The following is a 115,343-nucleotide window of genomic DNA, read 5'->3' on the forward strand; positions in this document are numbered from 1 at the left end:
CAGCCGGCCTGAATGATCCCGCCCATGGAGGCGCGGCGTGATGCGTCCGGTGTTGACGCCGTTGGGCGCCAGCAGTGTCCTGGCCCCGGGAACGCGGCGCTCCACCCACCGCACCACGGGATCCGAGACGCAGGCCACCACGCTGGCCGTGGCGGCGTTGGTGAGGAGCATTCCTTCCGCCAGGGCGGCGTCGTGGAGTTCGCGGTACTGCTGCTGTTCCTCGATGAGCGGCGCGTTGACCTCCAGCACGGCCGGGATCCGCAGGGCTCCGGCGGCCATGGCCAGGGCCGGGCTGAACAGCGAATAGCGTTCGTAGACCACGTCGCAGCCGTCCCGGATCACGGCCTGGGCCAGGGCAGCGGCCGCCTCCCGAATGGCGTGCTCCCGCCCCGCCCCGGAGGCAGTTTGAGGCCGGATTTCGACGACGGGCAGGCCGGCCAGATCGGCCGGCCGGTCGGTCCCGGCCCGGGTGCAGTAAACGGTGACGGTGGCACCGGCCCGGCGCCAGGCCCGGACGATCTCCTGGACATGGACCGAGGAACCCTTGGTGCCGAAGACGGGGACGCCGGGGTCGGCACAGATGTAGGCGACGCGCATCAGGCCACCGCTTCCGGTGCGGGCGAAAGCGGCCGTTGCGCAACTGTCTGGAGCGAGAGGCGACGCAGGGCAGCGGCCTGCCGCCCGGCGTCGTACTCGCGTTCGATGAGGGCCCGGGCCTTGCGGGCCAGCAGCGTCCTGTCCGTCGCCGGTGAGGTGATCCGCCGGATCGCCTGGACCAGCAGCGCGGGGTCGCCGGGTTCGACGAGGACGCCGGTGCTGCCGTCGCGGATGACCTCCGGAATGCCCGTGACAGCCGTGGAAACGCACGGTGTGCCGGTGGCCATGGCCTCGAGCAGGACGGTGGGGATGCCGTCGGCGTTGCCGTCCGAACCCACGATGCAGGGTGCGACGAAGACGTCGGCCCAGTCCAGCAGTTCGTGGATCTGGTCCTGGGTCTGCGGGCCGAGCATCCGGACATGGCGCGTCAGCCGCAGGTCCTCGATGGCGGACTGCAACTCGCAGGCCATCAGGCCGGTGCCCGCAATCCTGACCTCCGCCCGGGCACCCGATCCGACGAGCGACGCCAGCGCCGGGAGCAGGTGCTGGAACCCCTTCTTCTCCACGAGCCGTCCGACGGCGGCCACCCGCACCGTGGTGCCGACGGGCCTGGGGTCGCGGTAGGGGAACCGGGCGAGTTCCAGGCCGTTCCGCACCAGGCGGAGCCTCTCGGCCTGCTGCGGAAAGTGGTGGCGCAGGTACTGGAGGTTGTAGTCGCTGATGGTGACCACGTGATGGGCGTCCGCGAGCTTTGCCCGCAGGCCGTCCCGGCTGACGGTGTCGCGGAAGATGTCCGCTGCGTGCGCCGTGAACGAATAGGGGATCCCGGTGATCAGGGAGGCGAGCCGGGTGACGGCGGTTGCCGCGGAGGCAAAGTGCGCATGCAGGTGGCGGACGCTGCGCCGCTGCAGTTCGGCGGCCAGGTTGATGGCCTGGACGGCGTCGTCCGGGTCGGCCGCCGCGAGTTCGCCGAAGGCCTGTGCCACGTCGTCGGTCAGGCCGGCCGATGCTGCTGTCCGGAAGCTTTCCCACACCCCGCTGGTGGACTGCGGCCGGCCAACATAGGTGACGGGGGCTTTGACGCGCGCCAGTTCGGGGTGGAACCTGGCGTCGGTGGTGGGGCGGAGCGCGAAGATTTCGATCCGTTCGCCGGCGGCCTCCCGGGCGAGGATCTCCGAGACAATGAACGTCTCGGAGAAGCGGGGATACATCTTCAAGACGTAGGCGGTCACCGGCTCAGACGGCTGCACGTGTCGCACCTCCCCGGAGACTCTGGGCCAGGCTGTTGACCTGGGCACTGATGATCGGCTCGCTTGTGATCTGCTGGCTGAGGGGCCGGAGCAGTTCCTGTGCCGGCAGCTCACGTGCCTGCAGCAGGTCTGCGGCCAGCACCGGAACCCTGGACAGCCCGTCGAGTTGTGCTTCCCGGCGGTCCACCCGGGTGCCTGCCCGGCCGGCGATCCAGCCGGCCAGAACGTCCGGGGTCAGTGTGGCCAGTTCCTGCTGTTCGAGGTACCCGGCGGCGGCGAGGGACGCGGCCCGGATTCGCTGCTCGCCGCGGGAATGGTCGCGGGGAACGATCAGCGCCGGAACCGCTGTGCTGAGGATTTCGCAGACGGAGTTGTAGCCGCCCATGGAAACCAGCGCGTCAGCGTTGCTGATGTGCGCCAGCATGTCCTCCAGTGCCTTCACAATCACGACGCCGGGACCCGCCTGCCGCCGCAGGTCGCGCCTTTGCGCCTTGGGCATCTGGGGTCCGGCCACAATGAGGTGCCCGAGGCCGGCGGGGAGCGGGGTGGCAGCGGCCAGCCTGGCCAGCGCGTAGCCGTCGGCGCCGCCGCCGACCGTGGTCATGACGTACCTGCCGGGCATCTTCAGCTTTCCGGAACCTTTCGGCCGGCCGGCTGCCAGATACCCGGTGTAACTGACCATCCGCCGCAGTGAGAAGGGGATTTCGCCGGTGGACACGGGATCATGAACCGAGCGGTCGCCGTAAATCCAGACTGCGTCAAAGAGCTCCTGGACCCGCCGGGGACCGCCGATGCCGTCCCACTCGGCGATCGCCGCCGCGGGGGAGTCAAGCACTTCACGCAGCCCCAGCACCACCCGGGCATTCCCGCGTGCACGGAGCCGGCGCAGGGCTCCCTCGAGTTCCAGGTGGATGCCGGTCGCGTGCCGGTCCACGATCACCAGATCGGGGCTGAAGCCCTGCAACAGCGAATCCAGCAGCTTTCCGCGCAGCGACACGAGGTCCTGCAGGGGGACCGACAGGTCCCGGGGCTCGTAGCCCGCCGCGCCCTTCATGACGCCTGGCAGTATCACCCAGTCCCACCCTTTGGGGATCTGGAACCCGGGCGCGAGGGCAGTTCCGGCCACCAGGACACCGGTGACCTGCCTGCCGGTCAGGCCGGGCAATTGGCTGCTCAGGGCGCTGGCCAGGGCGAGGTTTCGCCGCACATGGCCTAGACCGAGTGAGTCATGCGAATACAGGACAATTCTTAAGTGCTTCATTTACGGGCCCCACAGCCTGCCGATAATCCATCCGAAAATTGTCACCGGGCGGCCAGATTAGGACCTGGTGCCCGGAAAAACCAGCCACGAAAACTAGGAACCTTGCGCCTGCAATGCATCCTGCCTGTTGCTTCAGGTGAAGTATTGAAGCGCGCCATTCGGAAAAACCTGCGCCCTGGTTGGCCCTTAAGGGTGGGGCCGCGGCCCCCCAACCCACTCACGGGTCCCCCCGCAAAACACGAGGTCAGCGCGGGGTTTGGCGGATCTGGCTGCCCCATCCGACGCGGAGAGCGTCCGGCCACGCGCATATTAATCTGCCCGTACGGAATTCCAGTCGCGAGAGGAATTTTGCGCGTCGCCCGTGGCACATTAGGGCGGCATTTCTGCAGAGGAGATGCTCCTGAAGAACACTGCGGGGACTGCTCGTTGCTGCATGGCTCAACGCTAGGGATAACCCGTCGAGGATAGGTGCAGGAGTAATCCAAGAATTGTCAAAGATTGCCCGCGTGCTGGCCCGCAAACTCTCAGGGCCGTCCTCGCTGATGGAGTTTTTGTGCAGATAATGGGACTTCCGAGGCCCTTAGCGCCCAATATGTGTACAAAAACTCGGAACCGCGGGGGGCCTGTCCAGCCTCCAGAACAGCACACGGCCCCCGGAAGCAAGTGCTTTCGGGGGCCGTGCCGGCTATCTTTGCCGGGCTAGGGCGTCAGCGGTGCGTTGAGGCCGTCGGTTGAGGTGCGGGCTGAGGGACCCGTTTCCCGGATCGGACCGAGTTTTTGTACAGATAATCGGACTTCGAGGGCCTTTAGCGGCGAATATCTGTACAAAAACTCGGGACTGCTAGGGGCGTTCCTTGAAGGATTCGACCTTCTGCGGGTCGCGTTCGGCCACGGGGTCCAGCAGCTCGTCGATCTTGGTCATGAGGGCTTCGTCGAGCGTGACCCCGGCTGCCTTGGCGTTGTCTTCGAGCTGTTCGGGCCGGGACGCCCCGACGATGGCGGCGGAGACATTGCTGTTCTGCAACACCCAGGCCACGGCGAGCCCGGCCATGGACAGGCCGGCCTCATCCGCAAGGGGTTTCAGCTGCTGGACACGTTCGAGGATGTCCTCGGTGAGGTAGCGGTTTTCCTTCAGCGACCCGTCCTCGGCCGCGAACCGGGACTGCGCCGGGGCGGCCTGACCCGGAAGGTACTTGCCGGTGAGGATGCCCTGGGCGAGCGGGGACCAGCAGATCTGGCCGATGCCGAGCTCCACGCTGGCGGGGACCACTTCCTCCTCGATGACGCGCCAGAGCATCGAGTACTGCGGCTGGTTGGAGATCAGCTGGATACCGAGCTCCTTGGACAGGGCGGCTCCGGCCCGGATTTCATCGACGGTCCATTCCGAGACGCCGATGTAGTGGGCCTTGCCGGCCCGGACGACGTCGGCGAAGGCCTGCATCGTCTCCTCGAGCGGTGTCTCGTAGTCGTAGCGGTGGGCCTGGTAGAGGTCCACGTACTCGGTGCCCAGCCTCGCCAGGGACCCGTTGATGGATTCCATGATGTGTTTGCGGGACAGCCCTCGGTCGTTCTTGCCCTCCCCGGTGGGGAAGTAGACCTTGGTGAAGATCTCAAGGCTTTCGCGGCGGGTGCCGCGCAGTGCCTCGCCGAGCGCGCTTTCAGCGCGGGTGCCCGCGTAGGCGTCGGCCGTGTCGAAGGTGGTGATGCCCAGGTCCAGCGCCTTCCGCACGCAGGCGGTTGCGGCGTCCTGGTCGATCTGTTCGCCGTGGGTGACCCAGTTACCGTAGGCCAGCGCGCTGATGTACATTCCGGATGATCCGAGCTTGCGGTATTCCATTAGGTCTCTTCCTTGCCCTCAGTGGAGATGGTTGAAGTGAACGACGGCGGTGCGGTGGTTCGCCGCAGTACCAGCCGGGTGTCGATGGTTCGGTTCGCCGGGGCCGCCCCGGGTGCGGCGCTGAGGGTTTCGAGCAGCAGTTGGGCGGCTGCTTCCCCCTGCCCCCGGATGTTCTGGTCGATGGTGGTCAGGTCCATGACTTCCGAAAGGTCGTGGTTGTCGAAGCCAACGAAGGAGATGTCCCGTGGAACGGTCATTCCGGCAGCGCGCACCGCCCCGAGGGCACCGAAGGCCATCTCGTCCGATCCAACAAAAACCGCGGTCGGCATCCCGGACGCGGAAAGGAGCCGGGTCATGGCCTCCGCCCCGCCGGCCACGGAATTGGCTCCGAACTGTTCGAGCCCCTCGTCCAGGGGAATCCCCGCGGCCAGCAGCGATTGGCGGTACCCGGCCAGTCTCGAAACTGGAGGTGTGCTGCCAACGGTGACCTCTTCGGCGTCGTCGATTCCGATCAGTCCGATCCGGCGGTGACCCAGATTGATCAGGTGCCGGACGGCGCTACGGGCGGCCGCCCGGTCGTCAACGCGCACGCTGCCGAAGACGTCGGAGCCCTGCCCGAGCAGGACTACCGGAAGACCGAGGGCGCGCAGGCTGTGGGTCTCTTCCTCCGACAACCGCAGCGAAAGCACCAGGACGGCATCGGCGCGCCCCCGGAGTGTCTGTCCCCCGAAGAAGCGCCGGCGCCCGTCGGCATCTCCGAGCTCGTACAGCAGCACGTCCCGCCCGGCGGCCCGGAGCGCCCCGCCGGCACCGGAAATGACCTGGCCAAAAAACCACTTGGTGGCATCCGGGACGATCACGGCGATGGTGCCTGTCACGCCGGTCGCCAGCCGTGCCGCATTCGGCGACGCCAGGTACCCGGTCTCGGCCGCTATGTCCTTGATCCGCTGGCGGGTTGCCGGCGAGACGCCGGGAAGGTCACGCAGCGCCCGGGATACCGTGGACACGGCCACTCCCGCCCGCTCCGCAACCTCTTCAATCTTCGCCGTCACAGCAAGCTACAGTACGGGACCCACGTCACACTGCACAAGCGCTTGCACAACAAAATCGCTGGTGAAAAAGGGATCGCTTTCTCACCTCCCGCAAGCGCTTGTGTTGATGCGCTGCCGCTGATGCACGCCACCCCGGATACCCAAGGCGGCGGTTACTTGATGCCTAGGAAAACCCGACGGCGGCACCCCCGGAAGGGGCCGGCCAACCATGGATGGGGGGCCGCTTCCGTGCCTTTTCTCCATGGTGCGGCGGCGAGGCTGATTCCTGGGCCCCGCGTGACTCGCGTCGGCGAGGGGGAGGGTGCCGTGGAGGGCGCCGTGGAGGGCCAAGGCGAGCGGAGGGCAGTGTGATGAGGAAGGGGCTTCTGCTGCTGCTGTGCGTTCCGGTGCTCGCACTGTCTGGTGGACAGGTCTGGAATGAAGCCTGCGCCAAACCTCCGGCGACTGTCTTGCCTGGCATCGTGGTCGACATGGGAGCGGGCGTCCCTCCGGCGCCGCTTGCGCGGAGGCCGCTTCCGCCGCTCCCTCCGTCGGGGTACATCGCCGTTAACCGGTAGGGGGCTGCTCCATCATGAGCGCCCGAGCCGAGGGGCGCGGCGCCACATAGAACAAGCGGTGGAGAAATTAGCGAACATTTTGTTTGCCTATTTCTGATCCCGGGCTGTAATCTCCCAATTTAGGTTTACCTAACTAAGTACCTCCACTCTCCCCTCGCATGGCGGCCGTGTATCGCAGCACGGTCGCACCCGCCGGTCCGCCGGCGTCCCTGAAAGGCAGCAGCATGTCCCCAGCAGCACCTGCCCCGGCTCCGCCCGGCGCACCGCAGTCCATTCACGAACCGCCCATTCACGAACCGCAGTCCATTCACGAACCGCCCATTCACGAACCGCAGACCAACCATGCCCCGGCCAGCCGGAAAAGCCGGCGGATCCGCTTGGTTATGCTCGGAGCCTTGTGCACGGCAGGCTGGACGGCTTCGCTGCTGGTGGGTCACTTCGTTGACTGCGGTCCGGAACTGCACCGGATCGGGCTCGCCGTGCACATCCTTGCCCTGGTGCTTTCCTTCGGCACCATTCTGGTTGTCGACTGGCTGGGTTTGCTGTGGCTGCTGGGCAAGGTGCAGATGCACGAGTCCGGGAAGCTGGAGGCCGCCGCGAAGCCGCTGATCTGGGGCGGGCTGGCCTTGCTGCTGGTGTCGGGCGCCCTGATCGACCCCGATCTGACCAACCCGGTCACGGTCATCAAGCTCGCCTGTGTCCTGGTGCTCATGCTCAACGGCCTGAGCATCGCGCCGGCCATGCACCAGCTGCTGGCCCTGCCCACAGACACCCGCTTCGGCGAACTCGGCCGCAGGCTGCGGTTCAGGCTGATGGTCGCACTCAGCATTTCGCAGGCCTGCTGGTGGACGGCCGTCCTCATCGGCCTGATCAACAGCACGCTCCGCCGCTGGGCGGGGGTCTGAAACTCCGGCCTGCCGAAGCAGGGGCCGGCTGCCGTTAAGGCACCGGGTCCGGGGAGGGCTCCGCCGTTCCCGGTGCCATGCCGGTTGTCGCGCGGCAGTCGAGTGTCCGGCAAGCAAAATACTCGCACGCCAACCTTGGAAAAACCTTTGGCGTGCCGAAGCTCGGCGGTACGTCCGCGTACATTCGGGAAGCCGAAGCCTTTCCGCCAGGCCCGGAAAGCATGGGGAACATTCCGGGCCGGGCGATCGGACCAGCCATCTTGCCCTGACAGCTGACCTGTTCTGAGTAAGGCAACCTTGTCTCTCGGGCCTTGGGAAAAGGTGGGATCACCTTGGGGGCCCCAACGGTCACCTTCCCCGTCATCCGGCGCCTCAAGCATCCCCCGCGTGCCTGCAACCTGGGGGCGTAATCTGAAAGCAGGCCGGCGGCGGACGAGTCCGATGGTCCCCATGACTGAAGGCTCACCCAGCCCGCCGTCGGTCCCCGCCCGCGATAATGGCTGGCCCGGCGGGACCGCGAGCGTGGCGGGGACAATGCGTAGCGGAGCTACCCGCCCCACACGGAGAACGAGCCTGAGTGACCGGTGATCACGCTTTGGTAGATCACGAAGAGGCCAGCGAGCACGCCTAGAGCCAGCGCTACGACACGGGCGGGACGGGAACGCTGGAGTGCGGCCAGCGCTGGAATGCGGTCGGCCAGCGGCGTGAAGGTTGCGGCGAGCATCAACAGAACGAGGAAGAAGAAGACGATGGCGGTCACCTTCAGGATGTCGCCCTGCCGGGCGTGGGCCTGGATGGCGTCCGTGGCGCCCCGGGTTGACTGCAGCTGCTCGCCGGCCTGGGCGGTGATGAATGCCAGCGGGGCAAGGATCAGTGCCAGTACGCCCAGTGGCCAGGCGAGATATCGGCGGGTCCGGCCGGCCAGGCCGTAGATGACGGCGCCGAGCCCGGCCAGAGGCCCGAAGACGACGACGCCGTGGACCAAAAGAATGTGGGCCGGAAGGCCGCCGATCAGCAACACGGGAATCTCCTTGCAGGTCAGAGAGGCGCGGGCACCTCGAATCTAACATCCGGAGAGCTGGTGGCCTATGGGGTGCTGCCGCCCCGTTGCCGGCCCCCTTAGCCGACCGTGTTGCCGGTCCCGTTGCCAGCCCCCGCGCCGGACTGACGGCGGGCGGCAACAGACCGGAGGCCCAGCCCCGCCAGTGCGATGGCCAGGGCCAGCAGGACTGTGGGAAGAGCTCCTCCGGCCGGGCCAAGGGTTGCCGCCAGGATTTGCCGGCTCATCAGCAGCATCTCCTGCAGGTCGCCCGCCATCGCCCGCGTCCCGAGGACGTAGCTGACGGAGATGAACAGGGCCGGCACCACCCATAACAGGGCCAGGTCGGCGAGCCACACGACGGCGCGCCGCGCAGGACGAAGGCCGCACCAAGCCAAGGCACAGCCGACGATGATCGACGGGACCCAGCGCGCCACCGTCGGCACCGCAGTGGGGATGTTGGTCTGCCCGACGAAGCCGGCAACCCACTCCCCAGCCCAAGACGTGAACGGCACCGCCACGAGTCCGGCGCCCAGCGCAGCCAGGGCCCGTGATCTCGACGCGAGGAGGGCGAACGCCACGAGGCCCGCCGCGATGCACGCGATGACGCCGGCCAGCAGGCCGGCGAAGTAGATCCTCGCCAGCGCCCCGTCCGTCAGGCCGCCGTCGAGCACCGTGAACGACTGGACGGCGGCCGAGAACTGTACCGCAAGAACGCCGGACGCCGCGCACCACACCACCAGGCGCCGTCGGGCCGGCTGCCAGATGCGGACGGCGCGTCCGGCCATTGCGCCGCCCGCGGTGAGGAGGGCCACGAGGGTGGTGAGTTGGTACTGGCTCAGCGGCAGCAGCGAGATCGGCATCTGCTCCGGCAGGACCTCGGTGGCCCACGAGTTCTGCAGCGGCAGCTGCGCCCCGGTGATCAGCCACGGCGCCAGGCCGAGCAGTCCGGCCAGGATCCCGAGCAGCCACGCCAGGGCGGCATCCGCGGCGAGTATTCGCTTTGTTTGCTGAAGGGGACGCGTCTGGTCGGGCAGGCTCACGGTGGCTCCTTGCGTGCAGCGGCGGTCGGGGTGGCGCGCAAATGAGCGGGCAGGTAAATAATACACCGAATGGATTAACCGCCCGATGCGGAAAATTTTCACAGATGCTGAAACTTTCAGGAATTTCCCGGAGGGTTCGGACGTTCCTTGGATAACGCCGCAGGCGTACCGCGCCGGGGGCGTAAGGGAGAGGACGAGGCGATGAAAAACATCGGCCGATTTGGACCCCGAAACTCCGCTGCGGACGCAACGGCCCCACACCCTTGGAGCCGGTATGTGGCAATGGGAGATTCGTTTACCGAGGGTGTTGGCGACCCCGAGGAACGCTGCGCCGGAGGGCTCCGGGGCTGGGCGGACCGGGTGGCAGAGGAGCTCAGCGCGGGGCGGACGGATTTTGCCTACGCCAACCTGGCCATCCGTGGCCTGCTCCTGGGCCAGATTCTTGACCAGCAGACGGAACCAGCACTGCAGCTGAAGCCGGACCTGATAACGCTGTCGGCCGGCGGCAACGACATGGTGTTCCACCGGACCGATCCGGACAAGCTGGCCGCCAAGCTGGAGGCCGGCGTCGAACGGCTCAGTGCCACCGGTGCCACCATCATGCTGTTCGCCGGGCCGGACTGGCGGCGTACGCCGATCCTGGGGCGGAGCCGCTCCCGGATAGCCATCTTCAACGAGAACATCCGCATTGTCGCCGCTGCACACCACTGCCTGCTGGTGGACCTGTGGACGCTGCCTGGACTCAGGGATCCGCAGATGTGGGATCCTGACCGCCTGCACTTCTCCCCGTTGGGCCACCACACCATTGCCATGCAGGTGCTGGACACCCTGCAGGTTGCGCACTCGCTGCAGCCCCTGGAACCGAAGGCCCTGCCGCGCAGCAACTGGCGCGACGCCCGTGCCGGGGACATCGCCTGGGCGCGGAACTATTTCCTGCCGTGGGCGTGGCAGCGCATCGCGCCGCAGCGCATTCCGCTGCCGCTCGTCCACGATCATCCGGCCCCGGAGCCCCTGTTGCCGAAGCGGCCGGTGTTCGCCCCGGTCTACGCCGTGCGGACCGTGGCGGTGAAGGCCGTAGCTGAATTCCTGGCGTAGGCGCCTGTACGCCCGGCGTCTGTGGGGGGAAAGTACGACGGCGGGTGGTGCGGCGTGTGCCCGGGTCTGGTGCGGTCCATGGTGCCCGGGCAGTATGGATGGATGGCGCAGCACCTGGACCTGCCTCCGCACTTTTACGGCAAGCTGATCGAGACGACCGCTCGCGTTGTCACGTGGAATGTGTGGGGTCTCTATGGTCCGTGGCAGGAACGTGAGGCTGCCATCGTCAGCACTTTGGCGAACGCCCGGCCTGATCTCCTGGTGCTCGCTGAAGCATGGGCGAAAGGGGAGGACAGCCAATGCGCCAGGTTGGCCGGCCCGCTCGGGTTGCCGCACCACGCCTTCAGCGGCGTAACGGCGCAGGAAGATGAATCAGCACTCTCCGGGGTCGCTGTAATGTCACGGTGGCCCCTCAGTTCCGCGGCCAGCATGACCTTCGGCAGCCTGCGTGTGCAGTATGCCCTGATCGACGGCCCGCGCGGCCCGGTACAGGTGTATGGAGTGGTGATGGATGCCTGGTGGTTGGATGAAAGCCGGGCACGTCAGGACTCCGTCCGCGGTCTGCTTGCCCATCTGCACGCGGGCCAGGATGATCGAACCCCGCTGATTGTCTGTGGCGATTTCAATGCGGATCCCGACAGCGACGAACTGCGCATGATGACAGGCCGGGCCGCCGCGCCGGTCAGCGGACTGTCCTTTTACGACGCCTGGGAAGTCGCTGGCCCAGGCGGCCGAGGCAGCACGTGGTCCAACGCCAACCCGTGGGCCATGCAGCTGTTATGGCCGGAACGCCGGATCGACTACATTTTCACAGCGGCCCCACGGCGTGGCGGTGCTGGCCACCCTGTCGCTGCGGCTCTGCTGGGCACCGGCCCGGTGCGCGGCACCTACGCGTCGGATCACTACGCGGTCCAGGCCGCCATCCGTTACTGACACCACCCGTGCCGGGTCCGCGGTGCTGGTGAGCATCCGACGGCGGTGGTCACCCGCCGTCGGAGGGTTAGCCGACGGCGGGCGCGAAGGCGATGTTGGAGAACTCGCGTCCCGTGGTGGCTCTGATCCAGTCGATCACGTCCTGCCGGTCGGTGCGGTAGGAGAAGTTCGTTCCCTTGCAGTACCGGTTGTGGTTGAACGAGGTGATGCCGGTGATGGTGTTGGATTCTGCGGTGCCGTAGAACAGCGGTCCGCCGGAATCGGCGGTGCAGGTGCCGCCGAGTCCGTTGCCGTTGCCGTTGGTCTGGACGTTGTAGCCGTCGGCGCTCGCGCTGGTGAGATTGGTCAGTTTGGACTGGGCCATAAGCCGTTCCCGGAATGAGGTCTCGCCCGCTGCCGGGTTGGCCGCGGAAATGCCGTAGCCGCTGGAGGTGAAGGTGGTGTCCTGCTGGCCGCGCTTGGTGGCCAGTGCATCCAGGGTCCGCGGCGCGGCGAGGCGGGCGTACTCGTCGAGCACGATCGGCTGGTCCAGGATCACCAGGCCGGCGTCCTTGGTTTCGGGGACCGCGTCCATGCTGGTGTAGCCGTAGTTGTACATCTTGTGCGAGGTGGCGCACTGGGTTCCCAGCGTTCCGTCCGCGCAGGCGCCCGGGTAGCCGGTGTCCGGGTCTGTCCCGGTTTCCGGGCTCCAGTCCGTGCCGGCGTCCTGCTGGAAGTAGACCCGCGCCGAGGAAACGCCGGCGGTGCAGTGCCCGGCGGTCAGGAACACCGTCGGCGTCAGCAGGGAACCGGAGCACCTGTGGTGGAACCTGCCGTCGGGACCGTAGAAAACGATGAGCCCGACGAACGGGTGCTCGGTGTCCTTGACGTAGTCGCCGGTGATTGCACCGGCCGGAACGGCCGTCGTCACGGCCAGCATTGCAGCAACGGCCAGCGCACCGCTTCCGGCGCGCAATTTCTTCAAAAAGCGCATACAAGCCCCAGCTTCTAGTTGCACGGGCAGCCGGCAACGCACGTCGGAGTACGCGGCAGGCGCCAGAAAATAAGTCACCGCCCGAACGGGACGGTGACTCAAGATACCACCCGAAAGTGACTGTTTTTTCTTGAGAGAACCCCTTTTATCACGGTTGCGCTATCCACGCCCTCGGGGCCGGAACGGCTGCGCCGGCATTGCCGCGGCCGTAACTTGAGCAAACCTTGAGGGAGTGCAGCAGACCGTGTTTTTTTCTTGATCGAGTATTGATCGGCTAGCCCCAGCGATCTTGAGGTTCCCGCAGGAGAGTGGTCAGTACCGGCACAGAAGACCGGTCACACTCAGTCCGCGGGCCGGACTCCATTAAGAAACGGAAGTTCGCCATCATGGGTCTCAACCTGAACTCCACCACCGGCAAGGTCGTCGCCTCCCTGGCACTGGTCGGTAGCGCAGCCGCCGTCGCTGGACTCGGCACGTACGGTGCATTCACCTCCACCACCTCGGCGTCCACTGACGTCTCATCCGGCACCGTGGCCATCGCCGTGGGCACCTCCGGTGCGGCCAACCGCCTCAGCGTAGCCGCCACCGGGCTGGTTCCCGGCGACACCGTCCAGCGCGCCGTCACCCTGACCAACGCTGCCGGCAATCAGGCACTGGCCGGTATCAAGCTGACCACCACGGCACCAGTCACCTCCAAACTGGACACCGACCCGGCCTTGGGCCTGCAGCTGACCATCGACACCTGCTCCGTTCCATGGACCGAAGCAGGAACCGCACCGGCCTACACCTACACATGCTCCGGCACCACGAACAGCGTTGTGGCCTCTCGCGCCGTCATCGGCACTGACCTGTCGCTGACCAACCTCACCAGTGTCGCGGCCAACAAAACAGACAACCTCCGGGTCACCCTGACCCTGCCCACGGGCGCCGACAACACCTTCCAGGCCAAGAGCAGCACCATCGACTTGTCCTTCACCGGCACGCAGCGCTCCGGCACCGACAAGTAACCCCAAACGTCCCCTCCGCCGTCTGACCCCCAACAGCGGCGGAGGGGGCCCATTCCGGAAGGCAGGCAGACATGACAGGAGCAACGGGAGCCCCGGCATTCGGCACGGCTAACTCCGCCGCCCCGGCTACAGGCGCGCTGCACACGACGCACCGTATCCTGGTCCGTCTGGTGACAACCGCGCTTATGGCTGTCGCCGTCACCGCCTTCCTTTTCCTGGCCGTCGGCCCCCGATTCCTGGGCTACCAGACGTCCACCATGCTCACTGGTTCCATGGCGCCGCTGATCAACCCGGGCGACGTCGTGGTCTCCGTCCCAATGCCTGTCAGTTCTCTGAAGACCGGCGACATCATCACTTACAAGATCCCGGTCGAAGACCAGCGCGTCGAGACGCACCGGATCGTCGAACTCAAACGGAACGCCGACGGCGGCACGACAGTACGGACCAAAGGCGACGCCAACACCGGGGTGGATCCCTGGCAGGCGACCATTCAAGGTGACACCGTGGACGTGCACACCGCCACGGTGCCCTACCTTGGGACAATAATCCGGTCCCTGCGAGAACCGGTGGTCCTCATGGTTCTGACCTACGTAGCGCCCGGGGTCCTGGTGCTCATGCTGCTGACCAAGATCTGGCGGAAGGGACCTGACGCTGTCAAGGGGTCCCTGGATGCGGCGGACGGTGCGTCGGCGCAGGCCGCCGGCTGAACCGCAAAGCTCGAACAGGCACTGATCATGGCTGACATGGCGGCGGCCCTAACCGCGGCGCGCGACGTCAATCTCCACCTGCAGGACCTCCATGAAGCCCTCGCCGCCCGTCCGCCGATAACCTAGTGTCCGAACCACAGCCCACGACGAAAGCCGCAGCCCGTGTCCAGTAGCCGTCAGCCCGCCGACACGAAGAACGTGTCCCGGGCCTGGCGTGCCGTCTCCGTTACCGGAATGGCGATGCTGCTGGTGAGCGCACCGGCAATCGCCCAGGCAGCGTTCAGCGGCAAGGCCTCCGGTCAGGTCATAGCATCTACCCTGGTCCTCGCCGCACCAAACAACGCAAGCGTGACGGCCACGTGCGGCACCGGCCGCGCACTGAGTGTCACCGTCAACAGTTACGGAACAGTCCCGCGGGCCACCTCCTACGAGTTCATCCTGCTTGACCCAAGCGGCGCCGCAGTTCAAACCACCAACGGATCGTACTCAGCGCACCCGGCAGCCAAAGGCACCTGGACGTACCAGGTCCGCGGCAACTACACGGCCGCCCCCGGCAACGTCTGGACCGGCACCCCGTACCAGGGCACTGTCACCTGCTGACTGCGCTCGGGGGAATGGTCCTAGTGCTGGTAGATCTCCCGGCGGTGACCTACAGCAATAACCAGAACGATGAGTTGGGCATCCCGGATCTCGTAGATGATCCGGTAATCGCCGGTCCGGACTCGCCAGTCGTTGCGACTGCCGGCGAGCTTCTTAGCTCCCGGGGGACGCGGCGTTTCGGCCAGAAGTTCGATGGCCGCCTGGATGCGGCGCCGGGCCTCTGGCGGAAGTTTGCGGAGTTGGCGCACGGCAGCCGGAGCCACCTGGATGGCATGGCTCACGCCAGGCCGAGCTCAGCCTTGACTTCCTCCCACGGCACGGGGCTTTCACCAGTGTCTGCCATCTCCGCCCGCGCGGCCTGGGCCGCTCGGAGGTCCTCCAGGTCCTCGGCGGACTCAATCAGCCGGGCGAGATCATCAGCGTCGATCAAGGCTGCCACGCGGCGCCCACGGCGTAGCAAATACACAGGCTCGTGACTGACGCGGGCCGTGTCGACCGCCTCTGACAGGCGGCTCCGAGCATGGGTCACGGTCATCTCAGTCATACAGGAATTTTAGCCACGTTTTCCGCCGAAATGTACATTAAAGCGAAAACCGCGAAAACGGCAGAGTGTGGCTGTTTACTCAGGACGAAGGTGGGCAGCCGCTGGTTTGGGGCGGCAGTGGTCCTCCTAGGTGAGTGACTCCAGGAGCGCGGTGCAGGCGTCTTCGCAACGGCGGCAGGCCTCGGCGCAGATCCGGCAGTGCTCATGCATGTGCGCGTGCTTCTCGCATTCAGCAGCGCACGCGGCACAGGCGGTCCGGCAGGCCTCGAGCATGGAGCGGGCGATCGCGGAGCTGTCACCGGTCTGACGGGTCAGGACGGCACCTGTCACGGCGCAGATGTCCGCGCAGTCCAGGTCGGTCCGGATGCACCTGGCGAGATCAGCGACCTTCTCTTCGGCCAGGCAGGAGTCGGCGCAGGCGGTACAGGTCTGGGCACATTCGAAGCAGGCGGCAATGCACGCGGCCAGCATCTCCTTGTCCTCCGTGCCGGTGCCCCCGGGGTGGGCATTGAGCATCGCGGTGATGTGGTGCGTCATGGTCTGCTCCTGTCGGTGTGTGCCTGCCACTTATGACGCCACCCTAGCCCCGGACGGTTCCGCTGTCTGCCCTCTTCCGGTTCGGGCGGGAGCGGCCTCCGGCGTCAGTGGTGGATGGTTTCCTGATCGCGGTGGGCGGCCGGCTCGATCTGGAACGTGGAGTGTTCGATGCTGACTTCGAAGTGTTCGGCCACGCACCGTTGCAGGTCGGCCAGGATGGTGGCGGCGTGCCCGTCCTTCATGCAGGTGTCCTGGACCGTGACGTGGGCTGAGAGGACGGGTGTGCCGGAGGCGACGAGGGACGCGTGCAGGTCATGGACGTCAATGACGTGGGGCAGGGCAAGGATGTGTTCTCGGACCTCGCCGAGGTCCAGGCCCGCGGGTGCGTTTTCCATCAGGACGTTGACTGTGTCACGCAGGAGCTTCAGGGTGCGCGGGATGATCAGCGCGCCGATGAGCAGGGAGACGACGGCGTCGGCCCGGGTCCAGCCGGTAAGGGTAATGATGATGGCCGCAGCGATCACGGCGACCGATCCCAGCGCATCATTCAGGACCTCGAGGAACGCGGCCTTCATGTTGAAGTTGTGGTGCCGGCCGGACGCGAGGACAAGGAGTCCGACGGCGTTGCCCGCCAGGCCGATGACGCCGAACCACAGCATGGTGGCTCCGCCGACCTCCGGCGGTTCAAAGAGGCGGCGGATGCCTTCGATGATGACGAATCCGCCCACGCCGAGCAGCAGCGCCGCCTGCCCGGCGGCGGCGACGATTTCGGCGCGTTTGTAGCCCCAGGTGCGCTCCAGGGTGGCCGGTTTCAGGGCCAGTGAGGCCGCGATCAGTGCGATGAGAAGCCCGGCGGCGTCGGTGAACATGTGGCCGGCGTCGGCCAGCAGCGCCAGGCTGCCGGTCAGGAACGTGCCCACGATCTCTGCCACCATGACTGCGGCGGTGATCGCAAAGACAATGATCAGTTTTCCGCGCTGGCTGGCGGCGTCGGTGCCGTGGCTGTGGTCGTGTCCGCTCATGGTTTCCGCTCCGGACGGTTGGCCGTCACCGGCAATCCGAGCGGCTGAGGTGCCGGAACAGCGCAGTCCTCGCAGCACCCGCCGGCTGGTTCGGAATCGTGTACGGCCCGGTCTGCATGCCCGGCTTCTGCAACGGTGTGCGGGATGGCGCAGCAGACGTCTCCGCGCCAGGCGTTGACGCCTTCCCGGACTGCGACGGCGGCAATCACCAGGGCGGCGCCGGCGTCGGCCCACCACCAGCCCAGTGTGCTGTTCAGGACGAGGCCGAGCAGCAGGACCGCGGACAGGTAGGTGCACAGCAGGGTCTGTTTGGAATCCGCCACCGCGGTCTTGGAGCCGAGTTCTCGGCCGGCGCGGCGCTGCAGCCAGGACAGGACGGGCATGATTGCCAGGCTCAGGGCGGCGATCACGATCCCCGGGACCGAATGCTGGGCCTCGCCCGCGCCGGCCAGTGACCGGACGGCGTCGACCGTCACAAACCCGGCCAGGGCGAAGAACGACACAGCGATGATCCGCAGGGTCAGCTGCTCGCGCTGCTCCGGGTCCCTGGCGGAGAACTGCCAGGACAGTGCCAGGGCCGAGGCGACCTCGATGACGGAGTCCAGGCCGAACCCGATCAGGGCGGATGAGTCCGCGACACCCCCGGCCCACAGGGCGGCGGCACCCTCAACGAGGTTGTAGGTGATCGTCGCCGCAGCGAAGAGCCTGATGCGCCGGGTCAGCACGGCCCGTCGTGCCGGGGCCGGGGAGAGCTCTACCGTGCTCACACCAGGCACGTCCCATCAGGGGCGCAGCAGGCGGGATCGACGGCCAGCACCACTCCAATCAGGTCGCGGATGGCATGGCCCAGCCGGGCGTCGGCGAGCTCGTACCGGGTCCGCCTGCCGTCAGGAACGGCCACCACCAGGCCGCAGCCGCGCAGGCATGTCAGGTGGTTGGACATGCTCTGCCGGGACACCGCGAGGGAATCGGCAAGCTCGGACGGGTAGCCGGGGCCGCCCGCCAGCGCGAGCAGGATCCGGGCACGGGTCGGGTCCGAGACCGCATATCCGAACCGGGCCAGCACGGGCGCATGCGTGAGGGTTTCCATGGCCCCAAAGTACATCGCTGAATGTACTCAGGCAATTGTGTATTGGCAGCCGCACGTCACCTCTTGACGAAGACATAGATGAGTGTAAATATTCACATGTGTCTATGTCTATGGAATTGACTCCCGTCCAGACGGTTGCCTGCTGTTCGCCGCTGACACGGGAACCGCTTTCCGCATCCGAAGCGGATGGCATCGCCCCGCTGCTGAAGGCGCTCGCTGATCCGGTGCGGCTGCGCCTGATGTCGCTTGTCGGTTCCCATGAGGGCGGGGAGGCTTGCGTCTGCGACCTGAATGACGCGTTCGAGCTGTCGCAACCCACGATTAGCCATCACCTGAAGCTGCTGCATGAGGTGGGGCTGCTGGACCGCGAGAAGCGGGGTGTGTGGGTCTACTACCGCGCGCGAACCGAAGCGCTGGAAAACCTGGCTGCCCTGATCGGGGGACAGGCGAAGTGACTGTCCTGATGCGGCGGGCCGGTGCGGAGTTCGCGGGCACGGCATTCCTGGTCACGGCCGTCGTCGGCTCCGGCGTGATGGCTTCCAGGCTTTCCCCGAACGACGTCGGCCTGCAGCTGCTGCAGAACAGCCTTGCCACTGGTGCCGCTCTGGTGGCGCTGATCGTGGCTCTGCAGCCGGTCTCGGCGTCCTTCAATCCGGTGGTGACCCTGGTGGAGCGTGCCCTGGGCATGATCGGCACGGGGGCTGCGCTGGCCCTGATTTCCGCCCAGTTCCTAGGCGGCCTGGCCGGGACGGTGCTGGCGAACCTGATGTTCGGCGTCGGCCCCGTCACGCTCTCCAGCCATGAACGCTCGGGCACGGGTCTCTGGCTGGGCGAAGTCGTCGCCACGGCAGGGCTTCTGCTCGTTGTGTTCGGCACGGTCCGATCCGGCAGGGCGGACCGGGTGGCGTTCGCCGTCGGCGGCTATATCACCGCGGCGTATTGGTTCACGAGCTCCACGAGCTTCGCCAACCCCGCCGTGACGGTCGCCCGGACCATCACGGACACGTTCGCCGGGATCGCGCCGGTCTCCGCACCCGGCTTCATCCTGGCCCAGCTCGTCGGCGGCGCCGCAGGCTTCCTCCTGGTCCGCTTCCTCTACGCGACACTTGTCCCAGCCACTGACATGTCCGCCGCGGAAGCGGCCGACCGAAAGGTGCCCTCATGACCGCGAAGCCCTCCGTCCTGTTCGTCTGTGTCCACAACGCCGGCCGCTCCCAGATGGCGGCCGCGTTCCTGACCACCCTGTCCGGGGGTGAAATCGAGGTCCGCTCCGCCGGGTCCCAGCCGGCGGACAAGGTCAACCCGTCCGCCGTCGAGGCCATGGCCGAGGTCGGGATCGATATGTCGGCAGAGATCCCGAAGGTCCTCACCACCGAGGCCGTGAAGGATTCCGACGTGGTGATCACCATGGGCTGCGGCGACGAATGTCCCTACTTCCCCGGCAAGCGCTACGAGGACTGGGTCCTGGAAGATCCGGCCGGCAAGGGCGTGGACTCCGTCCGGCCCATCCGCGACGAGATCAAAACCCGTGTCGAGGCCCTGATCGCCTCCCTGACTCCGGCCTCTGCATAAGCCACCCCGTCAGGCGAGGAGGTGAGCTGTATGAACACTGGATGCTGCGGCGACTCAGGTTGCTGCGACGACGACCTGGACTGCTGTTAATCCCGACTGGGCACTGCCGGCCCCACACCGGCCGGCAGGGGTCCATCAAACACAACCGCACGACCAACGGATGAAAGAGGACGCCATGGACTCAGCGAAGAACCTTCCCGTCGCCGTGATTGGTGCCGGGCCCGTGGGCCTGGCCGCCGCAGCCCACCTGCTCGAACGCGGGCTGGAGCCGCTGATCCTCGAAGCCGGGACCTCGGCGGGCGCTGCCATCGGGCAGTGGCGCCACATCCGGCTGTTCTCACCCTGGCGGTTCAACATCGACGCCGCCGCCGTCCGCCTCCTCGAAGCCTCGGGCTGGGAATCACCACGCCCCACCGCCCTGCCCTATGGCGGTGAACTCATCGACAACTACATCGCACCGCTGGCCGCGCTCCCGGCCGTCAGTTCGAGGCTGCAGACCGGCGCCCGCGTCATCGCCGTCACCCGGGCGGGCCTGGACAAGACCCACGTCCGCAACCGAGACACCACCCCCTTCGTGGTCCGCGTCGAACACGCGGACGGCGAAACCCGCGACCACACCGTCGCAGCGGTCATCGACGCCTCCGGAACGTGGTCCGTCCGGAACCCGTTGGGCACCTCCGGCCTGCCAGCCATCGGCGAAGACCCCGCAGCGGCCCGAATCTCCTCACCGCTGCCCGACGTCACCGGCAAGGACCGTGCAACCTTCGCCGGCCGCCGTGTCCTCGTGGTCGGTGCCGGGCACTCGGCGGCCAACACCCTGATAAACCTCGCAGACCTCGCCAAGGAAGAACCGGACACCCGGATCTTCTGGGCCATCCGCGGTGACTCCGCAGCCAGGGTTTACGGCGGCGGGGAAGCCGACGGGCTGCCCGCCCGCGGCCAGCTCGGCGCGCGCCTGCGCCGCCTCGTCGAGGCCGGCGTCATCGAACTGCACACCGGGTTCGGCATCGCCGCCCTGAAAACCCTCGACTCCGGCGTGACCGTCGAAGCTGTCGATGGACGCACGTTGGACGCCGATGTCGTGGTGCCCTGCACCGGGTTCCGCCCGGACCTGGACATTCTCCGCGAACTCCGGCTCAATCTGGACCCCGCCGTCGAGGCGCCGGTGGAACTCGGCCCGCTGATCGACCCCGAATTCCACTCCTGCGGCACCGTCCCGCCGCACGGCGCGAAGCTCCTGGCCCACCCGGAAAAAGACTTCTACATTGTCGGCATGAAGTCCTACGGCCGGGCACCGACCTTCCTGCTGGCCACCGGCTACGAGCAGGTCCGCTCCGTTGCCGCGGCCCTCGCCGGGGACCGCGAAGCCGCGGACACCGTGCACCTGGAACTCCCCGAAACCGGCGTCTGCTCCACCGGCGCCGGGACCAGCTGCGACGTCCCCGCCACGGTATCCTCAGCAGACGCCTCTGCCTCCCTCACAAAGGAAACAACGCCCTCATGACTCAGGAAACCACGCCCGAGAACCCGTCCGTGCTGTTCGTCTGCAGCAAGAACGGCGGAAAGTCACAGCTCGCCGCCGGGCTGATGAACCAGCTCGCCGCGGGGGGCCGTCACGGTCTACTCTGCGGGGACCAAACCGGGCAAGTCCCTGAACCCGCAGGCCGTCGATTCCCTGACCGAACTCGGCATCGACATCACCGGTGAACACCCCAAGCCGGTAACCGATGAGGTCCTGGACACGGTGGATGCCGTTATCGTCCTGGGCACCGAGGCGAAGCTTGAACCCCGCGAAGGGACGCGCTTCGAGGTCTGGGAAACGGACGAGCCGTCCGAGCGCGGCATCGAAGGCATGGAACGCATGCGCCTGGTCCGGGACGACATCAAGGCCCGGGTCCAGAAGCTCTACACGGAGCTCACCGGGGACTGAAAGAGCCGACCCCCGCTCTATCCCCGGACCCCTGCAGGCCATAAGCTCCGAGCATGTCATCAGTGATCGTTTGCAGCGGCCCCCACGACGGCCATGTTTCGCCCATGCTCGGAGTCGCGCGCCGCCTGATTGACCGCGGACACCGGGTGCGGTTTCTGACCGGTCCGGCCTACCAGGACGCGGTAAAGGCCGTCGGGGCAGAGTTCCTGCCACTGGGTCCGGGCGCCGAATACTCCTCCGAGCCCAGCGCGGCCACGGGCGTGCAGGCGATCCGCGAGGGCATCCGTGGACTGGTGATCGAACCGGCCCGCGGCCAGTACCTGCCGCTCGAGGCGGCAATCGCCGCGGAGCACACGGACGCGGTCCTGGCGGAGGTCACCTTCGTGGGTGCCGCCACCCTGTCCAGGCTTCCGCGCCAGCAGCGCCCCGCCGTGATCGCCTGCGGAATCCTGCCGCTGACCCTGTCCAGCCAGGACTGCGCCCCCTTTGGCTCGGGCCTTGCGCCCGGCAAGGGAAAGGCAGCCCGCCTGCGGAACCGGGCGCTGAACTGGATGGTGGCCAATGTTGTGCTGAAGGACAGCCAACAGCAGGTGGACGCCCTCACCCGCGAACTTGTGGGCGTGGGGCTGGACGGGCTGTTCATCCTGGACTGGGCCCGCCGCACCGAACTCATCGCCCAGTTCACGGTGGAGGAGTTCGAGTACCCGCGCTCGGATGCGCCGGACAACCTGCGCTTCTTCGGGCCCATGTCCCGGCACGCCGCGTCATCATCAGTGACCCCCAAGCCGGAGTGGTGGGGTGAGCTGGACGGTTCCCTTCCGGTGGTCTACGTGACGCAGGGGACCGTCTCCAACGAGGACTTCACCGCATTGGTGGGTCCCACGCTCGAGGGCCTTGCGGAGGAGGACGTCACCGTCGTCGTCAGCACCGGCCGCCGCCCGCTGTCAGCGCTTCCGCCGCTCCCGGCCAATGCCCGGGCCGCCGAGTTCCTGCCGGACGCGGAGCTCCTGCCGAAGGTCGCCGTCTACATCACCAACGGCGGCTACGGCGGCCTCCATTACGCGATGGAAAACGGCGTGCCCATCGTGGTTGCCGGGGACACCGAGGACAAACCGGAAGGGGCCGCCCGGGTGGCCTGGGCCGGCGTCGGAATCAATCTCAAAACGGGCCGGCCCAAGCCGGATGCCATCTGCCACGCCGTGCGAAAGGTGCTGAGCGACGGCCGGTACCGCGCCGGGAGCCGGCGGATCGGGGCGGCGATTGCCGCTTCCCCGGGTGTGGACGGGCTGATCGACGAGATGGAAGCGATGCTGCGTTCGTCCCAGCACTGAGAAGAACGACGGCGGGCCCTGGCTTAACTCCGCCCGTCCGTTCGCCGGGCTTTGGTTGGCAGGTGTCTCAGGCAGGAACGGCTGCGCTGACCGCGATGACTCCACCTTGCGGGTCACCAATGACGGCGTTGCGGAATCCCGGTGTGCTCATCGGTGCCATCAGGACGGTGCCTCCCAGGGCCACGGCGTGCTCGGCGGTGGCGTCCGCGTCGGGGACGGCAAAGTTGACGCTCCAGTGCGGCGGGACCGCGGTCCCGTCGGTCGCCGCCACGGCCGCCACGACTTCGCCTGAGCGTCGCCACAGGGAGAAGGCGGCACCCGGCACCGGTCCGAGTTCCCAGTCGAAGAGGCCGCCGTAGAACGCCTGCGCCCGTTCTACATCCGTCGTGTGCAGCGAGCTCATCGCCCAGGAGTTGGGCTCATTGGCGACCCGGTCGCCGTCGTGCTCGCCTGCCTGCCACAGGCAGAACGGGACGCCGGTGGCGTCCGCGAGCACAGCGAGGCGTCCGTCCGGGCCGGCCCCAAAGGGCCCTGCCAGCAGTGTGCCTCCCGCCTGCTGGGCACGGGCGAGTGTCTGCGCAACGTCGTCCACCCGGACGTAGGTGTTCCAGACCGGCGGTGACTGCGGCGGTGCCTGGCCGATCCCGGCCACCAGCCGCCCGCCGTAGCGCGCGGCGAAGTACTCGCCCCCGAGGCCGGCCGGCATCGGGGTTGGGTCATCGAAACTCCAGCCAAAAAGCGGGCCGTAAAACTCCGTGGCGGCGCGCGGATCCGGCTGCAACGTGTCCACCCGGCACGGAACGCCGACTGAGGTTGTGTCTCGCGATGTCATGGGGATGCACTCTTTTCGATGATCGTTTGGCACTTACGATAGCGCCCATGGGCGGATCCGCTGCCGCCCGGTAAGCTGGCGCCAGATCCGGTGAGGCAAGGAATGGTGGGAAGCATGGCGCAGGGCAGCAAGGACGACCCGTGGAGGCTGCTGACGGCCCCGGGCACCTCGGAGTACTCGATGTACCGGGACGAGGACGCTGATCCTCCCGCGCTGGTGTGCCAGGTGGGAACCACCACCCTGAGGTACCACCTGCAGGCGGTTGAGGACCTGCACCGGTGGTTGCTCGAGAAGGCTGACTGGGTGCCGTTGGGTGCCGCGGACGAGAACAAACCGGCAGCCGAGGGCACCGTCGAGGCCTGGGGGAGGAACGAATCCAACCCCGTCGGTGGCTGGTACGGGCTCCGCAGGGGCTACCGGGGCCGCTTCGGGATGTACCTTCCGCCGCTGCTGGAGGCACTGGGCCTGGCCGAACTGACCCACGAGAAGCGCAACAACAGCGTCAGGGCCGTCAGCGATGCGGCCGCCGGAACCACCGCCACCCCCTGACAGTGGCAGACTTCGACCATGAATATCGAACAGTGGTGGCCCAGCCTCAAGCCCGCCACGAAGGCATGGCTGATTGAGAACAATGGCGATGCCGTCCCGGACGAACTGGTCGCTGAGATCACGGAAGCCGGCGGCCCGGCCGCCTCGGATGCCTGGTGGGCCGGGGACGGCGAGTCCCCGGGACGCTATTTTCCGGACGAGGTGGTCGACTGGATCGAGGCGGTCGGCAACGGCGAACCCCCCCGAACCGCCCCGGCCCCGCTGATGACCGGATTGGCCGGTGGGCCAAAGAACCTGCAGCATCCGCGGTTCGCCCGCGCCTACGCGCGCGCGGTCGGGCGGATGAACCGCCGCGGCGCCACCGAACACCGCCGCCGCATGCTGGCCGGCCTGCACGGGACGGTTATCGAGATCGGCGCGGGGGACGGGTCCGCCTTCGCGCTCTACCCGCCGGCGGTCACCCACGTCCTGGCCCTCGAGCCCGACGATTACCTCAGAAGCCTCGCCCTGAACCGCGCCGCCACGTCCGCCGTGCCCGTGACGGTGATAGCCGCAGCAGCCGAGCGCATCCCGGCCGACGACGGCAGTGCGGATGCCGTCGTCGCCAGCCTCGTGCTGTGCAGCGTCGCGGACCAGGCTGCCGCGCTCGCGGAAATCCGGCGCGTCCTGCGCCCCGGCGGGACCCTGGCCTACTACGAGCACGTCCGCTCTGAGCGCCCCGTCCTGGCCGCGGTCGAAGACCTGCTCACGCCGGCATGGCAGCGCCTGGCCGGAGGATGCCACCCCAACCGCGATACCCTCGGCGCCATTACTGCGGCCGGCTTCAGCATCCAGGACAACCGGCGGTTCGGTTTCGCCGTCCAGTCGATGACCCCGCAGGTGGCCCACATCCTGGGCCACGCCACCAGCCCGGGGCCGCCCGCTCATTAGCCGGCTGATTGAGCCTGTCGAAATCCCCAAAAGCAGTACGACGGCGGCACCCAGCCTTTGTGGTTCAGGCCAGGTTTTCCTTCAGCAGCGCGCGGTGTTCGACGGCGGCCGCCTGGTGGAGCTTCCGGCCCGCCGCCGTGAGCTCGAGGTACAGCGAACGGCGGTCTTCGGCGCAGGACTGGCGCGTCAGCAGCCCGGCCTTCTCCAGCCGGTCCACCACCTTGGAGACGGCGCTCTGGCTCATGGGGGTCCGTTCGCCGAGTTCCTTCATCCGGCATGATGCCTTGCTGTTCTCCGCCACGAGGTCCAGGATCTCGAACTCGTTCAGGCCGATGTCGAACTTGGCTTCCAGTGCCCGGTCAAGGGCGCACGAAGTGCGGAAGTATGCGTCCTGGATGCTGCGCCATTGCTCAACCAGCAGGCGGTCCGTCGTTGAAGCCATGCACTGATTTTAGCCGAAAGGCGAACTCAAGTCCACGTCATAATATTCCGCGTCATATTCCTTGTCATTCAATGACGCGTCATATAGATTTTTGGGCATGACATCACCTACCACCCTCGAACGAACTGCCGGACCCATTGTCACGGCCGTCCGCTGGACCCGGGCCCAGTGGCTCCTGCTGATGGTTGTCTGCACCGTCCTGGCCCTCGACGGTCTGGACGTGTCCATGGTGGGGGTCGCCCTGCCGTCCATCGGGCACGAACTGAACCTCGGCACGGACGCCCTGCAGTGGATTGTCTCCGCCTACGTCCTGGGCTACGGCAGCCTGCTGCTCCTGGGTGGCCGGCTCGCCGACCTCCTGGGCCGCCGCCGGATCTTCCTCATCGCCCTCTCGGTCTTCGCGGCCGCCTCCCTGCTGGGCGGACTCGTGGATGACCCCGCCATCCTCATCGCCACGCGGTTCGTGAAGGGCCTGGCTGCCGCCTTCACCGCGCCCACGGGCTTCTCCATCATCACCACCAACTTCGCCGAGGGCCGCGAGCGGAACAAGGCCCTCTCCATCTTCACCACGTTCGGTGCCAGCGGCTTCTCGCTGGGGCTCGTCGTCGGCGGCCTCATGACCAGCCTGAGCTGGCGCTGGACGTTCCTGGTTTCCGTGCCGATCGCCGTCCTGGTGGTCATCCTGGGCAACCGCTTCATCCCGCGCGACACGCCCGATGCCACGGACAGCGGCCACGACATCTGGGGCGCCGTCACCCTGGCGCTGGGCATGCTGGGTCTCGTGTACACGCTGGTGTCCGCACCGGACCAGGGGTGGGGATCTGTGGCAACAATCGCCGGATTCATCATCTCTGCCGCGGTGCTGGCGGCCTTCGCCGTCATCGAGAACAAGGTCAAACACCCGCTCATCCGCTTCGGCATCCTGCGCGAGGGCTGGGTGGCGCGGGCCAACCTCAGCGCGGTGGGGCTGTTCGGCTCCTACCTCAGCTTCCAGTTCATCGTGACGCTTTTCCTGCAGTCCGCCCTGGGGTGGAGTCCGCTGGCGATGGCCCTGGCCCTGCTGCCCACCGGTCTGATCGTCGCCACCAGCGCGCCGTTCGCCGACCGCCTCATCAACGTGTTCGGTGCCACCCGGCTGATCCTGGCCGGACTGGCCGCCATGGGCCTCGGCTATGTTCTGTTCCTCCGGGTGGGCACCACGCCCAACTACGCCCTGGACATCCTGCCCTCGATCATCCTGCTGGGCATCGGCTTTGCCCTGGCCTTCCCGTCCATCAACGTCCAGGCCACTGCGGGCATCAGGGACTCCGAGCAGGGCCTGGCCGCCGGTCTCATCCAGACCAGCACCCAGGTGGGTGCCGCTTTGGTCCTGGCAGTCACCACCGCCATGGTCAGCGGCGGGCATTCCGAGGGCGGCGCCGCCCCCAGCGCCGCGGCCATGCTTGAGCAGTACCGGCCGGGCCTGATGCTGAGTGCCGCCGTCGCCATCGCCGCGCTGCTGGTAGCGGCCGTGCCGGCCCGACGGCGGACGGTCGCCTTGGCTGCCTAACTCAGTTTGCAGCGAAGCGGTGCCCCTCGATGAGAGGGGGCACCGCTTCGCTGCAGCTGATCTGCTGTGAACCTATCCGATGAGGGTGGTGATGAGCCGGATGGATGAGGCCACAATGGCCGCCATGCCAATGATTCCAAACAGGTTCTGCCACCATTTGTTGCGCAGATCGCCCATCACCGCCGTCTTGTTGCTCATGATGAACAGCAGGACCCCGAGCAAAGGGGCGATGAGCACGGTCAGGGATTGAGCGATGACGATCAGGCCGACCGGTGACGCCTGGAATGAGAGAGTGACGACGAGTCCGAAGGCGAGGATGACGCCAGTGATGATGCGGGCTGCGGGTGAGCCTGCGTTCGCGCCTCGGCCCATGGCATCGGAGAACATGGTGCCGCCTGCCGTGGCGTTGGCGATCATGGAAGAGAAGGCGGCGCCGGAGAGGCCCAGTGCGAAGAGCATGGATCCGACGGGCCCGGCCAGGGGTTCGAAGATGGATGCCAAGGCTCCGATGGACGCGGCGTCCCCGCCGGTCTTGCCAAGGACCGCGGCGGCAACAAGGATGACGAGGGCGGTCATGATACCGGGCGCGACAATGCCGGGGATGGTGTCTACAAGTGTGATGTCCCGGTAGTCAGCACGGGTGCGCTTGTTCTCCTTAATGCCGTAGGACGTGTAGAACGCGGCGTTGATGGAGAAGTTTGTTCCTACCAAGGCGACGATGAGAATTTCGCTGCCCGCCGGGAGGGTGGGTACGGACCCTTCGAGGGCGCGATACCAGTCCGGTTGGGCGACCACAGCGCTGGCGACGAATGCGACGGCCATGAGCGCGACGATGACCAGGAGTGCCTTCTCGATAATGCCGTAGACGTTGCGGAAGGCGAGGACGAAGGCGACGGCGGCTGTGCAGGCAACGGTCCAGAGGACCGGTGATCCGCCGAAGACCAGGGAGAGACCAAGCCCGGAGCCGACGGCGTTGCCTACGGAGAACATCAGTGTGATGCCAAAGACGCCGGCTCCGGCCAGCACGCCCACTGGCCTGCCCAGGTGTTCCTTGATTGAGGTGATCAGGGAAGACGGTGTGGCTATGCCGAGCCGGACGCTCATGTCGGTGAAGAAAATCATGAGGATGGTGGAGACCGCAATGACCCACACCAGCGTGTAGTCGTAGCGGCTGCCGGCCTGCACGGCGGTGGTGAGGTTGCCCGGGCCGAACTGCCAGGCTCCCACCACGAAGGCGGGGCCCATGAGGGCAAGGTAGCCAAGAAACGTCCGGCGTTTTCCCTTCGTTGCCGGCGAGGGGTCTATTTGCGGGGCGGCCATCTGGGATTCCCTCTGTGCGGGATGTGTAATGGTCCTATTGTGCTCGCTCATGGCGAGTCCTCCTTCTACAGCGGCACTGCTGGGGGTCATGGTTGACCGGGTGGAGATCGAAAGCCTGGGTACGGGTGGCGGGCGTCAGGCCCGCCACCCGTAAGAATCCATAGGGATCAGACGGTAGCGGTAACACTTCCAAGGTTGGCGAACTGCAGGGCTGCGGCGATTTCCGCGCCGGCGCCTTCGGCGAGGGGCAGCAGCGGCGGGCGGACCGTGGAGTGCTCCAGGATGCCGCGGGCAACGAGGCCTTCCTTGAGGGCGACGGTGCCCTCCATGTGCGATCCGCGGTGGTACACGTTCTTGGTGACGGGCAGGAGCCGGTCGTGGATGGCGCGGGCTGCCGCGTAGTCCTTGGCCTTGCCGGCCGCGATCAGTTCCACCAGCGGTTCCGGGGCGAGTCCGCCGTAGCCCACCAGGGCCCCATCAACGTCGAACATGGTGTGCAGCAGGTACTCGTCGTGGCAGGTCAGGATCTGCAGGTCCGGGTAGGTTTCGCGGAGTACCGGAATTTCGGTGTCCCAGCGCTTCATGTTGCGGACGCCGTTCTTGGTGGCGAACACGCCTTCCTGGCCGGCGATTTCCAGCTGGGTCTCCAGGTCATAGGTCGCCTTCGTGGCATCCGGGTACTGGAACAGGATCAGCGGCAGGCCGGACGTCTCGTAGATCTCCTTGTACCGGGTCTGCGGGGCACCTTTCTGGTACCCGAACCGGAGCCAGCCATGGGACGGGTACACCAGGCCTGCCGAAGCGCCGGCTTCAACAGCTCGCTTGGCCTCGAGTGCGGCCACAGTGTTTCCCTCACCGGTGATGCCTGCAATGATCGGGATCTCGCCGTTGACGGCGTTCTTGAACTCGCGAATCACGAGCGCCTGCTCATCCTGGGTCAGAAAGGTGCCTTCACCGGCGTGGCCGAGCACAACCAGGCCTTTGACTCCCTCAACGCTGGCCAGCCAGCCGCCCAGGCGGTGGATTGCGTCGACGTCGACGCTGCCGTCGCGGTTGAAGGGGGTGACAGGGGCGGGGACCAGCCCGCGGAGATCGATGGTCATTTCACTACCTCATGTCTTCTTTGATGGTCGGCAGTCCCGCTTTTCTGAGAACGTTTGCGGGAACGTTTTCATTCTGCAACGTGGTCCAGCTCACTGTCAAGGGAACGTTTTCATCCGCGAGGAAATAGAGTGTCTTTCAGGACAACCCTGCAGAGGAGCATTGCCATGGAACCCAGCGCCGCCGCGACCGTCACATTGAGGGACGTTGCTGCGGCAAGCGGAGTGAGCATTTCCACCGCCAGCCGCGCCCTCGACGAACGCGGCACAGTCTCCAGGTCCGCCACGGCCGCGCACGTCCGCAAGGTCGCGGAGGAGCTCGGCTACCGCCGGAACTCGTTCGCATCGAGCCTGCGCCGGGGCGAGACGCGGACCTTGGGTGTCCTGGTGCCGCGCCTGAGCGACACTGTGATGGCCCTGATGTTCGAAGAACTCGAACGGGCAGCCGCGGACCGGGGCTACTTCGCCATGGTTGCCACCAGCGGTGACGAGCCCGACGACGAGCGCCGCGCTGCTGAAACGCTGCTGGACCGCAACGTGGACGGCCTCATCCTGGCCACCGCCCGCCTCGATGACGAGCTGCCCCGGCTCCTGCGTGAACGCAGGGTGGCCCACGTTCTGGTGCTCCGTACCGACGGCGTCAGCCCTTCGGCTCTCGGTGACGACGAAGTGGGCGGCTACCTGGCCGTCCGCCACCTCATCGACCTCGGGCACCGGGACATCGCGGTCGTTACCGGGCCGTCGTTCACGTCAACTGCGAACGCACGTTTGAATGGTGCCCGAAGGGCCATGCATGAAGCCGGCATTGAACTCCCGGACAACTGGAGCATCGCAGGTGGCTACGGCATAGAGAACGGCTTCGCCGCCGGCGATGCCCTGCTTGGTGGGGGCGCCGGGGAACGCCCCACCGCGATTTTCGCGGCGAATGACAACCTTGCGATGGGCATCATGGCCGCTGCGCACCGCCACAGGCTGAGCATCGGCGGGGACTTGTCGCTGGTCGGGTACAACGACATCCCTCTGTCATCCCGTCTTCCTACCCCGCTGACTTCTGTCCGGACTCCCCTTGCCCAAATAGCCAGGACCGCCATCGATCTCATTATTGATCCCGACAAAGAGCCGCGGGTGAGCAGGTCTATGCCTACGCTCATCCCCCGTGAATCAAGCGGCCACCCCAGGGGTCGGACGTAGCTCTTTGGGCCCCGGTCAGCCGGAAGGCATCTAACCGGTTAGTTCCGCCCGGCGGTGGCGCAATTCCTTTAGGGCCCGGTTCAGCGGGGACCCGTGGAACGGCAGCGCTTCGAGATCCACCGAGGTTGCGGCTTTCAGGGCGACGGCGTTGGCCGAGGCGGCGGCCCTCTGCGGCAGGCCGATCTCGGCCGCGAACTCGGCCCAGTGCCGTGCCCTCAGGTTCTTCGATGTTCCCGCGACCGGCAGTGCCATGGTGACGTCGCCATAGATGAGCGTGCAGGGCACGTCGTAGACCGGTGCGACGACGTAACCGCCCTGCCGGCCGCCCAGGACGGAAACGTTCTTGGCATGCAGGTCCCCGTTGCCGGTCAGCCAGGCGAACAGGAACTGCAGGTACAGGTTCCGGGCGGCCACCGCCGGGGCCTTGGATACCCGGGCCAGGGCTGCGACGACTTCTTCGGCCGCCATGTTGTACTTTGATGCCGGCGGCAGTCCCAACACCTGTGCCCCGTCCTCGGAGGGCAGGTGCATCCACCGCCCGCCGTCAGTGACCCGGTCGAAGCGTGTGACGAGTAGGCCGGACAACCCGTTCTTGTCCTGGACGACGGTGGCGGTCGCGACGGGGATCTTCAGCACCCTGGCTGCAGCCAGATGGACCGCTTCGTTTTGGATGAGGCTGGCGTGGGTGGGCGGGTTCATTTTCAGAATGTATCGGCCACTTCCCAAAGCCAGGGGTGCGGACAGCATGGAAGCGCTGACTTTGGGCTGAACGCCGGGCAGTCCGTGCAGGTCGAGCGCTTCGGCGAGGACTGCGAAGTCCAGTGCCGCCGGATCCGTCGTATCCGCCAGGGGTTCCGGCTCGGCCGGCGCTTCGCCTGCCGGGACGATCTGCACGTCGCCCGGCACGTCGGCGCCGACGGCCATGATCAGCGTCAGCTCATCGTCGAGGCTGGTCTTCGCGGCGTTCTTCAGTACGGTCAGCCGGTGACCTTCGGGCAGCAGGCCTGCGAAGAACGCAGGCAGGCCGCCACCGTGGGTGACAATAGGCGCCGCTGCCGGCGGCAGTGTGGTGGCGATGCCGGGCAGCCCTGCCCTCAGGTAATCCGGGAAATATGTAAATTCCGTACCGCCGTTCTCGGTCCTGGCCAGCCTGCCGGCCAGTTCCCCCTGCTTGTAGACGTCGGCAGCCGGGAGGAAGCGCAGTCGCTGCAGGTCACCCGCCATCAGGCGGCCGCCACGTGCAGACCGAGTACGTTCGCGACAGATACGACAGCTGCCAGCGTGGGGTTGCCCGAGCCCGTCTCGATGGCCCGGACGGTGCGCTCTGAGACACCGGCCAGATCGGCCAGGTCGCTCTGCTTTAGGCCTGCTTCCTTACGGGCCACACGAACTGACCTCCCGATGCCCTGCACGTCTCCTTCCGCCACTACCAAGCCCGCTTCCATCGGCATCATGTTGCCGTTTCCGGCCTTTCTGAATCACAGTCTTGCCCATTTCGGCCCTTTCGGCAACATGTTGCCGCTTTCGACTCTGGGCTGGTTACTGGCGCACGTTTGGGGCCCGTATCGGCAGAATGCTGCCGGAAACGCCGAAACCGCCCCCGTCCAATGCGGCCGGGGCTTGACTGTGCGTTCGCGCTCTCGTGCGTGCCCCGGCCCGGCGGCTCAGCTCAGCACCAGCCAGACGCCCAACGCCCCGAGGGCAACGCAGGCTCCGGCGGTCCAGAAGACGGCCGCGATGTCCGGCGCCATCTGCCCGGCCCGGATTCCCTCCACGCCGCGCTGGTAGCGCCGCCGCTGCGTAAAGTAGATGCCGCTCCCTGCGGCGACGGTGAGGCCAAACATCGTGAGGACAAACGGTCCCTGGTCCGGGAGCCAGCGCAGGCACACCGCGCTCGCGGCAATCAGCGTCAGGACCGTCCGGCCCCAGGCGAGCGCGGTGCGCTCGGGCTGCAGCCCCGGGTCGCCGTCGAGCGGGCCGTCACCGGGCAGGGGAGCGGTGGCCGGGTCTTTGTCCACGGTTCAGGCCAGAACGACGACGGCGATCACCACCGCCGCCGCGACGGCGCAGCCGGCGGCGAGCAGCGGACCGATCAGGGGCAGCGGCAGGGGACGGTTGGAGCGGAGGCTGGCTTCCACACGGAGCCAGCGCACTGCGGAGCCGGCGCTGAGCAGCATGCCCAGCAGAAGAAGCAGGACTGCCAGCCCGCGGCGGATGGGCTCCGGGAAGACATCGGTGGTGAAGGCTTCCACCGCAATGCCGCCTGCGAGGAGCGCCAGGGAAGTGCGGATCCACGCCAGGAATGTGCGTTCGTTGGCCAGGGTGAACCGCGGGTCCGGCTCGGTGCCGCCGGGCAGGAGCTTTTCGGCGAACCTGCTTCTGCGGGAGTCGGGGCCTGGCGGGGGAGGCGGGGTGGACGGCACGGTCACAGTCTAGCCAGTGCAGTTGTTTACAGGTCCGTGAAATTTCTGTCACAGGCGTGTCAAGGCGGCTTCCCCGCGCTTATGATGCATCCAGAGGCAGGAAGTCCAGCCAGCGGCCAGCTGCCCGGAACCAGAGGAGTGCCCATTGGACAACACCCGGTTCCCCGACGATGACGGCCAGCCCGGTGACAGCCCGCCCGGCACTGAGGTCCCGCTGGTGCGGGAGCAGGCCTACGAGATCATCGAGGCGGTCCTGGCCGGCACCGATCCGGAAGGGGCCGAGGTCCGGGAGCGGCTTAGGGAACATGTGGCAGCGCATCCAGGGAATCCCGAGGCGGCACTCCATGAGCACCTGGTCTTCACGCGCTCCCTGACCCGGCAAGCCAACAAAAGGCCACATCCCAACAAACAGGATGTTCATCGGCATCCTGCCGGGGAACAGATCAGTGTCCCCGGCAACGGACAGGCGGCCATCGAGGCGATCCTGCATGGCGGCATGCTGGTCACGGCGTTCCAGCCGATCCACGATCTCGGCCGCAGCGGCGTCATCGGGGCGGAAGCCCTGACGCGGTTCCTCTGGGAGGAGGACGGCAGCGGTGCAGGTTCCTGGTTCAAGAACGCCGCCGCCGTCGGGCTGGGCGCGGACCTTGAGTTCTCAGCGCTGCAGGCGGCTGTGGCCGCCGCGCAGGATCTGCCACCCCATCTGGTGGTCGCCTTGAACATCTCCCCGGCCGTATGCCTCGATCCCCGGCTGCCTGCATTCCTGGAACACGCACCCCTGGAACCGTCCCGGATCATGCTGGAACTCACCGAGCCGCTTCAGTCCGGCGAGTTGGACCCCCTGCTGGATGTCCTGGGGCCGCTGCGCAGTTCCGGCATGGGGCTGGCGCTCGATGAAGCCGGAACGGACGCCGCCTCCATGCGCCACATCCGTTCCCTTCGGCCGGATCTCATCAAAATCGGCCGCGGCCTGGTTGCGGGGATCGACGCCGATCCCAGCCGCCAGTACCTGGTGGCCGACCTTGTCGAATACGCACGGCAGACCGGGGCGGCGCTGGCCGCCGTCGGAATCGAAACCGCCGCCGAACTTGCGGTCCTCAGCCGGCTGGCCGTGGCCGCCGGCCAGGGCCACTTCCTGGGAATGCCCACGATTGACGTCAAGGAGTGGGCCACCTGGGCCGGTCCCGCCACGGCAGTCCCAAACCCGCACGGGCGGCACACGGCGAGACGGCCGCCACAGCCGGACGGCGGGCAGCGTTAGCCCTGCTGCCGCCAGCGTTAGCCCTGCTGCCGCCAGCGTTAGCCCTGCTGCGCCGCCCATTCTTCGACCCGGCGGTTGCTTTCCTCTTCGGAGAGGTCTTCCACGCGGGTCATGATGGACCAGCGGACGCCGAAGGGGTCCCGGATGCTGGCGTACCGGTCGCCTGAGACGAAGGTAGTTAGGGGCTCGCGGATTGTGGCTCCGGCCTGTTCCGCGCGCTGCACGAGGGTGTCTGCGTTTGGGCAGTAGAGGCCCAGGGAGTAGCAGTCGTTTTCACCCTCCGGCGCCGGAACCAGGTGGTATTCGGGGTTGGGTTCGCCGAGCTGGAGGTGGCCGTTCCCGAAGTCGAGTTCTGCGTGGACCACTACTGCGCGCATCTCCGTGGCGCCGACTACGCGGGCGCCGAACACGTCCTGGTAGAAGGCGATGGCTTCCCTGGCGCTGGTCACGGCGAGGAACGGCGTGAGGCTCGTCAGGCCGTTCGGAATCCCGTGGGTGGTGTGCTCTCCGTGGGCGGCGGTCGCTGATTCGGTGCTTGTAGTATCTGTCATGTCCATGACGCTACGTGCCCCGCCAGCGGCGGCGCTTGGAGATTCGCGACATTCTGAGGGGACCGATGGAAAGTTCGTTCAAGGGGATCCTTTACCCGGCCCGGCTTCCCAGTTTTCACCGCCTCCCGCCGCCAGCCTCCGTGGCGGGCCTGGTCCAGTGGTTCTGGATTCCCGAGTGGGACATCGAGCCCGGCCGCACATCCCGCCAGCACCTGATCGCGTACCCCGGCTCCAACCTCGTGGTGCAGCCCGATGGCGTGGTCTTCTCCGGACCGACTACCCGGACCGCCCATCGGGACCTGGCCGGACGGGGCTGGGCGGTCGGCGCTCTGCTGCGGCCGGCGGCCGTGCCGCTGTTCACCGACGATCCCTCCGGCCTGCGGGACACGGAGATGGGGGTGGACGCGGAAGGTCCGCACCGTTCCGTCTCGGAGGTCATGAACACGCACGACGGCGATACTCGCCGTGAGCGGGCAGTGGATGCCTTTGCGGGGTGGCTGGCCTGCGTTGCCGGGTCCGCTGTGTCCGAGGAGGCGTTGCTGGCCAACCGGTTGATGGACCTCACTGGTTCGGATGCCTCGGTAGTCCGTGTCGAGGACGCGGCGTCCGCGCTGGCGGTGTCGCAGCGGACCTTGCAGCGCGTGGCCAGGAAGTACATCGGCCTCAGCCCTGCCGCGCTGATCCGCCGTCGAAGGCTTCAGGACGCTGCCGAGCGGACGCGGCTGGATCCTTCAGCTGATTTGTCTGCGATAGCTGCCGAGCTTGGGTATGCCGACCACGCACACCTGACGAACGACTTTCAGAAGTACCTGGGTTTCACTCCGAGCACGTACCGGCGGGCGGTTGCCGGCGGATCCGTTGATTGAGCCTGTCAGTCCGGATGGGTTTCAGCCCCGGTCATCCGGCAGAATGGGCGCCGTGAGTTCCCCGGATGCCGCCGTAAACCGCAAGCCCCAAACACTGCTGAGCCGTGCCCTGCACGTGGCGCTGGCCCTTGCCATGGTCCTGGTGGGGCCGGTGATGATCGGTGCCGGTTCCCGGATGGTTGATGCGGATGACGAGATCGCGCGGACGGGTGTGCATACCACCGGAACCGTCGTTGACTTCAACGACGCCAGGAGGGCTTCGCAGAGGGACATCAGGGTGAGGTACACCTCCGCGGACGGAACGGTCCGCTTCACCTCGGTCACCGTGGACCACGACCAGCGCCCGACGGAGGGCGAGGAAGTCACGGTGGCGTACCGCGAGCAGGAGCCCGGCCGGGCAGTCGTGCTGGGCTACGAGAGCGGCGGCATCATGGTCCGGGGCATTGGCACTATCCTGGCCATGATTTTCATCCCCATCGTTCTCATCCTCGTGTTTTCGAAGCGGGGCAAGAGACGCAGAAACAGGCTTGGCTAGCCGCGGCTTAACCTCAGGATGCCGGCGTCGTCCTGGCTTGCTGGATGATGGTCGCTGTGGAGAGTATGTGCTGTTCCATCTCCCTTTTTGCAGCCTCGGAGTCGCCGGCTTCGAGCGCCTTGATGATGCGGCCATGGTCTTCGTTACGTTCGGTAATCGCTGTGCCGAACGGCTGGGGAGCGCCCGTGGTGTTGATGAGGAAGTCGCTAAGGTCCCACATGCGGCGGCTCATATTGTTCATGACGCGTGAATGAGCCATGCGGTGGATGATCTCGTGGAAGTTCCGGTTCTGGATTCGGTACTGGCGCGCCCGGACATCGGCGTCGGGCTCGCTGTTGAGCCGGTCCATCCTGCGGGCAGCCAGGTACAGCTCGTCCAAATGCTCGTCGGTGCGACGTTGTGCGGCGGCGGCCGCGATGACCGATTCGAAGCCGGCGAACATCCGGAAGAAGTCCTCGACCTCTTCCAGGGAGTATTTAGTTACGACGCAGCCGATCTGCGGGAAAATTTCGACCAGTCCGTCGGCGGAGAGCAGGCGGAGCGCCTCCATGACTGGCTGTTTACTCACGCCGAATTCAGCGCGGATAGCCTCTACGGACAGCTTTGTCCCGGCCGGATATTCGCCTTCAAGCAGTCGGTTTTGGATGGCTTCGTAGATGCGTCCGAGAAGCCGTCCGCCGGTGCCGGTGGAACGCTGATTCAGGGATGACGATGTAGGTGCCATAAGTCCAGTATCACGCATCGTCATCCTTTCACGGGCGACTGGCACGCTAGCATGTGCATTTCTTTGGCTGAGGTCAAGAACGTCCCGACCGTGAGAATCGACGACTCCCACGGCCGGGTACGGGTTAGACGGCTTGTGGTGCGGCTAAGCCGACGATGTCGGCCGCCGTCGATATCTCTGCCAGCAGGCCTAGGGACTCTATGCTGGCCTGATGTGCTTCGGCAGTAGCCGCGGAGCAGGCGTCTTCGGCGATGATGACCCGGTAGCCGGCGTCTGTAGCGACACGGGCCGTGCTTTCCACGGAGGCGTTGGTGGCGACGCCTGCGAACACGAGGGTGTCGATTCCCCGGCTCTCCAGAAGGGAAGTGAGTTCGGGAATGAACCCGCCAATGCGCTGGTGCGTGATAACAGCATCCTTGGCAGCCGGGGTTAGTTCCGGGACGATGTCGGCCAGGGCGCTGCCATCTTTCAGGCAGCCGGCCTGTTCGACGACCTTCAGCAGCGGAGAATTGGCGTTCAGGTCACTGAAATCAGGCTTGAACGCAACGCGGGTGTAGATCACGGTCATTCCCGCTTCCCTGGCTGAATTGAGCAGGGCGCCGATCTTGCTTATGACGTTCCGGCTCACGACCTGATCGTGGAAGAACGGGGCAAAGGCCCCGGCGCCGGAGACGATATCTCCCTGGCAATGGATGGCGATGACGGCCGTGCGTTCTGGGTTGAGTTCCATTATCTTGTGTTCCATTTCTGCTGGAGGGGCGTGTGGCCGCGGATGGTGTCATACGCGGCCACAGGCGGCTTTTAGGATCCGGGGACGACTACGACGTTGGTGAATCCTCCGCGGCGCTTGTCTACAGCATCCAAGGCTTCGTTGACCTCGGATAGGGGGTAAACCTCGTGTTCAAAGACCGAAAGGTCCAAGGTTCCGGCGTGTGCCATTTCGGCCATGTCCTGGCCCTCAGCAACGCTAAACCACAGGGAGCCGATGACGCTGATCTGGAAGCACATCAGCTTAAACATTTCCAGAGGCAGTGGTTCGGACATGCCGCCAATGTCGACCATCCGACCACCGCGGCGCAGGGCTTCGATGCCGGCGATGGTGATCTCGTGGGGAGCGCCCGGTCCGACGGCGTCGATGAAGATGTCGGCACCGAGGCCGTCGGTGTTTTCGCGGACCCATTCGCCCACCGGCTGGTCGCCGTGGGAGAGGACGTGGACGCGCTTGGGATCAAGGAGGCGGACTCGTTCAAGGAGCTCACGGTCCCGGGCCATTGCGAAGACCTTGGTCGCGCCCATGGCCAGCGCATTCAGTACCGCGCCGACCCCGAGGGTTCCGGTACCGCCGTTGACCAGGACGGAAGTTCCAGCTCCGGCGCCGGCCTTGCGGAGTGCGGAGTAGGACGTTCCCATGTAGCCGAAGCGGCAAGCAGCTTCAAAGGAGATGGATTCAGGCAGGAGGACCAGTCCGTCCGCGGGGGCCTTCATGTATTCGCAGAAGCCGCCATGCGGGTAGTCCTCGAAGATCTCCTGCGACCCGGCCCCGAACCCGAAGTAGCCCTGGAATGTATAGGCGGGGTCATTGATCCTTTCCCCGCGCCGTGAAGCATGCGAGTCACCTGAGTCGCGGCCGGGATTGACGTAGACCCGGTCTCCTGGCTTGACGTTGCGGACCTGCGAGCCAACCTTGCTGACGACGCCTGCCGCATCCAATCCGTAGATGGCAGGCAGTGCCGGCAGAGGAAGATACGGGAACCACTCGGGGTAGGACGTGATGACGTTCCGCAGGTTGGGCACGACGTTGCACGCCTTCACCTCCACAATCACATCCCGCGGCCCCGGTTCGGGAACGTCCACCTGGTCGATCTGGAAAGGCTTGCCTACTTCATGAAGACGTGCGGCCTGCATCAAGCTCATCGTTGTGCTCCTTGCATTGGGAATCGGAACTTGCCATCGAAGTGCCCCCGGACCTCGTTTGGCGAGGCTGTCGGTGATCTTAGCCACTGGCACGTGAGGAACCTTACATGCAAGTCTGCAAGCATGCAAGACATCTTCCATACCGAAGTAGGGTCCTTTACAAACCAGCTGGCATGCTAGTATGCTACTGACCAGTGATCGGCCTCACGTTTCATCGAGGAAGCGCGAAGGCGACGCAATCGGCCCGGCCGGAGAATGTCCTCCACCGGTGCACGGACGGATGATGCCGTCCCGGAACCTGGACTCTAGAAGGTGTGATGGAAACTCATTTGGAATTCGACACGGATGTGCTCATTGTCGGCACCGGCCCGACCGGAGCCACAGCGGCTCTGGCGCTGGCCACGCACGGTGTGCGGGTCCACATGCTTTCGCGGTGGAACTGGCTCGCGAACACTCCCCGCGCACACATCACAAACCAGCGCGCCGTGGAAGTGCTGCGGGACCTGGGTGTGGAGGAAGAAGCCGCAAAGTACGCCGTTCCTTGGGGTGAAATGGGCGACACTTTGTTCACCACCAGCCTTGCAGGCCAGGAAATCGCGCGCCTCCGCACCTGGGGGACAGGGGACGAGCGCTACGGGGATTACCTGAAGGCCAGCCCGTGCACCATGCTCGATGTTCCGCAGCCTCTGATGGAACCGATCTTGCTGAAGAATGCAGGGGAGCGCGGCGCGCAGGTCACGTTCAACACCGAATACCTCTCCCACGTCCAGGACAGCGTCGGGGTGACGGTCACGTTCCGGAACCATGTGACCGGTTCTGACTACACGCTGCGGGCCCGCTACCTGATCGGCGCCGACGGAGCCCGGTCCCAGATCGCCGAAGACATCGGTCTACCGTTCGAGGGTCAGCTGGCGCGTGCCGGGACCGCCTATGTCCTGTTCAAGGCGGACCTGGGCAAGTATGTCGCCCACCGCCCCAGCATCCTGCACTGGATCATGAACCCTGTCGCCGGCTTCGGCGAAATCGGGATGGGCCTCCTCCGGGCCGTGCGCCCCTGGGACGAATGGATCGCCGGCTGGGGATTCAACATGGCCGACGGCGAACCCGACCTCACCGAAGACGCCGTCCTGGAAAAAATCCGCACCCTCGTGGGTGACCCGGACCTCGAAATCGAGGTCAAGACCAGATCCACCTGGTACGTGAACCAGCAGCACGCTAACCACTTCTCCGTCGGACGGGTCTTTTGCGGAGGAGACGCCGTGCATCGCCATCCGCCGAGCAGCGGCCTGGGCTCCAACACCTGCATGCAGGATGCCTTCAACCTGGCCTGGAAACTTGCCTACGTCATCAAGGGCTACGCCGGTGAAAGCCTGCTGGACTCCTATTCCCTGGAACGCGCGCCGGTGGGCCGCCAGATCGTCGCCCGTGCCAACCAGTCCCGGAAGGACTATGGGCCGCTGAATGAGACCTTCCGTGTTCCGGGCCAGGAACACAGCATCGAGGCTGGGCTGGCACGCCTGCACGCACCGACGCCGGAGGGCGTGGAACTGCGCCAGAAACTCCAGGACGCCCTCGAGTTGAAGAACTACGAATTCAACGCCCACGGAGTAGAGCTCAACCAGCGCTACGAATCCGCCGCCGTCATCCCCGACCCTGAAGCTCGGGAGGAGCAGTGGGCAAAAGACCCCCAGCTCTACTTCCAGCCCAGCACCCGGCCGGGAGCCAAAATTCCGCACGCGTGGCTCGTAGACCGCAACGGCAACCGCACATCCACCCTCGACGTCACTGGGCGCGGCAAATTCAGCCTCGTCACCGGCCTCGCCGGCCAAGCATGGGAAACGGCAGCAGAAGAGCTGAACCAGCCCTTCCTGCGCACCGTCGTCGTCGGCGGAAAGGGTACCGAAGATCCCTACGGCGCATGGCACAAGGTCCGCGAAATCCACGAAGCCGGCGCCCTGCTCGTCCGCCCCGACGGCTACATCGCGTGGCGCCAAAGTGCCCCGGTATGGGACGTCGAAAAAGCCCGAGCCGAACTGCGCACCGCACTGGACGCCATCCTCGGCCACACCCCAACGATCATCCACGAACACGCAGGAGAAACCCGTGAATTCACGCCCGTACACTAGCGTCTGGTCCGACCTCAACCAGGTCGAATTCAGCCAGGGCTTCATCCAGGTCGGCCCCTACCGCACCCGCTACCTGCACGCCGGCGACAGCTCCAAGCCTGTCCTGCTGATGCTGCACGGCATCACCGGCCACGCCGAAGCCTACGTCCGAAACCTCAAAGCCCACGCCGAACACTTCAACGTCTACGCCATCGACTTCATCGGCCACGGCTACAGCAGCAAACCCGAACACCCGCTGGAAATCAGGCACTACATCGACCAGGTCAACCACTTCCTCGACGCCATCGGTGTCGAAAAGGCCTACTTCACCGGCGAATCCCTCGGCGGCTGGGTCACCGCCCGGTTCGCGATTGACCACCCGGAGCGGGTCGAACGGATCGTCCTGAACACCATGGGCGGCACCATGGCCAACCCAGTCGTGATGAAACGGCTCTACACGCTGTCCATGGAAGCTGCCAAAGACCCGTCCTGGGAGCGCGTCAAAACACGGCTCGAATGGCTCATGGCCGACCCTGCCATGGTCACCGACGACCTCATCCGCACCCGCCAGGCCATCTTCCAGCAGCCCGACTGGCTGCGTGCCTGCGAAGCCAACATGGCACTGCAAGACCCGGAAACCCGACGCAGGAACATGCTCACCGACGATGACCTGCGCACCATCCAGGCACCCGCCCTCGTCGTCTGGACCACCAAGGACCCCTCCGGGCCGGTGGATGAAGGCCGCCGCATCGCCGGGCTCATCCCCAACGGCCGCCTCTCCGTCATCGAAAACGCCGGCCACTGGCCCCAGTACGAACAAACCGAGATCTTCAACAGGATCCACCTGGACTTCCTGCTCGGCCGGGAGCAGGAAACCGGAGCCGACCTCATCCCCGAACACGCGAACCGCTAGGACACCGCCATGACTGTCGCACTCCTTGCCATGTCCCACAGCCCCCTGCTCGAGCACGGTGACCCCGGCCCCGAGATTAAGGCAGAGGTCAACGCTGCCTTCGATGCGGCCCGCAGCTTCGTCCACGACTACGACCCGGACCTGGTCATCAACCTCGGCCCCGACCACTACAACGGCTTCTTCTACGAGCTCATGCCACCGTTCTGCATCGGTTACGACGCCGTCAGCATCGGTGACTACGGAAGCCAGGCCGGACCACTGAATGTCCCGAAAGACATCGCCGAAGGCCTCGCCCAGTTCGTCATCGACCGCGGCATCGACATCGCCATCTCCCTGAAAATGGAGGTCGACCACGGCGCCGTCCAGCCCATGGAACTCATGTACGGGGACATCACCGCCAAACCGTTCCTGCCGGTCTTCATCAACTCCGTCGCACCACCCTTCACCCCGCTCCAGCGCGTCCGCCTCCTCGGCGAAGCCATCGGTGAATACCTGAAGACACTGGACCAGAAGGTCCTGCTCATCGCCTCCGGGGGACTCTCGCACGACCCGCCCGTTCCGCGCATCGCCACCGCGACCGAGGCGCAGCGCCAGATGCTCATCGGCGCCAACCGGCACCCCACCGCCGAGGCACGCGCCGCCCGGCAACAGCGGGTCTACGACACCGCCGACGCCTTCGCTCGCGGCGAAGCCGACATCCAGGACCTCGCTCCGGAATGGGACCGGCAACTGATGAAGATTCTGGCTTCCGGTGACCTGTCGCCCATCGATGACTGGACGCCGCAGGAAATGACCCAAATCGCCGGGAACTCCTCGCACGAAGTCCGCACCTGGATCGCCGCCTACGCCGCATTGGGCGTCAACGGACCGTACACCGTCGGGTACAGCTACTACCGTCCGATCCGTGAATACATCGCCGGCTTCGGCGTCACCACCGCCACCCTCGACAACTGAGACCCTTGGGAGAGCTAGACGCCTAGCATGCTAGCTCCTTGGGCGGTATCCACCTTCTCGACGCGGCCGCGCGCCGCACGACAGAGAGCAACCTCATGACACAGCAATCCACTACCCCCAACGCCGGCGGAGCGGTGACCGCCGGTGGCTCACCGGCCACGCACCGAAACGTAGCCAACACCCTCCTCGGTGCCTTAAAGACCGTGCGCCCCTGCGCACCAGTGCGTGACCTCCTGGACGGGGACCTCGAGTCCGCCTACCTTGTCCAGGAACTGATTATCCAGAGCCGGACCAGCCTGAAGAACCGGCGCGTGGGACGCAAGGTCGGCCTGACCGCCCCGGCCGTACAGCGCCAGCTCGGCGTCGACCAGCCCGACTTCGGCGTCCTGCTCTCCGACATGCAGCGGGGTGAGGACGAACAAATCCCGTACACGGCACTGATCGCCCCGCGCATCGAAGCGGAAATCGCCTTCATCATGGGCCGCGACGTCGAGGACACCGACCGGGAATCCGTCCTTTCCGCAGTTGACTACGTCGCACCGGCCCTGGAAATCGTGGACAGCCGCATCGCCGGCTGGGACATCGGCATCGTGGACACCGTCGCCGATAACGCCTCCAGCGCCTATTTCGTCCTCGGTGAGGGCAAGGCCACGCTCGACGGCTACGTCCCGGCCGGCGCCGAAATGGTCATGACCATCAACGGCCATGAAGTGTCGAAGGGAACCGGCGCTGACTGCCTCGGGGATCCCGTCAACGCCCTGGTCTGGGTCGCCGAAACAGCTGCCGCCCTGGGCTGGCCCCTCCGCGCCGGGGAGATCGTCCTCTCCGGCGCCCTCGGCCCCATGGCCCTCCTCAGCGCAGGGGACATTGTCGAAGCCCGCATCGGCGGGCTGGGCACCGTCACCGCCTCAGTAACTAAGGACCTCTCGTGAGCGCAAAAGCGGCCATCATCGGCTCAGGAAACATCGGCACTGACCTCATGTTCAAGATCATGCGCCTAAGCGACAAGCTGGACATGGGCGTCATGGTCGGCATCGACCCCGCCTCCGACGGCCTCGCCCGCGCCGCCCGCCTCGGCATCGCCACCACCGCCGAAGGAGTCGAAGGCCTAATCGGCATGCCTGAGTTCCAGGACATCGAGGTCATCTTCGACGCCACCTCCGCCGATGCCCACCGTCACAACGCGGCAGCCCTGGCACCCTACGGGAAGAAACTGGTTGACCTCACTCCGGCTGCCATCGGCCCCTACGTCGTGCCTGCAGTGAACCTCGTGCAGCACCTGGACGCAGGCAACGTCAACATGGTCACCTGTGGCGGGCAGGCCACCATCCCGGTCATCGCCGCCATCAACAGCGAAGCGCCGGTCCACTACGGCGAAATCGTCGCCTCCATCTCCTCCAAGTCCGCCGGTCCCGGCACCCGCGCCAACATCGACGAATTCACTGAAACCACCTCCGATGCCATCGTGGAAGTTGGCGGAGCAGCCAGCGGCAAGGCCATCATCGTGCTGAACCCGGCAGAACCGCCGATGATCATGCGGGACACCGTTCTGTGCCTGGTTGACCGGCTGACCGACGCCGAGCAGGACCGCATCGCCGCCGCCGTCAGGGACAGGGTCGCTGAAGTCGCAGGCTACGTCCCCGGCTACCGGCTCAAGCAGGCCGTCCAGTTCCAGCACGAAGGCGCCGAAGTCAGCGGGCTGATTCCGGAAGGCCGGGGCACAGGGGAGTACACCCGGGTGAGCGTCTTCCTCGAAGTCGAAGGCGCCGCACACTATCTTCCGGAATACGCCGGAAACCTGGACATTATGACCTCCGCCGCGCTCCGCGTCGCCGAACGGCTGGTCACCACCAAGCAGGAAGTAGCCTCATGAGCCAGACACCCACCCGCGTCTTCATCCAGGACGTCACCCTGCGCGACGGCATGCATGCAGTCCGCCACCGCCTCAGCCCGGAGAACGTCGGCAAGATCGCCGCGGCACTGGACGCCGCGGGCGTCGACGCCATCGAAGTGGCCCACGGCGACGGTCTCGCCGGCAGCAGCCTCACCTACGGTCCAGGCAGCCACACCGACTGGGAATGGATCGAAGCCGCTGCCTCAGTGATCAAGAATGCCCGGCTCACCACACTCCTGCTGCCCGGCATCGGCACGCTCAAGGAACTCCGCCACGCCTACGGCCTCGGGGTCCGCTCAGTCCGGGTCGCCACCCACTGCACGGAAGCGGACGTCTCCGCCCAGCACATCGCCTACGCCCGCGAACTGGGTATGGACGTCTCCGGATTCCTCATGATGTCCCACATGTCTGAACCCGAAAAGCTCGCGCAGCAGGCCAAACTCATGGAGTCCTATGGCGCACACTGCATCTACGTCACCGACTCCGGCGGCGGCCTGACGATGGATGGGGTGCGGCAGCGGGTCCGCGCCTACCGGGACGTGTTGAACCCGAAAACCGAAATCGGCATCCACGCCCACCAGAACCTGTCCCTGGCCGTCGCCAACTCCGTCGTCGCCGTCGAAGAGGGCGCGTACCGGGTGGACGCCTCCCTGGCCGGCCACGGTGCAGGAGCGGGCAACACCCCGGTCGAACCCTTCGTCGCGGTCGCCACCCTGCAGGGCTGGGAACACAATGCCGACCTCTTCGCCCTCCAGGACGCCGCCGAAAACCTCGTCCGTCCCCTGCACGACCGGCCCGTCCAGGTTGATCGGGAAACACTGACCCTCGGCTACGCCGGCGTGTACTCCAGCTTCCTTCGCCACGCCGAACGCGCTTCAGCCCTGTACGGGCTGGACACGCGCGACATCCTCGTTGAGGTCGGCCGCCGCCAGCTCGTCGGCGGGCAGGAAGACATGATTACCGACGTCGCCCTGGACCTCCAGAACACCGCCAAGAACCATCCGCAGCCTCTCCCCGTCCGCTAACACCGCCTCATCCAAGGAACCCCCAATGTCAACGAAGACATCCCCCGCCGCCGAAGGCCGCACCAGTCCGATGAGGGTTGCAATGGCAAGCTTCATCGGCACCACCGTCGAATACTACGACTTCTTCATCTACGGAACAGCAGCAGCGCTGGTATTCCCCAAACTGTTCTTTCCCGAAGCCAGCCCGCTCATGGGTACCCTGCTTTCCTTCGCCACTTTCGGCGTCGGGTTCCTCGCCCGGCCGCTTGGCGGCATCGTCTTCGGGCACTTCGGCGACCGGGTCGGGCGGAAGAAGATGCTCATCATCTCCCTCGTCGGCATGGGTGCCGCCACCTTCTTCATGGGCCTGCTGCCCGGCTACGCACAGATCGGCATCGCTGCGCCCGTCCTGCTGACCGTCCTGCGCATCTTCCAGGGCTTCATGGTCGGCGGGGAATGGGGCGGAGCTACCCTCATGGCCGTTGAACACGCCCCCAAAGGCAAGAAGGGGTTCTTCGGAGCGTTCCCGCAAATGGGCGCCCCGGCCGGGACCAGCCTGGCAACTGTCGCCTTCCTCGGCGCGACCCAGCTCCCCGGAGACCAGTTCGCCACGTGGGGCTGGCGTCTGCCGTTCCTCGTCAGCGCCGTCCTGGTCATCGTCGGCCTCGTCATCCGTCTCACCATTGCCGAAAGCCCGGCGTTCGCGGCAGCCCGTGAAAAGCAGGAACTGGTCAGGCTCCCCATCAAGGAAGCTTTCCGCCGCCACCCCAAGGAAATCTTCCTCGTCGCCGGGACCTACCTCAGTCAAGGCGTGTTCGCCTACATCACCATGTCCTATCTGGTGAACTACTCCACGACTGTGGCCAGGATCGACCGCACCAGCGTCCTGCTCGGAGTCTTCGTCGCCGGGCTTGTCGCCGTCGTTCTTTACCCGGTCTTCGGCTCACTTTCGGATAAATACGGCCGCAAGACCATGTACCTGACGGGCGCCTTGGCCATGGGCGCGCTCATTGGCCCGGCGTTCATGCTTATCAACACCGGCGTGGCGGCGAACTTCGTCCTGGCCGTTGTGCTGATCTTCGGCATCGCCATGGCACCGGCCGCGGGCGTCACCGGATCCCTGTTCTCCATGGTCTTCTCCCGGGAAGTGCGTTACACCGGAGCATCTGTCGGCTACACCATCTCCCAGATTTGCGGCTCCGCGTTTGCCCCCACGATCGCCACCGCACTGTTCGCCGCAACCAAGAGCAGCGATTCGATCGTCATCTACCTCCTCGTGGTCTCGGCCATCTCCGTCATCTCCGTGGCGCTGCTGCCCGGCGGCTGGGGACGCAAGGAAGCAGCCCGCCAGAACGGCGAACTGCAGCAGACCCACCGCACCGCGGAATCTAGCACTGCGGAAGCCAGCACAGCCGAAGCCTGATTGGGTAGTGCGGGCGGGCGGGCGGCTGGCAGACGGCCAATCGTCCGCCCGGCGGACCCGAGCGCAGTGGACGGGCACAAGCTGATGGGCTCATGACGAATTCTGGACGGCGACGACAAGCAGATTTACGATTAAGGGGCGTTGTGGAGCCTTTGGGCTCCGGGGGGCAGCCCGATTGGGGGAGGCCTCGAACGCCACCTGGCGGCCCTGCGGTCGTTTCCTCGGGGCCTTCAGGTGTACTACGGCGCCGCCGCTGCGGTCCGTCTCGGGGTAGGGGGCCCATCCTGTTCGCAATTTTCGCCGCCGGAATCAGTTACGATTTCCCCAACCGGGCCATTCCGGCCATTTTCCATGGGGGATTCATGCGTTCAAAACTTCTTGGTGCCGTGCTCGGTCTCGGTCTTCTCACAGGCCCATAGCAGCCGCACGCCTAATGCTCCGGGGCGGAGACGCTTAAGGGTCTAGGCGCGGCCGTCGCCACTGGCAACCTTCGGTTCATACCTCAGGAGGACATTGGACGATGAATCGAATCTCACGGAATCCAGAAGGGTGAAAGCTGCGGACAGGGTGAAAATCGGTATGCCTTCACCCAGTGCGTTAGGGCTGATCATCAAGTGGACTTCATCCACCAACCGCATATCGAGGAGGCCGTTCCAAAGGACCCTGCTCGCGAAAATCAGGATGTCGCCGTTGCCTTCTTGCCGGCAGGCGCCAATCCAGCCGGGCAGTTCGTTGCCAGGAATAACGGTGGTGGTGTCCCGCCAGGCGTTGTCGGCCGCTACCACAAAGGTGTCTGAGACCACTGTTTTGGGCAGGGAGTTGAAGGCCCGGCTGATCCGGCGGTTGTCCTCGCTGACCGCGCGGTTCCCCGGATCGTCAGGGGCGGTAGCTATTCCTGGCCAGTACGAGCTGAAGCCTTCGAAGGACTTCCGGCCCAGGAGCAGCATGTCCGCCGCCTCAATGCGCGTGCGGTTGTATTCGTCGAATGCCCCATCCATGTTCAGCACCAGGGGATTTCCATCGCTGGCAGCGTAGAAGCCGTCCACGGACGCGATATTGAAGACGACGACCCTTCGCATGGTGAGATCCTTCCAGATCGGTCGCCTGCAGGCCAGAGGACTTCGGGGAGGTGGCGGCGGGTCTTCGTGCACCGATTGCCCGGACGTTGCCCGGACGGAAGGCCCCTGCGACCATGGCATGGTGAACAGGCCTATCGGTTATTGGGTCCGGCGTTTGGACGAGGCGCTGGAGGCACATCTTGATGCCACGCTCGCCCGTGTCCGCCTGACCAGAAGGCAGTGGCAGGTGCTCAACACGCTGGGTTCTGGCCCTGTCACCCCCGCCGAGCTGAAGCACGCCCTGCGCCCTTTCACCGCAGCCGACGGCGAGGCGGCCCAGGAACGGGACATGGCCGGGCTGGTGCGAAGGGATCTGGTGTTCCTGCTGGACGGCCGGCTCAGCCTGACCGACGCAGGTGTGGCATTGCATGCGGCGGCATCGGGGCTGGTGGAAACCGCGCGCCGTGAGCTGACGGCAGGCATCGGCGTGGATGAGTATGCCATGGCTGTAAGCGTCCTCGAACGCATGAGCAGGAATGCAGAACGGCTCGCCGCGCGATAGGTGATGCCATCCCCCTGGTCAAAGTGAGACCGAGGGGAATTCAGCTTGGGGCGGGCGGTGCGCTGGCGCTTTCCCTGAGCCTGTTCCTGGCGCCGCGTTCAACCAGCGTCGGGATGTAGGTGCGGATCCGGCCGCCGTCAAGGAGTGCATATTCCTCGGCCACAGCGGCGGCGATCAGGTTCCGGGGCGTTTCGGGGTAGCGCGCCGCGAGGCGGTCGGTGACCTTGGCGATTGTTTCGTGCTTTTCCGTGTCGTCCATGCTTCAGTCTGAGCGACCGGTGGCTGCGGCGTCCATCAGCCTGCTTACGGCTTCGCGAACGTCCTGGCCGGTAGCATCACAGACATGATGCATCAGAGCGCAATCTTCGTTGACGCAGGCTTCCTTCTCGCCGTCGGCGGAACCCAAGTTGCCGGGACATCCTTGCGATCGGCGTTCAGCGTCAACTACGAAAAACTCATACGTGGGATTCTGGGCCGGGCCAAGGACCACTGCGGGCTCGAATCGCTGCGCGTCTATTGGTACGACGCCTCCAAGGACGCATTGTTCACGGACCAGCACAAGAAAATCGGGTTGCTTCCCGACGTTAAGGTCCGGCTTGGCCGCATCTCGTTCAACGGGGAACAGAAGGGCGTCGACCTCAAGCTTGGTCTGGACCTCGTCGGAGTTGCCCGGAACAGGGCGGCATCGGTGGCATTCCTGGTCTCGGGTGATGACGACCTTGCAGAGGCCGTCGAAGCGGCCCAGGATCTCGGCATGAAGGTTGTCCTGGTGGGCCTGGACGATCCGAGCCACCGGCTCGGAGTCGCCTCGGTCGCTGAACACCTGGCTTTGCGCGTGGACAGCATCATCACCCTGCCGGCCGAACTCATCGAATCCTGCTTCGCCAAATCGGTTTCGGCGGCACCCCGGCCCACCCCCGTTGCGCCAACTCCGGGGCCACTGCCGGCCCGGCCCGCACCTGGATCCGGGCCGCGGCCAGGGCCCCCGTCGGTGCGGCCGCAAATGCTGCCCGCCGCCCCGAAGCTGCACCGATCAGAAGCGCATCTCGTGTACAGCTCAGGCGCCGGAGCTTCAGCTTCCGCTGTCTATGAGGGCTCGGCTTTCGACGTTGCGCAGGAGGTTGGGGAGAGTGTGGCCGTCAGCTGGTACGGTTCCACCACCCAAGGGGAGCTGACTGAGCTTTTGGCGGACCGCCCGGTGCTGCCGGTGGAGATTGACCGGGTCCTGCTCAAGGACTGCGCCCAGCGAATCGGTGAGTACAAGACGGACCTCCAGGGTGTGCGGCGAGCCCTCCGCGACGCCTTTTGGCTGAAACTCGACCAGCTCGTGTAATTCTGCTGATTCCCTCTCGATCGAACCGGAATGCCTCCTTGGATACCGCCATTGACATCCCGGGTGGCCGGGTCAATGGTTGGCTTGTCCAGCACCATCCGGATCATCCAAGGAGCAGAAATGAACGCCGCACCGTACGGAATCGTGCACTTCTTCGCAGGGGGCACCAAGGAGCAGTACGACGCCTCAATCGCCGCTGTTCACCCCGGCGAGGGGCGCCTGCCCGACGGCCAGATCTTCCATGCTGCCGGCGCTTCCGCCGGTGGCTGGACCATCATGGCCGTCCATGAGTCGAAGGAGAGTTGGGAGAAATTCCGCGACGGCATCCTCATGCCCCGGATGCAGGAGGGCATCGAGGGCGGGTTCGCGGCGCCTCCCGAGGAGACCGTCGTCGATCTGTACAAGGTCATGCCCTAGAGGTTCGGGAGAACACTGCGATGGCTGCCATCGTCAACTACTTCGAGATCGGTTCGCCGGACCCGGATGCCGCACGGAACTTCTACGGCTCACTGTTCGACTGGACCTTTGGCGAACCTTCGCCGGCCGGATACCGGACGGTCGACGGCGACAAGGGCGGTCTGTGGGACACCACCGCCCTGGGCGGAAAGGCCTGGGCCATCTTCTATGTGCAGGTGGACGATGTGAAGGCGGCGATCGCCCAGGCCGAGTCCCTCGGTGCGAGCGTCGCAGTCCCGTTCGTCGACAACGGAGCCATTGAGTTCGCGCACCTTCTCGACCCGCAGGGCAACCGCTTCGGCGTGTGGCGGCCGAAAGAGCCAACCTAAGCCGTGGGAAGCGCCTGCCAATCCCTATTCCGGCAGTTCCACCTGGAACCCGCAGTCGCACCTGAGGACCCGGGTGGCGAGGTAGACATCCAGGGTGTCCCCGTCTGTGCCTTCGGTGGACAGCGGCGCGGAGAGCCGGCGGAGTTCCGACCCGGCTTTCCGCATCGGCTGTCCACAGTGGATGTAGTGCCCGCCGAAGATCAGCACGTCCCCTGTCTGCTCGGCACGGGCCAGGACCATGGACAGGTCCGCGGCCTGGGCAGGATGCTCACTGAAGAGCCCGCACCGGCTGCAGGTGTAGGAGACAAGGACGATCTCCGGAGGCGAGTGTTGAAGCCCGGCGACGGACCTGATGGTGAGATGGCGGTCGGTGCCGCAGTGGCCGCACATCACCGGGAGCACGCGGTGCCGGCCGGCGCCGTCCTGGCGGAAGCCGTGGAAACCCAGCGACATGATCAGAGGGCGTACGGGTAGCTGGAGAGGATGTAGTCTGCTGCGGCGCGTCCCTTCATCCTCAGCCTGCCGTTGCGGACATTTACCCCGCGCAGGCGCATTCCTGCCCTGAAGACGGCGGGGCGTTTGGGTTTCACGCCCTGGAGCAGGCACCAGCTCGTGTATAGCCCGTACAGGCAGTCCGGCCCCAGCGGGCTGTCGGTGTCTGCAGCGGGGGTGGTTGCGTCATGAAGGAACTGCTGGAAATGGGAGGTGGCCACGTCAGGCTCTTTCCTCGGGTGCACGATGTCCGCCGTGAGGCTACAGCGGGTACCCCCGGCGGTGCACGATGCCGGAGGAGGTTCCTGCGGGAACTTCAGCCATGCAGGACCCTGCTTTGAAAAATACACCTGTTCCCGGAACCTGTACAGGTTTTTGGTCCCGGGCGGCCCACCGTGAACCTGTATTTACTTGAGCACAAGCGCCTCGGACAGCACGGGCCCAAGTGACTTTGAATAGGCTGCCGTGAGGTGGGCCCCGTCTGCATGCATAGGTGACGTTCCGGCGAAAGCGGGGCAGTTCCCAGCGATGCAGAACCATCCAACGGTGTCCACGAAGTGAACGTTCGCCTGCCCGGCAGGGTCAAGGGCCGCCCGGCCGGCGGCCGTCATGTCCAGTGAGAGTTGCTGCACCTTTGACGCGCAGTCCGCAGGCGTGCTGATCTTCGTGGCGCACTCAGCGAACTTGCGGCCGCGTGGAGGCGGGTCCAGCACGAAAACCTGTTTAGCCGAGGCGGAGAGTTCTGTATACAGCTTTTTAGACGCCTCTTTCCATTCGTCGGCCGCTGCAGTGCCCGTTGCTCCACTGGAAAGGCGCACCAACGTTCCCGTTGAGCTGGAACTGATCACCATGTCAGGCTTCATGGCGGCTATCTGCTGAAGGGCCCACGTCCGGAAAGGGGCGCACTTGGGGTGTGCCGATTTGGAAGATTTAAACACGTCAACCTCCGCAGACGGGCACTGCTGCATGGTGTAAACGTGGATCTTGTATCCCCGCGGCTCAAGTGCGGCGCGTATGCCTGGAACGTAGCTGATAGCCACGGAGTCGCCGAGAACGACTGCTGTCTTCGTGGCCGCTTCGTCTCCGTAGATGCAACGGGCGGCATTTTCTGTGGGGTCCTCCAGAGCGCCCCGCTCGTCGCCCAGACATCCGTCCTCCACCCATTCAGGTGCTTTCGCGTCGTCGCCAAGCGTATCGATCGCCGGCGTAAGCTCTGGCCACTGGGATGCCGAGAGGGCAAGGGTGAGTTCTTGGCTCAGCCGTGCTGAGGGAGTGTTTGCAACAGCAGGGGAGGAAGCACCCGGCGTCACGACTGGGTGCCCAACAGCCCTTTCGGTGACCGGGGCGGCCTTCGCCAGGGTGAAGCTCACCACGATGGCGGCAGCCAGGGCAAGGGCAGTGAGCCCTCCGAAGGCCAGCCGGGTCGCGGCCTCGTGCGGCGCCCTGGCTGCCTTGGCTGCCTTGGGCTCAAGCCACTGCGAGTGCCTGACTGGCTCTTCAAAGAAGCGGTAGGACCATGCTGACAGCGCGAAGGTGAGGGCTAAAGCAACGGCGTAGTCTGCTGCACCACTCGATGGCCGAAGTGCTTCAAGAAGAATGATGACAGGCATGTGCCACAAGTACAGAGAGTATGAAATGTCGCCCAGGTAGCGGGAGGCGCGGTTAGTCAGTGGAGCCAGCAGTCGTTGCTCCCCTCCGGTCCCTGCGGAGATGACGGCCATGGTTGCAAGGACTGGCACCGCTGCCCATGGACCCGGGAAGGTCAGTTCCGGTGTCATAGCGAAGGCACCGAAGACGATTCCTGCGAGGCCGAGGTAGGCCAAAGCGGGCCTGATGCGGTCCGGAATGCGCAGCAGAACCGGCGCCATAACGGCCAACAGACCACCGCAGCAGAGCTCCCAGGCGCGGGAAAACGTCGAGAAGTATGCGACGGTGGGTAAGGCGGAGCTTTCCCACATGGCGAAGACAAACGATGCTCCGACCACGGCAAGCAAGGCCAGGCCCAGTGAACGCCGGGCCCCGGAAGACGAACGGCCTCGCTTGGAAGCTCCCCACCCGAGCATGAGCACGATCAGCCATGGCCAAACGATGTAGAACTGTTCCTCGACGGCCAGCGACCAGAAGTGCTGCAGCGGGGATACCGCCCCTCCGGCCTGCATGTAGTCAGTGCCGATAATGGCCAGGTGCCAGTTGGCCGCAGACAGGAACGCCCACAATCCGTCCTGGGCAATGCCCGCGAAGCGCGCAGTGGAGAACACAGCCCATGACGCGATGAGCGTCAAGACGATAACTAGCGATGCCAGCGGCAGGATGCGTCGCGCCCGGCGCCGGTAGAAGTCCGCGAAGGAGATCCTGCCGTTTTTGTCATGCTCCCGGATCAGGCTGGCAGTGATGACGAAACCGGAGATCACGAAGAAGACATCGACGCCGATGAAGCCACCGGTGGGGTAAGCCAGCAGGTGGTCCGCAATAACCAGCGCAACTGCCAGTGCGCGAAGGCCCTGGATGTCATAGCGCTTTCGTGCGCGGGGATTGTCCGTCCTCACCGCCGGGAAATTCGCTTTGCGTTGAGCGGCCCGGCCCACTGGCATGCGGGCATGAGTCACGGACAAGAGAATTCCCCCAAATGAGACCGGCGTTGGTGATATTTTACCCGCCAGACATATCTGGTTATCCCCCACATTTGAGCAGGGGCATGAAGGGCCGTTAGCTAGCGAAGAGACAACTCCAGCCGCTGGGGGTTCTCCGTGGCATCCTCGGCGAGCAAGTCCAGCAGGTACCGGCCGTAGCCGCTCTTGCCCAGCGGTTCCGCACGTTCGCGCAACTCATCATCACTGAGGAAGCCGAGACGCCATGCGATCTCTTCGGGGCAACCTATGGAGAGGCCCTGACGCTTTTGGACTGTGCGCACGAACTCTGACGCCTCATTGAGGGAATCGAAGGTGCCGGTATCCAACCAGGCAGTGCCGCGGGGGAGGATCTCCACCTGGAGCTTGCCCCGTTCCAGGTATTCGCGGTTCACATCAGTAATTTCCAGTTCCCCACGTGGCGAGGGCTGCAGATTGCGGGCAATTTCGACAACGTCGTTGTCGTAAAAGTAGAGCCCGGGCACGGCATAATGGCTTTTCGGCGTCTCCGGCTTTTCCTCGAGGGAAATGACTTTGCCCGTGGCGTCGAACTCCACGACGCCGTAGGCGGTCGGGTCAGCAACGCGGTATCCGAAGATGGCGCCGCCTTCGATGTCCGCGAATCGGCGGAGCTGCGTGCCCATGCCCGGGCCATAAAAGATGTTGTCACCGAGGACCAGTGCCACCGGCCCGTCGCCGATGTGATCGGCACCTAGAACAAATGCCTGGGCCAGACCGTCGGGGGAGGGCTGCTGGGTGTAGGTGATGTTGACGCCAAGCTGGCTGCCGTCGCCCAGCAGGCGCTGGAACTGGTCCGCGTCGTACGGAGTCGTGATGATCAGGATGTCCCGGATGCCGGCCAGCATCAGAGTCGACAGCGGATAGTAGATCATCGGCTTGTCGTAGACAGGAACCAGCTGCTTGCTGATGCCCTGTGTAATCGGATGAAGTCTTGAACCGGTCCCCCCGGCGAGGATAATCCCGCGCATGGGATCTAGTTTCGACGCTATGGCGGGTTCAAACAAATCCGTGGCGCTATGGAAATATGGAAATCATGCAGAAATTCCTCGTGACCGGTGGTGCCGGTTTCATCGGTTCCAATTTTGTGCACTATGTCCTGAATCACACCGATAACGCCGTCACCGTCCTCGACAAGCTGACTTACGCGGGGAACCGGGCCTCGCTTGAGGGGTTGCCGGCGGACCGCTTTCAACTCGTCGTCGGGGACATCGCTGACGCCGCAGTAGTCGACAGCCTTGTGGCCGACTGCGACGTCGTGGTTCATTACGCCGCCGAGTCACACAACGACAATTCCCTGCATGATCCGCGGCCCTTCCTGGACACAAACATCATCGGCACCTACACGCTGATCGAGGCCGCCCGGAAGCACGACAAACGCTTCCACCACATCTCCACTGACGAGGTGTACGGGGACCTTGAGTTGGACGATCCGGAGCGGTTCACGGAGAGCACTCCATACAACCCGTCCAGTCCCTATTCCTCCACGAAGGCTGGTTCCGATCTGCTGGTCCGGGCCTGGGTCCGCTCCTTCGGGCTTCAGGCAACCATCAGCAACTGCTCGAACAATTACGGCCCCTACCAGCATGTCGAGAAGTTCATACCGCGCCAGATCACCAACGTCATTGACGGCATCCGGCCGAAGCTGTACGGCAAGGGCGAAAACGTTCGGGACTGGATTCACGCCAACGACCATTCATCGGCAGTGCTGGCCATCATCGCCAAGGGCCGGATCGGCGAGACGTACCTGATCGGCGCTGACGGCGAAAAGAACAACAAGGACGTCGTCGAGCTGATCCTGAAGCACATGGGCGAGGCATCGGACGCTTATGACCACGTAGTGGACCGCGCCGGCCATGATCTGCGGTACGCCATCGATTCCTCGAAGCTCCGTACGGAGCTGGGCTGGCAGCCCGAGTTCTCCGATTTTGATGCCGGTATTGAAGACGCCATTGCTTGGTACCGGGACAACGAGGACTGGTGGCGTCCCCAGAAGGCCGCCACGGAGGCGAAGTACAAGGAGCAGGGTCAGTAGCGCCATGTCGATCGAGTTCTCCAAGCAGCTCCAAGCCCACGAAACGCCGATTCCCGGCGTGGTTCTCTACGACCTTCCGGTGCATGGGGACAATCGCGGCTGGTTCAAGGAAAACTGGCAGCGCGAAAAGATGATCGCACTGGGACTGCCGGATTTCCGCCCGGTCCAAAACAACATCTCCTTCAACGAGAAGGCCGGAACAACCCGCGGCATTCACGCGGAGCCCTGGGATAAGTTCATCTCGGTGGCCACGGGCAGGATTTTCGGCGCCTGGGTCGATCTGCGCCAAGGTCCGTCCTTTGGTGCTGTGTTTACTGCAGAGCTGGACGCGAGCCAGGCCATCTTCATTCCCCGGGGTGTCGGCAACGCATTCCAGACACTCGAGGACAACACGGCCTACACGTACTTGGTCAACGATCACTGGTCCGCAGATGCCCAGGGACAGTACACGTTCCTGAATCTTGCCGATGAAAGCGCCGCCATTCAATGGCCGATTCCACTCGACAAGGCAGAGCTTTCGGACAAGGACAAGGCGCACCCTCGGCTGGCAGACGTCCTTCGGATGGCCCCGAAGAAAACGCTGGTGTTGGGTGCTGATGGGCAGCTCGGCAAGGCCCTAAGAGCCATCTATGACGGCGTGGACTCCGTCGAATTCGCGAACCGCGCGGAGTTCGATCTGGCCAGCGCCGATTCATACAGCAGCCGGAACTGGAAGAACTACTCGACCATCATCAACGCGGCGGCTTACACCGCGGTGGATGCGGCTGAAACCCAGGAGGGGCGTGCCACAGCGTGGGAGATCAACGTCAATGCCGTGGCCCGTCTCGCCCGCATAGCGGTCGATTACGACCTGACGCTGGTCCACGTCTCGTCGGACTACGTTTTCGACGGCGGCCGCGACATTCATGATGAGAGCGAGTCGTTCACGCCGCTCGGTGTATATGGCCAGACGAAAGCTGCTGGGGACGCTGTCATCAGCGTTGTCCCCAGGCACTACATCGTGCGGACCAGCTGGGTCATCGGCGAAGGAAACAACTTCGTGCGTACTATGGCGTCGCTGGCGCGGCGTGGAATCAAGCCGTCGGTGGTCAATGATCAGGTTGGGCGGCTGTCCTTCACGCAGGATATTGCAGCCGGCATCCGGCACTTGCTTCAGAGCGGCGCCGCCTACGGTACCTACAACCTCAGCAACAACGGAAACCCGCAGTCGTGGGCGGACATTGCCGCCGACGTCTTTGAGCTGGCGGGCTCATCCAGGGACGACGTGACTGGGGTCAGCACTGCTCAGTACTTCGAGGGCAAGGCTGCTGCTCCCAGACCGCTCAATAGCGCCTTGAACCTGGGCAAGATCCGCGCCTCGGGATTCTCGCCTCGGCATTCCCATGAAGCGCTGAGTGAGTATCTGCAGTAATAGATCCGCAGGACATTCTGTTCCGAAAGCGCCGCTGACTTCGCCCGAAGTCAGCGGCGCTTTTCTGCGTGCCCTTGCTTGACGCCCTTCGCCGCTTCCGCATATCCTGAACGAACGGTCGGTAAATAATCCGAGTACGGACGTGAATGCATAGGAGCAACCATGGCAGCGCAGAACCTGCAGTCAGTGCCTGACCAGCCGGCAGCCCCCCAGGAAGCCACAGAAAACCAGGCCCAGCTGGAGGCCGAGGGCCAGGCATACTTTGACCGCGTGATCTCCGAGGATTCCCGGATTGAGCCGCGTGACTGGATGCCTGCCGCCTACCGCAAGACCCTCCTGCGCCAGATCTCGCAGCACGCGCACTCGGAGATCATCGGCATGCAGCCGGAGGCCAACTGGATCAGCCGCGCCCCCAGCCTGAAGCGCAAGGCCATCCTCATGGCCAAGGTCCAGGACGAGGCCGGCCACGGTCTCTACCTCTACTCCGCCGCCGAGACGCTGGGCCAGTCCCGCGACCAGATGATGGACGACCTCATCGCCGGGAAGGCCCGCTACTCCTCGATCTTCAACTACCCGGCCCTGACCTGGGCGGACATGGGTGCCATCGGCTGGCTCGTCGACGGTGCCGCCATCTGCAACCAGGTGCCGCTGTGCCGTGCGTCGTACGGCCCCTACGGCCGGGCCATGGTGCGCATCTGCAAGGAAGAGTCCTTCCACCAGCGCCAGGGCTTCGAGATCCTGCTGGAACTCTCCAACGGAACCCCCGCGCAGAAGCAGATGGCCCAGGACGCCGTGAACCGCTGGTACGCCCCGGCCCTGATGATGTTCGGCCCGCCGGACGACGATTCACCGAACTCCAAGCAGTCCATGGCCTGGAACATCAAGCGCTTCAGCAACGATGAGCTGCGCTCGCGGTTCGTCGGCATGATGGTGGAGCAGGTCAGGGTCCTGGGCCTCACCCTCCCGGACAGCGAGGTCCGCTTCAACGAGGACACCAAGAAGTGGGAACACGGCCCGCTGGACTGGGACGAGTTCAAGGAAGTCCTGGCCGGCCGCGGCCCCTGCAACTCGCAGCGGCTCGAGCGCCGCCGGGAGGCGCACGACGACGGCGCCTGGGTCCGCGAGGCAGCGGCGGCTTACGCACACAAACAGTCAATGAAGACAAAGGAATTCGCAGCATGAGCCCCCACGGCAACCCGGAAGTTCCGGCCAGCTCCGCCACTGAAATCAACCGCGAGGCTCCAAAGGCGAGCCCGGCGGCCGCTCCCGCCGAAACCAGCGGCAATGCCTGGGGCCTCTGGGAGGTCTTCGTCCGGTCCAGCCGCGGCCTGTCCCACGTGCACGCCGGCAGCCTGCACGCGCCGGACGCCGCCATGGCCCTGCGCAACGCCCGCGACCTGTACACCCGCCGCAACGAGGGCGTCTCCATCTGGGTGGTCCCCGCGGACGCCATCGCCTCGAGCGACCCGGACGCCAAGGGCTCGTTCTTCGAGTCGCCGCAGGGCAAGGACTACCGGCACGCCACGTACTACACCAAGAGCGAAGGAGTGAAGCACCTGTGACGGCCCCGGAAACGCAGCAAACAGAAGGCCACGGCGACATCTCCGTCGGCGTCGCGGGTGCAGGTGCCAGCGGCGACGGGTCGGCCAGCGCCACCCGCATCACCCCGGGGAACGCGCTCCGCCCGGAGGACATCGCGCTCGAGGTCCGCACCGGCCTGGCCAAGCCCACCGAGGACATGGCCGAGTACGCGCTGCGCCTGGGCGACGACGCCCTGATCCTCGCCCAGCGCCTGGGCCACTGGATCTCCCGCGCCCCCGAGCTGGAGGAGGACGTGGCCCTGGGCAACATCGCCCTGGACCAGCTGGGCCACGCCCGGTCCTTCCTCAGCTACGCCGCCGGCCTCAACCATAAAACCGAGGATGACCTCGCCTACTTCCGCCGCGAGCACGAGTTCCGCTCCGCGCACCTGTTCGAGCAGCCCAACGGGGACTTCGCGATCACCATCGCCCGGCAGTTCGTGGTGAGCTACTACCAGTTCGAGCTGTACCGCCGGCTCACCGAATCCACCGACGCCACCCTGGCTGCCATCGCCGCGAAGGCCGTGAAGGAAGTGGACTACCACCGCGACCACAGCGCCCAGTGGGTGCTGCGCCTGGCCGGCGGCACGGACGAGTCCCGCCAAAGGATGATCCACGGCCTGAAGCTCATTTGGCCGTACGTCGGCGAACTCTTCCAGGACGATGAACTGGTGACCCGGCTCGCGGAGGCGGGCGCCGCCGTCGAACCTTCCAGCCTGAAGGCGGACTTTGACCGCCTCACCGGTGAGGTCCTCAAGGAGGCGGAGCTGGAGGTGCCCGAGGTGCCGTTCGCCCCGGGCGGCGGCCGCCGCGGCAGGCACTCCGAACACCTGGGCTATATCCTGGCCGAGATGCAGGTGCTGGCCCGGGAGCATCCCGGAGCCAGCTGGTGACTGCCATGTACGTATCGGACTTCGAGACCAAGACCGGCATCACGGCGGACCAGAAGGCGTGGGACATCGCCGCCACGGTCTGCGACCCGGAGATCCCGGTGCTCACCATCGAGGACCTCGGCATCCTGAGGGGCGTGAGGCTGTTCGACGACGGCGGGCCGGTTCCTGCCGTGCAGGTCACCATCACGCCCACGTACTCGGGCTGCCCGGCGATGGACGCCATCCGCGACGACCTGAAGGCCGCCTTCCACAAGGAGGGCTACCCCAGCGTGCACGTGGAACTGGTGCTCGCACCGGCGTGGACCACGGACTGGATGACGGACGCCGGCAAGGCCAAACTGCGGGAGTACGGCATCGCGCCGCCCTCCGGCAGGGCTGCGGCAGGCGGCCACAACGGCCCCGTCCGCCTGAGCCTGGCCGTGAAGTGCCCGCAGTGCTCGTCGCTGAACACCAAGGAACTCACCCGCTTCGGTTCCACCTCCTGCAAGGCGCTCTATGTGTGCCAGGACTGCAGGGAACCGTTCGACTACTTCAAAGTCCTGTAAGGAATTACCCATGCCTGTTGTCCGCCAGACTGCCGCCGAATCGGCGCAGGCCACCGGCCGCCGTCGTCCGTCCTTCCATACCCTCACCGTCGCGGAGGTGCGACGGCTCACCGAGGACGCCATTGAGGTGACCTTCGCGGTGCCGGCCGAGCTCGCCGGCCAGTTCGACTACCTGCCGGGCCAGTACGTGGCCCTGCGCACCACGCTCCCGGACAAAACCGGCGAGCCGAAGGAGATCCGCCGCAGCTACTCCATCTGCGCCGAGCCGCGCGGCTTCGCGGACGGCAGCAGCGAGATCCGGGTGGCCATCAAGAAGGACCTGGGCGGGCAGTTCTCCACGTGGGCCAACGCCGAGCTGAAGGCCGGGGACACCCTGGAGGTCATGAGCCCCATGGGCGCGTTCGTCTCCAAGCACGGCCGTGACGGGCAGGCCGTGGACCAGAACGTCATGAACTCGATGAACCATCCGGAGGACCTGGCGGGGGAGCCGGGGAACTTCGTGGCGATCGCCGCGGGCTCCGGCATCACGCCGGTCATCGCGATCGCCCGGACGCTGCTCGCGGCCAGCCCGGACACCCGGTTCGACCTGATCTACGCCAACAAGGCCGCCATGGACGTGATGTTCCTGGAGGAGCTCGCGGACCTGAAGGACAGGTACCCCTCCCGGCTGGCGCTGCACCACGTGCTGTCGCGCGAGCAGCGGATCGCGCCGCTGCTGAGCGGCCGGATCGACGCCGAGAAGCTGCGGGCGCTGCTGGGCACCGCCATCCACGCGGACGACGTGGACGAATGGTTCCTGTGCGGGCCGTTCGAGCTGGTGCAGCTGTGCCGGGACACCCTGGCCGAGCGCGGCGTGAAGCCGGAGCACGTCCGGTTCGAGCTGTTCACCTCCGGCAAGCCGGACCGCCCCGAGGGCAACGCCGGCCGGCCCGTTGTGGAGGACGAGTCCAAGGAGACGTACAAGATCACGTTCAAACTGGACGGCCTGCAGGGCGAGGTGGCCAGCCCCACGCACGCCCGCGAGTCCATCCTCAACGCCGCACTGCGGGTCCGCCCGGACGTGCCGTTCGCGTGCGCCGGGGGAGTGTGCGGCACCTGCCGCGCCAAGGTGGTCACCGGCACCGTGACCATGGACGAAAACTACGCCCTGGAACAGGACGAGCTGGACAAGGGCTACGTCCTGACCTGCCAGTCGCACCCCACCAGCAAGGAAGTCTCAGTCGACTTCGACGTGTAACTTTCTGTCCCGCCCTTCCCGGTCTCAAAGGAGCAGCCATGATTTCCCTTTCCATCGCCGACGGCGTCGCCGAAGTGGTCCTGAACGCCCCGCAGAAGCTGAACTCGCTGGATGAGCAGGCGTTGGCGGAACTGTCCCAGGCGTACGACGACGCCGCTGCCGCCGCCTCGCGCGGCGAGGTGCGGGCGCTGCTGCTGAGGGGAGAGGGACGCGCCTTCTGCGCGGGCCGGGACATTGCCGGCGTGACGCCGGAGACGGACGACGCCGAGGCGTACCTCGGCGGGCTGGTGCAGCCGCTGCTGCAAAAGATGAGCTCGTTCCCGGCGCCCACCTTTGCGGCGGCCCAGGGCGCCTGCCTGGGCGTGGGCCTGGGGCTGCTTCTGGCCACGGACGTGGTGTACGTGGCGGAAAACGCAAAGTTCGGCTCGCCGTTCGCCAAGCTGGGGGCCACGCTGGACTCGGGCGGGCACTGGTACTTCACGGAGCGGCTGGGCATGCACCGCACGCTGGACCTGATCTACACGGCAGAGCTGATCTCCGGTGCGGAAGCCGTGGCTCAGGGGATGTTTAGCAGGGCGCTGCCTGCGGACGAGCTGCTGGACACCACGCGCGCCATCGTGGCGAAGGTGGCTACCGGAGCGACGGGGGCGTTCAAAGCGAGCAAGGAGCTGGTGGCGCACATCCGCGACCAGCGCCTGGGCCTGTGGACCTCGATGCAGGAGGAGAACGCCGAACAGGCGCGCCTTTGCAAGACGGAAGACTACGCAGAAGGCTTCAAGGCGTTCCAGGAAAAGCGCGAACCAAACTTTAAGGGCTAACCGATCTTTGGCGGCCGGGCTGGCTTGGGCGGCAGCGTTGGTTGAGCTTGTCGCAACCACTGCTCAACCACACCCAAAACCCAGAGCCCCAGCATGGCCCCGGCCGTATTCGCCACGAGGTCCATCGCGCTCGGAAACCTCTCATGCAGAAAGAGCTTCTGCCCCAGTTCCATGCAGCAGGACGCCAGGAATGCGCTCAGCACGATCCGTCCACGGTGGAAGGATGGAAAAGCTTGGGCTGCGAGCACTCCGATCGGCACAAACAGCAGGATGTTGGACGAGAACTCCACGAAGCTGTAGTTGATGAGTTCGGGAAGTCCCGAGCGGTGGAGGGCAAACAGTGCAGCCTGCAGGCGCCCTGTTACAGGACGGTCAACAGGGGCCGGCCAGAAGGCCACGAATGCAAGGGCTGCCAGATACAGAGCCAGCAGGGCACGCGCGGATCCTGCTACATCGGCCCGACTCCACTTCCCCATACGGGAAACGCTACGGGAGCCCCCACCAACGCCGAAATCCGGCACGTGAAATTTCACTTTTTGCAAGTCAATTTGTAAGGTTCGACCATGACATTGGGGAAATCAGTTCGCAAAGCAGTCATTCCGGCCGCCGGTCTGGGCACGCGCTTCTTGCCCGCCACCAAGGCGATGCCGAAGGAGATGCTGCCGGTAGTAGACGCACCGGCCATCCAGTACGTTGTCGAGGAGGCCATCAGCGCCGGCCTGAAGGACGTGCTGATGATCACCGGCCGCAATAAGCGGGCACTGGAGGACCACTTCGACCGGGCTCCGGCTCTGGAACGCACGCTTGAGCTCAAAGGAGACCAAGCTCGTCTCGACGCCATCCAGCACGCGTCCGGCCTGGGGCCCATCCACTACGTCCGGCAGGGCGAGCCCAAGGGTCTTGGCCATGCCGTCCTGTGCGGCCGCCAGCACGTGGGTGAAGAGCCGTTCGCTGTGCTGTTGGGCGATGACCTCATCGACGAACGCGACGAGCTCCTGACCACGATGATCGAGGTTCAGGCCAAGACCGGTGGATCCGTCATCGCACTGATCGAGGTTGAGCCGTCCCAGATCAGCGCATACGGCTGCGCGGACATCACGCCCATTGATGGCGAGGGCTTCGTCCGGGTGAACAGCCTGGTGGAGAAGCCCTCGGTGGATGAGGCGCCGTCCAACCTGGCCGTCATCGGTCGATATGTGCTTCACCCTGCCATCTTCGATGTGCTCGAGAAAACTGAGCCCGGACGCGGTGGCGAGATCCAACTGACGGACGCACTTCAGACACTCGCGGCTGGAGAGGGCGAAGGGTACGGCGTATACGGCGTGGTCTTCCGGGGCCGCCGCTACGACACTGGTGACAAGCTGAGTTACTTGAAAGCGGTCATCACGCTGGCTTCCGAGCGTCCCGAGTTTGGGGAAGACTTGAAGGCTTGGATGAAGAACTTTAACGGCTAGAAGGCCTTACGAGCAGTTAAATGAGGGAAGCCCCGACGATCTGTCGGGGCTTCCCTCATTTAACGTGTACTGGTTTGAAACAAGGAAGGGACCCGTTCCGGATTCGGAACGGGTCCCTTCCTTGAAGCATGGAGCCTGACGCTTAGGCAGATGCCTCAGCGTTTGCACGGCGGCGAACTACGACCACCGAAGCGGCACCGGCGACGAGTGCGCCGCCACCAACCAGCGACCAGAGAACCAGGCTGGAGTCAGCACCGGTGTTGGCCAGGCCTGCACCATTACCACCCGTGTTGGAGAGGCCAGTGCCGTTGCCAGTGCCGCTACCGAGGTCAGTTGCGGAGCCGGCGACGGTGACGGTGACCGGGGCGCTGGTAACGCCGGAGTTCACACCGGTTGCCGTGATGGTGTAGGTGCCGGGTTCGCTGATGGTCAGCGGCAGAGCAACTGCACCGGAAGCATCAGCGGTTGCGTTGATCTCCTGCGCAGCAGTGTAGAGACTGATCTTGCTGGGCACCGTGCGGCTCGCGCCGGCACCGGCGATGCTGGCACCCGTCGACGCGGGACGTGCACCCGGTGTCACGCGAATGATTAGCGGTTCGCCAGCGAAGAAGCCCCTGGCAGAAAAGGTGAAGGCTTCGCCGGGTCCAACCACGCCATCTGAAACTGCGGAGTTGGCGGGCGGTGCCGGGTAGTTGGCGGCAAAGGCCGGCGCGGTGCCGGTCAGTGCGATGGTTCCTGCAAGCGCGAGCGCAGCAATAGACTTCTTCATTTGTCCCCCCTGAGACCTTTTAACACGGATGTCACATTATTGTGGAGATTCCCCATCCCCATGTGACCGTGGGGCGAATCTCGTGGTGTTACCCAAAGAGAGATTACCACCCAGGTAAGGGTGTCACCAAAGTCAATCCAGACACTTTACATACTGTTAATGAGTTAGCTATGCAGCCGGCGCACATTTTGCCTTCATCGTGTCCAATACCACGTCATTGAGTGGCTGAACTGTCGGCGTTACAGACAGTTTCGGTTCCGTGTGCTGGACTATCTTGTCGAACGTGAAGTCAACGGTGCTGCTCTCGCCCGGGGCAAGGCGGACCGTGACGCTACCTACGGGACGACCACTATGCCGATTGGATGCAAAACCAGTCTTCTTACCTGCCACGAACACTGTTTCAACGTTTGATTGAACAGGTCCATACGCGATGACGTTCGTCTGTACGGTGCCTGCTGGGACGCCGAACGCGCCGCCTCCCGTTACATAGTCGGGCAATGACGTTGCTGCGTCCTTCGGTGCAGTGTTGGTACTTGTTACGCGAACCTTCATCTGAGAGTATCCACCAGCCGGGCACTCCTCTACGAGCTGTACGGTTCGTTTCATGTGGTAATCCATTTTCGCGCCGGTGCCGTCGTTGAAGTACACACCAAATTGTGCCGGCGAGGTACTTGGTCCTGCGATCGAGCCGCTGAGTGGGTATCTCTCAATGACAGATTGCTCAGCGTTGTCAGCAGACCAAACTAGGACCCGACCTTCTTCCGTTCCCCGAGCCAGTCCGGCGATCAATGCCTTCGCGTCACCCCTACCGTCGGCCAACGCTGCGAAGGTTTCTTGGGCTACTCCCGCGAAGTAGGCGTCCTGAAGGGTGGGATTTGGGATTTTCGCGTAGACGTCCGAGAGGAGTGTCCGCACAACGTTGTTTGCATCTAGCTCTGTTGGTAGGCCACCCGAAAGGGATGCAAGCTCGGGGCTACCTAATTTCACAGGCCCTGTGGCGTCAAGCACGTAACCAAGAGCGATCGGATCGATGGAGATGACGCCATCTACTCGCCCGCCAGTTTTTCGTTCCCACATCTCTTGAGCAGTTCTAGCTGCTGAGGGAAAGTCTGGGGTCAGGTTGACATCCTGCATGAATTTTCCCAGTCGGCTTGAGTAGATTAGCTGCTGTTCGGCATCGAGTTGCAGTGTTGGAGTCATCGTTCCGATTTCCCCAGCGCTGCTCTGTTCACCGAGACTGAGTTTTCCACTGTTAATTTTCAGTACGGCCAAAGCTCCGGGGATACCGCCGGAAGCCCTGGACTCCGCATTGTTTTGGATCATGAGGAGGTACTGCCGTTGGGAGTTGGCTCCAAGCATGCCGGGGACAACCTGCGCCGCATCGGCGGCTGCGTCCAATGTGCTTGCTACGTCCTCCAGTTGCGCAGCTGCGCCGGCAAGCGGTTCCGCAACTCGCGGGAGTAGCCCATTGGTATCGATTGCCTCTAACCGAGCTGAGGAGGTCCTGACTGCATGTGCAGCTGAACTCACGGTAGGGGAGGCGGCGATTAGCGGCTTCAAGTCTGCCCCACTACTTTTGGGTAGGAGACTATCCCAACTAAGCGATGCGAAGACGTTGACCAGAGGCGCCAAGGCAAGATTGGCTACATCGTCTGCTGACCGTGCGACTTCGCTAACCGCTGCGAAATTTGCGCCAATTAGAGGAACGTTGCATGCCAAGATCCAGAGCGGTTGATCCGCAGCATCCTTGGCTTTGCCCGTGTGGGCACGAAGCCGAGCCACGTCCTCCTGGGCTGCTTGCGCACTGCCAGACGAGAGTTTTCCTCGCAGGTCCGGCGCAATAGACGTCGCCGCTTCTAGCTCGCTCTGGATCAGGGAAGCAGTCGAACTGATCCAAGCCGCGTATCCTAGAACGCCACTTGCTAGTCCGACCGCGATCCCACCGACGAAAAGTCGACGCCGGGTCGTGAACGGCTTCCGCCTTTTGCTGTTACTCTGCGTCCCGTCGAAGGCCTGCTCGTCCTCAGAGTGCGCTCTCGGCATGACTTCCGTCCTTCCCTATAAGGGGCAAGTTCTCGGTGGGGCATCGCCTAGTAGGCCCCTGTGCTGCCGAAGACGGCTCGCACGGTTTTCAACAGGATCACAAGGTCTCCTGCCAAGGACCAATTTTCCACATAGTAAAGATCCAGCCGTACCGAGTCCTGCCACGAAAGGTTAGAACGCCCGCTGACCTGCCAGAGACCGGTGAGTCCCGGTTTGACTAACAACCTACGGCGTACGACTTTTTCGTAGCCGGCCACTTCGGCAGGCAGAGGAGGGCGCGGACCGACCAGGCTCATGGAACCCGCAAGAACGTTGAAAAGCTGTGGAAGTTCGTCGAGGCTGTACCTTCGAAGAAACTTACCCATTGGTGTAATTCTCGGATCATTCTTAATTTTGAACAGCACACCGCTGCCCTCGTTCTGACCTTGGAGATCGGCCAGGCGTTGCTCCGCATCCACAACCATCGATCGAAACTTCAGCATATGGAAGTGGGCGCCCTCCATTCCCACGCGCTGTTGACGAAATAGCACTGGTCCAGGACTGGATGCCTTTACGGCGAGAGCAGTAAGGGCGATGAGCGGCGATGCAAGAACTATTAGGACTATTGCTGCCAGCAGGTCGAAAAGCCTCTTGGCGACCCTTTGCCCACCCTCCAAAGTAGGGGTCGTGACATGTATCAAAGGCAGACCGGCGACTTGCTGAGTGTGTATTCGTGGGCCCGCAATATCTGTGAGAGCTGGCGCCATGATCAGTCCGATGTTTCTGGAGGCAAGTGCCCAGCCTAAGTGGCGGAGAGTTTGGGGATGCAGTTGGACCCCAGCAGAAACAGCCACAGCATCGGCGTTGCAGTGATCAATTGCCGCTAAGATCGCGGTCGGGTCCGCCTCGTGACCCAGCACGGCGAGACCCGATTCAGGCTCGCGGGTGATGTTTGGATCCGCCCCGGGCATGTAGGCCGCTACGGGGAGGTACCCTGCATGCTTGGCGTCAAGTAGTGTCGATGCTAGGTGCGCCACGGCGCCGGGCCCCCCTAGCAACAGCAGGCGGGACATGCTGGTCCCACTCTGCCGGTTGATGTTCAAGTGTTGCCGCAGCAACCATCGCCCAAGGATGAGCCCAATAAGACCGACAGGTAAAGCAATACCCACGTAACCGCGCGCAGTGTCGAAGCGGAAGACGTAAGAAAATATCGCGACGACACCAAAAAGCCAAAGTGACGCTGCTGCTACACGCTTGTACTCATCAGGACCAGCCCCAAGGATCCGGCTCTGACGAGTGTTCCAGGCTCCAAGCATGAGCCACCATACTAGGGACAAAGCCGCCGAGATCCACAGGTAGTTTACTTCGAATCCTGGCTCCACCGAGCTGGGTTCAAAGCCAAACCTGATCACATAGGCGCCCGCTACCGCCCAGACAATTACGAAAGCATCAACGAACCGCAGCGTCCGCGACGTTCGAATCCGCCAATCCACCAACGACCCCCAAGAAATTCGATATCGCCAGCCGCGAGTTCTCCGAAGATAGGCTACAGCGGTAGGTGCCTGTATGAGTAATATGTCGTCCAGCCAGCAGGGCTTCGTGCACATCAGCGCCTTGGAGATTGCTTGAGGCTCATGGAGCGCGGGTGCGGTTGCATCCCCGGCGGGCTCGCTGTTCCACGGCCCTTGGTCCATGCGCCAACGCCCGTTGGCTATTGTGGCGCGCTCCGGATGATAATCTCGGGTGCGGTGCCGTGCAGGGGCCTTAGAAGCGAATTAATTATGGGGGTTACGTGCGTCGGTCTGTCGCGATTATTGGAACCAGGGGCTATCCCAGCTACTACGGGGGCTTCGAAACCGCTGTGAGAAAACTGGCGCCATTTCTGGCCGACTCGGGATGGGACGTCACGGTTTACGGACGTCCTGGTGCCACAAAGCCAGAAGATGAGTCACGGGATCCACGAGTGCACGCGCTCACAACGGCTGGCATTGATTCTAAATCGCTCAGTACACTTTCTTTTGGCCTCTCCGCAACAATTGACGCTGTTCGCCGGAAACCTGATGTCGTTCTCGTGATGAATGTAGCCAACGGCTTTTGGCTGCCACTGCTGAAGCTGCGAGGAATACCGACCCTCGTGAATGTTGACGGCATTGAATGGGAACGAGCAAAGTGGGGCCGCATGGCAAAAGCCCTCTTTCGAAATGGTGCTCGCGCTACCGCACGCTGGGGTTCACGAATGATTTACGATGCGCACGCGATCGCTGCAAGATGGCGTGACGAATTTGGCCTCGATGGATACGTAATACCGTACGGCGGTGACAATCCGGGATCCCTGGAGCCGGTTGAAGGTCTCGAGTCACGGAAATACGTTCTATTGGTCGCGCGATTCGTACCTGAAAATTCGGTCAGGGAGTTCATCGACGCTATAGCTCTGCTGCCTGACGCTGTACCCGTTATCATCGTGGGATCCTCCGGGCACGGAGGCGAACTTGATGCCGCGGTCCAAGAACTTTCGCAAGAGCGTTCAAACGTCCGCTGGCTGGGTCATGTAAGTGATCACCAACACCTGTTAGCCCTGTGGCAGCATGCAGGCGCTTACTTCCATGGCCACAGCGTAGGTGGCACAAACCCTGCATTGGTACAAGCCATGGCTTGCGGGGCCCCAACGGTTGCCAGGGACACGGTTTACAACCGTGAGGTTTTGAAGGCGGCAGGCCTATTTGTGCCGCCGTCGCCGGAGGAAATCGCAAATGCACTCCTCAGGGTGCTGGACGACCCTAACCTTCAAGCCGAGTTGTCTCGTGAAGCGAGCAAGCGAGCGCTTCAGGAGTACAGGTGGGAAACAATCTGCTCAGCGTATGAGGATGCCCTAGAGGACGTGCGGAGCGGAAACAGCAGCCAATCCGAAATCAGTCGGAACTCCAGCCCTTCGCAGGCAGCAGACTGACATGGAATTGATAAACCCCACCGTACTGCTGGATCAGTACTCTCTTTCGGAGTTGGGCTCCGACCGGGGACTCGGTAGATACGCGGCCATGATGGCTGCGGGCGCCAAGGGGCTTTCCAGCGTTGAGGTAGCGACTCTAACAAGGACACCTTCGACATTGAAGGCACCGGATGTATTGCTTATACAACGCGACATTCGGAAGTTGAGGCTGGAGAAGTCGGTCCCCTACCACGCAACTTCGGTTTATCACCTACCGGTGGTGAAGGACCGCCCTTGGATCTGTTCAATACAGGACGTAATACCTCTGGATTTGGATAGTTATAGAAAATTGGGTATCAAGTCCAGGTTGCTGTTTGCCAATGCTAAACGTTCTAATGTGATTCTGGCCAATTCTGAATACACTAAAAGCCGAGTTGTGACGCGACTAGGTGTTTCTCCCAGTCGCGTCATGACTTGTCCGTTGCCTATTTCGGAAGCCTTCACCAGCACGCCCTCGAATGAAGCAATTTCCTCCGTCTCGCGGATATTGGAAGAATCGGGAGTTGCGTGGAGTCGCCCCTTCGTTGTCGCCTTGGCAGACCTCCGGACTCCCGATCCCCGTAAGCGATATCACTGGATTGACGAAATTGCGGAAGCCCTCGCCGAGCAGGGCATTCCTATGGTTGTCACCGGAAGAGGCCTCGCCAAAGAGGATTTCCCTCACAGTCGCGTCATCGCCTCCCTTACCGACGGCGAGTTGTCTGCACTTTATTCCTTGGCGGTCGCCATGTACTATCCAACGGCTTATGAAGGACAAGGACTGCCACCTCAAGAGGCCATGGCGTCAGGCTGCCCTGTGGTCGCCTACAGGAACACTTCAGTGGAAGAGGTTGTTGACTCTTCGGAGTTCCTCCTGAACGACCCGATTCCCTGGGAGCTGCAGACGCTGTCGCGGCCCCTTCCGCTATCCGCGAGGCATGAAGTAGTTAGCAAAGTAGCCGCTTTTATACAGTCTGATGAAAGTCTTCATCGAGCACGACGACTCGCTCTGCAGTTGGCGGCTCCATATTCGTGGGAGTCGTTCACCGGAAAGCTAACCGACTTTTATGGTGCCTATTTCGAGGGACGTTTGGCATGAGAATCGTTCTCAATGACTTCATAGGTGTCAGAGGCCGGAGCGGTTCTAGCCGGGGAGCGGCGCTAATCGCTGCGGCGGTCTCAGCAGAAAACGCACGCGTTAGCACTTTGCGACCCACTGGCGAACCTAAGACGAGGGCCCTACGTCTGCTGAACATGCTGTTATGGGATTTTGTTCTTGTGCCTCTCAAATCGCGGCAACAGCGAGCAGATATGGTCGTCCACGCCACAAACACGGGCATTGCCATGGGAAAATCTAAGTCCGTGGTAGTCGTGCACGACACGATGGTCTTGGATCATCCTCAGATGTTCAATAAATATTTCGTTTTCTATGCAAAGCTTTGTATTTGGTACTCCGTCCGGAGATCGTGGCTTGTTGTTACTCCGTCCGAGCACAGCAGGAGGCGCATTCAGCATCGGTGGCCAAAGGCGCGCGTACGAGTTATCCCATGGCCCTCGTATTCGGACCAAGGAACGGAGGGGACCGCGCAGCCGGCTGCGGTTCAGCATCCTCAGAGTCCTCGGAGTTTGACGGTCCTAGTGGTGTCTTCCATAGATAAGCACAAGAGACTGCCGTTGGCAGTTGAGGCTGTGAAGGCAGCCAGGGACCAGTCGGGCAGAGATTTGAAGCTTGTGCTGGTAACGCGCACAGGGAACGATGAATCAAATTTTAAAGCGAGCCTAGCTTCCTGCGATCCCGACGGGCAATGGATCAGCGTGCGCTCTGGGATAGACGATGAGGCACTGAGCAGTCTCTACAAGCAGGCCTTGTGCGTTCTGGTCTCCTCGGTGGACGAGGGCTTTTGTCTGCCAGCACTGGAAGCTAGTGCGAACGGTGTTCCAGTGGTCCATACGAACAGAGGTGCCTTGCCTGAGGTCATCCCTCGCGGTCTAGTTGCCCCTTCCGACATCGCGGACGACGGTGTGCTGCTCAGCAGGCAAGTGGTTGATTTGCTTGACGCCGAAATCTGGCGCCGGTACAGAGACGCCGATCGCGCGCATACATCTAAGTTCAGCAACCGCAACTTCAGGGAGAACTGGGCTTCCGTGTTGCGTGAGGCGGAGAGACATTGAGAATCACGATAGTTCATGGAAGTAATGACACCTATGGCGCCAGCCGCGTCCTGATTCATGAGATAGAGTGCTTGATCGCTCTAGGACATTCGGTGCATGTGCTTGTTCCATCGGTCGGACCACTTCACGATGAGGTCGCCCGACTTGGCTCCCAAGTGCAGATCAGCGTGGAGCCGCAGTTGCTCGTGCTGCGACGGTCAAAGATGACGGATATGATCCGTCCCCCAAGACTCCCGAATGCCATGCGGTCGGCAGATGTCGTAGTTCTGTGGACCCTAGCGGTCACTGGCTATATACCGCTCCTCCGCCTGGCGCGGCAGAAATTTTACGTGGCTGTGCACGAGTTGCTGGACGATTCTCGAGCCAAGCTCGTCTTTAGAGTGTTGTTGGCAGGGTCGTTCCCCCTAACTGCCTGTAGCCGGGCGACGGCTCGGTGGCTTCGTTCACTAAGTATTAAAGAGTCTCGGATCTATGTCACTTATCCCGTCATCGATGTCATGGCCGGTGATTCTGAACGTGTTAAGACTTCTACACCCTTGGCCTCAAGCCGACCCTTCACCGTCGCTGTTTACGGCAGGGTGAATGGCCATAAAGGCCACCTCGAGGTTGCGGAGGCTTTCAGGGATTCGCTTATGAACGACCCTGACTGGCGGCTTGTACTTGCCGGTGCTCCGTTTCCAGGGCAGGAAGCGGCGCTTGAGGAGGTCATCGCAGTTTCGGAGACCGATGAGCGCATCAGCTATGTCGGAGAGCTCAGCTCGCTTGAAGAACTGCGCGAATCAGTTGACCTCGTGGCCGTCTTCCCGACAAAGGCTGAACCGTTCGGACTCGTTCCGATTGAGGCATGGTCGTTCGGGATTCCAAGCATCGGTTATGGCGATGGTGGAGCGGCGGAAGTGCTGCCGATGGTCGGTGGCATCACCGTAGAGCGAGGAAATCCGCCGTCGGCTAATATCGCCCTTGCTTTGAGAGCAGCGCGACAAAGCTGGGATGCGAGACCTGCGCTGCCCACGGCGGCACAAATAGCGCCAAAATTGTCCTTCGACAATCGACTCAGTAAACTGACCGCGGTCTTGGCGACCTTGGATACTTAGGGCATGGCTCAAATAAGTGGCGGCTATGTTGCTCCGGTAATTGGATATCACGAGAAATCGAGCCTGACGGAGGAAAGGTGTCGCCACGCGTATATTGGCTTGGGCAGGACAACCGAGCCCAGTTGGACTTCTGCTGGGTTAGCAGGCTCATACATGAAGGAGGTGGCTCGCTCCGTGCCTGAGCGATCTGAGAGCCGGAGGGCGCTGCTGCATGCTGGTCGTCGGACGCCCAGTGCAAACTGGCGTCGGCGGATTACTGGCCACGGACTCCTCGCTATGATCAAACCGATTTGATGATCGACAAGATTTTCCTGGTCATCGTCTTGATACCAGTAGGAATGTACTTTCTCTCGTCGAATCGGCGTATGGCGTTGCTTGTAGTCGTTGCGGCTTTCGCAACCAGACCAGCGATCGATGTGGGGGCACTCACCTTCCGGCCTGAGATGATTGTTGGCGCCATGGCTTTACTCCGGCTCGTTCATGATGGGTTGGGCGGGAAATCGTTGCGATTAGCCAAGGGCGTCCGCTGGTCTCTGGGTCTCGCGCTTACATGGATCGTTTTTTCGTTAGCGTCGTCTGTAAGCGTTCCCCCGTACCCTCAGCGATCGATGACAGTGCTCATTTGGTGTTCGCTCAATATAATAACTGCGGTCTGGATAGCAAAGACACCCAGTTCTTGGTATTGGATCTTGCGCTGGGGGGCGACTGGGGCGTTGTGCTGCGCTTTTCTCGCCATCGTTTTCTGGCTGGGCGCAACGGCACACATATTTAATTTTGGTGTTCAAAGCGACCCAACTTATGGCGGGTATGCCGCGTATGTGTTCTCGCTTGAGGCCAATATTCTGGCCGGACTACTTTGCCTTTGGGCCCTTGTAGCGGTTGTAAACCCTATGGGTTCAGTACCCCAGTGGATCAGAGTGGCACTGGCGTTCTCCGCTCCTATGGCGATACTAACCACTCACACACGGGCGGCATTGGTTGCGTACGTCGTGGGCCTTGTTGGCTGCATGCTTTTGAAGCCAGCAGCACGGCGGTTGGCCGTTGCATCGTTAGGAGTAGGTGGTCTAGGGGCGCTCCTGTTGCTTATGGGGGGAGGGGACGCCGGCCTGAGCAAGTTCATGGCCGTGTTCGACATTAATGATGGTACGGGGGGGCTTAGGAACCGGGTTGGGAGCGTGGCCATCACAGAATGGTGGTCGTCAAGCGAACGAATGATTGGCTTAGGCTGGAACAGCTTCGGGCAAAGACATATCGATGAAACGCAGCCGGCCCTCCTTCTTCCTGGATACATTGGTAATCTTCCGGTGCAAATCTTGTACGATACCGGTATATTCGGGGCATTTCTAATATCGTCGGCTGTGTTGTTAGCGGCAATTGCAGTGTGGCGATCCGAGCGGTTCGATACTCTCGTCATATTCTTCTTGCCGTACTTGCTGTTCTCCATCGCCACCATGGTTTTATGGCTTCTGGAAACTTGGCTCTTTGTAGGTTTAGCGTGGGGATTATGCGCTAAGTCATATGCAAAGTGGCCGCCAGTTGCCAGTAACGGCCGTATCTCTACTCTTCGGGATGACGGAGAGAGGCGCGATCATGCGACGTAAGTTCCTTCGTGATGGTGCTCTTATGTTCAGCGGTGAAGTTATTTCAAAACTGCTCGCCTTCTCGGTTTCATTCGTGTTGGCACGTCAGGTGGGCCTAGAAGCCCTTGCGATCCTTTCGCTTGCCCAATCAATAATTGCCTACGCAACTGTTGTGGGAGATGCAGGCCTTGGGACGGATGCGGTTCGCCGTATCTCGAATGGAGAGCCTGCCCGTGGGGTCGTTCGACAGACAGCCCGGGTCCAGGTTGTATTTGCGTTGCTGGCGAGCTTGGTGGTGGTGCCGGTGGCGGTGTCCCAGACGGACCCCAGCGTAGCGATCGCAGTGTCACTGGTGCCGATCTTTTATGCAGCCTCAGCAAATTACGTGCTGCAGGGGCGGTTGGATGCCAAGAATCTAGCAATATCTCGCGTGCTCGGAAACGTTGTTGTTTGTACTTTCGGCATGGCGGCCATCTTTTTAAGTTTCCCCCTCGGCATTATTGCTTTTGCATATAGCGCCGGTGCTTTGGTGTCAATGCTATACGTGAACTACGTTGCGGGCGTACGTATAGTTGACCTATTGGGCGCTTTGCCGTGGGCGGCATTAAAGGCGACTAAAAGTAAGTATTTGGCCCTGGCGACCTACACCATCATCGTCCACGCTTATTCCTCTGCCTTGATTATCATGGCACAAAATTTTGGTGGTGGAGCTCAGCTAGTGGAAGTAGCCCTGGCAACGCGAGTATTACTTCTATTGTTCATTCCCGCCCAACTACTGGGTTCGCTTCTTCTCCCTCGCTTTTCAAGGGGGCCAGTCTCGATGAAGAAAATGGCAGGATTTGTATCCGGTGCCTTGCTGACCGGCGCCCTGATGTCGGCGACAGTCCATCTCACCGCAGAATGGTTTGTGCCTTTCTTGTTCGGTGCCGAATCGCACGGCAGCGTTAGGTCTATAGAGCAAATTTCCTTGCAGCTTCCTCTATATCTTGCCAGCACTGTTCTCATTGCATATTTCCTTGCGGCGGGTCGCTACGTGATGTTAGCCAAGCTGTATATGCTTGCCCTTTTGGCTCAAATTGCGCTTGGCTATGTTCTTCGCGACTACGAGGCCGAAGTATTCGTTCTCAGTGTTGTATTTAGCGAATGGATCTTTGTTTTATCGTTGCTGATAGCGCTGCTGACCTCCGGTACCAGGCCACGTCGAACAAGGAGCAAGGAACGAAGGGAGCTCAGTCGCGTTCCGATTTGATGGCTGCGGCAGCTTAACGGGCCCTTCGCAGATGAGCGTGGTTAGGTCGGTCTGAGACTGCCGCCAGAGCATTGGACGTTTCGGTACGGCGCGGTGCGGCGGGAAAGAGGTCAGGGCCTCTTTGAATTGGTTGCGACCAAGCAAACCAATACCCAAAAGAGACCCCGACATGAATAACTCTATGTCTTGTTCCCACGGCCGGTGGTGCACGCGCGCGGATGCGCTGCTCGGTGTCGAGGGCATCCACATCAGCTCTGTCACGGCGACCGGGGCCGGCCTGGTTCTGGGCGTCGAGACCGGGGAGGATGTCACCGGCTGTCCGGACTGCGGTGTCGTTGCCGTGGGCCATGGCCGTCGGCCGGTTCGGCTCCATGACATCCCGTGTTTCGGCCGGCCGGTGCGGCTGTTGTGGGCCAAGCGCGTCTGGCGGTGTCCGGACCCGGACTGCCCGAGAACGACGTTCACCGAGGAGCATCCGATGGCAGGATCCCGGGCGAAACTGACAACCGGGGCAGTCGGGTGGGCGACCGATGCGCTGCAGCGTTTCGATACCTCGGTTTCCGCTCTGGCCCATCAGCTCGGCGTTTCCTGGCACACCATCTGGGACGCTGTCCGGGTGGAAGCAGCCCGGCGGATCGCAGCGACGGGCCGGCTCGAAGGGGTGGACGCGCTCGGCGTCGATGAGCATGTCTGGTCCCACACCGGCCCGCCGGGCACCGGCATGGTCACCGGGATCGTGGACCACACCCGCGACGCCCAAGGTGTGGTTCATGCCCGGCTGCTGGACCTCGTGCCGGTCCGGTCCGGGAAGGCCCACGCCGACTGGCTCAAAGACCGCGGCACCGGGTTCACCGCCAGGATCAAGACGGCAGCGCTGGATCCGTTCCGAGGCTACGCGAACGCTATCCGAGACGAGCTGCCCGAAGCCATCACGGTCCTGGATGCGTTCCATGGCGTGAAACTGGGATCGGCCATGGTCGATGAGGTCCGCCGCCGGGTCCAGCAGGACACCCTCGGGCACCGCGGGCGCAAGGGCGACCCGCTCTACGGCATCCGTCGGACCTTGCAGATCGGCGCCGAACATCTCACCGATAAACAGGCCGCCCGACTCGATGCGAAGCTCACCCTCGGGGACCCGGACCACGAAGTAAGCGTGGCCTGGCAGTGCTACCAAAAACTCCGCCACATCTACCACGCCAGACCGGAGAAGGGCCGCCAACTCGTCAACGAGGTGATCGCCTCATTCCCGTCCTGCCCGATCCCCGAGGTCTCACGACTGGGCCGGACACTCAAACAATGGAAGGCAGCGATCCTGGCCTACTTCGACACCTTCGGCGCCTCCAACGGTCCCACCGAAGCGATCAATGGCGTCATCGAAACCACCCGCAGAATCGCCCGCGGCTTCCGAAACTTCACCAACTACAGACTCGGATGCCTACTCGCCGCCGGCGGCCACCGCCCCTACCGGATCAAAAGACAAACCATGCCTAAATGCGAAGGGCCGCTTAACGGTCACGAAGGTGCCCATGGCTCGCAATGTTTGCGAAGCAGGGCGAATGAGCCTCATAGTCCGCCACCACGACGCTGGCTGCGGTGCTTTTTGGGATTGGAAGCCGGTCGTCTCTGTGACTGGGGCGGGACGCAGTCGTCTTGGCAAGACCGGCGTCGAGGGGCCGTTGTGGTGTAAAGCGTCGCATCCGTCGCCGAGAGAAAAGACTTGGGCGGGATCGGTGCCGTGGTGGAAACTGCGCGAAGTTGCTGGTCATTCTGCCTCTGATGATCAAAGGAAGCCATTTCCTGAGCATTCCAGTCAGGCCTCCGCGCAGCGGCGTGGTGGCCGGTGCTGGCGGCGGCTGCGGGTTACCCAGCACGCGGAGCCTTTGAGAGTGACGACGTCGTAGTGGTGAGTCGCAGTGCTGAACGGTGGGGGCGATCGTGACCTAAGCGGGCTCTTCACGGTTCGTGGTGAATGTTCTGCCGTGATGGGTGTTCATGCCGCTGTTTACGCAGCACTGCGCAACAGGATACGCGTTTTGTAGTTGCGTGCGTTGGTGAATCCCCGGCCTGTCCTTTTGATGTGCTTAATCGCAGTGTTATTGGCTTCCACTTTTGCTGTTGTTGCACCGGTGACAATGAGGACTTCGATCTCCTTCCACCACCGGCAGACCGTGCGCCAGAGCCGATTTGTTTCCGGCTGACCAGCCTTTTCTACCAGTGCTTGCAGACGGTCTTTTGCGGCGGCTGCGTCGGCGGGGGACCCGGTGGCCAGCAGCGTCCGCAGCTGCTCTTTGACCAGCCAGGCGGCCTGCAGCTTTCCGGTGGCGTCGTCGGTCGCGAACACTATGCTGAGCCTGTCCCGGGCCCGGTCCGAGAGCGTGTCACCGGCGCGCAGGAACAGCCGCCGGTTGGCCCAGACCGGGTCGATGGCACGCGTCCCCGCCGGCCATGGACCTGCTGGGTGAGACGCTGCCGGACTTCGGTGAGCATGTCATTGCCGAGCTTGACCAGGTGGAAAGCGTCGACTGCGACTGCGGTCTGCGGAAGCCACATCCGCAAGGCCTTCCGGAACGCCGCGGACGGGTCGATGGCAACGACCTGCACGCCCAGACGCCATTCCAATGGGCGGGCGAAGAGCCAATCCCCGACGCCGTCGCTGTCGCGTCCGTCCACGATTCCGAGGACCTGGCCGGTGTCGAGATCGACAATGGTTGTCATCCAAGGTTCGTAGCGTTTCCAGGCCTTGATGGCCGGGTCGCGGAAGAACCTCACTGACCGGTAGCGATGTTCATCAATGCCGAGCATCCGTGGTGCCAGGGCGTCCACGTCCGGCAGTGTCAGCGCTGCGGAGTCCAGGGCCTGCTGCACGAGCCACCAGGAAACACCGAACGAGGAGGCAGCCTCTGCGCGGCCCTGCCCGACGCGATCACTGCGGCTACGAGGGCGTCGCGGAGCCGACGGGTGGACCGTGCCCGGCGCGGGACCTGAGCGGTCTCCTCAGTGAACGTCTGGCGCGGGCACAAGTGCTCGTCGCAGAAGAATCTACGCTTGGCCCAGAGCACTTCGACCGGCCCAGCGATAGGGATGTCACGCAGGCGGCGGGGCCGGCGGGAATGAACACGGCCGCTGATTACGCCCCAGGACGGACAGCCGGCCTCGGCGGTGGCCACCACGTGGATCCGCCGCTGCCCGAATCCAGGGACCTCGGTGTCGGTGACGCGATAGTCGGGCAGGTTGAAGATCGTGGTGGCAGCATCGGGGCGCGGGGAAGTAGGCTCGATCAGGGCTCGTAGCTCCTGACTCTGATGAATGCGTAGAGAACATCCATCACAGCAGGACTACGGGCCCTTCAGCTTTCAAGACACGGAACCTGTTTCACCACCAAACACGACGAGCCCCTAAGCGGCGACTTGGCACGGAAGATGCCGCCCAGACAGCGAAGGGACGAATCGAGAGCTGATGAACGGTGTCCACGTCGCGGGTCTCGGCAGGAGGGAAGGCCCGTCTTGGCGGGCACGTGGGTCTCCACGATCCGAGATCATGGCCCGAATCCGAAGAATGCCCGTACGCGCGCATGTGGTCGTGTGGCTCGTTCCCCGCGGGATTCGTTAGCCGACTTCAGGGGCCTGAGACGGCTTCGAAATCACAAGCAATTCCTAGGGTGTCCGGTTTCACCGGACGGAAATCATCGTGGCGGCGATGGACCGACTGCACCAAGGACGAACGCCGGCAAGATTGTTTGCTTTTGCCGACGCGTCTTTATCTGTGCCTCGAGAGGCAGCGGCTTCCACCGGAGATGATCACTGCTTGCGGCTGGAGGCGCGATCCGGCTGTAGCCCCGTATTAAGGGAATCGTGCGGCTGTGGCGTCCGCAAGCTAGACAGCCCCTTGCTGACGCCAAACAGCCACTGCTTCCCGCAGGAATTTGGTTTGGCGTCTACCGCCGCCCACTGCCTGGAAATACGCTGCGAGGACGTCCTGAGGCCCGTTCTTCCGAGCGACTGCTGTACCCGGCCCGAGTTCCCGCGGATGCTTCTTCTTCGGGGGCTGCATGCGATGAGCCACTGGTTTTGAACGACTCGTCGGACGTGTAATACGAGTAGGCATAGGCATCGGCACCCTTGGTGGGCAGCCGGTTTAACACAGCTCCAAGAACTGTAGCTCCTACGAGATTTAGCGAAGCCAAGGCCTTTTCAATATCATGTTTCTTGACTTTCTGCGCCCCCACGACAAGAACAACTCCTCCTACGTGCTGGGCCAAAACGGCCGCGTCCGTGACGGGCAGAAGTGGAGGAGCGTCGACGATAACTGTGTCAAACGATTGTTCCAAGCGGTGGAGAAGTCGATCCATCTGATCGGACCCGAGAAGCTCGCTGGGGTTTGGGGGTATCTGACCAGAAGCCAAGACGTAAAGTTGGTCTGTGCCCCATGGTTGGAGCAAGTCCATTACGTCCGCCTGCCCCACAAGGGCCGTGGTGAGTCCTGCATTGCGCTCGAGGCCGAGGTATTCGCTGACCATTGGCCTGCGAAGATCAGCATCAACCAAACAAACGGTCTGGCCAGCCTGAGCCAAGGCAAGCGCGAGATTGGTAGCAGTCGTGCTTTTGCCCTCACCCGGCAAAGAGGACGTCATCAATACTGTCTTTGCCTGGCCGGCAACATTGGCAAATTGCAGGTTGGTGCGTAGCTGACGGAACGATTCCGCGCGAGGACTCTGTGTGAGGGTTTGAGTCAGCAATGGCTTTTTCATTGCGTCCTGATCGAAAGCTATTGCGCCCAAGATAGGTGCCTCGGATGCTTTACGGAAGTCTGCTTCCCCACGAATGCGGTGATCAAGGGCCGTCCTCAACACAGCGATACCCAAACCAAGGGTCAAACCAGCAAACAAGCCCAAGAGAATGTTCAGGCGTGTGTTTGGCGCCGAAGGGGCGGAGGGAGCGGTGGCCGGCGTGATTATCGAAAGGCTTACTGGACTAGTTCCACCTGCTTTGGGACGTTCAAGGGTGTCGAGACCCCGGATCACGCTGTTTGCCACAGCTTGCGCAATAGCGGCAGCCTGCACGGGCGATGTATCGTCCACTTCAATATCAATCAGGACTGTATTCGGGTCGGACTTCGCTCTCACCCGCTTTGCCAACTCTTCAGGGGTTTCACTCAGGCCCAGGGCATCGATGGCGGGCTGCAGTATGACAGGCGCCGTTACGGTCTTGACATACGACTGCACCCTGGCCTGACTGAAAGTGTTGCCCTGTTGGAGTTCGGTGACACTTTCTGAGCCTTGAATAGCTACGAATAGCTTAGTTGTCGATGTGTAGGTGGGTTTCACAAGGATGGATGCGGCACCTGCAGCTAGAAGACCGAGGAGAACGGACGCTACCAGCAATATCCAGTTGCGATGCAGTATGCGTAGATAGTCGTGCAAGTCCAAGCCGGGATCCCCCTGTGTGATAGCTGCCGCATGCTAATTGGCACGAAGCCAGAACGGCGACACTCGTGCGCGTACGGCAATTGTAGCTGGTTGGCTATGTCTTCACGGGACGAGTCGAGCCACAGTCGCTTGTAGGCACTGGCCGCGAAGGCTCACCGTATGCGGAAGTGTCTATGGATAAGACAAAGCCAACGTCATCTGTTTAGAGTAAGGATCATGGGGAAACAGCTTGGGGCCGAAAAATTGCCGAGAAAAGTGTTGATCATCGGCGGTGCGGGGTGGAGGAACGTTGGAGATGACCTCATTGCGCAGGCTCTTCAAAGGTGGGTTTCCTCCACAGCGCGACGGGTAAAGATTGTAGGGGGACCCTACCCCGTTGAGGGCGGCAAGGACAGGCAGATCGAGATCGGCGGCAATCTACGCACGAGACTCCGCCTTGCGTGGCACATCGCTCGGGCTGACTACGTCCTTATAGGCGGCGGAGGGCTTCTTGACGACCGCGCCTCTTTCTTCTACAGGCCGTTCACGCGGGCGGCTAAAGTTTGTCAAGTCTTGCGCACACGTTATGCCTTTGCGGGTATAGGCGTGGGTCCAATCAGGAGTGCGACATCGGCTGAGGCTTACCTCCGTGCTACTCAGAGAGCGCACGCGGTTTATGTGCGGGATTCGGAATCCCGAGACCGGCTTGCAGCAGCTGGCCTAACGCGAGATGTAGCAATCGTCCCGGATCCAGTGCTGTGGGATTTAGACAAACGAGGTTGTGAACCGCGGGCACCACGCTTTGACCTAGCAGTGAATCTCCGTAACTGGCGGTCTGATGACGGGCACCGTAATGGCTATGACGGACCCACCAATGGCCAAATCATTGAAGCGGTGGCTCAAGCGATCAACGGAAGGCTGGGCGGAATACACAAGATCGCTTTGGTTTCGATGAGCGGGCATATGGAGGACGACGATGCCACCATGCTTGAGCAACTCCGAGGCTTGCTTCGCACCAAAGAGGTGACAACGTACTACGAGTGCGCACCCGCAGAAGCACAGGAGGCCCTAGAAGGAGCGGAAACGATTCTGGCAATGCGACTCCATGCCTGCCTTGTGGGAGTACGGTCGGGGCGTCGGGTCATAGGCTTGGCCTATGATCCCAAAGTAACCCAGCAAGGCCTGGCCCTCGGCTTCACCACGATCGCATTAGACAAGAACTTCGCTGAGACAGGCCGCGATAACATGCTCGAGGCATTTGAATCGGCCCAGACAGCCCTCCAGCGGTTTGCAGTTCCGCCTCTGCCCTGGCATTAGACCTCATCCAATAGATGACGTTAGGGTCACATCTCCGGCCGCCATGGTAGCGAGGCTGCATGCTGGAGCACGCATGTTCCCGATGCCACCGACCTGATCACGGACCGCGAATTCACGGTAGAGTCCGGTGCAAGTGCTCAAGTTTATGTAGGCTATGTGCGACTACCCGGTGATCCCGGCATTAGGGTTCAGCCCATCCTTTAGTGGCGTGTTTGGCTCGGACAAACGCGCCAATGTTTTCCGCGCTCCTTTTGGCATCCCGCCGTCCGAAAGTTTCTCTTCACACCTTGCGGCTTTAGGGCTGGCGATTCGCTCAAAATCAGGGGCTCGCGACTCATCGCGTCCTAGCGCGTATCTACATCCTCAAACACTAGAAAGGTTTGAGTATCTAGCACCCCTGGCATCGCTTGCAGTTGATCGAAGACCACGCGCCGCAGATCCACATTGTCCACGGCACGTACCAGCAAGATGACATCAAAGTCGCCGCCCACTAATGCGATGTGGTGCACCTCCGGAATCGTCCTCAGCTGTGCACGGAGTTCACGCCAGGATCGCTGTCTTACCTTCAGAGTCACGTAGGCCGATGACTTTAGGCCGGCCTTGATGGGGTCCACCAGGGCCGTGAACTTGGTCAGCACACCCTCACCTGTCAGCCGGGCAATTCTGGTGTAGGCATGCGCGCGTGAGATGTGGACATTCTCGGCCACCTGGGTAACAGACATCCGACCGTCGCGCGTGAGCTCGGCAATGATATTGCGGTCCACATCGTCCAGTGGCACCGCCGTCTGTCCCTCGTTCGCCTCGGCCATTCGTCTACAACTCCCGCCAGTTAGACAGCTCATATTTGCAGTTTGTCTTTCAGAATACGGATACCTCGTGGTACTTGTCTACGATTTGCGCTGATACTGGATACGAAACATCCTCCGGGACGATACTGAAAATGAATAGTGGCTATAGAAGGACGGACCAATGACGATCTCCGCAGACCACACTGCCCCCGATACGGCGCAGGCTCCGACCGAACCTGAGCAGGCCGAAGACGTGCACCTGCCCGGCGCAGCCGCGGAGGCCGTGCGCAAGTTCGGCATCACCGCTGAGGACTACATGCTGCCGGCCCGCCATCAGATCCAGATGGTGGACCAGGACGGCAACCTCAAGCACCATTCCGAACAGGGCGCCGAACCGGGCCACGAGTATCCGCTGCCCGGTAACGACGAACTCCTCACTGCCTACGAACAGCTCGTTATCGGCCGGCGGGTCAATGACCAGAACTCCTCGCTGGTCCGGCAGGGCCGCATGGCCGTCTACCCGTCCAGCCACGGCCAGGAGGCCTGCCAGGTGGCAGCTGCCCTGTGCCTCGCAGCCGGCGATTGGATGTTCCCCACCTACCGCGACGCCGTGGCTGTCATGGCTCGCGGAGTGGACCCCGTCGAGGCCATGACCATCTTCCGCGGCGACTGGCACGGCGGCTACGACGCGCTGAAACACAAGGTCGGCATCCAATGCACGCCACTCACCACCCAGCTACTCCATGCGGTCGGCGTCGCCCATGCCGCCAAGCTCCGCGGCGAGGACACCGTGGTCCTGGCCATGTGCGGTGACGGCGCCACCAGCGAAGGCGACTTCCATGAAGCCCTGAACTTCGCCGCCGTCTTCCACCTCCCGGTGATCTTCTTCGTACAGAACAACCAGTACGCCATCTCCGTGCCGCTGGCCCACCAGTCCGTCGCTCCTTCGCTTGCGCACAAGGCAGTCGGTTACGGCATGGCCGGCGAACGGGTGGACGGCAACGACGTCGTCGCGCTCCTCGCCGTCTTGGATCGTGCGGTCAAGCTCGCCCGCGAGGGCTCTGGCCCGCTCTTGGTGGAGGCGCACACTTACCGCATGCAGGCCCACACTAACGCCGACGATGCCACCCGCTACCGGCAGGACAGCGAAGTGGCCCAGTGGATGGCCAGGGACCCACTCACGCGGATGAGGACGTACCTCACCGATAAGGGACTGCTGGACGACGACGGCGAAGCCCGCATCGCGGAAAAGGCAGAGTCGGTTGCGACGCAACTCCGTAACGGCCTGGGCGAAGACGTGCCCGTCGATCCCCAAGATCTGTTCAGGTACGTCTTTTCCACGCCGACACCGCAACTAAAGGAACAGTCGGCCCTGCTCGCCGACGAACTCGCCCGCGACGCCAGCGGCGCTTCATCCACTACGGAGGCCCCCGAATGAGCCCCACTATAACCACTTCGTCCGAGGCGAACGGCAACGTCAGCTCCGCCACGGCCCGGGCAGCAGCTGCAGCTGCGGCCGCGGCCACAGCCGAAGCGGCAGGGCCGCAGCAGGTCACCATGGCCAAGGCACTGAACACGGCCATGGCGCACGCGATGCAAGCAGACGAGTCTGTCCTGGTGTTCGGCGAGGACGTCGGCATGCTGGGCGGGGTCTTCCGCATCACCGATGGACTGATGAAGTCGTTCGGTGAGCAGCGCTGCTTCGATACGCCCCTGGCCGAGTCGGGCATCGTCGGCATGGCAGTCGGGATGGCAATCAACGGCATGCGGCCGGTCGTCGAGATGCAGTTCGACGCATTCGCTTACCCTGCGTTCGAGCAGATTGCCAGCCACGTCGCCAAGATGCACAACCGTACCAAGGGCCGGGTGAAACTGCCCATGGTCATCCGTGTTCCCTATGCCGGCGGCATCGGGGGAGTTGAGCACCACTGCGACTCCTCCGAGTCCTATTACGCCCACACCGCCGGGCTGAAGGTCTACACGCCGGCCAACGTGGCCGACGCCTACCTCATGCTCCGCGAGGCCATCGACTTGGATGACCCCGTGATGTTCATGGAGCCAAAGAAGCTCTACTGGTCCAAGGACCTGGTTGACCTGGAAAGGCTCCGTGCGGACTATGAAGCGAAGGCAGACCGCGGGACGTCGACGGAGGGTCGCGCCGCCGTCGCCCGCTCCGGCACGGACGCAACACTGATCGCCTACGGGCCTTCCGTTCCCACCGCACTGGCAGCCGCAGCCGCGGCCGCCGAGGAAGGCCGCTCGCTGGAGGTCATCGACATCCGAACCATTGTTCCGTTCGACGACGAAACCGTCGCCGCCTCCGTCCGGAAGACCGGTCGAGCCGTGGTGATCGCCGAGGCGCACGGGTTCGCGTCGGTGTCGTCGGAGATCGTGGCGCGGGTCCAGGAACGCTGCTTCCACCACTTGGCGGCACCGATCCGCCGCGTCACCGGCTTCGATGTGCCCTACCCGGCGCCCAAACTCGAGCACTACTACCTGCCCGGCGTGGACCGCATCCTCGACGCCGTTGATGACCTCCAGTGGGAAGACTGATCAGATGAGCGAAACCAAAGTATTCCTTCTCCCCGACCTGGGCGAAGGCCTCACCGAAGCCGAACTCGTGAACTGGCTCGTGTCCGTGGGTGACGAGGTCCGCGTGGACCAGCCCATCGCCGAAGTCGAGACGGCGAAGTCCGTAGTGGAAGTTCCGTCCCCCTATGCCGGTACCGTAGCCGAACTGCACGGGGAACCAGGCCAGACCCTGGACGTAGGCAAGCCCCTAATCTCGGTGACCCCGTCGGTCGAGCCTGTCGAAACCGGGACGCCGTTGGTTGAGCCTGTCGAAACCACGGCGCGGCTGGTTGAGCCTGTCGAAACCGAGCCCGTTGAAACCAAGGAATCAGCGGCAGCGGAAACATACCGCACCGAAGAAAAAGCAGGCTCCGGCAACCTCCTCATTGGCTATGGAACGCAGGGAGGGACTGCAACGGTCCGCCGAACCCGTCCCCGTCGTGCGCACTCGTTGGTTGAGCATGTCGAAACTTCTACGCCGCTGGTTGAGCCTGTCGAAACCAAAGGCACCGAAGCTAAGCTGACCACCTCAGCAGATGATCTACTTCTCCAGCGCACTCGCGTGCCCGGGAAACTAGGTGCCGTCATTTCACCACTCGTGCGACGGATGGCCAAAGAGCACGGCGTCGATCTCGGACATGTGCACGGCTCGGGGGAGAGTGGGCTGATCATGCGTCGCGACGTCGAAGCCGCCATCCAAGTTCCGGTGGTTGAGCCTGCCGAAACCGAGCCTGCTGAAGCGCCGCTGGTTGAGCCTGCCGAAACCAAGGCTTTCGAAGCCGGACACCCGCCGGCTGTCGAATCCAGGTACACCATCGATCCCCGCACCGGCCTCGGCATCACTAGTCGCACTCCTGTCCGCGGCGTACGCAAGGCCGTGGCCTCCAACATGACACGCAGCCGGTCCGAAATTCCTGAGGCCACGGTCTGGGTAGACGTCGACGCAACGGCGCTAATTGAGCTTCGCGCGAACCTCAAGAAGACCGAGATTCACAACACGCCCGGCCTGCTCGCGTTCATTGCCCGCTTCGTCACGGCAGGCTTGAAGAAATACCCAGCCTTGAACACGCGCTTTCTCAACACCGAAGACACTTCATGCGGCGGGTCCCAGGAGATTATGGCGTTCGACGGGGTCAACCTCGGCTTCGCAGCGCAAACGAATCGAGGATTAGTGGTCCCATCCATACGCAATGCGGACAAGCTGAGTGCAAAGCAACTGGACACAGAGATCAAGCGGTTGACCGCCATCGCACGAGACGGCAAGGCGACGCCAGCTGACCTCGGCAGCGGGACCTTCACGCTGAACAACTACGGCGTCTTCGGAGTGGACGGTTCAGCAGCAATCATCAACTACCCTGAGGTGGCGATTCTGGGAGTTGGCCGGATCGTCGACAAGCCGTGGGTGGTCGACGGTGAACTCGCCGTCCGCAAAGCCACGGAGCTGACCTTGACGTTCGACCACCGTGTCTGTGATGGCGGAACAGCCGCTGGCTTCCTGCGCTACGTGGCCGACGCAATCGAATCCCCAACTTCATTGCTGGCCGACTTGTAGGCCGGATCCCCTGTATCCCGTCGCAGACGTTCGCCGTCGTGATCTCGTCCGGCCGTCAAGGTCGATGCGTTTTACAGGGTGGTGTCCGAATGATCACTGCAACGCACCGAGGCCACCAGACGGCCGCCGCCGTCGTCGCTGTACGACGTGACGTGGTTGGTGATCGCGTTGCAAGTCTCGCAATAGTTCCTGTGCTGTTTAGTCCCCATGTGCAGATCATACCCAGCAAGGCATTTCCAATAAGTAAATTTAGGCTGGCGGGCTAGAGACGATGGCGGGGGCGGCAAAGCAATTGCCTGATCTTCCCCAGCCAGATGGATAGAATCGAGGCCTGAAGACCGCAGATGCTCCCCAGATGTACGGAGAAGAAATGTCACGATGGCTCGACGTCGGCACGGACAACTACGTGCTGGTGACTGAAGGTTGCAAGCTCAACACCGGCCTTATTGTAGGGACCGAACGTGCCATGGTGATTGATACTGGAAGCGGGCCTCGGCAGGGCCAGGAAATCCTGCACGCCGTCCGCGAGAAGACGAGTCTTCCCCTTGTCGTGGTCAACACCCACGCGCACTACGACCACTTCTTCGGCAATGCCGTGTTCGCCGAGGCTGGCGTCGAGGAGTTCTGGGCGCATGAAAACTGTGCCGAGGAGATCAGCGACAACGGTGACGCCCAGCGCAGCGAAGTCACGGACCTCGAACCCGAGATGGCCGCCGGCGAGGGTGAGAACGTGGAACTGGTCGTTCCCAACGCGATTGTCCGCGACCAGCCCGTGCTCGTTGATCTTGGCGGGGAGACCGTCACCCTCTTCTATTTGGGCCGCGGGCACACGGACGGTGACCTCTTGGTGGGAACTACCTCGACCCTGTTCGCCGGTGACGTCGTGGAACAGGGCGCGCATCCCTCCTTCGAGGACTCCTACCCGGAGGAGTGGGCAGACGCCCTTCGGCACCTCTCGGCGCTCCGCCACCGCTACGAATTCCTGGTCCCCGGACATGGGGAGCCCTGCAGCGACCGGTTCGTCAAAACCATGGCTGACACCATGACGACGGCCGTCCGGCAAGCCCGACAGTCGATCCGTGACACGCCTGCAGACGCCACCAAGGCAATCCCGGTGTTGCCGTACGGACCGGAGCAGTCTCGCTGGTTCATCAAGAGGTTGCAGGAGACGCGTCCGCAGCCCTGACCGTCACATGCTTTAGTGGTGCCGGTGCGAAACCGGCCTGTTTTTCCGTCTCGAAATTTGCCCCGCAGCCCGGCCGTACGCGCCTCTACTTTTGGGCGTTTTGTCGATTCCGCAGCTGGGGCGGCCCGGGCGACACGATCACCGGGCCGTCGCCAGCAGGAACGGATGTCTGACGGCAATCCAAGTATCAGCACTACTGGCACGGGCTTAAACCGAAACTGAGTACTCCATTTGCTCCGCGTACCTCATGACCGAAAAGACAGGTAGCGGCTACGCTACTTGCGGGCTGCGGAGCTCCTTAGGTTTGGTGTATGAAGACCGGAATCAGTGCGGCTATCCAGCGTTTCATTGAGCAGAACATCGTCTGCGATGATCCGCTGCCCGAATTGTCCAGGCTTGATAAGAAGGACCTGCCCCCGATGCAGGGGCAGGCCAGGTCGGCAGTGGCAGGCCTGCCCGTGGAGCCGCTGCCGCCACTTCCCGCGCCCCATGCCGGGTACGACCAGCATCCGCAGCGACTGCGGCGCAGGTCGCCTGCTCCCAATGCCACCACTACTCCCGACGGCGGAATCTAGCGTCCTCCCCACATACTTGTACGGGAACTTGAGCAAAACTTGAGGAATGGCTGAGCTTTCCTTGAGATCACCTGCATAGCATCTTGGGCGTGGGGACTTATGGAGGAACTCGGCGCCGCCGTGCGGGTCGCCGGGACAGAAGCTTTGGCTAGCCGCGTTGGCCTTGGCGACTGCGGTGGTGGTGGTGATGGCTCTCCGTCGATAAGGAACAGAGCGCGCGGCGTAAATGAGTACTGCCAAATTCTTTCAGGGCGTGTCCAGTTGGACAGCGCCCTAGACCGCTAAGTAGGCTGGCGATCGATCCAAATAATGGGGGTCCATTCCCAGCCCCTTTGCCGTATCCAGAGCATGGTCGCTCTGGTGGCGTCAAAGGAGCTGCCGCTTACGGAGGTCTCAACCGTGGCTGTCACTGATTTTGTTTTCGCACTGTCTGGCCTGTTGGGCAGCCTGCTGGTCCCGTTCGCCGGGCTCTACTGGATGCTCCGGCATAAGCGGCGGGCTGCTGTGCCTGCCGCCGTTCCCGTTCCTAACGCTGCTCCGGGACGCGTGAATTAGAGTGCCGTACATCGACATCAACCCGCACCGCAGCAGGCCCAAATGGTGGAGCTACGCGGCGCTGGCCGTCCTCCTGGTGGCCACCATCGGCGTCGTCGCAGCGGCCCTGGCGCACCGTTGACGTACGCCGCATCGGGCGCCTTGAGGTTTGTTGGCAAGGGCGCTGACCGTTCAGACATTTGCCAGCACCTAGAATGGTTGCTTGAACCAAGCAAATCGACCACCGCAGCGGGACGCCGCTGCGAGTCCCGGGGGACTGAACCATGCCTGAACCAGCGGATAACCGATTAGCCGAGGCCGATACCGACGAGGCGCAGCCCGGGCTCCGCCGCCGCTTCCGCCGTCGCAATGCCGACGGCTCCGACGCCTGGACAGGAACCTTTCCCGCCGTGACACCCGAGCCCACTGCACCGCCCCGTGCCCTCCGCAGCTCCTCCTGGGCGGAAGCGGCCGCTGCCGCCGACGCTCTGTCCGACGCGCCGCCCGCTCCGGTCACCCCGCCGGCGCCGGTCCGCCAGCCTGTGGGAGCATCGCCGTCGCGCGTTCCGGAAAGCCTCCCGGAGCCTGAGGCGCCGACAGCGGACGCCACCGCACTGCCGACGTCGTTCGTCCGCGAACAGAAGCCGCGCCCGAAGAAGGGCTTCCGTGGCTTCCTGTACCGGGCCACCGGCGGCGCCTGGAACCTCGGCCCGAGCGCGCTGGAACGCGAGGAGGACGAACTGGCCCGCCGGATCTCGCGCCAGCTGCAGGGCAGTTTCAACACGGCCGTGCTCAGCCTCAAGGGCGGCATCGGCAAGACCTCCACCACTGTGGGCGTCGGCCTCACCCTGGCAGAGTTCCGCGGCGACCCGCCCTGCGCCATCGATGCCAACCCGGACTCGGGCGACCTCGTGGAGCGCGCCCTGGGTGAGGGCATCTACCAAAAGGCGACGCCGCGGACCATTACGGACCTGCTCAGGAACATCGACGCAGTCGACTCGCTCACGGAGCTGTCCCGCTACATGCACCACTCCGGACGCTTGCACCTTATCGCCGGCGAGCAGGACCCCGAGGTGTCAGACTCGCTCACTGCGGAGGAGTACCTGCGGATCCGCAAGCTCATCTCAAGCTACTACTCCGTAGCACTAACGGACTGCGGCACGGGCGTTACGCACAACGCGATGAGCGGTATCCTGCAGTCGGCGGACAACCTGATCATCGCCGCAGGCTACGCGGTGAGCGGTGCCAAGCGCGCCCGCAGTACCCTGCAATGGCTGGCTGGCCACGGCTATGAGGACCTGGCCCGCAACGCGATCGTGGTGATCACGGATAAGGACGAGGTGTCCAACCGAGTAGACAAGGATGCGATTGAGGAGCACCTGGCCGGCATGTGCCGCCAGCTCATCGCGGTGCCGCATGACAGAGGAGTGGCAGACGGTGACCTTGTGACGCTCGACCACCTGAAGCCCGAGACACGACGGGCGTACAAGGAGATCGCTGCGGCGATCGTTGACGGCTACCGGTAGGCGCGCGAGATTTGAACGGAAGACAACTTCCGGCGTTGTTGCACGTTCGTTGACAGCTATGGAGAAGTTGCTCTAATTGGCCTTCGCGGTTTTACTCGCCATGCCTGGCTGCTACTTGGTTGAGAAGCCGTTTCTCAGTCTCAAGGAGCGGTTCGAAGTCCGCGCACGTCTGAACCTCGCTCAGTCCGCGCATCTGTTTAGAGCTTGCGCCGCTTGATGGCGGTCGGGGCGGCTGTGTACGTGAATGTGATGACGTCGTTGGATTCGGCGTCGAAGCCTCCCGGCCCCGTAAGCACTGTTTGCCCGTTGATCTGGATGTTAGTCCAGGTTCCGCCGATGGCCCAGAACTTCTCCGGTCGTGCGCCCACGGTGTGAATGATTGGCGATGCGGTGATGTTCAGGGCATCCACAGCGTCCGGGCCATAGCCGGTGTTGTTCCTAACGTTGCACGTCGTCAGGGTCCCTTGTACAGACAAGCCAGCCACGGAGTTGCCCGTCACGTCGTTGCCGGTAACCTCGAAGTCCGTGAAGGTGAAGGTGCTGGCGAACTCGATGCCATGCGTCTGCGTCTTGCCACTGGTCCGGGTATCGCCGGAGCGGTTGTCTTTGATTCGGACCTTAGACATGTTGCCGAGGAGCCGGACACCAATTCCGGTGTTGTTGGTAATCCTGTTGGCGAAGATGTCTGATTCGGTGAACCCGCCCGAGGTTAGGTCCAGGCCGATAGAGCCGTTGCCGCTGATTCGGTTGCCGTTGAACTGGACACCAGACAGGGCTGAGGGCGCGATGATTTTGACGCCGACTCCGGCGTTATTGATGAACCGGTTGTTCACAATCATGAACTTGCCGGAGTCCGCCGGGGAGCCGTTGCCGGCTTGCGTCATCTCGATCAGCATGCCGTATCTGCCAGCGCCTATAACGGTATTGTGGGCGACCAAGTCGCCGTAGGACTTGCCGCCAGCATTGCCCGGCCTGATGCTGATGCCGTCCTGCTGGCAGGACTCTACGCTGTTGCCGGTGACGTGCATCCACGCTACCCCATCCGAGCCGATCCCGCGGTGAGCCCCGGTGATGTGGTTATTGACGATTTTGACCCCGGAGGTAAAGAAGCTGCTGATGCCGCCTTGGAACTCCACGAAGATGCCGTACCGAACAGGGTTGATGACGAAGTTGCCCTCAACGAGGGTCGCCTCGGAGCCCCACGCTCCGGTGCCGATCCCGATGCCCGAGCAGCCGAGCTTGTTCTCTTCGTCGCCTTCAGCGAATCGGCCACAGCCCTCGACGCGGTTGCCCCGGATGATGGAGTGGTCGAGGAAGTCAGCGCCGATCCCCGTGGCAGTGGAGTTCAGCACCCAGTTGTTTTCGAAGCGAAGGTTCCGCATGTACGTGACAAACAGGGCCTTTACCTCTTTGGTGGCCGGTACATCGGAGAGGTCGAACTTGATATCCCGGACGAAAAAGTTCTCTATGGGATCAGCGGTCGACCCGCCTGCCTGGATCAGCGACGAGCTGGTGGCCCAGGACGCGGGGGGCCTAATGATCGACCGGCCCCAACCGCGCCCCTGGAGGGTGACGTTGTCACGGGGCAGGAGAGAGGCGTCAATGCGGTACACGCCGTCGAGGATCACGTGGCCGCCGCCGAAGTCGCGTGCCGCGTCCATGGCCCGCTGGATGGCGAGTCGGGAGTCGTTAGCGCCTGTGCGGTCCGCCCCGTACTCCTCCGGGTAGAACTCGCGGCGGCGGGCATAAATGGCCGAGAGGTCAGGAATCTGGGCAGGCGGGATCTTCGCGTCCACGTCCAAAGCCGCCACGCCCGAAGGGGCGCCCTTTTCCGCAAGGGGAACGTATTTGTTAGATGCGGTTTCCACTGGGGCGGCTTGGGCGCTAGCGGCACCGATAGCTGAGACTGCCGAAGCGCCCGTAGATGCGGTAATTAGAGCTCCCAATCTGAGAAGTCCACGGCGCTTTACGCCTGGGTCATTCAGGGACGCCGACAGGTCCTTCTTGCCAATCTCGCTAACCATAGCTAGAAGCTATTTCCCCCCGTAGGCGTACACCACCGTGGAAGTTACGCGTTTTAATGAGCAGCGGTACCCGCTTGGCACGCGTGCTACCTAGGTGGAATGAGTCACCGGAAGTTTAGGGGCCTACCCCATGTTGTGGTTTGTGCCGGCTAATTCCATAATGACCGACTCGCTGCACCGAACCGTTCGTAGCACTGCCGTCCATCCTGCACAGGCTGTCAATTCCCATTCCGCTCACAGGCTAGACGACAACACTTCTGCTGGCGTCAAGCCTTGAGGGTCTGGAGTTTGGCGAAAAATCTGCCTGGTGATGAAGCGTATGAGGCAGCAGCGGATCTCACTTGGGCTCTTTCCTTCAGCGAGGGGCCGTTCGATGCAGGCACGCGTGGTGGAAGGGTCCGTGAGGCGACTGGTTCTGACCGCGACGTCCATGGCGCGGCTGAGCTGCCCGTCACCGTAGCGGCTGAGTCGGATGCCTATTCATGTTGGCGAAGGCCGCTTCCGAGCGGACCGGCCGTGATTCTTGTACGAGGCGGGGACGTTCGCGGCGTAGCCCGTTACCTTTTTGTGATAATTCCCTTGTCCTTGGGTAGACTAGAGGGTTCATTGCCGTCACCCAAGGAGGAAAAACCATTTCACGCACCCGCCTGGATTCGCTGACAGGACTGCGGTTCATTGCCGCCATACTCGTGGTCCTGTACCACGCGTCCGTGACGCTGGTGCCCGAGATGTACCCGCTCGTGTCCATGGGGCAGACCGGCGTGACGTTTTTCTTCCTGCTGTCCGGGTTCGTGCTCGCCTGGTCCATGAATCCCAGCACGACCAAAGGTCAGTTCTACTGGCGCCGGTTCGCCCGGATCTGGCCGCTGCACGCCCTCACTGCACTGGCCGCCGTCGTCCTTGTTTTCGCCACCCAAGGTGACCAGTCCCTTCCCCAGCTCCTGGCTTCCCTTCTCCTCGTCCAGGGCTGGCTCGGCGACCAGCACTGGGTCTACGCCTACAACGGGGTGTCCTGGTCGCTCTCCTGCGAAGCGTTCTTCTACGCGCTGTTCCCGTTCCTGGCGGTACGGCTTTCACGCCTCGAACCGGCGATGCTCTTCCGCATCAGCGCCACGGTCTTCGTTGCCGCGGTGTCTCTCATCTCTGTCCTGCTCGCGCTCGTCCCCGGCTTCGACTGGGGAGCCCTGTTCTACACGTTCCCCGCGTTCCGGATCGCGGAGTTCATTGTGGGGGTGTGCCTGGCCATCGCCATGCGGAAAGGCTGGAAGCCCCGGTTCGGCGTCGGTGTCGGAGCGGCCGCAGCCATCGGCTCCTTCCTCATCCTCGAAGTCGTGGACGGCATTGCACCCTGGCACACCGCCGGGCCGCTGGCGGGCGCCCTCTGCATCCCGGGCTTCGCCCTCCTGATCTCGGCCTACGCGGACCGTGACCGCTGCGGAGGCCGACCCACCTTCGCCAGCGCCCCGGCCATGGTGAAACTGGGCGAATGGTCCTTCGCCCTCTACCTGGTCCACGAACTCGTTCTGCGCACAGCACTGGAACTCGGCCCGGAGAGCCTTGCCCAGCGGGCCGTGTTCGCCGCCGTCGGAATTGCCGTCTCCATCCCGCTTGCCGGCGCCGCCTACACCTTATTCGAGCGTCCCATTGAGGCCCGGCTGCGGAACAGGAGCTCGCGTGGCGGGCCCGTGGCGGACACTCCCCAGTCTGAGGAGACGCCCACCTTCACCGAACAGACGGCCGGGCGAATACCTGCTGGGGCATCGGCACGAGGGTGACCGTTCCTCCTGAGGTGCTACCGCAGGGGATGTACGGCGGTGTCCGGAAGACTCCAAAGGCGATCGGGTTCCGCAGGAAACCAACGGACGACATTCTTGCCGCTGCATGGATCCGGGCCTCCCACGCGGGGGATAGGTGGTCAAGGTATCCCCAAGGTGTGGCAACTAGCGTTTTCTCATGGAGAACGCATGTTCGCCCACGCTTCCGCCCTAGCCAGCTGGTTACGTGGCTACCCAGTCCGTGGTTGTGGTTCCGGTCTCCGCGGGAACGCCCTGGTGGCGAATGGACGACGCAGGTCGTTTTCCGCGCGGACGCAGTCACCAGGCACCGTGCCCGGGCGCACCCGGGCTAGGACTCTTAACGCGGCCGGGGGCCGCGCCTCATAACTGCGTCCCGGCACCAGTGGCCGAACGGCGCGGCACAGGATGGTCTCGATGTCTCTTACGCGCCGGACACGTTTCTCTGCTGCCATCACCTCCGCCGGCATCGCCGGCCTGGTGGCATCGGCCCTCATCTCACCGGTCGTTTCAGCGGCCGACGGCGACCCCCACCTGCCGTCCGTCCCGCTCCGGCCGTCGGTGGCCACCCCGCCCACTGACCAGTTCATCGTGAAGTTCAAGGACCAGGCCCGGGCCGGCACCGCGCTCCGCGCGCAGTCCTTCAGCCGCGCGGCCGCCAAGCTCGGCGCCACCGCACAGGACCTGCGCACCACCGCCGGCGGAGCCCGCGTGGTGCGCACCAGCAAAGAACTGGGCGACGGCGACGCCGAGAAGATGCTCGCCTCGCTGCGCGCCGACCCCGCCGTGGCCTACGCCGAGCCGGACGTGAAGCTGCAGGCCAAGTTCGCGGACCCGAACGACCAGTTCTTCCCGTTCCAGTGGAACCTGTCCGCTCAAACCGGCGGCATTCGCGCCACCCGCGCCTGGGACGTCACCCAGGGCGCCGGCCAGGTGGTGGCCGTCATCGACACCGGCAAGACCAACCACGTTGACCTGGACGCGAACATGCTCCCCGGTTACGACATGATCGCCGACCGCGCCGACGCCCGCGACGGCGACGGCCGCGACTCCGACGCGACGGACGAGGGCGACTGGTCCAGCGCCGGACAGTGCACCGCAGGCTCCCCCGAAGTGGCTTCCTCCTGGCACGGCACGTACGTTGCCGGCATTATCGCTGCCGTCGCCAACAACAACCGCGAAGGCATCGCCGGCGTCGCGCCGAAGGCCAAGATCCTGCCCGTCCGTGTGCTGGGGCCCTGCGGCGGGCAACTGTCGGACATCGCCGACGCCATCGTCTGGGCCTCCGGTGCCCCCGTGTCGGGAGTACCGGCCAACCCGAACCGCGCCCGCGTGATCAACCTGAGCCTTGGCGGCACGGAGGCCTGCTCGCAGACGTTCCAGACCGCCATCGATACCGCGGTCGCCAGGGGCTCGGTTGTGGTGGCGGCGGCCGGCAACGAGCAGGCCCAGGCCTCCACGTCCAGCCCGGCCAACTGCCGGAACGTCATCGCCGTCGCGGCCAGCGGCCGCACCGGCGCCCTGGCGCCGTACTCCAACTTCGGATCCGCCGTCGACATCACCGCCCCCGGCGGCGACATGACGCCCACCTCCGCCGATGATCCGCGCAGCGGCCTCACGAACGGCATCATCTCCACCCATAACTTCGGTCCCCAGACCGTTGGCACGGAGGACTACGCTCACGCCGAAGGAACGTCCGCCGCCGCACCGCACGTGTCCGGCGCGGCTGCGCTGCTCATGGCCCAGATGGGCCCGACGGCGACACCGGCTGCCGTCGAAGCGCGCCTCAAGCGCACCGCGCGTCCCATGACCGGCGGCTGCCCGCGGGGCTGCGGCGCCGGCCGGCTGGACGCCGCCAGCGCGGTGCTGCACTTCAACACTGTCCTGGCCGGGGGCGACTTCAACGGTGACGGCAAGGCCGATGTCCTGGCCCGGGAGAACTCCGGGTTCCTGTGGCTGTACCCGGGCAACGGCCGCGGCGGCTGGCTGGCGCGCAGGCAGGTGGGCTCCGGCTGGAACGGCTTCACCTCCCTCGTGGCCCCCGGCGACTTCAACGGCGACCGGCGCGTGGACGTCCTGGCCCGGGACACCACCGGCGCCCTCTGGCTGTACCCCGGCAACGGCAACGGCGGCTGGCTGGCCCGCGTGAAGGTGGGCTCGGGCTGGAACGCGTTCACGGCGCTGGTGGGCCCCGGCGACTTCAACGGCGACGGGAAAGCGGACGTCCTGGCCCGCGACACCACCGGCGCCCTCTGGCTGTACCCCGGCAACGGCCGCGGCGGCTGGCTCGCCCGGACCAAGGCCGGCTCGGGCTGGAACGGCATGACCGCCGTCGTCGGTCCCGGTGACCTGACCGGCGACCACAAGGCGGACCTGCTGGCGCGCGACGCCGCCGGCGTCCTGTTGCGCTACTCCGGCAACGGACGGGGCGGCTTTGGCGCCAAGGTCCAGGTGGGCACCGGCTGGAACTCCATGACCACCATCACCGGCCGCGGCGACTACAGCGGCGACGCCAGGGCCGACGTCCTGGCCGTGGACACCAACGGCTCCCTCTGGCTCTACAACGGCAACGGACTGGGCGGATTCTCCGGCCGGACGGCTGCAGGATCCGGCTGGGGATAACCCACCCTCCACACAGCACGAACGTACATTTAAGCCCCGCCGTCCAGCGCGAACGAACAGTTGTGGCCGCAAGGGGCGGAGCTGAACGGACCGGGAGCATTGACGGCCGCATCGTTTAGGCAGCTGCCGCCCATGTGGCGGTAGCGCCTTAACCTTCAGTGGCCAGGAGGGGCGCCTGTCACACCCGAGGGTTAGACTCGTTACTGAATTGCGGCGGGGGCCGCGCCTCACAAATTGCGTCCCGGCACCAGCGGCTGAGGGGCGCCGCACAGGATGGTCTCGATGTCGATTATGCGCCGAACACGTTTCTCTGCTGCCATCATGTCCGCCGGCATCGCCGGTCTGGTGGCATCGGCCCTCATAGTGCCTGCCGCATCGGCGGCCGACGGCGACCCCCACCTGCCGTCCATCCCGCGCCGGCCGTCCGTGGTCACCCCGCCCACGGACCAGTTCATCGTGAAGTTCAAGGATCCGGCGCGGTCCGGCTCCGCGCTCCGTGCCGAGTCCGTCGGCCGGGCCGCTGCCAGGCTCGGGGCCACAGCCCGGGATGTCCGCGCAACCGTCAGCGGTGCCCGCGTAATCCGTACCAGCAAGGAACTGGGCGATGGCGACGCGGACAAGCTGTTGGCGTCACTGCGCGCCGATCCCGCCGTCGCCTACGCCGAACCGGACGTGAAGCTTCAGGCGAAAGCTGCTGACCCAAACGACACCTATTTCTCCCTGCAGTGGAACCTTCAGGAGACCGCCGGGGGTGTTCGGGCCACCCGCGCCTGGGACGTCACCCAGGGCGCCGGCCAGGTGGTGGCCGTCATCGACACCGGCATCACCCAGCAGCGCGATCTGGGCCTTGACGAAACCACTGGATCCATGGCGAACGTGCTGCCCGGTTACGACATGATTGCCAACGCCGACGGTGCCCGCGACGCTGACCCCACCGATCCGGGCGACGCCACAGTCGCGGACCAGTGCGGCGATGGGGGACCGGCCATGCCATCCTCCTGGCACGGCACCCACGTTGCCGGCATCATCGCCGCGGTCGCCGGCAACAATGAAGGCCTTGCAGGCGTCGCGCCGAAGGCCAAGATCCTGCCCGTCCGCGTGCTGGGACCCTGCGGCGGCCAGCTCTCCGACGTCGCCGACGCCATCGCCTGGGCCTCCGGTGCCCCCGTGGACGGCGTGCCGGCCAATCCCAACCCCGCCCGCGTGATCAACCTGAGCCTCGGCGGCACCGATCCCGACAATCCTGGGTGCCCGCAGACGTTCCAGACCGCCATCGACACCGCGGTGGCCCGGGGCTCCGTGGTGGTCGCGGCTGCAGGCAACGAGATGACGCAGGCCGCCACGTCCAGCCCGGCCAACTGCCGCAACGTCATCGCCGTCGCGGCCAGCGGCCCCACCGGAGCCCTGGCGCCGTACTCCAACTTCGGATCCGTCGTCGATATGACTGCCCCCGGTGGCGACATGACGCCCACGGATCCCAACAACCCCAACAGCGGAGTGCCCGGCGGCATCCCGTCGATCACCAAGGACGATCCCGATACTCCGGAGATCGAAGACTACGACTTTGGTGAAGGTACTTCCTATGCGGCGCCGCACGTGTCCGGCGCGGCTGCGCTGCTCATGGCCCAGATGGGCCCGACGGCGACACCGGCTGCCGTCGAAGCGCGCCTCAAGCGCACCGCACGTCCCGTGACCGGCGGCTGCCCGCAGGGCTGCGGCGCCGGCCGGCTGGACGCCGCCAGCGCCGTGCTGCACTTCAACGCGGTCCTCGCCGCGGGCGACTTTAACGGTGACGGGAAGGCCGATGTCCTGGCCCGGGAGAACTCCGGGTTCCTGTGGCTGTACCCGGGCAACGGCCGCGGCGGCTGGCTGGCGCGCAAGCAGGTGGGCTCCGGCTGGAACGGCTTCACGTCGCTCGTGGCCCCCGGCGACTTCAACGGCGACCGGCGCGTGGACGTCCTGGCCCGCGACGCCTCCGGCGCCCTGTGGCTGTACCCCGGCAACGGGAGCGGCGGCTGGCTGGCCCGGGTCAAGGTGGGCTCGGGCTGGAACGGCTTCACCGCCATTGCCGGTGCAGGCGACATCAGCGGCGACGGGAAAGCCGACGTCCTGGCCCGCGACACCACCGGCGCCCTCTGGCTGTACCCCGGCAACGGCCGCGGCGGCTGGCTCGCCCGGACCAAGGTGGGCTCGGGCTGGAACTCCATGACCGCCGTCGTGGGCCCCGGTGACCTGACCGGCGACGGCAAGGCGGACCTGCTGGCACGTGACGGCGCCGGCGTCCTGTGGCGCTATCCGGGCAATGGACGGGGCGGCTTTGGCGGCAAGGTCCAGGTGGGTTCCGGCTGGAACTCCATGACCACCATCACCGGCCGCGGCGACTACAGCGGCGACAGTCGTACCGATGTCCTGTCCGTGGACACCAACGGCTCCCTCTGGCTCTACAACGGCAACGGACTGGGCGGGTTCTCCGGCCGGACGGCCGCCGGCAGCGGCTGGGGATAAGCACCCACCGAGCGCGAACGAACACGTAAGCCCCACCGGCGTCTGCGCACCGAGCGCGAACGTGGGCGGAGTGGAGTAAACCCGCTGGTGGCGGTGCACACGGGTAACCAAGTAGCGCGCGCGGCCGAAATTCGAGTACTCCCAAAGGATGCGCTCACGTTGCCCATCCCCTAGCGTTGTTTAAACCCTAAAAGTCCTCTAGCCACAGGGGCAGAATCGCGGCAGGTTGGCTGGGATCCTCTGCACGGATACACCTGTAAGGACAATCGCGCCTCTCTCTTTAGCGGTCACACGCGCGCCGAACCGCAGTCACAATCAAAGCAAAAGCAGCCGAAATCCTAACTTGGGACAGTCGGGACTTTGACTCTCTGCCCTGCTTGGGCTGCGCGGAAAGCGCGGATAAATTTCTCCGCGCCTAAAATCAGGAATCACCGCTTTGTAAACAACCGGAGAATAGGCTTTCAGAAGGCAGCTTCGCTACACTGAAATGCCCCTGTGCCGATAGTTAGCAATGTTCCGCTAAGGGATGCCTTTAGTGGCCGGCTATTAAGGTGCCACTCCGGACGAGAGCCGACGTTCGCAGTCAGCTTAGTTATCGCCGTGGGCGCTGCGTTGTTGGCCCAGCCGCCTGGCTTGATACAGATGCGTGCCCCTCGGCCCGGCCAGGCAAGACGCGCCCGGTAGGGGTCATGCCTGTGTGTATCGCGGATTCCTGAGGAAATTCTCATGAATTACTAGTTGATGAGAAATCACTCATAAATAAAGAGCGTTGCCTTAATGGAAATCACTTCTTTTCAGTGTTGATGTAGTTTGATAATGTTGTTGTTACGCCGCTTTTACCGAACAAAAACGGAAGGGGTGGGGGCGGAGCGTTTAACCTCATCAATTCGAGTCATTATTGAGCACTCCAGGGCTCTTGATCGGATTCTTCGCCGGGCACGCGAGTGTGTCCGTTCGTAGTCGCTGCCCGCTACAGCGGGTCGTGAAACAAACAAGCTAGTCCCGTCCACGCGCACTAGGTCTTGCGATCGAACTAGCGGGTTCGGGAGACATTGGTTCCGAGGGCGTTCTCACCACCGTCTTCCGGGATCAATAAAAGGAGCGGTCCCTTGCGCGCCTGCGGGGACCGCTTCCGATGTTCGAATCACCACAGGAAGGGTTGCAGAGCAGTGGGATGGTTCACTGGGTACCGAGGGCACGAAGGTTGGGCCGCGCGCGTCGGAGCGCGCGATCGGCTGCCCTCCTCCGCCGGCGGCAATGGAATGCATGCCGATGACGCATCCGCCCGGTATGAACCGGTTGCTTGTACGCCGGACCAGAACGTAGCGCCGGATAATGAAATCGTAGGCTGGCGCGGTGCATGCACCTGTGGGTGGCAGGGCAGTCTGTGGGAACGAGACGAACCGGCCGAAGTTGATGTAGGCGGGAGCCTCGACAGCATTTCCCTAGACGGTATCCCGAATGCCTCCCGAAAGGTTGAAGACGCCATCCACCTTGAGTGGAGGGCCCACCTGCCGCCGCGGAATCCAGTCATCGCTGCTGCACTTGCCGCGGTGGAGACGGCCGCACGCGAACATGCAGAAGCCAGCGATCGATTGGACTCTGCAGTGGCGACCGCCAGGGCTGCCGGTGCGTCGTGGGCCCTAATAGCCAAGGCTGCCGGCTTCAGCCGCCAGGGCGCGTACAAGCGGTGGCAGCGATCGAATTCGACAGGGCCTGCTGACACTGATGGCGAAGATTGACACCGCGACTGCGATCGGGACACTCGAGTCTGGGGGAATTCCGCCGATTCCTGTGAGCAGTCTCTGAAAGCCCGTCTGTACGTAGCGCGGTGCGGCCGCCAACTGTAACGTTCACCCTGGGTCCACAGAACCGGTGTAAGAGGCGGATACCGAATGCGGAAAATAATCGTACTTGCCGCGGGGTTGCTTTCCGTGGTCTTGATTGCATCCGCCTGCGTCGGAATGCCGCCACCACGGCCGCCATCTGAGAAGGTTGTGCCCGATGTGTACATGACGGCCTACACCTGGTTCGACAATACGCCCTCAGGTTCACCCGACATCAGTCACCCTGTTTTGCATCGCGAAGCCGGCGGAACCGGGACCTACGAGGATCCGGTGACAGTCGCCGTCGGGCACTCATTGGAGACGGGAAAGGATGTCCTGGACATCCCCGCCGGTACGCGGATATACGTTCCGCATGTGCGTCGATATTTCATAGTGGAAGACACCTGCGGTGACGGACCCACTCCGGAGGACGGGCCCTGCCACTCGGGGGCGGAGGAGTACGGCGGGGCGTCTGTCTGGATCGATTTATGGATCAGCGGAGAGGGCGGAAGCAGGGCGTCTGCCCGGAGCTGTGCCCGGAAAATAACAGGTGTGCGGACTGCGGTCTTTAATCCGCGTGCCGACTATGTTGTGGCCGCCGGAGGGGGAGTGATCCACGACGGCAAGTGTGACACGGGCTATGGAAATGAACCGGCCACCAGGTAGACCCGGCCCGCTCTTTGTGGGGACGGTCACAAGAGCTCGCCGCATTGGGCCGAGCCCCGCGCGACACGCCGCGGATTGGCCTCTTTTTTTCGGGCAATGTAACGTTTGGGTCACCGGTTGGCTCACACGCCCTTCAGAACATTCTGAATCGAGTGGCATGTGGTAAGTCCCGAGGTGGCATTGCCTTGCTTTGCTGCAGACCGTGACCCACTTCGGGCAGGACCTGTCTCCCTTCGGACTGCCCGTTTCGCACCCCCGAAGAGGATTTAGTTCCCATGCGCAGGAAATATCTGCTGTCCGCCGCCATGCTCTCGATTCTGCTCGCCACGCCGGCGTGCGGGGCCGCAACCGTCGCCCCAACCTCATCCCCGCAAGCTGCGGGCCTGGCAAACGCCGGCGTGCAGGCCAGCTCCAGCAGCGGACCGGAAATCGGCACGTCTCAGAGGGTAGCGGCTGCGGAGGCCAAGGCTGCCAAGGCTAAGGCGGGTGCGGCAGCTAAGGCTAAAGCGGTGACAGCAGCCAAAGCCAAATCCGGCGCGGCAGCCAAGGCTAAGGCCAACGCAGTAGCGAAGGCGGCAGCCAAGAAGGCCAGCATCGAGCAGGTGGCCGTAGCCAGGGCCACCGCAGCCAAGAAGACGGCTGAGCGGTCCGCGGCCAAGGCGTCTACAGCGGCCGCCGCCGCGAAGCGTGTCACGCCGGTCCCCGCTGTCCCCAAACCGGCGCCCGCACCTATTCAGCCGGCGTCCTCCGAAAAGATTGTCAACACGGCATACACCACGGCCTACACGTGGCACGACAATACCCCGGTAGGGTCGGCGTCGATCAGCCATCCGGTGCTGCACCGGGCCGCCGGTGGAACAGGCACATATGCTGACCCGATCACCATTGCGGTGGGGCACTCCCTGGCAACCGGCAAGGACGTTCTCGACTTCCCCGCCGGAACGCGGATCTACCTGCCGGACGTTCGCCGATATTTCATCGTCGAGGACACATGCGGTGACGGCAACGATCCCGAGAATGGCCCCTGCCACCAGGGGACGAACGCTCAGGGTACGAACTCCACGCTCTGGATTGACATGTGGATCGGTGGCCAGAGCGTGGATGCCGAGGGTGCAGACAACTGCGCCGGCCGCGTGACCGACGTCCACACGGCGGTCTTCAACCCGGCGAGCAACTATGTGGTGGCGCCCGGTGCCGGCGTAATCCACGACGGCAAGTGCGACGCCGGATACGGAAACTCACTCCTTAGGAATTAGCCGGCAGGAGGTGCCATCCCCCCCAAGTTGGAGGGGGACGGCACCTCCCACCCCACGGAAATTCCAAGGAAAACCGGTCACGATGGAGCGGTGAGTTCTGAACATCGAACCACCGGTGAGCATCATGATTGATGGCCATCCGGTGAAAGTGGTCGTGGCCTCCGGCGGGTTGGTGGACGCACATCCGTTCGACTTCCATGCCCTCGGCCTCGCAGGAGTTATCGATCGGCTCGCAGTCCGGATGCGGTCGGTTGGACTCAAGGTTGCGCTCGACGTGGGGCATGTCGAGGCCGAGGTGGACAGGCGGAGTGCCATCTTGCTTTACAGGGCCACGGATGAGTTGTTCCGCAACATCCTGGCTCATTCCCACGCGCAAGAAGTAAAAGTCCTTTTGCATGTTGCGCCTGGCACCATTCAGCTCAGCGTCCAGGACGACGGCACAGGCTTTCACGCCAAGCGACTACTCTCCGAAGAAGCCGCGGAGGGCGGACTTCGGAAATTGCACCGCGTCGTCGGGCGGGCAGACGGTTACTTGGACGTGGAATCAAGTACAGAAACCGGGACGTGCGTGACTGTCCAACTGCCGCTTGACTGACCACTCCACCCATTTGCCGGCTTGGCTACGTGGTATATCCATTCCCCAGGAGTTCTGCGAACATCCCGTTCTTCTGCTGGACTCCGCTGCACGTTGATGAGGCGGCGGAGGCCGCGTCCTTCCTGTCGGCAGGAGTGCAGGCCCTGTCGCGGCTGAGGGACCACATGGACATTCGCCCGACGCTGCGGTCCAAGGCAAAGCTGTTTAGTCCTTCAGCGTCCTGCAGGCTCAGTGCCTGTCCGCTGACATCGTTTTGACCCACCATGGGGGTGAGTCCGATCTTTTTCCAGAGCAGTGCTTGGTCGAGTTGCTGGCCTGCTTGCCCGTAAAGGGCAGCCATTTGGCGGTGGGTTGCCTCGGCAGCACTGATGGACACGTCCAACATGCTTTGTCCAGGTTGGAGCGGCTCGAAGTTCATCGTCATGACGTTGACACCGGCAAGCTCGACTCCAGCGCCAAGCATCGTTGCAACTGTCGACTCTGCCTCAGGGGTTAGTCCGTCAGCGTCAACCGGGAGCGTCAGCCAAACGTGCAGGGGTTTGCCGGGCTGCCGGCTGGCCTGCAGCTGGGCAAAAGCGGTGGCCCGCCTTTTCGCTGCGGCGGAGTCCTGCAACGCCCCGCCTTCGACGTCCAGGTCGACGACGTCCAGCCCATAGCGGCTGATGACGGCGGCGTAGGCCCTACGCAGGGCCTGGGCGTCCGTACAGGCATTGGACAGTTCCTTCCCTAACTGCCCCCCGAAGGAAACGGCTACGTCATTGCCGTCCAGACGGTGACGCTCTACCTGGCCGTCCAGGTCCAGCTTCTCGCCCGCTTGCTCCTGGCTGTAGAGGCCGCCCCAGGAGGCTTCGCAGGGGTGGGCGGGATTGGCGACGATAAAGGAAAGGAGTGTGGTGACCTGGCCGTGCTGGGGCCAATTAGCGAGCCGCTTGGCGGGATCGAGTGTGAGGTCGAAGTAAGCTCCGAACCACGGTGGATCGGCGCTCTCTACGGGGGTAGCTTCGGTGCTGTGACTCGGCTGGTTCATGTTCTGTTCCCTGCCGCTGATGCCAGAAAGTATGAGCGCAAGGACAACCAGGGTAGCCGCGGTTGCCCCCACAGCAAGAAGTTTTAATCCGGTCGCTAGACGCAAGGTGCCTCCGTCCACAGACGTAGGGCCTATCTTAGTGGCTGGGCACCGTTTCCGGGGCCGCATTCGGGGATAATGTCCGGCTCGGAGGCTCCCGTGAATCTACGGACTTTTTCTATAAGCGCCCTCGCCTGGGCGTCCTTTGCAAGTTGAGCGTATACGGGGCCCACAGCGGCCATGAAGGCCGCCACCTGCTGTTCTGTGGCGTTCACGATCGTGCCGCCGTTCTGGCAGTAGCTCGCGGCTTCGTCCGCGGTGTGCATAGCTCCTTTGGCGGTCTCACGGGTCTGCGAGGCTGCTTCCTGCAGGATTCGTCGCTCATTAGCGGTCATGCGGCCATAAGTTGCGCTATTGATGACGAGCGTATTTATTTTCGGGTACAGCGGCAGGTTGCCGGTGGTTATCGACCCTTTGGGATAGGACTCCGCCCGCATGAAGGAGGATTCCGCCGCCTGCACCGTCCCACTTGCCAATGCTTCGGCGAACAGGTCTCCTGTCAGAGTCCGGGGATTGGCCCCCAACGAAGCCAGCGTTGCGTACGTGGTTGCGGACCGGGGCGCGCGCACCACCTTCCCTGCCAGATCGGACGGCGTGAAAACCGGTCCGGCGAAGGAAAACAGCCTCCGCTGCGAATCAGGAAAGAGAGCGAGCCCGGTGACGCCGATTTGCTTAAGGTCAGCCAACATACCACCGGCGGTGTCCGGTGCGACCACTTGGCTGACAAGTTCGTCTGATGCGATGAGGAAGGGAGCGGACAGGGCATCGAACGACGTTATGCCTTCGGACGCCCAAGTCCGGGTGGGAATCAGGGCCATGTCGAAGTCGCCACCCTCGGTCGACTGCGCCACCGCCTGATTCCAGGCGTCTGCCTCGTCAGCGGCAGCTTTCAGCACGGGCTCGACGCGGAGGGCAGCGGAGGACAACGTGGTGACGTGTCGCGCGAACTCCTGAATTTGGCTGGCGGCGCGGCTATCCGGCCCTGCCGCGGTCGCAACGGTCAGGACTGTCGCCTCATCCTGGTTCTGCCGGCCACCCTGCACCGGCGGAAGCGCTTGACACCCGGACGCACCAAGAAGGACGACTATCGCCGCCGCTGCCGCACCACGCAAATGGGACATTTTCGGCTTCTTCCGACTACTGAGGCCCTCCGCTTCGCGCCAAGTCAAGCACGAGGATGGTCTCCTCTATTTCGAAAGATACGCCCCACCGCGGACCCCACCAAGAAAGGTGCCCCGACTGACAGCAAACTCGCAGGCTAAGACCGACGGCGAATGGCCCGCTCTTTGGCTCCGAGGAACGTTGGGTAGCTGTGTAAGCAAGTAGTGGGCAGGTACAGGATTCGAGTAGTCACCACTCGTGCGCTCCCAGCCCCGGCATTCATAGGCTCGAAGTACGCAGAAACCGACAGAAGTCGGTACCTAGGCCGAGCTGGGCGGCCCAACCGAAACTCGAATACCGGAAGTCTCATACCGGAACTCTTTAGTTGGGTTGAGTACGCGCATGTCACAACCGAGTTCAAAACCCCCCCATGCCTCCGCGCCCGTTTTCTTCGATCCAAGCGGCAAACGATGGCGACGAATCCTGCACAGCGTTGTGGCAGCGATCACGATAATCGTCTTTTCCGCCGTCTGGATCCTGCCCGGTGCCACCGCTCCGCTGTGGAAGGGGCAACTGAACCAGTCCCCCGACTACCCGCGTCAGCTCCTGGCCACGGCGGATCTGCGCAACATTCCGACTCTGGGCAAGGACACAGATTTCGTCTTCGACCGGATAGCACTCGTTCAGCGCAGGGGTGCCAAGGTTCTGCTCAAAGATCCTTTCAGCGACACCGTGTACCGGGAAGCAAACGCTGAAGAAAAGGAGCTGATCGGGAATTACCCTTACGTCATCGACAGTTACGGCCATCCTGCAGACCGCCAACTGATGCTGACCTTCGACGACGGGCCCGACGCCCGCTTCACACCGGAGCTCCTGGACCTGCTCTCGAAGGAGGCCGCACCGGCAACGTTCTTCACGATCGGGAGCAACATCGTTAAGAATCCTGACGTCCTCAGACGGATAATTCGTGAGGGCCACATGGTTGGCAACCACACCATGTTCCACTCCGACTTCTGGGCGCACGACGATACATATAACCGGGAAGCAATCATAGGAACCGATCGAGTCCTGCGTGCGACGGACAACTATGCCACCAGGCTCTTCCGCATCCCCACGGGGGACCCCGAAAACAATACGCTGGCCCTCCTCCAGGCCCAGCAACTGGGCTTCCTCCACATCAACATGGACCTGGACACGCGGGACTGGGACCACACGCCGGGCGAACCAGTGCCTGTGCCTCAACTCGACGGCAAGGGCCACGTGGTCCTCCTGCACGACGGGGGCGGTGACCGCACCGCAACGATCAACATGCTCAAGACGCTGATACATCAAGCGAAGGCAAAGGGCTACACCTTTACCACCGTCCAGCCACTGCTGCCCAGCGGATACGTGCCGCAGCGAATCACTCCCGGCGTGGACGATCATTTGACCCTGACCACCTATACGGGCATCCTCGTGGCCCCCAATGTATTGATCACGTGGTTGTTCTGGTTCGGTATCGGGTCGCTGACCGTTCTGACGTTCCTCTTCGTGGTGTTGGCGCTGATCAACAACCGCCGTCAAAAACGTCGCCACTGGGACGCTATACGGGAGGAGGACTGGCCGTTCGTCAGTGTCGTCTTGCCCGTGTATAACGAGGAGCGCGTAGTAGAAAAGACTCTGGCCGCCCTCCAAGTCAGCGACTACCCGCGCTTTGAGGTCGTCGCCGTTAATGACGGATCCACCGACAACACTCTCGATGTTCTCAGGGAATATGCCCTGTCCTGGCCGCAACTACGCGTGCTGGACCAGCCCAACGGGGGCAAGTCCGAAGCCAGTAATAACGGAATTTTCCACTCCAAAGGCGAGGTCGTCGTTACCCTGGACGGCGACACACTGTTCGAACGTCAGACCATAAAAATGTTCGCGCGCCATTTCTGCGCAGACGGGGGCCGTAAAAAGATTGGCGCCGTTGCCGGCCACGTGAAGGTCGGTAATAGGCGGAGCCTGCTGACAGCTTGGCAAAGCCTTGAATACCTTTCCGGCATCTGCGTCACCCGTATGGCAGAAGGGCTCATGGGAGCGATCGCGATCGTTCCAGGCGCATGTGCTGCCTGGCGAAGGGAAGCACTCATCCAGGCAGGCGGCTACTCTACCGACACGCTCGCCGAAGACGCTGACTTGACACTGACCCTGCAACAGTTCGGGTACAGGATTGTCCAGGAGAACAAGGCGGTCGCCTGGACGGAAGCCCCGATGACCCTGACAGGACTGGCCAAGCAGCGGCTTCGATGGACTTATGGCAACATCCAGACAATCTACAAGCACCGCGGAATGATATTGAATCCCCGCTACGGGGCGCTGGGACTCCTCACCCTGCCGTATGCGGTGCTCTCAGTAATTGTTCCTCTGCTTTTCATGCCGATAACGATCGTTGTCGCAGCTATCAACCTTGCCCACGGTGAATGGCAAGCCATCGCCATCTTTGCGGTCATCGTCGCGGGGACCCACATGGTCATCTCGACCGTGGCTGTAATCATGGTCCGGGAAGACCCCAGCCACCTGCTCATTGTCCCCATCTACCGGTTGATCTACGAACCACTCCGTGCCTACGTGATCTTTGGCGCGACACTCCAGGCCCTGCGGGGGCGGGTCGTCGGCTGGTACAGGCCAGAGCGCACCAACAGTGTCTCGTTCTCCATAACCACCGAAGCAGGCGAGATGGCCGCCGCCGGTTTCCCGTTTGCAACGGGGCAGGAGCCAACTCCGAGCGCCGTATGACATGCTGCTGGGCTTGCATATTGCTGGTTTTGATAAGGAGGAGCGACCGCGGGTTCACTCGGTTTACGAGCGTAATCTGCGGTCCTGCTGTCCAAGGCTTGGGTTTGCTGCGGCCGCTGCATCAGTCGGTCCGTTTATATGGCCCCCACCCGTCCAGCACTTCAACGAGTGTGGACGCTGCCTCGTCGATTTGATCCACGGCCTTGGCGCACGGGTCGCTGGTCGCGTCCTGACAGGAGGCTGCTGCGTTGGACTTGCTTAGTGGTGCGAGGGCGTTGAGTGTGTCAGTGACCAGCACCGTGAGTTCTGGCGGCGGGGGTCCAAGCGCAAGGATCTCGCTGGTGGCACTCCGGGCGAGATTTGCAGCATTCTGGGCATTCTTGATGCACCCCATAGCCTGTATGTAGTTGTCAGGTGTGACACCTTCTGCGGCTTTGTTGCACGAGTCGATGTTCGCGCCGTAGTCGCGCCAGGCTTTTTCGTTCTTACTAATGATGCTCGCCAGTTGATCAGCCGAGGCAACCGAACGCGGGTGGTCCGGCCGTGTTGGTTTCAGCGTCTGTTGATCCACCGGGTGGTGAGTCGGTTTTGTTTCCGGAGACGCGGACGTGCAGCCCGATAGAAGTAGGGCCGTGATGGTCAGGAGGGTAACAGGCTGCTTCAACAGGTTTCTACCTCTCACACTCGGGTGGCGGCCGCGCTCAGGTGGAGGCTTTTGCCCTGTTCTCCGGAAATTTGCACGTACTCAACCGGGTCAGTCCCTTGGCGGCCAAACCAATGGGGCGTCTTCGCGTCTATTTCTGCTGACTGGCCGCTGGTGAGGATCACGTCCTGATCGCCGAGCACAAGGCGGAGGCGCCCGCTCAGGACATGGATCCAGTCGCGTCCTTCGTGGGTCCGTGGTTCCGGCCTCGGAGCGTCCCGTCCTGCCGGCAGTGTGCACTTGTATGCGTAGAGCGGGCCGGGCTGCCGCGCCAAAGCTATGCCTGTTAGATCGCCGCTGGTGATCGGTGATTCGCCGGCACCGGGGGGACTGGCAGGGTGCCTGATTTCGCTTTTGGGATACCTTTGAGGGGAGCCGGTGGGCCATAACTGTGACGGGCGTCCGGCGGCTATGTCTTCGACCCAGCCGATGGTGAGAAACATGATGGCGAGCAGCAGCCAGACAGCGAAGAACTGTGTCCACTCGCTGTCTAGAATCCAAGGAATGGCGGTGGCGACGCCGTCCAGTTCGTAGAGCCGGTTGATCACGACCACGGTGACCACCAGCAACAAGTTGTGCCAGAGATAGATCGTAATGGCCCGGTTGTTAATGAGGGAGACGGCCTTGTCCAGAAACCGGATCGGTCTGGGCAGTGCCTGCCACGACGGCGAGATCCGGAGTAACATCGCGCAGAAGCCCAGGGACCACAGTGCCTGGGCAAGAGGGATGTTGTTTAGGTCCCATCCGTTCTCATCGAGGTGACTGGCGGCCCACAACAGACCTAGCGCCATGAGGACGATTCCCGCGGTGAAAACCGCCCGTCGGGGCATCCTGAGCAGCAGGCCGTCGTAATGGGCGAAGCCGAGGACCCAACAGGATCCGTAGGTGGCGAAGTCGGTAATGCCGCTGTTTCCCCACGCGGGAAGCGGTATGAATCCCATGCTGAGGACTGCCATTATGCCCAGAGGAGCCAGCAGTGTTGCCCAGGGCAGCCGTCGGAACGCCTGAAGTAGCAGCGGAGACAACAGCATGAACCAGAAGTAGGCCCGGATATACCACAAGCCCTCTTCGGCCTGAAATGCCCACGAGGATTCGACGAGACCCGCGTCGGAGCCGATGTTTGTCGGGAACGGCGGGTCCCCGAGGGGAATGAACCACAGGAGGGCTTGGAGCCAGGAGCCGCCGACGCGAACCACTGGGTTCCAACCCTGCCAGAGCACCAAGACCACGACCGTTGCGCTGTATACCCACAGCGGCAGCAACAGGCGCCGGGTACGACTTCTGAGGACTCCCAGTGCGGGGCGTTCAAGTGAGCGCGCCATTAGGGAACCTGCGAGTGCGAACATCACGCCCATCGATGGGAAAGCCACGCTCAGCCAGACCGCGCTGGCGAACGAATGATAGGCGACAACTCGGACCAAGGCGATCGCACGCAGTAGATCCAGATACCGGTCCCTGGAGGAAGTACGTGCCGGGGCGGCAGCAGCTGGGCGGGATCCGGTGGCGAGCGATGCCATTTCCGCCGTTCCCCCTTGCGGAGACGTACTTGCTAGCATTGCCACTCCTTACGCGGAGTTAGTAGGGCCGGATTCGCCTCCGGAAGCATCGAGGCTCTGCTCCCGTTCACGCTGCAGGCAATGTGTAGGAGCACCTCAACCCCGCGAAGCAGTCAAATCGCACGTCCGCCGTCGTTATGCGTTAGGAGAAGGGCGGGGCGAGGGCTATATGCGCCCTGCGACACCCAGTTACGCGGGCCGAACTTGCATCTCGTACCGTGAAAGCAGCATAGGATGCACTAGAACCACGCTAGGACGGCTCTCGCGTCAAATCATCCGTACCGGCTACTCGAGTTTGAGTGCCAGGTGGTACCTAAGTACTTGTACGACAAAACAAATCCGAGTGGCTCGCCGGCCCACGGAAATGAAAACGGAGTAGATTAGCACTGGCAGATGCCCTTCTGCAGAACATTCAGATTCTTAATTTCAGAATGTGGAAGTTGGGAAGTGAGGATTTGGTGTCTCACACAATTCCCCCCGGTGCCAGTGCCCGCCTGTACAACGAAGACCTCGCGCCGGCCGAGAATCGGACGTGGGGTTTCTATTCGCTCTTCGCGATGTGGATGTCCGACATCCATTCGCTCGGCGGATACACCTTCGCGGCCGGCCTCTTCGCATTGGGCCTCGGGGCGTGGCAGGTTTTCCTTGCATTGGTTGTGGGGATCATTCTTGTCTTTTTCCTGATGAACTTCTCCGGCTATGCAGGGCAGAAGACCGGAGTCCCTTACCCGGTGCTCGCGCGGATCTCGTTTGGAACGTTCGGAGCTAACCTGCCGGCCCTGATCCGTGCGCTGGTGGCCATCGCCTGGTACGGCATCCAGACCTGGCTTGCTTCCCGCGCCGTCATCATCATCGCCCTGAAGATCTGGCCCGAACTGAAGGGACTGACGGAAAACAACTTCCTCGGTGAGTCCACCCTCGGCTGGCTTGCCTTCCTGCTGATGTGGGCGCTTCAGCTTCTGCTGCTCCGAAACGGCATGGAGACGATCAGGAGATTCCAGGACTGGGCCGGCCCGGCAGTCTGGGCAGTGATGGGCCTCCTGGTCATCTACATCCTGATCAACGCGGGCTGGAACGTGTCCCTGGACCTGCCGGGAGGAACTGCGCAATGGGGCACCGCGCACGCCTTCTTTGCCGCCGTCGCGCTGACCGTGACCTACTTCTCCACCCTGATGCTTAATTTCTGCGACTTCTCCCGCTTCGCCCCATCCCGCAAGGCGGTGCGCAGGGCGAATCTGTGGGGGCTGCCAGTGAACTTCATTGCCTTCTCGGTGGTCTCCGTCGTGGTCACTGCCGGAACATTCAAGGTCTACGGCGAGCACATCTACGACCCGGTCGAGATCGTGGGGCGGATCGACAATATCTGGGCCCTCCTGCTCGGCGCCGTCACCTTCGCTGTTGCGACACTGGGAATCAACGTCGTCGCCAACTTCGTCTCACCGGCCTACGACCTGGCGAACGTCTGGCCCTCACGGATCGACTTCAGGCGCGGCGGCCTGATCGCCGCAATGATCGCCCTGGTGATCACACCCTGGAACCTGTTCAACAGTCCGGTGGTGATCAACCTTTTCCTCGGCGGGCTCGGTGCGTTGCTCGGTCCGCTGTTCGGAATCATCATGGTGGACTACTACGTGCTCCGCAGGCAGCATGTGCTGGTGCCGGACCTCTTCATTGAGCAGGGCTATTACACGTACACGGGCGGCTGGAACCGCAAAGCCGACATTTCGTTCGTCGTCTCGGCCGCGCCTGCAGTGGTGGTGGCGCTCGTCCCGCTCTTTGCCGCTCTCTCGGCCTTCTCCTGGTTCATCGGAGCCATCCTCGCGGCCGCGGTGCACTACGTTATCTCGCGCAATGACACGACACTTGCTGCGTCAGTCAGGGCAGCAACCGAGGCGGAAGCCGCACCGGATGCGGCATCGGCTTCCTCTCGGCCAGGGCCGAGGCCCTGATCGAGAGGAAGCCGAGCCCCTCCTGCGGCCTACCGCAGGATGTTGTAGCTGCTCCAGCCTGAGCCGACGATGGTCCGTGCGCCCCAGGTGCCCCTGCTGAAGGGGTAGTGGGCGAGGCGGCCGTCGGTGAGCCGGGTCATGAGCCCGGAGCTTCCGGTGGTGAACCCGTTCACGCTGGTGATGCTGTTGATGCTGTTCCACCCGCTGCCCACCGCGCGCCTGGATTCCGGGACGAAGCCGCCGTTACCGGTGGAGCGGAACAGGACCAGCCGGCCGTCGCTGCGTTTGGCCAGAAGGTCCTGCGCCCCGTCCTGGTCGAAGTCAGTCATGGTGAGGTACAGGCCTCCCCAGCCGGTCCCGGTCTTGATGCGGGGTGACAGCGATGTCCCGGCGCTGTTGCCGTAGTACCAGAGGGTCCCGGCGGCGTCGTAGGCAAGGATGCCCGGGTGCTGGTCGGTGTTGCGCCAGCGGCCGACGGTGATGTGGTAACTGCCCCAGCCGGTGCCGATGGCCCGGGCCGGTGCGAATCCGCCGGTGGGCCTTCCGGGGTAGAAGCTTAGCCGGCCGTCCTTCCACTGCGCGATGACATCGAACGTACCGTCGCTGTTCCAGTCCGCCACGAATCCCTTGGCCAGCCCGGACCAGCCGACGCCGATCTTCTGCCGGGCCTGGAGCGTGCCCTGGCCGGAGGCCGGGTAGTTCCACAGCGTGCCGTCAGGACCCACCGCCACGACGTCCGCGGCACTGCGGATGGACGGAGCGGCGGCGCGAGGGGCGGCATTGATGACGACGTCGTCAATGTAGCTGTCGCCCATTTGGCGGTTGTGTTCCGCGCCGAGCTGGACCGTGTCCAGCGTGGTGGCTCCCGTGGCGACCTGGCTGCTGGAGTACACCAGTGTGCCGTCAAACCGCACCTCCACTGTTGACGCGGTGCCATTCGCCGTCGCCCGCATGGCCACGTGATGCCATTCGCCGAGCGGGATGCTTGAACCGAGCAGCCGGGTAAAGGCAGAGGTCCCGTCAGGTGCGGTGACGCGGAGCCAGAGCTCTCCGTTGTCGTTGTAGCGGTAGACATCGGCAACCCGGATGCTGCCGGAGAAGAACCGGAGGTACGGGACATCATTGCCTAGCGCCCCGGCCTGGGTGATGTTAAACCAGCCGTCGGCATAGGCCGTCGCCGTCCCCGCCGGCAAAGGCGTGGTGAGGTTGGCGAGCGAGCCCGCGTCGGCGGTGACATGCAGGTGTGCGGCGCAGGTCCCCGAGTGGGCCTGGACCGAGGAGATTTCCGTAGTTCCGGTACCTCCAGTGGTGGATGTGAACCCGTCCAGGCTCCCGGATTCGAAATTA

At 63.8% G+C, this 115,343-nt stretch carries 103 protein-coding genes and 3 pseudogenes (2 of these 106 running past the window's edge); 61 read left to right on the forward strand and 45 right to left on the reverse strand.

Going from position 1 to position 115,343, the window contains the following annotated elements; genetic code table 11:
- The 5 genes from AC57BR_RS19940 to AC57BR_RS19960 all read right to left on the reverse strand — a co-directional run.
- Positions 1-597, reverse strand: partial view of a glycosyltransferase family 4 protein gene (locus AC57BR_RS19940; protein WP_496363733.1) — the 5' portion only. 564 nt of this gene lie to the left of the window's left edge; 597 of the gene's 1,161 nt are visible here — the first part of the coding sequence; it begins with the start codon at positions 595-597; its stop codon lies off the left edge, out of view.
- Positions 597-1,847: a glycosyltransferase family 4 protein gene (locus AC57BR_RS19945; RefSeq protein ID WP_496363735.1), complete on the reverse strand. Its 1,251-nt coding sequence runs from the start codon at positions 1,845-1,847 to the stop codon at positions 597-599. The genes AC57BR_RS19940 and AC57BR_RS19945 overlap by 1 nt, the downstream gene beginning before the upstream one ends.
- The gene (locus AC57BR_RS19950) at positions 1,834-3,108 is read right to left on the reverse strand and encodes a glycosyltransferase family protein (protein ID WP_496363737.1); all 1,275 of its coding nucleotides are present in this window, start codon (positions 3,106-3,108) and stop codon (positions 1,834-1,836) included. The genes AC57BR_RS19945 and AC57BR_RS19950 overlap by 14 nt, the downstream gene beginning before the upstream one ends.
- Positions 3,109-3,949: 841 nt before the next feature.
- Positions 3,950-4,945, reverse strand: a complete 996-nt coding sequence (locus tag AC57BR_RS19955; protein WP_496363739.1) for an aldo/keto reductase family protein — start codon at positions 4,943-4,945, stop codon at positions 3,950-3,952.
- Positions 4,945-5,997: a LacI family DNA-binding transcriptional regulator gene (locus AC57BR_RS19960; RefSeq protein WP_496363741.1), complete on the reverse strand. Its 1,053-nt coding sequence runs from the start codon at positions 5,995-5,997 to the stop codon at positions 4,945-4,947. The genes AC57BR_RS19955 and AC57BR_RS19960 overlap by 1 nt, the downstream gene beginning before the upstream one ends.
- Positions 5,998-6,778: 781 nt before the next feature.
- Between AC57BR_RS19960 and AC57BR_RS19965 the strand changes: the two genes are divergently transcribed.
- The gene (locus tag AC57BR_RS19965) at positions 6,779-7,459 is read left to right on the forward strand and encodes a hypothetical protein (RefSeq protein WP_496363743.1); all 681 of its coding nucleotides are present in this window, start codon (positions 6,779-6,781) and stop codon (positions 7,457-7,459) included.
- A gap of 547 nt (positions 7,460-8,006) precedes the next feature.
- Here AC57BR_RS19965 and AC57BR_RS19970 read toward each other — a convergent pair.
- Both AC57BR_RS19970 and AC57BR_RS19975 read right to left on the reverse strand, forming a co-directional pair.
- Positions 8,007-8,480: a hypothetical protein gene (locus AC57BR_RS19970; RefSeq protein WP_496363745.1), complete on the reverse strand. Its 474-nt coding sequence runs from the start codon at positions 8,478-8,480 to the stop codon at positions 8,007-8,009.
- Between the two features lie 98 nt (positions 8,481-8,578).
- A complete protein-coding gene (locus tag AC57BR_RS19975) occupies positions 8,579-9,541 on the reverse strand; it encodes a hypothetical protein (RefSeq protein WP_496363747.1) in 963 nt (320 codons plus the stop codon).
- Between the two features lie 282 nt (positions 9,542-9,823).
- Between AC57BR_RS19975 and AC57BR_RS19980 the strand changes: the two genes are divergently transcribed.
- Complete coding sequence (locus AC57BR_RS19980) at positions 9,824-10,636, forward strand: SGNH/GDSL hydrolase family protein (RefSeq protein ID WP_496363749.1); 813 nt, start codon at positions 9,824-9,826, stop codon at positions 10,634-10,636.
- Positions 10,637-10,738: 102 nt separating this feature from the next.
- Entirely contained in the window at positions 10,739-11,569 is an 831-nt protein-coding gene (locus tag AC57BR_RS19985) for an endonuclease/exonuclease/phosphatase family protein (RefSeq protein ID WP_496363751.1), read from the forward strand.
- A gap of 67 nt (positions 11,570-11,636) precedes the next feature.
- Here AC57BR_RS19985 and AC57BR_RS19990 read toward each other — a convergent pair whose 3' ends face one another.
- On the reverse strand, positions 11,637-12,533 hold the full coding sequence (locus AC57BR_RS19990; protein WP_496363753.1) for a trypsin-like serine protease: 897 nt from the start codon (positions 12,531-12,533) through the stop codon (positions 11,637-11,639).
- 395 nt (positions 12,534-12,928) lie between these two features.
- Here AC57BR_RS19990 and AC57BR_RS19995 point away from each other — a divergent pair, with 395 nt between their 5' ends.
- The 3 genes from AC57BR_RS19995 (at position 12,929) to AC57BR_RS20005 (ending at position 14,856) form a co-directional block, all read left to right on the forward strand.
- Complete coding sequence (locus tag AC57BR_RS19995; RefSeq protein ID WP_496363755.1) at positions 12,929-13,549, forward strand: TasA family protein; 621 nt, start codon at positions 12,929-12,931, stop codon at positions 13,547-13,549.
- Positions 13,550-13,620: 71 nt separating this feature from the next.
- Entirely contained in the window at positions 13,621-14,256 is a 636-nt protein-coding gene (locus AC57BR_RS20000; protein ID WP_496363757.1) for a signal peptidase I, read from the forward strand.
- Between the two features lie 162 nt (positions 14,257-14,418).
- Positions 14,419-14,856, forward strand: coding sequence for a SipW-dependent-type signal peptide-containing protein (locus AC57BR_RS20005; protein ID WP_496363759.1), 438 nt, complete (start codon positions 14,419-14,421; stop codon positions 14,854-14,856).
- A gap of 20 nt (positions 14,857-14,876) precedes the next feature.
- On the opposite strand, the gene AC57BR_RS20010 is transcribed toward AC57BR_RS20005, so the two are convergent.
- The 6 genes from AC57BR_RS20010 to AC57BR_RS20035 form a co-directional block, all read right to left on the reverse strand.
- A complete protein-coding gene (locus tag AC57BR_RS20010; protein ID WP_496363761.1) occupies positions 14,877-15,137 on the reverse strand; it encodes a type II toxin-antitoxin system RelE family toxin in 261 nt (86 codons plus the stop codon).
- Positions 15,134-15,400: a type II toxin-antitoxin system Phd/YefM family antitoxin gene (locus AC57BR_RS20015; protein ID WP_496363763.1), complete on the reverse strand. Its 267-nt coding sequence runs from the start codon at positions 15,398-15,400 to the stop codon at positions 15,134-15,136. The genes AC57BR_RS20010 and AC57BR_RS20015 overlap by 4 nt, the downstream gene beginning before the upstream one ends.
- 126 nt (positions 15,401-15,526) lie before the next feature.
- Positions 15,527-15,937: a four-helix bundle copper-binding protein gene (locus AC57BR_RS20020; RefSeq protein ID WP_496363765.1), complete on the reverse strand. Its 411-nt coding sequence runs from the start codon at positions 15,935-15,937 to the stop codon at positions 15,527-15,529.
- A gap of 104 nt (positions 15,938-16,041) precedes the next feature.
- Positions 16,042-16,959, reverse strand: coding sequence for a cation diffusion facilitator family transporter (locus AC57BR_RS20025; RefSeq protein WP_496363767.1), 918 nt, complete (start codon positions 16,957-16,959; stop codon positions 16,042-16,044).
- The gene (locus tag AC57BR_RS20030; protein WP_496363769.1) at positions 16,956-17,726 is read right to left on the reverse strand and encodes a cation efflux transmembrane domain-containing protein; all 771 of its coding nucleotides are present in this window, start codon (positions 17,724-17,726) and stop codon (positions 16,956-16,958) included. The genes AC57BR_RS20025 and AC57BR_RS20030 overlap by 4 nt, the downstream gene beginning before the upstream one ends.
- Entirely contained in the window at positions 17,723-18,049 is a 327-nt protein-coding gene (locus tag AC57BR_RS20035; RefSeq protein ID WP_496363771.1) for an ArsR/SmtB family transcription factor, read from the reverse strand. The genes AC57BR_RS20030 and AC57BR_RS20035 overlap by 4 nt, the downstream gene beginning before the upstream one ends.
- 104 nt (positions 18,050-18,153) lie before the next feature.
- On the opposite strand from AC57BR_RS20035, the gene AC57BR_RS20040 reads away from it, so the two are divergent.
- From AC57BR_RS20040 to AC57BR_RS20065, 6 genes and pseudogenes are all read left to right on the forward strand, one after another.
- Positions 18,154-18,504 (forward strand): metalloregulator ArsR/SmtB family transcription factor, encoded by a 351-nt coding sequence (locus AC57BR_RS20040; protein ID WP_496363773.1) that lies wholly within the window; start codon positions 18,154-18,156, stop codon positions 18,502-18,504.
- The gene (locus AC57BR_RS20045; RefSeq protein ID WP_496363775.1) at positions 18,501-19,214 is read left to right on the forward strand and encodes an aquaporin; all 714 of its coding nucleotides are present in this window, start codon (positions 18,501-18,503) and stop codon (positions 19,212-19,214) included. The genes AC57BR_RS20040 and AC57BR_RS20045 overlap by 4 nt, the downstream gene beginning before the upstream one ends.
- A complete protein-coding gene (locus tag AC57BR_RS20050; RefSeq protein WP_496363777.1) occupies positions 19,211-19,621 on the forward strand; it encodes an arsenate reductase ArsC in 411 nt (136 codons plus the stop codon). The genes AC57BR_RS20045 and AC57BR_RS20050 overlap by 4 nt, the downstream gene beginning before the upstream one ends.
- A gap of 175 nt (positions 19,622-19,796) precedes the next feature.
- The gene (locus tag AC57BR_RS20055; RefSeq protein WP_496363779.1) at positions 19,797-21,125 is read left to right on the forward strand and encodes an FAD-dependent oxidoreductase; all 1,329 of its coding nucleotides are present in this window, start codon (positions 19,797-19,799) and stop codon (positions 21,123-21,125) included.
- Positions 21,122-21,551: pseudogene (locus AC57BR_RS20060) on the forward strand (arsenate-mycothiol transferase ArsC). The gene AC57BR_RS20055 and the pseudogene AC57BR_RS20060 overlap by 4 nt, the downstream one beginning before the upstream one ends.
- Before the next feature lie 53 nt (positions 21,552-21,604).
- Entirely contained in the window at positions 21,605-22,882 is a 1,278-nt protein-coding gene (locus tag AC57BR_RS20065; RefSeq protein ID WP_496363781.1) for a glycosyltransferase, read from the forward strand.
- A gap of 67 nt (positions 22,883-22,949) precedes the next feature.
- Here the strand turns inward: AC57BR_RS20065 and AC57BR_RS20070 are convergent, their stop codons facing one another.
- The gene (locus tag AC57BR_RS20070) at positions 22,950-23,714 is read right to left on the reverse strand and encodes a VOC family protein (RefSeq protein WP_496363784.1); all 765 of its coding nucleotides are present in this window, start codon (positions 23,712-23,714) and stop codon (positions 22,950-22,952) included.
- Positions 23,715-23,828: 114 nt separating this feature from the next.
- Between AC57BR_RS20070 and AC57BR_RS20075 the strand changes: the two genes are divergently transcribed.
- Together AC57BR_RS20075 and AC57BR_RS20080 are read left to right on the forward strand one after the other, a co-directional pair.
- A complete protein-coding gene (locus AC57BR_RS20075) occupies positions 23,829-24,263 on the forward strand; it encodes a DUF6855 family protein (RefSeq protein ID WP_496363786.1) in 435 nt (144 codons plus the stop codon).
- An 18-nt stretch (positions 24,264-24,281) separates the two neighbouring features.
- Positions 24,282-25,193, forward strand: coding sequence for a class I SAM-dependent methyltransferase (locus AC57BR_RS20080; protein ID WP_496363788.1), 912 nt, complete (start codon positions 24,282-24,284; stop codon positions 25,191-25,193).
- Between the two features lie 64 nt (positions 25,194-25,257).
- Here AC57BR_RS20080 and AC57BR_RS20085 read toward each other — a convergent pair whose 3' ends face one another.
- Positions 25,258-25,635, reverse strand: a complete 378-nt coding sequence (locus AC57BR_RS20085) for a MarR family winged helix-turn-helix transcriptional regulator (RefSeq protein WP_496363790.1) — start codon at positions 25,633-25,635, stop codon at positions 25,258-25,260.
- 97 nt (positions 25,636-25,732) lie between these two features.
- Between AC57BR_RS20085 and AC57BR_RS20090 the strand changes: the two genes are divergently transcribed.
- Complete coding sequence (locus AC57BR_RS20090) at positions 25,733-27,184, forward strand: MFS transporter (RefSeq protein ID WP_496363792.1); 1,452 nt, start codon at positions 25,733-25,735, stop codon at positions 27,182-27,184.
- Positions 27,185-27,256: 72 nt separating this feature from the next.
- Here AC57BR_RS20090 and AC57BR_RS20095 read toward each other — a convergent pair whose 3' ends face one another.
- Positions 27,257-28,555 carry an Nramp family divalent metal transporter gene (locus AC57BR_RS20095; RefSeq protein ID WP_496363794.1) on the reverse strand — a complete coding sequence of 433 codons (1,299 nt, stop codon included), beginning with the start codon at positions 28,553-28,555 and terminating at the stop codon, positions 27,257-27,259.
- A gap of 116 nt (positions 28,556-28,671) precedes the next feature.
- Positions 28,672-29,607 (reverse strand): dihydrodipicolinate synthase family protein, encoded by a 936-nt coding sequence (locus AC57BR_RS20100; RefSeq protein ID WP_496363796.1) that lies wholly within the window; start codon positions 29,605-29,607, stop codon positions 28,672-28,674.
- 165 nt (positions 29,608-29,772) lie between these two features.
- On the opposite strand from AC57BR_RS20100, the gene AC57BR_RS20105 reads away from it, so the two are divergent.
- Positions 29,773-30,795 (forward strand): LacI family DNA-binding transcriptional regulator, encoded by a 1,023-nt coding sequence (locus tag AC57BR_RS20105; RefSeq protein WP_496363798.1) that lies wholly within the window; start codon positions 29,773-29,775, stop codon positions 30,793-30,795.
- Between the two features lie 30 nt (positions 30,796-30,825).
- On the opposite strand, the gene AC57BR_RS20110 is transcribed toward AC57BR_RS20105, so the two are convergent.
- The 4 genes from AC57BR_RS20110 to AC57BR_RS20125 form a co-directional block, all read right to left on the reverse strand.
- Positions 30,826-32,019, reverse strand: a complete 1,194-nt coding sequence (locus AC57BR_RS20110; RefSeq protein WP_496363800.1) for a type II toxin-antitoxin system HipA family toxin — start codon at positions 32,017-32,019, stop codon at positions 30,826-30,828.
- The gene (locus AC57BR_RS20115) at positions 32,019-32,240 is read right to left on the reverse strand and encodes a helix-turn-helix transcriptional regulator (protein WP_496363802.1); all 222 of its coding nucleotides are present in this window, start codon (positions 32,238-32,240) and stop codon (positions 32,019-32,021) included. Before AC57BR_RS20115 ends, AC57BR_RS20110 begins: the two co-directional genes overlap by 1 nt.
- Before the next feature lie 219 nt (positions 32,241-32,459).
- The gene (locus AC57BR_RS20120; RefSeq protein ID WP_496363804.1) at positions 32,460-32,813 is read right to left on the reverse strand and encodes a DUF202 domain-containing protein; all 354 of its coding nucleotides are present in this window, start codon (positions 32,811-32,813) and stop codon (positions 32,460-32,462) included.
- Between the two features lie 3 nt (positions 32,814-32,816).
- The gene (locus AC57BR_RS20125) at positions 32,817-33,218 is read right to left on the reverse strand and encodes a YidH family protein (protein WP_496363806.1); all 402 of its coding nucleotides are present in this window, start codon (positions 33,216-33,218) and stop codon (positions 32,817-32,819) included.
- 145 nt (positions 33,219-33,363) lie between these two features.
- Here AC57BR_RS20125 and AC57BR_RS20130 point away from each other — a divergent pair, with 145 nt between their 5' ends.
- Complete coding sequence (locus AC57BR_RS20130) at positions 33,364-34,479, forward strand: EAL domain-containing protein (RefSeq protein ID WP_496363807.1); 1,116 nt, start codon at positions 33,364-33,366, stop codon at positions 34,477-34,479.
- Between the two features lie 38 nt (positions 34,480-34,517).
- On the opposite strand, the gene AC57BR_RS20135 is transcribed toward AC57BR_RS20130, so the two are convergent.
- Positions 34,518-35,030 (reverse strand): VOC family protein, encoded by a 513-nt coding sequence (locus AC57BR_RS20135; protein ID WP_496363809.1) that lies wholly within the window; start codon positions 35,028-35,030, stop codon positions 34,518-34,520.
- 65 nt (positions 35,031-35,095) lie between these two features.
- On the opposite strand from AC57BR_RS20135, the gene AC57BR_RS20140 reads away from it, so the two are divergent.
- Together AC57BR_RS20140 and AC57BR_RS20145 are read left to right on the forward strand one after the other, a co-directional pair.
- Complete coding sequence (locus AC57BR_RS20140) at positions 35,096-35,896, forward strand: helix-turn-helix domain-containing protein (RefSeq protein WP_496363811.1); 801 nt, start codon at positions 35,096-35,098, stop codon at positions 35,894-35,896.
- 43 nt (positions 35,897-35,939) lie between these two features.
- Positions 35,940-36,431 (forward strand): DUF3592 domain-containing protein, encoded by a 492-nt coding sequence (locus AC57BR_RS20145; protein ID WP_496363813.1) that lies wholly within the window; start codon positions 35,940-35,942, stop codon positions 36,429-36,431.
- Between the two features lie 13 nt (positions 36,432-36,444).
- On the opposite strand, the gene AC57BR_RS20150 is transcribed toward AC57BR_RS20145, so the two are convergent.
- From AC57BR_RS20150 to AC57BR_RS20160, 3 genes are all read right to left on the reverse strand, one after another.
- Positions 36,445-37,155 carry a GntR family transcriptional regulator gene (locus AC57BR_RS20150; protein WP_496363815.1) on the reverse strand — a complete coding sequence of 237 codons (711 nt, stop codon included), beginning with the start codon at positions 37,153-37,155 and terminating at the stop codon, positions 36,445-36,447.
- Positions 37,156-37,279: 124 nt separating this feature from the next.
- A complete protein-coding gene (locus AC57BR_RS20155; RefSeq protein ID WP_496363817.1) occupies positions 37,280-37,885 on the reverse strand; it encodes a cysteine hydrolase family protein in 606 nt (201 codons plus the stop codon).
- A 71-nt stretch (positions 37,886-37,956) separates the two neighbouring features.
- Positions 37,957-39,069 (reverse strand): alcohol dehydrogenase catalytic domain-containing protein, encoded by a 1,113-nt coding sequence (locus AC57BR_RS20160; protein ID WP_496363819.1) that lies wholly within the window; start codon positions 39,067-39,069, stop codon positions 37,957-37,959.
- A 317-nt stretch (positions 39,070-39,386) separates the two neighbouring features.
- Between AC57BR_RS20160 and AC57BR_RS20165 the strand changes: the two genes are divergently transcribed.
- The 7 genes from AC57BR_RS20165 (at position 39,387) to AC57BR_RS20195 (ending at position 47,362) form a co-directional block, all read left to right on the forward strand.
- A complete protein-coding gene (locus AC57BR_RS20165; protein WP_496363821.1) occupies positions 39,387-41,195 on the forward strand; it encodes an FAD-dependent monooxygenase in 1,809 nt (602 codons plus the stop codon).
- Positions 41,173-42,087, forward strand: coding sequence for an alpha/beta fold hydrolase (locus AC57BR_RS20170; protein ID WP_496363823.1), 915 nt, complete (start codon positions 41,173-41,175; stop codon positions 42,085-42,087). Before AC57BR_RS20165 ends, AC57BR_RS20170 begins: the two co-directional genes overlap by 23 nt.
- Positions 42,088-42,096: 9 nt before the next feature.
- Positions 42,097-43,041, forward strand: a complete 945-nt coding sequence (locus AC57BR_RS20175; protein ID WP_496363825.1) for a 3-carboxyethylcatechol 2,3-dioxygenase — start codon at positions 42,097-42,099, stop codon at positions 43,039-43,041.
- A 95-nt stretch (positions 43,042-43,136) separates the two neighbouring features.
- A complete protein-coding gene (locus AC57BR_RS20180; RefSeq protein ID WP_496363827.1) occupies positions 43,137-43,973 on the forward strand; it encodes a 2-keto-4-pentenoate hydratase in 837 nt (278 codons plus the stop codon).
- A complete protein-coding gene (locus AC57BR_RS20185; RefSeq protein ID WP_496363829.1) occupies positions 43,970-44,914 on the forward strand; it encodes an acetaldehyde dehydrogenase (acetylating) in 945 nt (314 codons plus the stop codon). The genes AC57BR_RS20180 and AC57BR_RS20185 overlap by 4 nt, the downstream gene beginning before the upstream one ends.
- Positions 44,911-45,960 (forward strand): 4-hydroxy-2-oxovalerate aldolase, encoded by a 1,050-nt coding sequence (dmpG, locus tag AC57BR_RS20190; protein ID WP_496363831.1) that lies wholly within the window; start codon positions 44,911-44,913, stop codon positions 45,958-45,960. Before AC57BR_RS20185 ends, dmpG begins: the two co-directional genes overlap by 4 nt.
- A 25-nt stretch (positions 45,961-45,985) precedes the next feature.
- The gene (locus AC57BR_RS20195) at positions 45,986-47,362 is read left to right on the forward strand and encodes an MFS transporter (protein WP_496363833.1); all 1,377 of its coding nucleotides are present in this window, start codon (positions 45,986-45,988) and stop codon (positions 47,360-47,362) included.
- 461 nt (positions 47,363-47,823) lie between these two features.
- Here the strand turns inward: AC57BR_RS20195 and AC57BR_RS20200 are convergent, their stop codons facing one another.
- Positions 47,824-48,441, reverse strand: coding sequence for a dihydrofolate reductase family protein (locus tag AC57BR_RS20200; RefSeq protein WP_496363834.1), 618 nt, complete (start codon positions 48,439-48,441; stop codon positions 47,824-47,826).
- Between the two features lie 121 nt (positions 48,442-48,562).
- Here AC57BR_RS20200 and AC57BR_RS20205 point away from each other — a divergent pair, with 121 nt between their 5' ends.
- The gene (locus AC57BR_RS20205; RefSeq protein ID WP_496363835.1) at positions 48,563-48,982 is read left to right on the forward strand and encodes a winged helix DNA-binding protein; all 420 of its coding nucleotides are present in this window, start codon (positions 48,563-48,565) and stop codon (positions 48,980-48,982) included.
- Between the two features lie 40 nt (positions 48,983-49,022).
- Here AC57BR_RS20205 and AC57BR_RS20210 read toward each other — a convergent pair whose 3' ends face one another.
- Positions 49,023-49,241, reverse strand: a complete 219-nt coding sequence (locus tag AC57BR_RS20210; protein WP_496363836.1) for a three-helix bundle dimerization domain-containing protein — start codon at positions 49,239-49,241, stop codon at positions 49,023-49,025.
- Between the two features lie 84 nt (positions 49,242-49,325).
- Here AC57BR_RS20210 and AC57BR_RS20215 point away from each other — a divergent pair, with 84 nt between their 5' ends.
- The 3 genes from AC57BR_RS20215 (at position 49,326) to AC57BR_RS20225 (ending at position 51,100) form a co-directional block, all read left to right on the forward strand.
- A complete protein-coding gene (locus AC57BR_RS20215) occupies positions 49,326-50,315 on the forward strand; it encodes an NYN domain-containing protein (RefSeq protein WP_496363837.1) in 990 nt (329 codons plus the stop codon).
- 120 nt (positions 50,316-50,435) lie between these two features.
- The gene (locus AC57BR_RS20220; protein ID WP_496363838.1) at positions 50,436-50,732 is read left to right on the forward strand and encodes a hypothetical protein; all 297 of its coding nucleotides are present in this window, start codon (positions 50,436-50,438) and stop codon (positions 50,730-50,732) included.
- Positions 50,733-50,752: 20 nt separating this feature from the next.
- Positions 50,753-51,100, forward strand: coding sequence for a VOC family protein (locus AC57BR_RS20225; RefSeq protein WP_496363839.1), 348 nt, complete (start codon positions 50,753-50,755; stop codon positions 51,098-51,100).
- Between the two features lie 24 nt (positions 51,101-51,124).
- Here the strand turns inward: AC57BR_RS20225 and AC57BR_RS20230 are convergent, their stop codons facing one another.
- The 4 genes from AC57BR_RS20230 to rfbA form a co-directional block, all read right to left on the reverse strand.
- On the reverse strand, positions 51,125-51,553 hold the full coding sequence (locus tag AC57BR_RS20230) for a hypothetical protein (protein WP_496363841.1): 429 nt from the start codon (positions 51,551-51,553) through the stop codon (positions 51,125-51,127).
- Positions 51,554-51,555: 2 nt separating this feature from the next.
- Positions 51,556-51,813 carry a hypothetical protein gene (locus AC57BR_RS20235; protein ID WP_496363843.1) on the reverse strand — a complete coding sequence of 86 codons (258 nt, stop codon included), beginning with the start codon at positions 51,811-51,813 and terminating at the stop codon, positions 51,556-51,558.
- A gap of 186 nt (positions 51,814-51,999) precedes the next feature.
- Positions 52,000-54,138: an acyltransferase family protein gene (locus AC57BR_RS20240; RefSeq protein ID WP_496363845.1), complete on the reverse strand. Its 2,139-nt coding sequence runs from the start codon at positions 54,136-54,138 to the stop codon at positions 52,000-52,002.
- 164 nt (positions 54,139-54,302) lie between these two features.
- Entirely contained in the window at positions 54,303-55,208 is a 906-nt protein-coding gene (gene rfbA, locus AC57BR_RS20245) for a glucose-1-phosphate thymidylyltransferase RfbA (protein WP_496363847.1), read from the reverse strand.
- Positions 55,209-55,273: 65 nt separating this feature from the next.
- On the opposite strand from rfbA, the gene rfbB reads away from it, so the two are divergent.
- From rfbB to AC57BR_RS20285, 8 genes are all read left to right on the forward strand, one after another.
- Complete coding sequence (rfbB, locus tag AC57BR_RS20250) at positions 55,274-56,272, forward strand: dTDP-glucose 4,6-dehydratase (protein ID WP_496365190.1); 999 nt, start codon at positions 55,274-55,276, stop codon at positions 56,270-56,272.
- A 4-nt stretch (positions 56,273-56,276) separates the two neighbouring features.
- Positions 56,277-57,683: a sugar nucleotide-binding protein gene (locus AC57BR_RS20255; RefSeq protein ID WP_496363849.1), complete on the forward strand. Its 1,407-nt coding sequence runs from the start codon at positions 56,277-56,279 to the stop codon at positions 57,681-57,683.
- Between the two features lie 162 nt (positions 57,684-57,845).
- The gene (paaA, locus tag AC57BR_RS20260; RefSeq protein WP_496363851.1) at positions 57,846-58,865 is read left to right on the forward strand and encodes a 1,2-phenylacetyl-CoA epoxidase subunit PaaA; all 1,020 of its coding nucleotides are present in this window, start codon (positions 57,846-57,848) and stop codon (positions 58,863-58,865) included.
- Positions 58,862-59,245, forward strand: a complete 384-nt coding sequence (paaB, locus tag AC57BR_RS20265) for a 1,2-phenylacetyl-CoA epoxidase subunit PaaB (protein WP_496363853.1) — start codon at positions 58,862-58,864, stop codon at positions 59,243-59,245. The genes paaA and paaB overlap by 4 nt, the downstream gene beginning before the upstream one ends.
- Positions 59,242-60,156 carry a 1,2-phenylacetyl-CoA epoxidase subunit PaaC gene (gene paaC / locus AC57BR_RS20270; RefSeq protein ID WP_496363855.1) on the forward strand — a complete coding sequence of 305 codons (915 nt, stop codon included), beginning with the start codon at positions 59,242-59,244 and terminating at the stop codon, positions 60,154-60,156. Before paaB ends, paaC begins: the two co-directional genes overlap by 4 nt.
- Positions 60,157-60,161: 5 nt before the next feature.
- Entirely contained in the window at positions 60,162-60,701 is a 540-nt protein-coding gene (paaD, locus tag AC57BR_RS20275) for a 1,2-phenylacetyl-CoA epoxidase subunit PaaD (protein WP_496365191.1), read from the forward strand.
- Between the two features lie 10 nt (positions 60,702-60,711).
- Positions 60,712-61,938: a 1,2-phenylacetyl-CoA epoxidase subunit PaaE gene (paaE, locus tag AC57BR_RS20280; RefSeq protein WP_496363857.1), complete on the forward strand. Its 1,227-nt coding sequence runs from the start codon at positions 60,712-60,714 to the stop codon at positions 61,936-61,938.
- Between the two features lie 38 nt (positions 61,939-61,976).
- The gene (locus tag AC57BR_RS20285; RefSeq protein WP_496363859.1) at positions 61,977-62,756 is read left to right on the forward strand and encodes an enoyl-CoA hydratase/isomerase family protein; all 780 of its coding nucleotides are present in this window, start codon (positions 61,977-61,979) and stop codon (positions 62,754-62,756) included.
- Here the strand turns inward: AC57BR_RS20285 and AC57BR_RS20290 are convergent.
- Positions 62,753-63,289 carry a VanZ family protein gene (locus AC57BR_RS20290; RefSeq protein ID WP_496363861.1) on the reverse strand — a complete coding sequence of 179 codons (537 nt, stop codon included), beginning with the start codon at positions 63,287-63,289 and terminating at the stop codon, positions 62,753-62,755. The two genes, AC57BR_RS20285 and AC57BR_RS20290, sit on opposite strands and share 4 nt — an antisense overlap.
- 30 nt (positions 63,290-63,319) lie before the next feature.
- Between AC57BR_RS20290 and galU the strand changes: the two genes are divergently transcribed.
- Entirely contained in the window at positions 63,320-64,210 is an 891-nt protein-coding gene (gene galU / locus AC57BR_RS20295) for a UTP--glucose-1-phosphate uridylyltransferase GalU (RefSeq protein ID WP_496363863.1), read from the forward strand.
- A gap of 142 nt (positions 64,211-64,352) precedes the next feature.
- Here the strand turns inward: galU and AC57BR_RS20300 are convergent, their stop codons facing one another.
- From AC57BR_RS20300 to AC57BR_RS20310, 3 genes are all read right to left on the reverse strand, one after another.
- The gene (locus tag AC57BR_RS20300; RefSeq protein ID WP_496363865.1) at positions 64,353-64,979 is read right to left on the reverse strand and encodes an LPXTG cell wall anchor domain-containing protein; all 627 of its coding nucleotides are present in this window, start codon (positions 64,977-64,979) and stop codon (positions 64,353-64,355) included.
- A gap of 168 nt (positions 64,980-65,147) precedes the next feature.
- Entirely contained in the window at positions 65,148-66,377 is a 1,230-nt protein-coding gene (locus AC57BR_RS20305) for a DUF4012 domain-containing protein (protein WP_496363867.1), read from the reverse strand.
- A gap of 692 nt (positions 66,378-67,069) precedes the next feature.
- Complete coding sequence (locus AC57BR_RS20310) at positions 67,070-68,494, reverse strand: sugar transferase (protein ID WP_496363869.1); 1,425 nt, start codon at positions 68,492-68,494, stop codon at positions 67,070-67,072.
- 299 nt (positions 68,495-68,793) lie between these two features.
- Here AC57BR_RS20310 and AC57BR_RS20315 point away from each other — a divergent pair, with 299 nt between their 5' ends.
- From AC57BR_RS20315 to AC57BR_RS20345, 7 genes and pseudogenes are all read left to right on the forward strand, one after another.
- Positions 68,794-69,948 (forward strand): glycosyltransferase, encoded by a 1,155-nt coding sequence (locus tag AC57BR_RS20315; protein ID WP_496363871.1) that lies wholly within the window; start codon positions 68,794-68,796, stop codon positions 69,946-69,948.
- Between the two features lies 1 nt (position 69,949).
- Positions 69,950-71,065 (forward strand): glycosyltransferase, encoded by a 1,116-nt coding sequence (locus AC57BR_RS20320; protein WP_496363873.1) that lies wholly within the window; start codon positions 69,950-69,952, stop codon positions 71,063-71,065.
- Positions 71,066-71,370: 305 nt separating this feature from the next.
- A complete protein-coding gene (locus AC57BR_RS20325) occupies positions 71,371-72,138 on the forward strand; it encodes a glycosyltransferase (protein ID WP_496365192.1) in 768 nt (255 codons plus the stop codon).
- On the forward strand, positions 72,135-73,232 hold the full coding sequence (locus AC57BR_RS20330; RefSeq protein WP_496363875.1) for a glycosyltransferase family 4 protein: 1,098 nt from the start codon (positions 72,135-72,137) through the stop codon (positions 73,230-73,232). Before AC57BR_RS20325 ends, AC57BR_RS20330 begins: the two co-directional genes overlap by 4 nt.
- A gap of 293 nt (positions 73,233-73,525) precedes the next feature.
- Positions 73,526-74,833: an O-antigen ligase family protein gene (locus tag AC57BR_RS20335; RefSeq protein ID WP_496363877.1), complete on the forward strand. Its 1,308-nt coding sequence runs from the start codon at positions 73,526-73,528 to the stop codon at positions 74,831-74,833.
- A complete protein-coding gene (locus AC57BR_RS20340; RefSeq protein WP_496363879.1) occupies positions 74,823-76,061 on the forward strand; it encodes an oligosaccharide flippase family protein in 1,239 nt (412 codons plus the stop codon). Before AC57BR_RS20335 ends, AC57BR_RS20340 begins: the two co-directional genes overlap by 11 nt.
- Positions 76,062-76,230: 169 nt before the next feature.
- A pseudogene (locus AC57BR_RS20345) lies at positions 76,231-77,523 on the forward strand (ISL3 family transposase); the annotation flags it as partial.
- Between the two features lie 540 nt (positions 77,524-78,063).
- On the opposite strand, the pseudogene AC57BR_RS20350 reads toward AC57BR_RS20345, so the two are convergent.
- A pseudogene (locus tag AC57BR_RS20350) lies at positions 78,064-79,342 on the reverse strand (ISL3 family transposase).
- Between the two features lie 653 nt (positions 79,343-79,995).
- The gene (locus AC57BR_RS20355; RefSeq protein WP_496363881.1) at positions 79,996-81,486 is read right to left on the reverse strand and encodes a tyrosine-protein kinase domain-containing protein; all 1,491 of its coding nucleotides are present in this window, start codon (positions 81,484-81,486) and stop codon (positions 79,996-79,998) included.
- A gap of 216 nt (positions 81,487-81,702) precedes the next feature.
- Here AC57BR_RS20355 and AC57BR_RS20360 point away from each other — a divergent pair, with 216 nt between their 5' ends.
- Positions 81,703-82,782, forward strand: a complete 1,080-nt coding sequence (locus AC57BR_RS20360; protein ID WP_496363883.1) for a polysaccharide pyruvyl transferase family protein — start codon at positions 81,703-81,705, stop codon at positions 82,780-82,782.
- 344 nt (positions 82,783-83,126) lie between these two features.
- Here the strand turns inward: AC57BR_RS20360 and AC57BR_RS20365 are convergent, their stop codons facing one another.
- Positions 83,127-83,591, reverse strand: coding sequence for an Lrp/AsnC family transcriptional regulator (locus tag AC57BR_RS20365; RefSeq protein WP_496363885.1), 465 nt, complete (start codon positions 83,589-83,591; stop codon positions 83,127-83,129).
- A 160-nt stretch (positions 83,592-83,751) separates the two neighbouring features.
- On the opposite strand from AC57BR_RS20365, the gene pdhA reads away from it, so the two are divergent.
- The 6 genes from pdhA (at position 83,752) to AC57BR_RS20395 (ending at position 91,514) form a co-directional block, all read left to right on the forward strand.
- Positions 83,752-85,008 carry a pyruvate dehydrogenase (acetyl-transferring) E1 component subunit alpha gene (pdhA, locus tag AC57BR_RS20370; protein ID WP_496363887.1) on the forward strand — a complete coding sequence of 419 codons (1,257 nt, stop codon included), beginning with the start codon at positions 83,752-83,754 and terminating at the stop codon, positions 85,006-85,008.
- Positions 85,005-86,123, forward strand: a complete 1,119-nt coding sequence (locus AC57BR_RS20375) for an alpha-ketoacid dehydrogenase subunit beta (protein WP_496363889.1) — start codon at positions 85,005-85,007, stop codon at positions 86,121-86,123. Before pdhA ends, AC57BR_RS20375 begins: the two co-directional genes overlap by 4 nt.
- Before the next feature lie 4 nt (positions 86,124-86,127).
- Positions 86,128-87,693: a dihydrolipoamide acetyltransferase family protein gene (locus AC57BR_RS20380; protein WP_496363891.1), complete on the forward strand. Its 1,566-nt coding sequence runs from the start codon at positions 86,128-86,130 to the stop codon at positions 87,691-87,693.
- A gap of 370 nt (positions 87,694-88,063) precedes the next feature.
- Complete coding sequence (locus tag AC57BR_RS20385; protein ID WP_496363893.1) at positions 88,064-88,879, forward strand: MBL fold metallo-hydrolase; 816 nt, start codon at positions 88,064-88,066, stop codon at positions 88,877-88,879.
- Positions 88,880-89,190: 311 nt separating this feature from the next.
- Complete coding sequence (locus AC57BR_RS20390) at positions 89,191-89,454, forward strand: hypothetical protein (protein WP_496363895.1); 264 nt, start codon at positions 89,191-89,193, stop codon at positions 89,452-89,454.
- An 818-nt stretch (positions 89,455-90,272) separates the two neighbouring features.
- Entirely contained in the window at positions 90,273-91,514 is a 1,242-nt protein-coding gene (locus tag AC57BR_RS20395; protein ID WP_496363897.1) for a MinD/ParA family ATP-binding protein, read from the forward strand.
- A gap of 197 nt (positions 91,515-91,711) precedes the next feature.
- Here the strand turns inward: AC57BR_RS20395 and AC57BR_RS20400 are convergent, their stop codons facing one another.
- Positions 91,712-93,382: a right-handed parallel beta-helix repeat-containing protein gene (locus AC57BR_RS20400; protein ID WP_496363899.1), complete on the reverse strand. Its 1,671-nt coding sequence runs from the start codon at positions 93,380-93,382 to the stop codon at positions 91,712-91,714.
- Between the two features lie 812 nt (positions 93,383-94,194).
- Here AC57BR_RS20400 and AC57BR_RS20405 point away from each other — a divergent pair.
- The 6 genes from AC57BR_RS20405 (at position 94,195) to AC57BR_RS20430 (ending at position 104,801) form a co-directional block, all read left to right on the forward strand.
- Positions 94,195-95,313 carry an acyltransferase family protein gene (locus AC57BR_RS20405; protein ID WP_496365193.1) on the forward strand — a complete coding sequence of 373 codons (1,119 nt, stop codon included), beginning with the start codon at positions 94,195-94,197 and terminating at the stop codon, positions 95,311-95,313.
- Between the two features lie 435 nt (positions 95,314-95,748).
- Complete coding sequence (locus AC57BR_RS20410) at positions 95,749-97,953, forward strand: S8 family serine peptidase (protein WP_496363901.1); 2,205 nt, start codon at positions 95,749-95,751, stop codon at positions 97,951-97,953.
- 282 nt (positions 97,954-98,235) lie between these two features.
- Positions 98,236-100,458 carry a S8 family serine peptidase gene (locus tag AC57BR_RS20415; protein WP_496363903.1) on the forward strand — a complete coding sequence of 741 codons (2,223 nt, stop codon included), beginning with the start codon at positions 98,236-98,238 and terminating at the stop codon, positions 100,456-100,458.
- 2,012 nt (positions 100,459-102,470) lie between these two features.
- Positions 102,471-102,950, forward strand: a complete 480-nt coding sequence (locus tag AC57BR_RS20420; RefSeq protein ID WP_496363905.1) for a hypothetical protein — start codon at positions 102,471-102,473, stop codon at positions 102,948-102,950.
- 275 nt (positions 102,951-103,225) lie between these two features.
- Entirely contained in the window at positions 103,226-104,206 is a 981-nt protein-coding gene (locus AC57BR_RS20425; RefSeq protein WP_496363907.1) for a hypothetical protein, read from the forward strand.
- A 124-nt stretch (positions 104,207-104,330) separates the two neighbouring features.
- Positions 104,331-104,801 (forward strand): sensor histidine kinase, encoded by a 471-nt coding sequence (locus AC57BR_RS20430; protein WP_496365194.1) that lies wholly within the window; start codon positions 104,331-104,333, stop codon positions 104,799-104,801.
- Between the two features lie 25 nt (positions 104,802-104,826).
- Here AC57BR_RS20430 and AC57BR_RS20435 read toward each other — a convergent pair whose 3' ends face one another.
- Together AC57BR_RS20435 and AC57BR_RS20440 are read right to left on the reverse strand one after the other, a co-directional pair.
- Positions 104,827-105,828: a chitinase gene (locus tag AC57BR_RS20435; RefSeq protein ID WP_496363909.1), complete on the reverse strand. Its 1,002-nt coding sequence runs from the start codon at positions 105,826-105,828 to the stop codon at positions 104,827-104,829.
- Between the two features lie 131 nt (positions 105,829-105,959).
- Entirely contained in the window at positions 105,960-107,096 is a 1,137-nt protein-coding gene (locus AC57BR_RS20440) for a TRAP transporter substrate-binding protein (RefSeq protein WP_496363911.1), read from the reverse strand.
- 334 nt (positions 107,097-107,430) lie between these two features.
- On the opposite strand from AC57BR_RS20440, the gene AC57BR_RS20445 reads away from it, so the two are divergent.
- Entirely contained in the window at positions 107,431-109,788 is a 2,358-nt protein-coding gene (locus AC57BR_RS20445) for a bifunctional polysaccharide deacetylase/glycosyltransferase family 2 protein (RefSeq protein ID WP_496363913.1), read from the forward strand.
- 121 nt (positions 109,789-109,909) lie between these two features.
- On the opposite strand, the gene AC57BR_RS20450 is transcribed toward AC57BR_RS20445, so the two are convergent.
- Positions 109,910-110,452: a hypothetical protein gene (locus AC57BR_RS20450; RefSeq protein WP_496363915.1), complete on the reverse strand. Its 543-nt coding sequence runs from the start codon at positions 110,450-110,452 to the stop codon at positions 109,910-109,912.
- 14 nt (positions 110,453-110,466) lie between these two features.
- Entirely contained in the window at positions 110,467-112,008 is a 1,542-nt protein-coding gene (locus tag AC57BR_RS20455; RefSeq protein WP_496363917.1) for an acyltransferase family protein, read from the reverse strand.
- A 497-nt stretch (positions 112,009-112,505) separates the two neighbouring features.
- On the opposite strand from AC57BR_RS20455, the gene AC57BR_RS20460 reads away from it, so the two are divergent.
- Positions 112,506-113,996, forward strand: coding sequence for an NCS1 family nucleobase:cation symporter-1 (locus AC57BR_RS20460; protein WP_496363919.1), 1,491 nt, complete (start codon positions 112,506-112,508; stop codon positions 113,994-113,996).
- A 29-nt stretch (positions 113,997-114,025) separates the two neighbouring features.
- Here AC57BR_RS20460 and AC57BR_RS20465 read toward each other — a convergent pair whose 3' ends face one another.
- Positions 114,026-115,343: the 3' portion of a LamG-like jellyroll fold domain-containing protein gene (locus tag AC57BR_RS20465; protein WP_496363921.1), read on the reverse strand. Its footprint extends 155 nt past the window's final position; only the last 1,318 of its 1,473 coding nucleotides appear in the window; its start codon lies beyond the right edge, outside the window — the gene reads right to left on this strand; it ends in the stop codon at positions 114,026-114,028.

The organism is Arthrobacter sp. BGA-UO-ETr-C19 (genome assembly GCF_059568005.1).

Bases quoted from the DNA above. Each gene is read 5' to 3' on its own strand.
- AC57BR_RS20050 (WP_496363777.1), top strand. From the start codon at position 19,211: ATGACCGCGAAGCCCTCCGTCCTGTTCGTCTGTGTCCACAACGCCGGC.
- AC57BR_RS20210 (WP_496363836.1), bottom strand. From the start codon at position 49,241: ATGGACGACACGGAAAAGCACGAAACAATCGCCAAGGTCACCGACCGC.
- AC57BR_RS20150 (WP_496363815.1), bottom strand. From the start codon at position 37,155: ATGGCACCTACATCGTCATCCCTGAATCAGCGTTCCACCGGCACCGGC.
- AC57BR_RS20380 (WP_496363891.1), top strand. From the start codon at position 86,128: ATGAGCGAAACCAAAGTATTCCTTCTCCCCGACCTGGGCGAAGGCCTC.
- AC57BR_RS20080 (WP_496363788.1), top strand. From the start codon at position 24,282: ATGAATATCGAACAGTGGTGGCCCAGCCTCAAGCCCGCCACGAAGGCA.
- AC57BR_RS20320 (WP_496363873.1), top strand. From the start codon at position 69,950: ATGGAATTGATAAACCCCACCGTACTGCTGGATCAGTACTCTCTTTCG.
- AC57BR_RS20085 (WP_496363790.1), bottom strand. From the start codon at position 25,635: ATGGCTTCAACGACGGACCGCCTGCTGGTTGAGCAATGGCGCAGCATC.
- galU (WP_496363863.1), top strand. From the start codon at position 63,320: ATGACATTGGGGAAATCAGTTCGCAAAGCAGTCATTCCGGCCGCCGGT.
- AC57BR_RS20140 (WP_496363811.1), top strand. From the start codon at position 35,096: ATGGAAAGTTCGTTCAAGGGGATCCTTTACCCGGCCCGGCTTCCCAGT.
- AC57BR_RS19965 (WP_496363743.1), top strand. From the start codon at position 6,779: ATGTCCCCAGCAGCACCTGCCCCGGCTCCGCCCGGCGCACCGCAGTCC.
- AC57BR_RS20075 (WP_496363786.1), top strand. From the start codon at position 23,829: ATGGCGCAGGGCAGCAAGGACGACCCGTGGAGGCTGCTGACGGCCCCG.
- AC57BR_RS20040 (WP_496363773.1), top strand. From the start codon at position 18,154: ATGTCTATGGAATTGACTCCCGTCCAGACGGTTGCCTGCTGTTCGCCG.
- AC57BR_RS20225 (WP_496363839.1), top strand. From the start codon at position 50,753: ATGGCTGCCATCGTCAACTACTTCGAGATCGGTTCGCCGGACCCGGAT.
- AC57BR_RS20100 (WP_496363796.1), bottom strand. From the start codon at position 29,607: ATGACCATCGATCTCCGCGGGCTGGTCCCCGCCCCTGTCACCCCCTTC.
- AC57BR_RS20025 (WP_496363767.1), bottom strand. From the start codon at position 16,959: ATGAGCGGACACGACCACAGCCACGGCACCGACGCCGCCAGCCAGCGC.
- dmpG (WP_496363831.1), top strand. From the start codon at position 44,911: ATGAGCCAGACACCCACCCGCGTCTTCATCCAGGACGTCACCCTGCGC.
- AC57BR_RS20340 (WP_496363879.1), top strand. From the start codon at position 74,823: ATGCGACGTAAGTTCCTTCGTGATGGTGCTCTTATGTTCAGCGGTGAA.
- AC57BR_RS20095 (WP_496363794.1), bottom strand. From the start codon at position 28,555: ATGAGCGAGCACAATAGGACCATTACACATCCCGCACAGAGGGAATCC.
- AC57BR_RS20385 (WP_496363893.1), top strand. From the start codon at position 88,064: ATGTCACGATGGCTCGACGTCGGCACGGACAACTACGTGCTGGTGACT.
- AC57BR_RS20415 (WP_496363903.1), top strand. From the start codon at position 98,236: ATGTCGATTATGCGCCGAACACGTTTCTCTGCTGCCATCATGTCCGCC.
- AC57BR_RS20365 (WP_496363885.1), bottom strand. From the start codon at position 83,591: ATGGCCGAGGCGAACGAGGGACAGACGGCGGTGCCACTGGACGATGTG.
- AC57BR_RS20360 (WP_496363883.1), top strand. From the start codon at position 81,703: ATGGGGAAACAGCTTGGGGCCGAAAAATTGCCGAGAAAAGTGTTGATC.
- paaA (WP_496363851.1), top strand. From the start codon at position 57,846: ATGGCAGCGCAGAACCTGCAGTCAGTGCCTGACCAGCCGGCAGCCCCC.
- AC57BR_RS20410 (WP_496363901.1), top strand. From the start codon at position 95,749: ATGTCTCTTACGCGCCGGACACGTTTCTCTGCTGCCATCACCTCCGCC.
- AC57BR_RS20435 (WP_496363909.1), bottom strand. From the start codon at position 105,828: ATGAACCAGCCGAGTCACAGCACCGAAGCTACCCCCGTAGAGAGCGCC.
- AC57BR_RS20110 (WP_496363800.1), bottom strand. From the start codon at position 32,019: ATGGCGGGTGACCTGCAGCGACTGCGCTTCCTCCCGGCTGCCGACGTC.
- AC57BR_RS19995 (WP_496363755.1), top strand. From the start codon at position 12,929: ATGGGTCTCAACCTGAACTCCACCACCGGCAAGGTCGTCGCCTCCCTG.
- AC57BR_RS20035 (WP_496363771.1), bottom strand. From the start codon at position 18,049: ATGGAAACCCTCACGCATGCGCCCGTGCTGGCCCGGTTCGGATATGCG.
- paaD (WP_496365191.1), top strand. From the start codon at position 60,162: ATGTACGTATCGGACTTCGAGACCAAGACCGGCATCACGGCGGACCAG.
- AC57BR_RS20055 (WP_496363779.1), top strand. From the start codon at position 19,797: ATGGACTCAGCGAAGAACCTTCCCGTCGCCGTGATTGGTGCCGGGCCC.
- AC57BR_RS20180 (WP_496363827.1), top strand. From the start codon at position 43,137: ATGACACAGCAATCCACTACCCCCAACGCCGGCGGAGCGGTGACCGCC.
- AC57BR_RS20200 (WP_496363834.1), bottom strand. From the start codon at position 48,441: ATGCGAAGGGTCGTCGTCTTCAATATCGCGTCCGTGGACGGCTTCTAC.
- AC57BR_RS19980 (WP_496363749.1), top strand. From the start codon at position 9,824: ATGGGAGATTCGTTTACCGAGGGTGTTGGCGACCCCGAGGAACGCTGC.
- AC57BR_RS20145 (WP_496363813.1), top strand. From the start codon at position 35,940: ATGGGCGCCGTGAGTTCCCCGGATGCCGCCGTAAACCGCAAGCCCCAA.
- AC57BR_RS19985 (WP_496363751.1), top strand. From the start codon at position 10,739: ATGGCGCAGCACCTGGACCTGCCTCCGCACTTTTACGGCAAGCTGATC.
- AC57BR_RS20230 (WP_496363841.1), bottom strand. From the start codon at position 51,553: ATGTCGCTGGGTTTCCACGGCTTCCGCCAGGACGGCGCCGGCCGGCAC.
- AC57BR_RS20285 (WP_496363859.1), top strand. From the start codon at position 61,977: ATGATTTCCCTTTCCATCGCCGACGGCGTCGCCGAAGTGGTCCTGAAC.
- AC57BR_RS20375 (WP_496363889.1), top strand. From the start codon at position 85,005: ATGAGCCCCACTATAACCACTTCGTCCGAGGCGAACGGCAACGTCAGC.
- AC57BR_RS20390 (WP_496363895.1), top strand. From the start codon at position 89,191: ATGAAGACCGGAATCAGTGCGGCTATCCAGCGTTTCATTGAGCAGAAC.
- AC57BR_RS20220 (WP_496363838.1), top strand. From the start codon at position 50,436: ATGAACGCCGCACCGTACGGAATCGTGCACTTCTTCGCAGGGGGCACC.
- AC57BR_RS20015 (WP_496363763.1), bottom strand. From the start codon at position 15,400: ATGACTGAGATGACCGTGACCCATGCTCGGAGCCGCCTGTCAGAGGCG.
- paaB (WP_496363853.1), top strand. From the start codon at position 58,862: ATGAGCCCCCACGGCAACCCGGAAGTTCCGGCCAGCTCCGCCACTGAA.
- AC57BR_RS20065 (WP_496363781.1), top strand. From the start codon at position 21,605: ATGTCATCAGTGATCGTTTGCAGCGGCCCCCACGACGGCCATGTTTCG.
- AC57BR_RS20160 (WP_496363819.1), bottom strand. From the start codon at position 39,069: ATGAGCTTGATGCAGGCCGCACGTCTTCATGAAGTAGGCAAGCCTTTC.
- rfbB (WP_496365190.1), top strand. From the start codon at position 55,274: ATGCAGAAATTCCTCGTGACCGGTGGTGCCGGTTTCATCGGTTCCAAT.
- paaE (WP_496363857.1), top strand. From the start codon at position 60,712: ATGCCTGTTGTCCGCCAGACTGCCGCCGAATCGGCGCAGGCCACCGGC.
- AC57BR_RS20455 (WP_496363917.1), bottom strand. From the start codon at position 112,008: ATGGCATCGCTCGCCACCGGATCCCGCCCAGCTGCTGCCGCCCCGGCA.
- AC57BR_RS19950 (WP_496363737.1), bottom strand. From the start codon at position 3,108: ATGAAGCACTTAAGAATTGTCCTGTATTCGCATGACTCACTCGGTCTA.
- pdhA (WP_496363887.1), top strand. From the start codon at position 83,752: ATGACGATCTCCGCAGACCACACTGCCCCCGATACGGCGCAGGCTCCG.
- AC57BR_RS20195 (WP_496363833.1), top strand. From the start codon at position 45,986: ATGTCAACGAAGACATCCCCCGCCGCCGAAGGCCGCACCAGTCCGATG.
- AC57BR_RS20395 (WP_496363897.1), top strand. From the start codon at position 90,273: ATGCCTGAACCAGCGGATAACCGATTAGCCGAGGCCGATACCGACGAG.
- rfbA (WP_496363847.1), bottom strand. From the start codon at position 55,208: ATGCGCGGGATTATCCTCGCCGGGGGGACCGGTTCAAGACTTCATCCG.
- AC57BR_RS20430 (WP_496365194.1), top strand. From the start codon at position 104,331: ATGATTGATGGCCATCCGGTGAAAGTGGTCGTGGCCTCCGGCGGGTTG.
- AC57BR_RS20175 (WP_496363825.1), top strand. From the start codon at position 42,097: ATGACTGTCGCACTCCTTGCCATGTCCCACAGCCCCCTGCTCGAGCAC.
- AC57BR_RS20155 (WP_496363817.1), bottom strand. From the start codon at position 37,885: ATGGAACTCAACCCAGAACGCACGGCCGTCATCGCCATCCATTGCCAG.
- AC57BR_RS20020 (WP_496363765.1), bottom strand. From the start codon at position 15,937: ATGACGCACCACATCACCGCGATGCTCAATGCCCACCCCGGGGGCACC.
- AC57BR_RS20070 (WP_496363784.1), bottom strand. From the start codon at position 23,714: ATGACATCGCGAGACACAACCTCAGTCGGCGTTCCGTGCCGGGTGGAC.
- AC57BR_RS20255 (WP_496363849.1), top strand. From the start codon at position 56,277: ATGTCGATCGAGTTCTCCAAGCAGCTCCAAGCCCACGAAACGCCGATT.
- AC57BR_RS20135 (WP_496363809.1), bottom strand. From the start codon at position 35,030: ATGACAGATACTACAAGCACCGAATCAGCGACCGCCGCCCACGGAGAG.
- AC57BR_RS20420 (WP_496363905.1), top strand. From the start codon at position 102,471: ATGACGGCCTACACCTGGTTCGACAATACGCCCTCAGGTTCACCCGAC.
- AC57BR_RS20325 (WP_496365192.1), top strand. From the start codon at position 71,371: ATGTTCAATAAATATTTCGTTTTCTATGCAAAGCTTTGTATTTGGTAC.
- AC57BR_RS20425 (WP_496363907.1), top strand. From the start codon at position 103,226: ATGCGCAGGAAATATCTGCTGTCCGCCGCCATGCTCTCGATTCTGCTC.
- AC57BR_RS20090 (WP_496363792.1), top strand. From the start codon at position 25,733: ATGACATCACCTACCACCCTCGAACGAACTGCCGGACCCATTGTCACG.
- AC57BR_RS20215 (WP_496363837.1), top strand. From the start codon at position 49,326: ATGATGCATCAGAGCGCAATCTTCGTTGACGCAGGCTTCCTTCTCGCC.
- AC57BR_RS20300 (WP_496363865.1), bottom strand. From the start codon at position 64,979: ATGAAGAAGTCTATTGCTGCGCTCGCGCTTGCAGGAACCATCGCACTG.
- AC57BR_RS20000 (WP_496363757.1), top strand. From the start codon at position 13,621: ATGACAGGAGCAACGGGAGCCCCGGCATTCGGCACGGCTAACTCCGCC.
- AC57BR_RS20445 (WP_496363913.1), top strand. From the start codon at position 107,431: ATGTCACAACCGAGTTCAAAACCCCCCCATGCCTCCGCGCCCGTTTTC.
- AC57BR_RS20165 (WP_496363821.1), top strand. From the start codon at position 39,387: ATGGAAACTCATTTGGAATTCGACACGGATGTGCTCATTGTCGGCACC.
- AC57BR_RS19955 (WP_496363739.1), bottom strand. From the start codon at position 4,945: ATGGAATACCGCAAGCTCGGATCATCCGGAATGTACATCAGCGCGCTG.
- AC57BR_RS20335 (WP_496363877.1), top strand. From the start codon at position 73,526: ATGATCGACAAGATTTTCCTGGTCATCGTCTTGATACCAGTAGGAATG.
- AC57BR_RS20105 (WP_496363798.1), top strand. From the start codon at position 29,773: ATGGAACCCAGCGCCGCCGCGACCGTCACATTGAGGGACGTTGCTGCG.
- AC57BR_RS20115 (WP_496363802.1), bottom strand. From the start codon at position 32,240: ATGGAAGCGGGCTTGGTAGTGGCGGAAGGAGACGTGCAGGGCATCGGG.